The following is a 115,343-nucleotide window of genomic DNA, read 5'->3' on the forward strand; positions in this document are numbered from 1 at the left end:
TTGAAAACCAGATGGAAGGAAAATTATACGCAGGGGGTGATGTAGAGTTTTTAGATAATATCAATGATTCAGATGATGCAAGTAAAAAGGAAGTTCTCGGACTCATAGAAGCCTTATACAATTTGATGTCTGTGCCCTTTACACCAATCCCCGTGGATAAATTTCATAGTAATGTTCTGGTTCATAAAATGGGATTATCTTTTGAACAAGAGTACGAACTCTTGCAGATATCTCGAGAAAGTGAACGCTTGGCTTTCATAAAAAATCACCTGGTCACAACGATTACTGTTTTAGAGGAAGTAAATAGAACTAAGCAGACCATAAAATTGAATGGGGACTTCAAAAATTTTGACCCTTTAGATTTTGATGACTACTCCATTAAATAGCTCAATCTTTTATCCTTTTTTTCTTCAAATACTGTTCGCTATTATTTTAGTGTAAATCATAATCGTTTCCTATTTTTGCATCCGAACCTAAATACAGCTTTTATATATGAATCTTCACGAATATCAAGGAAAAGAAATTTTAGCCAGTTTTGGAGTGCGTATTCAGCGCGGTATAGTCGCACATAATGCCAAAGAAGCAGTTGATGCAGCAAAACAATTGACTGCTGAAACAGGTACTGGTTGGCATGTAATTAAAGCACAAGTTCATGCTGGTGGACGTGGAAAAGGAGGCGGAGTTAAGCTTGCCAAAAACTTGAAAGAAGTAGAAGAGATAGCAGGTCAAATTATTGGTATGAATTTGATCACCCCTCAAACTTCAGCGGAAGGCAAAAAGGTACATAAAGTGCTGATAGCAGAAGATGTTTACTATCCCGGTGATAGCGAGACGAGTGAATTCTACATGTCTGTATTATTGAATAGAGGTTCTGGAAAAAACATGATTATGTATTCTACTGAAGGTGGAATGGATATCGAAGAGGTTGCTGAAAAAACGCCACACTTGATTTATACTGAAGAGATTGATCCCGCGGTAGGTTTGCTTCCTTTTCAGGCTCGTAAAGTAGCATTTAATCTGGGGCTGTCAGGAACTGCATTTAAAGAGATGACCAAGTTTGTAGCTTGTTTATACAAAGCATATGTTGAGAGTGATTCTAGTATGTTTGAGATTAATCCGGTTTTAAAGACTTCTGATGATAAAATCATGGCCGTAGATGCCAAGGTTTCTATAGATGATAATGCTTTGTATAGAAGAAAGCAGTATGCTGAAATGCGCGATCTTCGCGAGGAAAATCCAATTGAGGTAGAAGCTGGTGCTTTGGGTTTGAACTATGTTGATTTAGATGGTAATGTTGGATGTATGGTTAATGGTGCAGGACTTGCCATGGCAACGATGGATTTAATTAAAATGGCAGGTGGAGAGCCCGCTAATTTCTTAGATGTAGGAGGTACTGCAGATGCCAAAAGAGTAGAGGAAGCCTTTCGTATCATTTTGAAAGATGATGGTGTGAAGGCAATTCTAGTGAATATCTTTGGAGGCATTGTTCGTTGTGATCGCGTAGCAAATGGTATTGTTGAAGCTTACAAGAATATGGGTGATGCCATCAAAGTTCCAATTATAGTTCGTTTACAAGGAACAAATGCTGAAATAGCAAAAGAAATCATAGATAATTCAGGTTTGGCTGTTCATTCTGCTGTTCAGTTTCAAGAAGCTGCAGATAAAGTTAAAGAGGTATTGACATAGCAGTACCATATCAATTCAAGTAAAATTAGAAGGGCTAATGTTTCGAAAACATTAGCCCTTCTTTTATTTCTTCTAACATTTTTCAAAATAATATGGCAATTCACTTCAAAAATCTAGTATTCAATTCATACTGATTAAAAGATTTTATCATTTTTTTAAGCTGTTATAGTTACCATTAAGCCCTTCGTTTAATGGTGATTACCTACCTTTTGCTTTTTAAATTTGGCATCTTTAATAGAGTCGTGAATTGATTAAATAAATGTTAAAAATATTTTTTGCTGTAACATTCTTAATTCTGAGACGTCTTTTTAGTAATCATCAATTAATTAATAATCAAATTCTGAAAACAATTCGTCAATCAACGAATCAGAGTTAAAAAACAAACAAGTCATGAAAAAAGTTAGTGTAATGCTAGTAGCAGCTTTGCTACTTTCTACAGGAAGTATTTTTGCAAACGATTCAAAAAAAGGGGTAGAGCCAGCCAAAAACCCTAACCTGTCTGAGCAGATAGGAAATTACTTAAACGACAACAACTTCGACGAAGAACATCAAGGTTATGAAGCCCAGGTGCTTTTTATGCTAAATGACGACAAAGAAATTATTGTGCTGTCTGTTGATACAGATAAAGAAGATCTTGAAGGTTTTATCAAAAGCAGATTAAACTATAAAGAAGTTGATTTAAACAGCTACGAAGCAGGTAAAAAATACACGGTATCAGTACGTGTTGCTAGTTAAAGGTTGGTCAATGACTAGCAATTTAAAAGTCCTATCTCGAGTAAATCGAGGCTAGGACTTTTTTTTGTTCTTATATTTTACGGGATCTATATCCCGACTTGCTTTTTTACGTTGAATCGCTTTGTAGACCGGTTTCGGTTTATCAGTTTTCTGAGCGAGTTTCTTTTGAGACAAAACTTCTCCAGGGTTTTTTGGATGCTCTTTGGTGCCACGCAAATGGATTACCAAACCATTTAGAAAGTTTCGCAATACTTGATCACCACACTCCATATAATTCGGATGGTCTTCTTTTCTAAAAAAGGCACCCAATTCACTTTTAGACATTTTAAAATCAGCCAGTTTCAAGATGTCTACAATTTCATCATCCCTCAGCATTAATGCCACACGTAGTTTCTTGAAAATATCGTTATTGGTCATACAATTCTATTTCATCGCAAGATATTACAAAATTTGTGTCGCCCTTTAATTTCAGGGTTGTTTGTCGATAATTTATACGATGTGATGCCTTTTTTTAGTTATACTATAGAAAATTGAACCTTTCAACCCTAAACCTATGAGTACCTATAAAGAGAAGCTAAGTATCCTTTCTGAAATGATTGCTTTTGCAAAAGTTGATGATTTGGTCAAAGATCCGGAGTATCATTTTCTGCTGAATGTTTCAAAGCAATTGGGTGTTGAGCGTGAAATCTTTGACGGTCTTTTTGAAAAGGAAAGTGAGCATCTCATTCCTAAAACTGAGGCTGAACGTATTCTACAGTTTCATCGATTGGTTTTATTGATGAATGTTGACCAAGTTCAAGAAGAGCTCGAAATTCGACGTTTGCACGATATGGGTTTAGGTATGGGTTTGCCGCCATCTGCAATTGACCAGGTACTTTCTGTTATGCATAAGTATCCAAACAATGTGGTTCCGCCTGAAGTATTAATTGATATTTTTAAGGCGCATTATAATTGATACTATTTTTAATTTAGGTGCTTGGGTGTTTTCTTCAAAATGCATATTAGAATACAAATAAGAAATTTCTTTAACTACCACCTCATCTTTCTAATTCTTCATATGGTGACAAGTTAAATAAACATTTAAAAATAATCTTCCACCTCTTATATATTCCACATCTCGGTTAAATGATATGGATTCATATGTCCGTGGGGCTAAGAATGGCCTATGTTCATCAAGACTACTGGTGAAAAGGCGTAAGTGATGTTTTGCCCTAAATGGTAGTAGAAAAGGTCTAGGATATAAAAGATCATCTTCGGAAGATTTCCATATATATTCTCCTTTCCATTCTCCAGGATATTCGGAGTTTAATATCCACCAATTTGCACCTGGTGGTTTGTCTAATTCATATACCATTACAGTCGGACCTTCTATCAAAGACCCAACTGATGTACCAGCACCTGTGAGCCAGAAATTTTCACTTTCACTATTTACCCCAAGTTCGTAGTGCTCTAAAACGCTAACTGGTGCATAAAAGAGAATCATTAAATTATCTTTTTTAACGCGTATTACATGAAAACTTCCTTGCTCATAACACTGTACCGTATTGAATTGGTTCATTGATAAAATTTGTTCTCCTGGGGGTGGCATATACCCCGGTTCTCCCCAGTTTGGATAGTCAATATGTTGAGAATTAACAAACTCGTCTTGACTTGTGATTACAAAAGACCTTAATTGTTCATGATTAGAAAAATATTCTTCTTCGGTATTTGTAACCGAATCTGTAAATAAATTTGCCCATGCTGTATTTTTTGCTGTCAAAGGACATTCTGTGCATCCAAATTTCATGTGATCCGTGAAACTAACTGAAACTGTTCCGTCAGATTTAATAGCAAAAAATCGTATGGGGATTATATCACAAAGATCCCTGATAAACTCGCAATTATCAAGGCCTAATTCAAGGTCTATACTTATTGTATTTAAGGGCTCTCCAACTTGAAGAGTAGGGAATATTACGTAGGCTCTTTGGTCGTCACCAATACTGAAGCCGATACCATTTACTTGACTTTCACTATTTACATATCCTAATCCGAGGCTCAAAACACCATTTTCGTTGATTTCGACATCTCTATCAGGAAACGCGATCAAATCACTATCTGTTTCAAAAGAAGAAAGGTCACGAACCTCTAAGTTCAGGTTATTCGATAAGGAGACTTTGACACGCTCTATGTACTCCTCTTGGGTAAGTGTCGGTGAACTGTTAGTGTCATTTTCGTCACTTTCAACCTCCTCTTTATTTTCTGCAATAGTTTCTTCTCCTCCGTCTGCTATGGGTGTGCTATCATCATCACAATTTCTGCAGCAACTACTATTTATAAAAAAGGCAAAAGCACATAATAGTAATACTATATTTTTCATGTTTACTAGGATTTTAATTAACTGGAAGAGTACGGTTATTTGATTCTCGTCCTTTCTACACTACAATGTTAATTCACCGAAAAAATTAAAGCTATACCCATTCAAGGGTATTTTTCTTGTATTTTGACTCCTATATAGTTTTTGAAGACGACCCCTAAAAGTAAACTAATGTTAGATTTTAAAAGTTTACTGAAGGGTATGGGACAATGAACTCTCACAGTTCGGGCAGAAAAGTCTAAAATAAGGTGGGGTTAAATATACTGGATGAAATTTACTAAAAGCGGGTTTGTTAAACTTTCACATCGTTTTCTACATGATGCTATATTAAAGAGCGATTAACCTCCAATTAGAAATTAATCGCTCTTTATAATGTAAAATGTTGTATCACATATTTTATACGAAGACAGCTTCCTCAGCAGTTCTTCTATTTTTTTCCAAGTCTGATTTCACACTATCTAGTTTCAATCCAATAGTTATGAGAGCTGCTTTTCCAAGAGGAAGTCTAAGAGTCGGATTATCCGAATTTGCTAAATCGATAATAGCTTTTGCAGCTTTGATCGGATTGCCTTCTTGTTTTCCATCGACACCCTTTAATTTGGCTCTAAAAGCCCCAGCTGTGTCCGAATAATCCTCAATTATGTTTTTGGCAAGCCCAAGACCATTTCCGGCGAATTTTGTACGGAAAGGACCTGGTTCAACTATCGAGACTTTAATTCCAATGGGAGCAACTTCTTGCGCCAAGGCTTCGCTAAATCCTTCTAGGGCAAACTTACTTGCATTATAAATACCAAATCCTGCGAATGCTTTTATTCCTCCATGGGATGAAATCTGAATTATGTGCCCGTTTTTTTCTTTACGCATAAAAGGTAGAACTGCCTGTGTTAATTTAAGTGTTCCAAAAAAATTGGCTTCAAAAACTGTTCTTACCTCCTCCATCGAAGTTTCCTCAATGGCTCCCACGAATCCCATACCAGCATTGTTTACCAGTACGTCTATTCGTCCAAATTTTGAGATTGTGGTTTGCACGGTATCCTCGATATTCTTCTCATCGGTAATGTCCAATAAAATGGCATAGCCCGAGTTTGAATTTTTATGATTGAACTCCTCAACTTGTGATGCAGTCCTAAAAGTACCTACAACAAAATCTCCTGTACGCATTACGGCCTCGGCAAGTGCTTTACCCAATCCGCTTGATATTCCTGTGATAAACCAAATACTATTTTTCATTATATATGTTTTTAACGTTATATAAAAGTGTTTTTTGAAAGTTATCAATGGTATTAAACATGGTTTCTTTATTCTCCTCCTCCGTTTTCAGTATTGCTTCAAATCGAATGTTATAGGTGTCAGAATTCTTCGAGACTATGCTGATTGTGGCTTTGTAGTATGACATAGGCATGGGCGTTTCGAGCATTTCATAGGAAATGATTCTTTTCTTATTATCCAATTTTGTGATACTCTCAACTACTCTAGCACCATTGGATTTTAAGATTAAGGTAACTATAGAGCCTTCCCCATTACCTACCATTTCGGTCCTTTCGATAATTTCAGGAACTAATCTATCCAGATTTCCAAGATTGGAAATCGCTGTCCATACTTCGTCCATTCCATTGTTCATTTCAATACTATTTGAAATTTTTAATTTCTTTGAAGTTTGACCTGCAACAAAATTTGAAATAGAAACAGCGAGCAAAGTCAAGATTATTATTTTATGCTTTTCCATAATTCATAGCTTTTTTAATAGTTCCAAATTGGAAGTATGTGATGATTAAAAAAAATAGGGTTGGCAATAACCATATTCCGTTTCCTATGAAATCGTGTGCGATGTGGAAGGCTGAGATATTGAAAATTACAGGCAACAATAATAGCCACCCCAAAAACTTGGTTTTTGGCTCAGTAATCAAAATTCCACCGACAATTTCCGCTAGTGCTACAATAACGAATAAGTATGATGTAAACATTGCCCCCATAAAACTTTGAGCTGTTGGGTCAGCAGGTGGTTCAACAGGAATAAAGCCAAAGAACTTATTTAGTCCAAAAATGACCATTAGGATTGCCAATCCCCAAATTGAAATAGTTTGAATAGTATTTTGCATGAGATTATTTTTTAAGTGAATCAATGATTTCAGATGCTTCTACTCTGATCCTATAATCGCCACCTGCAGCTTTTGCAAAAGTGATAGTTCCATCCTTTTCAATTATGTAAACAGCAGGAACGGGCAATTCTCTTGAGTCGTCCGAATAATGACCGTCAAAGTCCAATCCAAGTTCTGTCATTGTTTTTACCGGTGCATCATTATTTTTGAATACGGTCGTATAATTTCGTGCAACGATATTCCCGTTGTCACTCAAAACCTCAAACTTGAGTTTGTTCTTTTCCTTTATGCTCAAAGATTCGTCAGGTGTTTGCGGTGAAATAGCAACCAACTGAGCTCCTAAGGCTTGGATTTCTTCTATTGTATTTTGATAATGAGCTAACTGCAGATTACAATATGGACACCAAGTGCCTCTATAGAAAGCTAATACAACTTTCCCTTTTTGAAGTAGATTGGAAAGTTTTACGGTTTCATTGGTTGCATTTGATAGTGAAAAATCTGGTGCTTTTTCTCCAATTTTTAATTTAAGAATCGATTGATGTTGAGTGTGTAAAGCTTCAGCGTCATTATCGAAGACCCTCAATACATTTTCGGGTAACATTTTGCCTAAATTTTCTCTTAACCCTTTTAGGTTATCTTGGTAAGTATTTGTTTGTGATGTTGTACTCATTTTACTTTGTTTTAGATGACGTCAAAATCGACGATACAAAGTTGCGGCCGTTGGGGGGCTTAAAAAATGAACTACATTAGGAAATACCCTTGAACTAGATTAAGATTTTGCGGAAAGATTTTTTCTTATTTTGGACATAAATTCAGGTGTCATCCCCAAATAGGATGCAATTACTTTCTGGGGAACACGCTTAACAATGTTGGGGTAACGCTCTAATAATTCCAAATACCGTTCTGCTGCAGTCATACTTAAATTTGACAAAGCCCGTTTTCGTGAAAAGGCAAACGCCCTTTCCGTAGAAGTCCTGAAATATTCACTTAATCCATGAATTTCTTGACAAAGACCCTCGATGTCGTTGTAGGTCATTTGAAATATCGTAGAATCCTCCAAAGCCTCAACAAATAGCGTTGCTGGTGTTTGGGTGATGTAGCTGTAGAAATCACTCACAAACCAATCCTCAATAGCAATTTGAACGGTGTGCTCCCTTCCTTCATTATCGACGAAATAAGAACGAAAAGCACCTTCCACAACATAATTTCTATACTGACAAACGTAACCAGGTTGATCTATAAATTGACGCTTCTTAATTTTTGTTGTTCGGATGATGGATATCAGTCTTTCCTTTTCCTCAATTGAAAGAGAAACATATCTATCAATATTCTGTAGTATGTTTTTGTATTGTTCCAGAGGCTAAAAGAATCTATTTTGATAATTGCTATTTTTTCAGATTATAAATATACAGATAACTAAAAGTCCCTGACTTAATCTAGTTTAAGAAAAAACTCATTTGGTTAATCTTTGAAAGTATATTTAAACGACCGTTTTATTGAACTTTCACATTTCTTCGTTTATAACTCTTAACAAGTTCATTTTTTCGGTATAATCCATTAGTTTGTTTTTAGAGGTATAATTATACTCAATATGCTATTCGGTTATGTCAGGGTCAGCACGAAAACCCAAAATCCCAGTTTACAAATTGATGCACTTCTCAAAGAAGGAGTAAAAGAAAAGAACATTTTTAGAGATGTCTCTTCTGGCGCAAAGGCGGAACGTCATGATTTAGACCTGATGATTTCAAGACTTCGAGAAGGAGATACTGTTATCGTTTGGAAACTTGACAGAATTGCACGCAGTATTTCACATTTATTAAAGTTGGTGGACCAATTTGAAAAACTTGGTGTGAAATTTAGAAGTATCAATGATCCATTTATAGACACAACTTCAGCTCATGGCAAATTTGTAATTACGCTTTTTGGCGCAGTAGCACAATTAGAAAGAGATATTATTATTGAGAGAACAACTGCAGGACTAAAAAGCGCAAGAAGAAGGGGAATTCAACTAGGTCGTAAGAAGGGTCTTAATAAAGTGGCCAAACAAAAAGCTATATTAGCGGCATCTTATTACAAGGAGAATAATTTGCCGATTGTTGATATCATGAAGTTGGTGGGAATTAAATCAAAACCTACTTTGTATAAATATCTAGCAATTCAGGGTAGAAGAAATTGCAAGGAATGTGGAGTTGTTTTTTGGGATAAGCATCAAAAAATGGAAGAAGCTCTATGTAAAAAACATATAACCACATCTAACAAACACATACGACCAAATGCATGAGCCGAACCTAAAAAGAATAGTCTTTCATTCGAAACAGGATATGTCCGCAGGCAATCACTTGGAAAGAGCAGAATTAATACTGAAATCCAAGGTCGCAAAAGATGACCTAGATATTAACGATATTCTTGAGCGTTATCATATCAAAAAATACCTTGATAACGGATTATATCTCAAACAATGGACTAGCGAGGAAATAAGTGCTTACAAGATAAAAGCAGAAAAATACAAAATTGAAATTGGCAATTTTTTTTCAAAAATTAATTCTGAGAATATTGAAAAAATATACAAGACTATACCATACAATTATATTGAGTCATTTTGGGAAATAGTAAATAATTACAAAGTTCATCAAAGGGTTTCAAGTAACAAACTGAACGAAATTTTAGGGAAAGAACCAATTCTCATAAATAATCTGCTCCAATTCCAAGGTATTGTAAAACATTTTGATGCCGCTTTACGTAAATTTTTAATTGATTATGAAAAATCTGCTGAAATCTTGCTTTCTATTTATGAGATTAAGCATGACCGTGAGATTAAAAAGAAAATTCTCCCAAATAGTTTGTCAGTCGACGACAAAGAGAATATAATTTTAAAGTATTTAGATTCTGACGAGCCAAATTTGAATTATATTGGATTGATAGCGAATGCCAAGCATCAAAATGGTTTCCGCCTTTCTCCAAAAACAAGATTAAAGGCGAAACAATTAAATAAAAAGTTAATTGATAAATTTTTTCAAAACCAGAAGGGATTAAGATATGGTGTTTCAGTAGTTTTTTCAGAAGATGCGCCCTCTAAGGTGGATGTATTTATGGATGATGATCATATTGCAAATTATTGCTATAGTGTTCAATTCATAAAGGAGAATCAAGAAACGTACAGACTTTTCCAAAATTTCAGATACTTGTTCGATTATATAGACGAGTATGGAAGAATTACACTTCTCAGTAAGAAAAGTAGCCTAGGAGTATTTGAGAGAACTTTGGGTTTACGCTCAAAAAACGAATATGTCGGAGGTACTTCATTTTCTTTATCAGAAATGACATCGCAAGCTCAATTAGCTGGTTATGATAAGGTTTTAGACGATATCAATGTTCCCCTTTTAAATGTATTACGAGATATTTATACTTTGGACTTTCAGACCAAATATAACTTTCCAGATAATGCCAGGTTTTCTATTCCAAAAGCCGGCCATTCCGCCTTTGAGAAAATAAAAATATTGGCTCCAGAATTCGAATCAAGTTTGAAACAGTTCAAGTTATTTGTGGAAGATAGAGAAATAGACTTCGAGCTTTTGGCAATATCCTCAATGCCCTTAGCAATCAGAGACATCCCAAGTCTTAATGAATCAAAGTATCTTTACTTGAACGAGATAAATGAAAAGGTTGGTCATTACACTAGATTACTTTTCTCGGACCAGACACTTTTAGCATATGTGGATCCCTTTAAGGAAAAGCATTATCGCAGCCTGTTTGATCTACTTGCAAATGAAGAAGTTGGCTATAAAAATTATGAAGAATTTAGCAAACCTCAAATCAATTTTCTTGTCGAGTCAGGTTTATTAGAACTTGATAAAGACAGCAACATTCAAATGAAAAATTTTTACAGGATTATGATTCTAAAAGACATTTATGAAAATGAATTTGGTTCATTTTATCACTATTCTGAAGCATTTCAAAATGAGGCAAAAAAGATGATAGTAGAGAAGCTGATTTTTGCTGAAAGTTCATTATTTTCAAAGCAAGAGCAGTCATATTTCAACTATTATCTAAATAAGTCAGAATTTACTAATAGTTTAGATCTAAGAAATAGTTATCTGCATGGCACACAAGGGAAAGCAGAAAATGATGAAGTACACCAAAGCGTTTACTACATGTATTTGAAACTTGTTGTGTTGGCTTTCTTAAAAATTGATGATGACCTGTTCATATTTAATCATATGACCAAAGAAAATGTGTAAATGAATACTAAAAAACTTCAAATTACATTCATACATGAAACTGGCCATCATATAGCAAATGAACTAAATTATCGGGTATTCAAATTTAATAGAAAGACAGAATCGATATTCTTATATCCAAGTAACTCTGGTGATTTTTTTGATGGTCAAATTAAAGTTGCAAATAATAATGCAGAACATTATCACCCAGAAAATACATCATTGGAGTATATCAGAATATTTTATGGTTGCCTTTTCGAATGTTTGTATAGAGAAATAGAAATAAGTAAATGTCTATGTGAGGTAGCCAAACCTTCAGATATAAAAGAATGTTTATGTAAGGGTAGGGTAGACTATCATGATATGGCACATATTACAATGAGTAGAAATATTAAGAATAGATTTGATTGGTGGAGATATTTAACAGTTGAATATTTTTCGCTAATGAAAAACAATTTAGACCTGTTTCAAACAGTCTTTGAACTTAAAGTTCAAGATTTTATATTAAAGCAAAATAATGACTATGTTGAAATTAATCTTGATCAATTAAACATTGCCTTAGAGCCTTTTTTAATTGATCATAAAAAGGATTTCGAAATGGCAGTCGAAAATCTAAAGAAACTAAATATCTAATAACAAAAGTTCAAATAAAGGATGAAAATTGAAAGAACCGGATTGATATTATACGTCAATAAATATGAAGAGTGTCTTTCATTTTATAAAGACATCTTAGAATTGGCTATTCATTTTCAAAATGATGAGTTGTGCTGTTTTAATTTTTATGGCACTTATCTTATGGTCGAAAAAGATGATAGAAGTGAATATTTAAATTTAGACTCAAAGCATGTTAAAAATTTTACTTGCCTGAGACTAAACTTAGCAAACGTCAGAGAGGCTGCAGAATGGTTAGCTGAAAAGAACATTGAAGTAGATTACCAAGAACATTCCTGGGGGAAAGTGGCTAAATTCAAAGACCCGGATGGGAATTTAATTGCCTTTAAGGATGAAGTTGGTTTTTTAAAACAAGTTGAAGACTTCAAATCAAATTAAAGTTCAAATAAAGGATGAAAAGAGTTAATTATCGAGGAGGATTAATTTCATTCGAAATACCAAATAGCTGGATTGAGGAATATGAAGAAAATGGAGGCGGTACATTTTATGAGGATTCACCTGAAAGTGGTACTTTAAGAGTAAATGTTTTAACTATTAAAGAGAAAAGTAGTGGTGAAAGTGTTAATGATTTAATTAAAAACTCAATTAATTCTAGCACCGATATTGAAATGACAAATGAATATCCTTCATTCAAAGAAGATAGTATTATTGAAAGTGTATGTAGAACCCAGGAGAATGATATTCCAATAACCCAATACAGATTTGATTGTGTTCATAAAACAAATCAATCAGACTATTTAATAGCAATGTTCACTTGGACAGTAAAGACAGAATTTGAAAAGTTAGATAATTACATTAAGGATTTCAAAATGGTTCAAAATGCAATTATATCTCTAGGTTTCGGTCGATAGAATACAAAAGGCACAGCGTTCAACGAAAGTCAAAGTTCAAATAAAGGATAAATTAAAAACAATAAGACCAGAATATTCTAGTTAAAGTTTAGACTTACCACAATTTATAAAAGCTATGTCAAAACCAAACGTTTTCAACCTGATAGCTATTTTTTTTATTATTCTACTAGTAACATCTTGTAAAAAAGATGATAGTCCTGTAAATAATGAGCCTGTAAACAACGCGCCTACAATTACAGCTCAATCTTTTAATGTATCTGAGGAAATCTTGGAAACCACCGTTATTGGTAACGTAATTGCAAATGATGTAGATAACGACGAACTCAGTTTTAGCATAATCGATAATAGCAATGACTTATTCAGCATTACCGAAAATGGAACCGTTAGTTTGGGAATTGGTAAAGAATTGGATTTTGAAACTGCTTCTTTTCATGAGATAACGATTCAAGTGACAGACGGTACTGCAACAGCTCATACCGTTATAACAATAAATGTAACGGATATTGACGAACCTCAAGGATTCATTTCTACTTGGCAAACAACAACCTCCAACGAATCCATCACCATACCTACGCAAAATGGATTTTCATATGGTTATACTGTAGATTGGGGCGATGGCACACCCTTGACAAGCCATTCAGAAAACGCAACACACAGTTATGAAACTGCGAACACGTATACCGTTAAAATTACAGGTATATTTCCTTCTATTTACTTTAGTAACAACGTTGAGCATAAAAAGAAAATTATAAGTATTGAACAATGGGGTGATATCGAATGGCTATCGATGAAAAGTGCTTTTGAGGGTTGCGAAAACCTAACCTACAATGCAACTGATGTTCCAAACTTAGCTTTGGTAACCGATATGAGCGCCATGTTTTATGGAGCAACATCTTTTAACAAGGATATTAGTAATTGGGATGTAAGCAACGTTATTGATATGACCGCAATGTTTAATGGAGCTGCTAATTTTAATAAAGATTTATCAAATTGGGAAACTATCAATGTTACTAACTGTAAAGACTTCAATGCAAATTCTGGGTTGGCTAGTAACAAGTTGCCAACAAAAGGATCTTGTTTTACAACTTACGTGGCGGATAATGGTTTAGGGTTTATTACAACGTGGCAAACAAATACTAGCAATGAGTCTATAACTATTCCTATCACAGCCACCAATGTTACCATAGATTGGGGAGATGGCACTATTACCCAAAATGGAAGTAGCCCTTCTCACACTTATGAGGCTGATGGTATTTATGATGTAATAATACTTGGAAGTTTTCCATCTATTAATTTCATCAATCTTTCAAATAGAGATAAAATAATTGATATAAAGCAATGGGGAAATAATAAATGGGCAACTATGTGGGGTGCATTTACTGGCTGCTCTAATCTTAATATTTCTGCCCCAGATGCTCCTGATTTATCTGCTGTAAACAAAATGGGCTTAATGTTCGGAGGAGCCACCTCCTTAAGTGCTGATATTAATCATTGGGATGTTAGTAATGTAACTGATATGGATGGAATGTTTTCTGATGCGACCTCTTTTAATAGTGATCTAAATAATTGGGACGTTAGTAATGTAACTAAAATGGATGGAATGTTCTATGGAGCGACTTCGTTTAATAGAGACCTTGGCAATTGGGATGTTAGTAGTGTAACCGATATGGATCTAATGTTTATAAACGCCACTTCTTTCAACGGCGACATTAGTACTTGGAATGTTAGTAGTGTTGCTAATATGAGCTTTATGTTTGGTGAAGCCGATTCTTTCGACAGCGATATTAGTACTTGGAATGTTAGTAACGTAATTAATATGAACGGAATGTTCAATGGAGCGACCTCATTTAATAGAGACCTTAGCAATTGGGATGTTGGTAATGTAACTGACATGAGACATATGTTTTACCAAGCCAATTCTTTCAATCAGAATTTATCTAATTGGAATACTATAAATGTAACCGATTGTTCCTTTTTTGATGATTTTTCTGCTTTAATAAGTGCAAATTTACCAACAGCGGGTTCTTGTTTTTAAGATGAAAAAAATACGCTACTTCAAAAATTTATGAAAAGCACTAGGCACAACAAAGCCTGAAATTCGTTGCTTGCGGATTTCCTAAACGAAAATCACACGCAAAAAGCTATCTTTAGGTTCAGGTGGATTGTCGTTCAGACGAATCACAGTAACGAATCTCAAAGTTCAAATAAAGGATGAAATTGAAGCCACTTGACGAAATTAGAACTCTTGAGGAGGCAGATTTTGAAATTTTATCAACAGAAAATAAACTTAAAAATTTACCAAATAGAGTTATCAGAGAAATTCTACTATTAACTGGATTGGCAATAATATTTCCGTTTTTACCAGGTAAGTTTGGTCGAAGACCCATGATAGAGAATTGGGATTATTCAGATGCCTTAATATTTGTTGTAATCATTTTTGTTGTTACTTATATAGGAATTCTTTCTTGGAGGAAGAATAGGTTAAACAAAAGAATGAGAGAACTAAAATTAAAAAAGCATTTGTTGCACAAACAAAAGTTTAAATAAAGGATGGACAAGCAAATTCGAAAGAAGATTATAGAAGTCTGTGATAGTAAAATCCTATCGAAAGGCGAGAATGTTGGTTTGTCTTTTTACGCATTTTTCAAGAACAAAAATGATAATCCAAAACTTTTGATGGAAGTAGCAACTTGGTGGATTGAGGAAAATGAGCTTGACCATTTCGAGAAAGCAGTTAAGATTAAGGAAATGGTAAAGTTCAAATAAAGGATGGAAATATTAAAGCCCATATTGATAATCGCCCTTTTAATCTTATGCTTTTGGTCTGTTTTCACTAGTTTTAAGGCTGTATATTTAATACTAACTAAAGAATTTAAAGGTTCTAAAGTAACTTGGATACTCATCTCTATGATTGGGATAATAGGACCAATTTTATGGGTAACAAAAGGAAAAAAATTACTTTCTTAAAACGTTACCAAAGTTCAATTAAAGGATAGTTCAATATTTGCAATATCTCCAAATTATCTTTAATTTGCATCAATAATATTAATATTGGTTCATTATGGCAGTAATTAGAAAATCTATCACATTTACAGAACAACAGGAGGCTTATGTTAAAAGCCTAATAGAACAAGGCTTCTACACCAATGACAGCGAATACGTCAGAGATATAATCAGGAAAGACCAGGAGCGTAGAAAGCGTATAATAGATTTGAATGAAGCACTTATTGAGGGAATGGAGAGCGGACCATCCGATGCCACTATAGATAGTATTTGGGAAGAAGCCATAAATGAGCACAATGCCCGAGAATAAGTATATCATAAGTATCAAGGCAAAGAACGATATTAAGTCCATTGCCAAATACACGATAAAGGAGTTCGGAAAAAGTCAATCTTTAAAATATGCTAATGGTCTAAAGTTGATTTTAGGAGAATTAGCAAATAATCCCGAACTAGGTAGGAGATATGTGGCCGTCAAAAACCAAATGCTCTTAAGGTATAGATTCAAATCCCATGTAGTTTTTTATTACATCATAAGTGATGGAATTTTCATAGTTAGAGTTTTTGGAGGTAAGATGGATTTTCCAAAACACTTAAAGTAAAGTTCAAATAAAGGATGGTACGTTTAGCCAACTGTTGGCATTAATTTATACAAATAGATTTAGAATGAATTTTCATAAAATTTCTTCCATTATCCTACTACTCACTACAATAGTATTTCTGGCCCTTTACATTAGCACAAAAAAGGAGTTAAATTATTATGTAAGCAATGATTTGACCTATTTATCAGGGAGCAATGAAGATTGTGACATCTATAACTGGAAAAAGAACAACAATACCTCCTGGTTTGGATGTGACTTGAAAGGCACTGGGTTTTATACAAGAACAACTAACTACAATTTTTTTGGAAAACAATTGATGGAATTTGTAGACTCAGATGAAAATGGACTTTATGAAATCCAAAAGCACTTCAACATTAAAGGGCAATTGGCAAGAGAATATCACGACTTAAATGCCGATGGTTTTTTTGATGAGTTAAGGGTTTTCAATAATGGAGAACAAAAAATCTTCAGCGACGAAAATATGAATGGTGTGTTCGAGGAAAGTGAAATAAAAACTAATGCGGACAAAGGTTAAAGTTCAAATAAACTATGACATGGTTTTGAAGAGAGAACTTCAAGTTATTCTTGACCAAGAAGAGAAAAGTGATTCCGAATTGACTCGGTGTGAAATGGTTGAGGAACTTATACCAAAATATGGCTGGTCCGCAGTTCAGCAATGCCTCATTAATTTTATGATTGATAAAAAGATTTCGAGTAGTACTATCGAACTTATTACACAAGTATTTTGGGGGGCTTGTTTAGACGCTCGAGACATTGAAACCGATAGAGTAATAGCTGTCTTATACTCTAGACTACCAAAAGATGAAAAGGGTAATGAGAACAACTTGATATGGAGCATCGTTTGTAAACTTAAGAGAATTAACTACTTGTCAGACTACGATCCACTAAAAGATTTGGGAGTTTTGGAAGAACTAAATAAGTTAGATTTTTGAAAAGAGAGTAGTAAAAATTAAGATTTAGAAAAACTTACTCCTTTCAATAAAAGTTTAAATAAAAGATAGTAAAAACAGCCTGAGATGAAATTCGCTCGCTCTTTAAAAGTGATTTTAATATTGACCGTCTTAATTGCTGGAGGGTTCTCTTTGTGGTTTTACAATACCCTAAATAGCCCTATAAGCCATAGTAATTCTGAGAACTATATTACAATAGAGCAAGGCACCTCTTCGAATCGAATTCTTGAAATATTGAGCGAACATAAAATTCTCCAAGCACCCCTTGCAACTAAGATATATTTACGATTCTTTAAAGGCGAGGCTAAGATGGAAGCAGGTGATTACCAATTCCCTTCTCCGATAAGCCCCATAGAAGTAATTAACCAACTTAAAAACGGAAAAAAACGCACCAAAACACTTACTATTCCAGAAGGCTGGACACGTTTTGAGATTGCCAAACGGATTGTTAAAGAGTTTCCTGTAGAGCCATTGATGACTGAAAAAGAGGTGTTGTCATTGTTGGATGATACTAGCTTAATTAAAGAGATTGATTCAAAAGCAAAAAACCTTGAGGGTTATCTTTACCCTACAACTTACGAGTTTAAATTGGATACCCACCCCAAAGAGGTAATCAATAAAATGGTAGAACAATTTAAATCAATTTGGCAAACAGAATGGGATGAGTTAGCCCTAAATATGGGACGAACAAAACAAGAGATTATTGTCATTGCTAGTCTCATTGAAAATGAATCAAAAATAGATGCTGAACGCGATTTGGTGGCTTCCGTAATTTACAACCGTCTTGAGCGGGGAATTCCCCTGGGAATTGATGCAACCAATGTATACATTGCCAAAATGCTAGGCCGTTGGGATGGTATAATTCACAAAAGTGATGTTGAAGTGGACCACGCTTACAATACTCGAAAGATTCGTGGATTGCCACCTGGTCCTATCAGTTCGCCAAGCAAGACGGCTATTGAAGCGGCGCTAAATCCGGCCAAGACAGAATATATTTATTATGTTTTAAATGTAGAGGCTAATAATGGTTCGCATCACTTTTACTCTAGTGCAAGTGAATTTGCTAAGGGCAAAGCTGATTATCAAAAGTGGTTGACTGGCCAACGAGGGAAATAATTTAAAGTTCACATAAAGAATGATTAATAAATCTGCTAAGGCTTACTGAAAAGTGTCTTTGTCCGGAGGCAAGTTTGTTCTGTTAATCGACTATTTTAGTCGTCATATCAGAAGTTACTCAACATTTTGAAAAAGTAAAAATTAGGTGAGTCTTTAATAAGAAACTTACAATTCCTCCGTTCTAAATTTGAAGAACACACCTAATGAAACTGCCCTATAAATTACTTGTAATCTCTCTTGTACTTTTTTCAAGTTGTACTTATTCTCAGGAAGTCGAAAAATCTATTTTCAATATTCAAACTGGTGTTTTAGGATTTTGGGCAAACAATGAAGTACGATTAGGAAATCATTGGGCACTACACTCAGAAATAGGTCTAGATGGCTCAATAACAACTAAAGAAATTAGTGGCGGAGAATTTCCTGTCTTCCTACCCGTAATTTCGGTTGAACCGCGTTATTTTTATAATCTTCCAAAAAGACAAGCAAACAACAAAGATACCTATCATAATAGTGGAAATTTCTTTTCTTTAAGCATGAAATGGTATCCTAATTGGTTTTCAATATCACAAAAAGAAAATACCAGAATAGGAGATGACATTTTTATTATTCCTACTTGGGGCATAAAGAGAAATATCAATTGGAATTTCAACTATGAACTTGGCGGAGGCTTAGGGCTGGGCATTCCTGCAAGTAACAAGGAGGCAGGTGCAATCCTTAGACCTATTTACAATATTTTGCTAAGAATAGGCTACAAATTTTATTAAACCCTTTAATTCGTCAGCAATCAGAACGCAGATGGACTTTACTCAAACGCAACTGTTGCGTTAATGGACTTGCCAGTCTTATGGAAAAGCCTACTCGGACGCAAAAAAAACGTTGGGTAACAAAGCCTAAACGTAAAGTGGACTTTAGGACTAAAACCAATGTTCTGTGTATATTTATAATGTTGATAATCCCGATAGCCTTCGTGAATGGATTTCGCTTGAACAAGAAAAAATAAAACTAAACAATAAGCTTTGGCTTAGGGCGCAGACGGAAACTAAAAATTTCCTTACTTCTGCTCGGCGTTTAGCCTAACCGTTACCCGATATTTATAGAACAATTTCCGAGTTACCTAAACGTTCTTGTTTAGTATAAAACTATAGAAGCATGATTAAAATTTTGCAATTCATATCAATTTTATCTTTATCCCTAATTTTAGTTTCCTGTGGTGGTGATAAAGAAGATGAAATTAATCAACCAAGTGATATTAATGATGTCAGTAATGTTAGTTTAGCTTTATCTGAAATTACTACTACGACAATAACAACCGATATTTCTTATCAATTTTCGGGTTTAAATCAATCAGATATAAATGCGAAAATTTTATATCGACTTGAAAACGAAACGAATTACAAGGAATCAGCTGAAGGTATTCTTAATGATTTAGAACCTGGAAAAAAATACCTTATTAAGGGTTTAGTAGAAATAAATGGAGAGCAAAAAGAATCGACGGAATTAACTTTTACTACTTTAGGATTCTATTTTAGAGACCTAAATGGGACCATTGAAAATTTTGAAAATAGAAAATACAATATATTTAATAATAGTAACCAGAGTAATTTTACAGAAGCGGCCGATTTAACGGGATTTCTTAAAGTTGATAACGACAGTTTAATGCTAGAAAACATTGAAGTTGTTAGTGATTTCCAAATAATAGTAACCATTCCAATAAACACGCAAACTTTTTTTGAAAATGACACCAATCATATTATAAAAAAAGAGTTCAGTATTGGTCTTTTTAGTGGTGACTTTTACACGGAAATCACAGAATCAACAAATGGTGTTACTAACCGATTCTGGGTAGAAGAAACGAATCATTTTACGGTGTATAATAAAATTCCATTCATAGATAGCGTTGATGTATCTAACTCGCATATTTGTTCTGAAACCTCAGTATTATTAAGAGTTAAGGGTGGCTTAGGTGGATTTCCAAATTCCTTCGTTTACAGATTAGAAGAAAGCGAGTATAAGAGTATGACAATTGTCGTACGAAGCAAAGAGCCTAACAATAATGAAATATTAACTATTCTGGATTACGACTCTTATGTTTTAAATCCTTCATCTTTTGATTGTGAGCTAGAACAGTTCAAAACTCTTGAATTTTCCGGTAGCACTGTTAAAAGCATGGCGCATACTTTTAATTTTGCTTTTGTTAACCTAAATAAGGCTAAATACCCTAGCGGTAACTATCAAATAGAATTTATCGGTGTGAGTTATAAAGATGAAACATTTAGTTCGAATGTATTTGATTTCACCATAGAATAGTCAAGCAATTGAAAATGTTGGGTAACACAACCACCTATAAAAAGCCCTAGTCCAGTTCTTTAAAGTTCAAATAAAGAATGATTAATAAATCTGCTAAGGCTTACTGAAAAGTGTCTTTATCCGGAGGCAAGTTCTGTTAATCAACTATTTTGGTTGTCATATCAGATGTTGTGGCGCATTTGAGGAAACCACAACAACAAGAGAATAATTTGAGCGTTTAAAGTCTATGAAAAGACATCAATTTATAATTTTTGCAATCATCGCTTTCATTTTTATGGGTTGTGACAAAGACGAAAATAATTCAGAAGAGCCTTTAGAGGAAAGTTTCTTGTTCGAAGATGGCTTTGAAACACAAAATGACTTATTGGACGAATTGTTTCCTTCTAATGGAAATCGATGGTCAACAATTCAACAAACTGACCCAACAAACGCAACGAACGAAATTTCAATTTCAAATACTGAATTCAACGAGGGACAAAACGCACTTCGAGTTCTTGCTTATCAATCAGATTCTGACTTGTCAAAAGTAGATATTGAGAAAAATGGACTAAACATAATTTCAGGAAATAAGGTTACAATAAAAGCTGACTTTTATATAGTTGGTACTGAACCTATCGAAAATTTATTACTGCTTGATTTAGAATGTTGTTCTTGTTGGGACCCAACTGTTGGCGATAATTATGGCTCTGAAAACCAATGTCCAGGAGTAAGATTAATGATGTCTGGTGGGAATGATTATCTCTCAATTGAAAGAGGAAAAATATCGGGAACTACAATGCAACAAACAGATTTTGCATTTCCAAGAAATCAATGGGTTACAGTTCAATGGGAAATGATTATGTCAGATAGTGAGAATGGACTTAATCGATTAATTATAAATGAAACAGAAGTCATCAACCAAACTGGAATGAATATGCCAAATGCACAGGTTTTTACAGATGTTTTTCTAAATCAAGGTATTGATTTTACTCTACAAGAACCTACTTTTTATGAACGAGTACAAATTGGAGCAACAGCAAATCCTACAGCGGGAAATATCGAACTATTTGTAGATGATTTTTCAATAAAAGTGAAATAAAAACGTGCTACAAAACGTATAAAATTAATTGCTTAGTACGAGCCTACTTACGATAATCCTCGCGGATTTTCTATTCGGTTTGCATTTGCTAAATTAGGTGCTTAAACACGCAACTAATCTTATACAAAACCGGTAGCCACAATAATGAAAAACCTCAGACTAATATTAAAAGTTTAAATAAAAGATTATTGCGGTAAGCACTGAAAAGCAGTAGTACATTTTGAAGCAACAAAAAACATTTAAAATATCTTGTAGAAAAACGAATTATGAAAAATGTTTTCGCAATTATTTTAATCGGATTTATTGTTTGTTGTTCAGGTGACGAGGAAGACCAAATCGATTGTTCCCTTTTTGATCCTGCATTTCCATCTTTGTTTATCAGAATAGTTAATGCAACGGGAGATAATCTAATTGAAAATGAAACTATTGATCCAAATAATATTACTGTTGAAGGCGATTTTGCTAATGCAGGATTTCAATTTATTCCGGCAAATGAATTTGCTGTCCCTGACTCTGACATTAGAGCGTTTGATAACTCATTAAACCTTTATATTCCCAATGAATCATCATTTAAGTATACTGTAGATTTAGATGATTTTGAGGTTATTGAAGTAGGTTTTGAGGCAGCGCTAACAAGAATACCTTGCGATATCACCTATTTTATTCCTACTAGGGTTACTTTTAATGGCCAGATGCTAGCCCTTACGGAAATTTCACCTCTTGAATTTTTAGTTATAGTAGAACTATAAAACGCAATAGAATAAAAGGGGTTATAAGAACCCTTAGGTTGTATAAGTTTATTAAATTATATTCTACGTACAGGCCCTACTGTTAGACGCAATCAAGTATCAAGTGAAAAAGAAGAAAGAAATAGCAATTATAGGAGCTGGACCATCGGGTTTGTCTATGGCACTTTTTTTAAATGAACTTGGCTATAATCCGATCCTATTTGATCGTAAGAATATAATCAGTAAGTATTCCAAGGCTTTAGGGGTTAACCCAAGAACACTAGAGCTTATGAAGCCGTTTGGCCTAACAACTAAGTTCTTGAAGAATGGCAGACGAATGACAGCAATAAATTTATGGAAGGGGGATCAACATATTTACAAAAATGATTTCTCTAAAGTAAACTCCGAATTTCCATTTATGTTAATTCAGCCTCAAAAAGAATCTGAGGAAATTCTTCTTGAAGAAATACAATCAAGAGGTATTCAAGTAGAATATGATTCGGAATTTGTAAAATATACTAAAGTAGACTCAAAATATGCTATTACCCTTAAGGATAAAAATCAGTTTTCGAAGAATTTTGACTTTTTAATAGGGGCTGATGGAGGCCATAGTCAAATTAGGAAGCAGACAAATATCCGGTATAAAGGGTATCGGTACGATGAAGCCTGGGAATTATTTGATATCGAGCTAGAAATGAATGTGAACTCTGAAGAAGGGCACATAAGACTGTTTCCCGACGGGGGAATGATTATGATAAGGCTCCATGAAAACATTTGGCGAATTGCTGGAAACCTAAACTCAATTCTAAATTACTTACCAAAAAAATCAGTGATCGGTAAAATACATTGGGAATCCAAATTTCGAATTAATCATAAAGTGGCACAAAATCTTGTTAAAGAAAATATAGTTTTGATAGGAGATGCAGCACATCTGCATTCACCAGTGGGAGCACGAGGTATGAATTTAGGTATAGAAGATGCCTTTATCAGTAGTAAGTTGATTAATGAAGATAGAATAGACGAATATACTGGAATTAGAAAACCGTATTTAGAAAGTACGGTAAAGAGAATAAATAATATTACAATGGGAATGGCTGGTAATTCTACAATATCCAAAATTATAAGAAGTCAAATTGGCAATATGAAACCCATATTTCCTATAGTAATGCCAAGAGTCAGAAATTTTGTTTTGGGAATTGATAAATAATTCCCGCGCCTAATAGTAGGTATCAGATCGTACATCTTGGTTCCTCATAGAGATGATCTTTAATGAGAGCTCAATAGTTCAAATAAAGTCTCATTTCCTTCGAAGACATAATTAATCAACCCCATTTTTTATTAAAAAACGTCAAAATGTCATTTAAATATATAGGTTTTATGTCAAAATGACATAAAATAATGACTGGTATGTATTTTGACTTTATGTGGTTGATTAAAAATAAAACTATTTAAAAATGCATATTATGAGCGTAGTAAAAAGAAATAATTCGGTCTTTCCAGCATTGATGAATGAACTATTTAAGCCTGATTGGTTTGGTGGTTTGGAATCGGTAACAAGTTACTTACCAGCCGTTAACATTAAGGATAATGAAACTGAATTTGAATTAGAATTATCCGTTCCTGGAAGAAAAAAAGAAGATTTCAATATTGAAATTGACAAAGATGTACTTACAGTTTCAGCTGAGGTAAAAACAGATGAAGAGAAGAAAACAGAAAACTATTCAAGAAGGGAATTCACATTCAGTTCTTTCAAAAGGTCTTTCACTTTGCCAGATACGGTGGACTCTGAAAAAATCGAAGCGAATTATGAAAATGGAATTTTAAGTTTTGTACTCCCCAAGAAAGCGGAGGCATTACCAAAACCTAAAAGATTGATTGAGTTATCATAAGAATTTAAAAGAATTGTGAACGGTCCGGTTCTTCGGGCCCTCATGATACCCGCCTGGTGGTTCGGGCGAGGTAGGTTTAGTTGGTTAGTTGAAAAGCGTCTCTATTGCAAAATAGGGGCGCTTTTTTTACTCTATAGGTTCATCTAAAATGGCAAGACAGGTAATAATGCCTTCTAGGAAATTTCCTAGTCTCAAATTTTCGTTGGGACTATGAATATTGTTGTCAGGGTTCGGAATGCGAATAGACACTGCAGGAATGCCAAGTGTCGTTATGAAAGGCGCTATAGGTTGTGAGCCACCAGTGGTACGCATCTTGACGTAATTCTTGCCAAATACTTTTTGCATGGCTTTCTCCAAATGTTTCCCGATGGGTGAATTCATATCAGTGCGAAAGGGTTTGGAGCCTAATCGGTATGTAAATGATGCTAGTTTCGAATAAGTTTTGCGTTCCTCTTCAGAGGGAACGGAATCTACCAAATGATAGCCTTGTTCTTTGATGTGTTGTTTTAATGACTGCATTAGTTTTTCTCCGTCCGATTCGAGCACAAGACGCATATCTATTTCGGTAATCACTTCTGAGGGAATGATGGTTCGAACTTCGTTCCCAATCCAACCGGCATTTAGTCCTCTTATGTTTAGGGATGGGTATTGCAGTGCTTCCTGATACGTTTCACCTACCTTGTCTTGGTCAGCAATGCCTAAGCGCTGTTTTATGCTATCTAAGTTTTCAGGAACGTTATTGAGTTGCAGCTTTTCTTCTTCGGATAATTCGATACCATCATAAAAACCCTTAAGTGTAACTCTTCCATTTTCATCTTTCAGACTGCTTAATAATCTTGCCGTCTCAAATACGGGATTTGGCGCAAAATTCCCATATTGACCGCTATGAAGCGGATATCTAGGTCCGAAAACGGTTAAAGTGGCCGTAGCGATACCCCTGGCTCCAAATGTGAGTGTTGGTAAATTTGAGAGGTGTCTTGTGCCATCCATGATGAAAAGCATATCCGCATTCAATAATGGTCTGTTTTCAACTACTGCTTTTGGTAGGGAAGGGGAGCCCATTTCTTCCTGAAAATCCATAATGACCTTTACGTTGAAAGCCGGATTGATTTTTTTGGCCTGCAGAATTTGCAATGCAGAAATAAAAGACATGGCAGGTCCTTTTGAATCGGAAGCTGATCTTGCAAAAATTCGCCAATCTGGATTGTGCTCTTTTTCTAATAATCGAGAATCAATAATTCTCCAATTATCAGTATCATCTTTTTCTTTCAAAACAGGTAAGAACGGGTTTTGCTGATTCCATTTTGTGGAGTCTACTGGTTGACCATCAATTTGTAAATAGAACAAAATCGTTTTCAAATTTCGGTCCACTATTTTTTCAGCAAAGAGTAGGGGAGCGCCTTCTGTTTTTATAACCTGACTTTCAAATTTTAATGTTGAAAAAACCGAGTCGCACCATCTTAGATTTTGTTCAATTTCATTTTTAAAATGACCATCGTTTCTCAATTTTAAAAATGACATTAAATCAAAAATAGCCGTTGGAAATTTTTCTTCTGCCGCGGCATGAATTTTTTTTGAGGATAATTTTTGGGCTGATGAAAATTGCGAAAAAAGTAGACCAAAAACAATGACGAAGAACGGAGCTGAATTTTTGAGAAAAAAAGGGTAAAAAGTCGAAAATTTTATCGAAAATATCATCATTTTATGATTTTAGACTTGTCTAAAAAAAGTAATTAAATTATTTAAAACCATACATATAAATTAACTTATCTAAAATGTTTATTCATATTTTATATAAAATGAAGAATTTATTGAAATTTATAACTTTTTTCGCAAAATCACTCCTTTTCTTGCAATATTTTAATTTCATCACGGAGCTTCGCAGCTTGCATAAAATCCAATTCCTTAGCTGCTTTTTCCATTGATTTTCTTTTCTCTCGAATTAATTTTTCGATTTGTTCTTTGGTCAAATAATCTAGGTCAGGTTCTGCAGCACGCATCTCCTCTTTTTCAAAATGATACGTCGAAACAGAGTTTTTGGCAAGGGCACTATCCAAACTTTTATTGAGTGCTTTTGGGGTGATGTTATGTTCTGTGTTATAAGCAATTTGTTTCTCTCTTCGGTAGGTGGTTTCATCAATTGTTTTCTGCATGCTAGCCGTAATTTTGTCGGCATACATGATTGCTTTTCCATTCAAATGCCGAGCAGCTCTTCCTACAGTTTGTGTCAAAGATCGGTTGCTTCTCAAGAAACCTTCTTTGTCTGCATCTATAATTGCAACTAGAGAAACTTCGGGTAAATCGAGTCCTTCTCTTAACAAATTCACGCCGATCAGAACATCAAAAATTCCTTTTCGAAGATCTTGCATAATCTCAACACGTTCTAAGGTATCCACATCACTATGAATATATCTGCATCGGATATTTATACGAGTTAGGTATTTTGCCAACTCTTCAGCCATTCGTTTGGTGAGGGTAGTAACTAACGTTCTTTCGTCTTTTTCAACACGTTGTTGTATTTCTTCTACCAAATCATCAATTTGATTCAAACTAGGCCGAACTTCTATAATTGGATCTAAAAGACCAGTTGGGCGAATGATTTGCTCTGCAAATATGCCTTCACTCAGTTTCATTTCATAATCGGCCGGAGTGGCACTTACATAGATTACCTGACTCTGTAAGGCTTCAAATTCCTCAAACTTCAAGGGTCTGTTATCCATTGCGGCGGGCAGGCGAAAGCCGTAGTCTACCAAATTCACTTTTCGTGAACGGTCACCACCATACATTGCATGTACTTGCGGAATGGTCACATGACTTTCATCAATCACCATTAAATAGTCATCAGGAAAATAATCGAGAAGACAGAAAGGTCGCGTGCCTGGTTCACGTCCGTCTAAGTACCTTGAATAATTCTCTATACCAGAGCAGTAGCCCAATTCGCGAATCATTTCTAAATCGAAATTGGTTCTTTCTTCCAGACGTTTTGCTTCTAAGGGCTTGGCAATATCTTTAAAATAATCAATCTGTTTGACTAAGTCTTCTTGTATTTGATGAATGGCATTTTGAAGGATATCCGGAGAAGTAACAAACATGTTTGCCGGATAGATATTCAAGTTTTCATAAATTTCAATAACCGTATTATTGAATGGGTCAAAAGCCTCGATTTCTTCTACTTCATCTCCAAAGAAATGAATGCGAAACGCGTGATCGGCATAACTCGGAAACACATCTACGACATCTCCCTTAACTCGAAAATTACCATTTCTAAAATCTGCAGTAGTTCGAGAATACAGACTTTGAACCAGTTGATGTAAAAACTTGGTGCGGGCAATAACCTGGTCTTTTTTAATATTAATGACATTCTTTTGAAACTCAACAGGGTTTCCGATGCCATATAGGCACGAAACTGAGGCAATAACAATAACATCACGTCTACCAGAAAGAAGAGAAGAGGTTGTACTTAAACGAAGTTTCTCAATATCTTCATTGATGGAGAGATCTTTCTCGATGTAAAGTCCGGAAGTGGGAATAAAAGCTTCCGGTTGGTAATAGTCATAGTAGGAAACAAAATATTCCACCGCATTCTCTGGGAAAAACTGCTTGAATTCCGAATATAATTGCGCTGCCAGAGTTTTGTTATGTGCTAAGATCAGGGTGGGCCTTTGTACTTCTTCAATTACGTTGGCTACTGTAAATGTTTTTCCTGAACCCGTTACACCCAAGAGCGTTTGATACTTTTCTTTTCCTTCAATACCATCAACTAATTGTTTGATGGCTTGGGGCTGGTCACCGGTGGGTTTGAATTCAGATACTACCTTAAATTTCATCTTCTAAAAATACGAAACCGAAGGTGTATTTTTTCTATGAAAAGGTAGTTAGTTTTGAACAAAAAAGAACACGAGATGAATATCTAAGGTTTACTACATCACTTACCGTTTTAAGGTAAAATGTCCTCTAATCACTTTATTTTGTGAGGTAGTTTGAAACCAGTAGTCAGATGCGGGTAGAGGCTGGCCATTAAAACTACCGTTCCATCCTCTAGTTGTAGGATCAATTTGAGTGATTAGCATACCGTATCTATTAAATATATAAATTTTCCCTATTTCTATTGTAGGACTACCCAAAGGTTGAATAAACTGCCAAACATCATTAATTCCATCTCCATTGGGGGTAAAAAACTTGGGAAATCCGTCTACAGTAAGATCTTGCTCTAACCTTTTTTCTGCTATTCCGCAACCATTACTATCACGGACATAGAACGTGTGAATACCAGGTTCAAGGTTGTTAAAAATATTGCTCACTTGATATGGACCATCAATATTATCCACGGAAAATTCATAATCTCCAATACCTGATACATCTACAGAAACATCTATGGTTCCATTTTGATTTGTAACATTTAGCGCATTTATACTTGCAATTTCAGAGGAGATAACCTGAAATACTTTAGAGGTCTCACATTCGATAGTGTTGCCTGATTGTGAAATATTCGTATATATTTCATATCGATACATACCTGCTTCACTAATTTCTATTTCTTGTTCACTTGATATGAGTTCTTCATTATCAAATTGATCTATTTTATACCATCGAAATCCATCTGCTGTATCGTCTGAGGAAACCATAATCGGGCTCTCATTTTTGCAAAAGGAAATAGTGTCAGGAAAGTTAATTGCCGGCCGTAAATCAACAAATTCGTTGCTTATTGAATCGAAATAAGGTCCACAACCTAAAATGGTGGAAAATGATCGCTGTTCGCAATTCAAGGCATCTCCGGCCGCATTAAATGGAATAATAGTTATAAAAAAACTAAGATTGGGTTCGAAATTAAGTACCAGAGTCTTATTCTCAGTAAAAATTACATTATCTAACACATTTGAATTAAATGGAGTTGTGCCTATCGTAACTCGATATCCAGTAGCATCAGGTATTTCTGTCCATTCTAAAACAGGAGATAGTTCCACATTAATTGCCCCATCGATAGGGTTAATAAGTGAAGCGCAGCCTGGAATTGTTGCTAAAGCACCCGTTGTGAAACTATATTGCGGACAAATAGAAGGCACAGCCCCGTTGTCGTTAAAAGGAATTATAGTCACATATATAGGAGTTTCAAAAGGAAGATCGAATGTTGGTTTATATGATAAAGCATCTACGATGTTCTCATTATCTAATAAATCAGTACCTCCAGGACTCGTTCCAAGAGAAAGACGATAAGCGGTAGCTGTTGGTGTATACTCCCAAGAGATAGCTGTGGCGACATTTACATTTTCAGATCCGTTTATAGGAAACCTTGGAGTTGCGCAGCCCGGGGGTAAAACAACATCTTCTGTACTAAACATCTGAGTATCACATATAATATTAGCTTGATCAAAGAAAAAAATTGTAATAGTCACATAAATATCATCGTTATCTGGAAGACCTAATGGAGGTTTAAATGAAGTTGCATCTCCTACATTTTGGTTATTAATGATTTCTGTTCCGTTGGGAGTTGTGCCTATAGAAATTAGATATCCTGGAGCACCAATAACTCCATTCCATGAAATTGTTGCGTCAACTGGAACGTTGGTGCCTCCACTCATAGGACTAGTAATTTCAGGACATGATAATTGCCCGTAAGAAAAACAGCTCCAGAATACTAGAAGGTAAAAAAGTGTTTTTCTTTTCATTTGTTTACAAAATCAAGTAAGATCATAGATTAAAAATTTATCTTTTAAGGGTAAAATGCCCTTTAAATTCTCTGCCATCAAGCAAGGCAATTCTAAACCAATAATCAGATGAAGGAAGGGTTTGTCCGTTGTAGGAACCATCCCAACCAGCATCTTCTACATTAAGCTGCCTGACCAATCGACCATAACGGTCATAAATCGTTATTACGCTTTTCAATAGATCATCGTTAATACCAGTAAGTTGCCAAGTATCATTATGGCCATCACCATTAGGTGTAAAAAATTTGGGATATCCAATAATCGCTATTTTTTCTTCTGTAATTCCACAACCCTTAAGATCTCTCGCAAATACACTATAAAACCCCGGTTCTAGGTTTTCAAAGTAAGGGGAACTCTGATATGTTTGATTGTCTAGAGAAAATTCATAAGCTCCATCACCGGATACCATAGCGCGAATTGAATTATTTGCAGAAAGGTCTTGAATAATAATATCATCAAAGGTTGCACGGTTTGAGGAAATCACTTCAAAATCTTTTGAAGACAAGCATTGCGATGATCTACTATTTGTATCGTACGAAATTCCAACCTCTAATCTAAAAGTTCCACTATCTGCAACCGTAATTTGTGTTTCATTACTTAATACTGCTTGCTGAACAGTATCTGTTCGATACCAAGTATATGAATCGAAACCATCTGGTGCTTCAATTAAAATGGGTTGTCCATCAGAACAAACCTGAAATGACTCATCCATTATAATTTCAGGAAGTGGGTTTACCACTAAATCAATAGTTTCAACACCTAAGCATTGGTTTGCAGCTTCAATACGTGCGTAGATTATTTTGCTAGATGTTTTGATGTTTTCGTCTAGGGCGTTTTTTTCTAGAGAAGCATCGAGTAAGTTCTCATAAAAGGCTACTTCTACGCCTAAAAAGGACTGTTGGAGGGCCTTTAGATCAAAGGTTGCTTCTAAGGCTGAGCCGACCTCATTTTCATTGCAAGCCATCATTGGACTAAATTGACTAGGGTTAACAAGCGTAGGATTAACGCCTAAACTAATTTCTCCAGTTGAGGAGCAACCCAATCTATTAGCTACCTCATAAAATATAGTTTGAGTATAGGCCTCTATATTGGTATAAGATTCTGGATTGGGAATACTAATGTTGTTCGCTTGATCTTCTAAGGTTTCGTAAAATGTAAATACAAGGTCTTCTTCATTAATTACTTGTTCTAGATCAACGAGGGTAATACCATCATCATTATTTTCATCAATATCACATTGTTCAATTAACAATAAACTACTATCAGGAAGCGGAACAACTTCAATCGACGCCTCACCAATAATAGGACATTCTTTTGGGTCATTTGTTGAAATTGTCAGTTGGTATTTACCTGAGTCGACCTCAGTTGATGCGAGAATTTCAATACGATTACTCTCGGTAGAAATTAAAATTCCATCTTTCTCCCAAGAATAAGTGGCACCAGGAATAATATCTACTTCTAGAACAATTGATTCGCCTTCACAAATAGATGCTGAGGTGGCTTTTGTGCCATCTTGATTTTTTATTAATGCTATTTTATTGAAAAGAGATTGAATAAAAGGCGGTAGCCCCTGAGTAGCATTTCTTCCGTTTAAATCAATAGCATTATGCTCATAACCTGAGGCAGCACCCTTTAGATTTGGATTATTTATAACGCTTAAAAAAGGAGTTCCCTTCAAATAAGACTGAGCAGTTGTTCGATATATTTTTCCATTATCAGCAAGTTGTAAAGCTCCGCGATAGATGTTGCGTCTGTCAATGGTTTCTTGTGAATCTGAAATATCAGGGGCTAGCAGATCGTATTGTATCAGAACAGACCGATGCCCTTCTTCAGAAAAAGAGTCGTTTGAAGCGTTTACGTATAAGAATTGATTGCTGGGTGAAAATTCTACCCCGTATGCTGAATTTCCCGCTGCAGCTAGCAATTGTTGATTTGAAACTCTGCCCGTAGCACTGTCAAAATCGTAGAAATACAAACCATCTCGCATATTAGCACTTACAAGCTTTTTACCATCAGGTGAGACTTTTAAATACCCTCTTGGATCTTCAATATTCAGACCTTGAAATGTAGATTTAACCGACTGTTGTGATACTCCTGAAGTACTTATTTCAAATGCGTGATAGGTGTCAAAGGTAGCATTACTACCATCAGCGGCAGCAAGCGTAAGCAACCAAATCGATTGATCAGAACAGTCTTTTAATACTGCCGTAATTTTTTCTGAACAGTCCTCAAGGAGAGCAATATTTTTTTGAGTTACAGCGCCTTTGCCATTATCTAATGACATATCTACAATAGAGTAATTCAGACCTATATCAGGATCATCAGTAAAAGCTGAGGTGTCTACCGTGAAAATATAAAAAATGCTTGAATCTGAAGGTTTGGGTACGATAATAGCTGATTGCGTACTTGAAGGATCTCCCAAAAGACCTGATCCGTTCTCCATAAGTTTATGGTCGCGATTATAAACCAGAATACCATCAGTATAAAAAAGTAAATCTCCAAAGCCATCTGAAATCGTTGCGCAGCCTTCGAAAGTGTCTATACTGCCATTTGTTAAAGTAGTAACTGAACCGTCGCTGTTAAATGTGATTCCTGCTCCATTTCCGAAATACCAATTGGATGTTTCTCCCTGTCCGAAAATTAAGACAGGTAAAAGTAGGCAACACAATACTAGTATTGAAGCAGTTCTCATCATAGCGTTCTCGAGTCTGCCAATATAGTGAAAGTCTATCTTTTGGGACAAAAATACCTCTTAAATTCTCTACTGCTTTTATTGTTAAATCAAACCTATAGTATCATATTTAAGAAGAAGTTTAGACTATTAAACCTATTAAGATGCTACTTCAAAATTATCTATAAATCGCGCTTTTTCAAAAGAGCATATGAACCGTAAATGAAGAGCGCAGTCCAGATGAGAACGATTAGTATTTCATACCAGTGAACGGCATAATCAAATTTAAAGTTCTCGCCAATTTGATCTCCAAGGTTCTGAACGGCTGATAGCCTTGTGAAAGGTTCGTCAATCAAATTGGACATAGACTGCAATGGAAAGAAGCTTCTAATAGTCCCAGCTGTTTCCCAGCTTGTTAGTTTCCATCCTATTAGCCCGAATAGAAGCTGTTCTACAATAGCCCATAGGATAAGAAAACCTAATGCAAAAGCTGATCTTTTGACAAAAATCCCCAAGAACAAGCAAAAGGAAAAGAAGCCAACCAATTTGACAAAATAGCCCAAAATAAATTCCAAGTCCGAAAATATAATACTGATTTCATCATACGATGAATATCCTAAACCAAGTAAAAATGAGATAACAAATAGGAATATGGTAGATACTGCGGACAAGGCCAAAACCGTTAAAAATTTCGAATAAACGAACTCCCATTTACTTAAACCATCAATGAGGTTTTGTTTGATGGTTTTATTGCTGTATTCGTTAGCCATCATAGAAACTATGACTACTGCTAAGAAGAGCTTAAAAAATGCCGCAATAAAAGAGTTAAAATGCCATATATATGGGAAATCGAAAATTCCCAATTCAGCTAGATGAAATTTAATTGGACCGATATCAAATTTTATGGCGGCAACTAAAGAAATAAAAGTTAGTAGGATGAAATAGGCGATTATTAGTGCTTTACTCGCGCGATTGTTCCAAAGTTTTATGAATTCTATATGTAGTAAACGTATCATGTGGTTGGTTGATTAATTGGATTGATTTTTGGTTAATTCTAAAAACTGCTCCTCGAGACTTTCTTTGCGTTTTACCAAATGTGAAAGAAATATTCCTTTTTCGAAAAGGGTTCGATTCAAAACTTCAGCGCTCATTTCTTCCTTTAAGAAAGCGGTTATGAGCCCGTTTTCAGTTTTTATTTCACCAAAATTTCCATTACTTTCCAAATGCTTGATTAGAGCTTCAGATTGGGTAGTTTTTAATTCAAAGAAACCGTGAGTAGCCATCATATCATCAACGCGACCTGAATATAATTTCTCTCCTTTTCTTAAAATAACCACATGACTACAAACCTTTTCTACTTCATCTAAAAGGTGAGAGGCTAGAAGAATAGTTGTTCCTTGAGATGCAATTTTTTTAATAATCTGTCTTATTTGATGGATACCTTGCGGATCGAGCCCATTGGTAGGTTCATCCAAAATTAAAATTTCAGGATCATTTAATAGGGCAGAGGCAATAGCTAGACGTTGTTTCATACCCAACGAATAGGTTCTGAATTTGCTGTTTTTTCGGTCAAGTAATCCAACAAGCTCCAACTTCTCTTCAATCTTAACCTCTGACACATCCTTAATCTTACATACCAATTTGAGATTCTGAATAGCGGTCATATACGGATAGAAATTGGGTCTTTCGATTATGGCGCCTACTTTTTTAAGGGCATCATGAGTTGAGGTGCCGCCGTCGAACCATGAGAATTCTCCCTGTGTTCGATTGACTACATTTAGAACAATACCAAGCGTGGTTGATTTTCCACTACCGTTAGGCCCCAAAATGCCATAAACATTACCTTTTTCTATAGTAAAAGACAAATCTTTGACAGCCGTTAAATACCCATATTTTTTGGTAAGGTTGTTTACCGTTAGAATTTTTTCCAAAATAGGATTTGTTTAGTTGATTGATGAATATACGTAAAAGGCAAGAAATGCCCTTGTACCATACATGACGACAAATAGGTGCTTTTGTTACAAGTAAGGACTCTATTTTTTCTTCAACTAAACTTTACCGTTTAAATGTACAGGTGGATAAAAAAGAAAACCACCCAAATTTGGGTGGTTTTTCTTAGTGATTCTTTATCTATATAGGGTGAAGTTACCCACAAATTCTCGATCATCGTCTTCACCGTTTAGTCTTATGATATACCAATAATCACCAGTGGGCAAGTCAGATTCTTGATAAAGGCCATTCCAACCTTCTTCGTCATCCTTTATGCGGTAAACCTCTCTACCATAACGGTCATATATTTTAATGAAAATATCAGGAAATTGCTCAATATTTCTTGGAATCCAGAAGTCATTTAGACCATCTCCATCAGGTGTAAAGAAATTCGGAATCTCAATATCTATGAATTCCATATCAATTGTAGCAATAGCTTCGCATCCGTTTTCATCGACAACTCTTACCGTATAGGTATCTGTTCTTTTAATGTAAAAGGTATTGTCATCGCCATTATTCATCTCATTGAAAAAGTAGGTATAACCTTCTCTACCTTCAGATGCATTGGCAGTAATTTCATTCAAACCTAACTGTACTAAATTAAGTTCTAATGGTAAGTATTCAGTAACCTCGAAATTTATAGTTTTTCTACATTCTTCGTACACCAAATAAATATAGTGACTACCTGGCGCCAAGTTTTCATGATTAGTACCTAAAATTAAGTCATTCGGGTCGGTTGAATCTACACTAGACAAGACTGCGCTTTCAACGTCAAAAGTTTCGTCTTGGAAAACTATGGAAAGACGGTTGGTAGGTGTATCACCTGTACACTCATAAATAACTTCATAAGAGGCGACATTTAAATTAGGACCGGCCTCAACGGAGATCAGATCTTGTAAAAGACATCCATTGGCATCTCTAACATATACCCAATGGTTACCGCTGGCCACATTTTCGAATGTAGTTCTTCCCATAACAAAATCTTCATCACTATTTGAATCAATAGCCGTGCTATAAGGTGGTGTTCCAGTTCCTGGTTCAATAGCTACAGTGATAGTACCGTTCTCTTCTCCTTCACATATTTCTGGTGTTGAAGTTAAGGTCATGATTAACTGATCAGGCTCATCAATGGGAACTATATGACTAATTGGGCAACCATTACTATCTTGAATAATTACAGTATAATTACCAGGTGACAGATTTTCAAAAATGCCCTCGTCTTCGAATTTATCAAGATCAGGAGAAATGGCATATTGGAAAGGACCAGTACCACTTTGGATATCGAATTCTATTTTACCATCACCTCGTCCATAACAAGTGACGTCAGTAGGAATAGGTGTAACAATTAACTCCGTAGGCTCTTCTATTACAATCTCTAATGGTGTAAATGGACAATCGTCACTTTGTACATTCACATAATACGTGTCTGCTCCCAAGTCCGCAAAAGTACCTGAAGCTTGGTAAGATCTGACCACATTTGTAAGTGCTAGATCTGAGAATAGACCATATTGGTAATTTCCAAGTCCACCATCAGCCACGACTTGAATAACTGCTGTACTTTGGCCAAAACAAGTTATAACCTCTCCTGATGGGTCCCTTACTAAGGTTAAGTCCTCTGGTTGTTTAATTACAATTTCATTAGAAAGTATAGAAATACAATCATTGCTATCCTGTACAAAATATTCATAAGACCCCGGGGTAACATTTTGGAATAAATGGGTATTTGCTCCATTGATTTCATTCATTGGATTGAATGAAGCACCATCTATGCTCCACCTATATGGACCAGTGCCACCTATAGCCGTAAGTTCTAGCTCGGCATTGTTTACGCAACTGTTAGCTGCTGAAATGAATAGCATAGCACTTGTCTCGATCGGGTCTACGATTTCTATTATCTCTGAAGCGTATGGGCAGCCCATGTCATCTGTCACTGTTATATTATAAAATCCTGCACCTTGGTTGCTAAATGTAGGTGAGGTTTGCGGTGGGGTGCTTGACAATAAAATAGTACCAGAATTATCTGTATACCTATTTAAAGTATAGTAATAATTGGTTATTACATTTCTCCCGGAAGGATTCAAATTTAAACTAATCGTAGCATCAGAATAGCCCTCACAATCCAAAGTGGGAACAACAATCGGATCAGCAGTAATTATTTCAGGTACAACTAATTCAAATGCATTGACAAAGGTTTCGGGACAATTTAAAGCATCTTCTATCTCAATGGTAAACTGACCCGCAAATAAGCCTTCGAAAAGGTAAGAGTCTACCCCTTTGACCTCAGTATGAATTTTTCCTGTAGTCGTATTGGTCAAAATAATATTGTAAAGACCTAAACCACCAATTGGCTTAATGTAAGCAGTACCTTGATTATTATTATTACTACAACCCACATCAGTTAAATCTATTGGCGCGAGAGTTATTGGGGCTAAAGGTGTAGTAATTGTAAATGATCTAAACTGCTCACAAGATGGTAAACCATCTTGTATGACTCCTACAATATAGCTACCAGCCTGAATAGTAATCGGAGCTCTAGGATCTGCACCTGAAGGCATAGGCAAAAATACGGTATCATCTGTTTGATCTGCTGGTGTGCCTTGCGGATCATAAATAGTCCAAGTGTAGTCACCTGTATATGTAGGGTCTGAAATATTCAGTTGAATACTTCCGTCATCACCATAGCAAACAGCATCAGCCAATTTTTGAACACTAAATTCAATCGTGTTCGGGTCTTCAACAATATGTTCAATCAGTATTTCACAACCTGTATTAATATTTCGTGCCCCAAAAGTATACGTGTCTGGTGGGAGTAGAGTGAAGAAATTAGAAGCTTGATAGGTCGTTGAAGGCAGCCTTCTAAACTCATAATTACTCGGATTGGACAAGTAATTTGTTACATTTCCTACCACATTAATTTCAATATTTTCGCCTGCTGCACAACTTATAGGGTCTACTATTGTTATAGTGGGCGTATTCATTTGATCAAATTCAGGAACATTAACTGTTACTTCACCATGACAACCTTTATCATCAAAAACTCTAACAATTACATCACCACCGGTAAAATCGCTAAATATGTAGGTATTGGAAATGCCATTTTGGATGACACCACTAGTGACTTCTTCAAATTGGTAATTCGTATAGTTAAGACTTCCGCCCCCTATACTACTTATGTCAATGGAAATCGTGGCATTAGTTGGACTATTGTTGCTTGAGCATTCAAAAGGAGTTACTGCTGGTGTGGTAAACGTAATTGCTAGGGGCTGGATAATTACAGCGTTTCTTGTTTCTTGACATCCATTCACTCCTGTTGCGGTTATAACATACGTATCTGGAGGAAGGTTATCAAAGGAACTCGTAGTGCTATTAAAAGTAGCTACATTGGGGCTAATTGTATAAGTATGTGGCGTATTACCATTGTTAATTGGTGTCACCGTAATACTTCCATTTGGAGCATCGAAACATGCAACATCTGTTGCGTTCACCGAGAAGTCAGGAATCATAGCCGGCGGCACTTCAATCGGGAATTCGCGATGACATTCAGGATTAACTGACATATCATAAACATAAACGGTATAAGTGCCATCTGTATTAATTAGTTCTGTCACCGGATTAGTAGGAAGAGGCCCTCTAAGAACAACTTCTGTACCTGAAGAATCTTCAATTTTGTACTCGTAATTACCAGAACCTGCAGTTACTTCAATCAATATTTCAGCTTCTTGACCCGGTCCACAACCTAAATCTTCTGCTAAACTTGCGGTGGCTTGTAGCGTTGGTTCTACAATAAACGATTGAGAAACCGTACAGCCATTTGTATCTTTTAATACTGCTGTATGATGACCTTCAGGAACATTGTTGAAAACACCACTATTACTAAAAAATGTCGTGCCTCCATCTATCGAATAAAAAAGAGAAACACTACTAGGTTCAATTGTTACAGTGGTTCCCGATCCACAATTATCTATGTCCAGATTTGTAATTATTGGATTTGGACTTAAGGTCAATGTTTCGGTATATGTAATAGAAGGACATCCGTATTGATCTGTAATTTGAATATGGTAGTCACCTGTTGGTGAATTCTCAGGTATTTCAATAGGATTATCAGTGGTGCCTGTAATGGTAGTAAAAGGAGCTGGCCCAGTTACGGTATACGTAAAAGTACCGCCACCACCTTGTATATTTTCTACGCGGATAATACCAGGAGATTCGCAACTAATATTTTGAATTGGGTTTAGTGTTGCTGTAATTGCATCTAATTCTTCTAATAATAGGTTTTCACTACCGCTGATACACTGAACTGCGTTGCTAGCATCTACTTGTGTCACTATGATATAGTACTCATTTTCAGATAGGTTGGTAATATTAATAGTGTTGGAAAAAGGAATAATTCCACTAGTCTGTATCACATTGTCGTTAATATCATAAAGTGTCCAATCCATTTGTGGTTCAGTCAAACCATCGGAATCAGTAATAGTATATGTTATCTCACCGTTATTGGCACCAAAACAAGACGATTCATGAACAGACGTAATTTCCATAGGGTTGGTCGTTATATCGTTCACATTAACACTACTCTGCCTCGTACAAGTATTACTGTCGCGAACATAGAATACATAGGTTTTGCCCGGAATTAAACCAACCCATACATGCCTTCCATGACCAGCAGGAACTACTGTGACTCCATCACCATCGATAGTATCACCTAGGATCCATGTAGCGGTAGCAGGGTTGAAGTTGGCGGGGTCATCTGAAATTGCGTATTCGTATGGTGCAGCACCTTCTCGACCTTGAACAGTTACCTGTAATTCATTACAATCAACGATTATAGGAAGTACTGTAATGTCTAAATCATCTAAAGGATAAGGAATAACAAAAGGTGGAAAATTAGTATTTATACAAATAGTATTGCCACTGCCGTCAACTGTTCGCATAGCTGGATAAACCGTATCACCTGACAAGTATCCTCTTAATTCATCTGAAGTACCTGGAACGCTATTGTCACCTACCCATGTTGTACCGCCATCAGAACTAAACTCAATATCGCCTAATGTGGTAGGATATGCTGTAAAACGTAAACCAAAATCATTAAGATCTCCTGTACAATCTGCTGGTGTAATTCCTGAAATAGTAGCCGTTAATTCCTCAGGCTGTGAAATTGTAACGGCTAAATCACTAACCGAACAACCAAGAGCATCCGTAACGATAACATCATAATTTCCAGCAAGCAAATTAAAATAGGTTCTTGTAGTACCCACTACAGAGTTTTGAATCTCATCTGAAACACCATTATCGGTATCAATCAATTGATAAGTATATGGTGCTCTACCAGAAGTTATGGTTACTGTAATGCTTCCAAATTCTCCAAAACAAATTGCATCTGTAGGTGGGGCATCAAAAGCCAAAACTGGTGCATTTTGAATCGTTGCCGTATTTTGGTATTCACACCTAGGGTCGATACCACCATTGTCACGCACATATACGTTGTAATCGCCGGTGTTTGCAGTTGTGACCGCATGGGTATTTGAGGTTCCGAAATCACTGTCATCTAAAGTATCACTTGTAGGTACAAATGCATACACATAATTGCCGTCTCCACCATTGGCATTCACAGTAATACTACCATCGGCACAAGTACTTGCATCAACAGTAGCTATTGTTGCTGTCAAAGTCTCTACGATAGAAATGGGTTTAATAATTGAAAGACATCCGTAAGCATCGCTTACTTCAATGTCATAATCCCCTTCCGATAATCCTGTAAAAGTATAGCTTGTGGGAGTAGCTGAATTTGGACTCTCCCAACCAAGACCATCTCGTCTGAATAGATAACCACCATTACCTGTATTAACGGTAACAGTTATAGTACCATTGTTAAGACCATCATAACATATGGTGCTTAAGTCAAAGTCAATATCTTCATAACGGTCAATTCTTACGGGAGTGCTTGATAGCACTGGACACTTATTACTACCGATATTTTGAACTCGTACGAAATAGTCACCTTCAGGTACGTTAACAAAATCGGTATTGGTTTGATATGCTCTAATTACAATACCTGCGGTATTTTCCAGTTGATATTCATAGCCTGGCGTACCACCTGTTGCTGATGCTCTTAACGTGCCTCCCGTATTGAAACAAGTATACGGTGCAGTTTGAGTCAACGAAGGCATAATTGGAGTAGGTTCACCTAAGGTTACCGTAAAATCAGTCGTACATACTGTAGTAAGCGGAAGCTTTTCTATCAGAACCGTATAAGAACCAGCGGTTAATGGAGCACTAGTTGTCACTTCTGAGACCATTGAAATTGTTGGCGTACTTCCATTTATAGAATATTGAAAACCTTCTGCAAGATCAAAGTTCAACACTTCAAAACGAATAGAACCATCTGAACCACCATTACAGTTAGGATCGTTAGTACCCAATATATTTGCTGAGAACTCCTTATTGTCTTCGACAATAACAGGGATATCTGTAGTTTTTTCGCAGATTTCAAGGTCTTGTGAGGCTGAAATATCATCTAAAATCAAATCATTACCATCGTTACTATTTACGTTCGATCTAAAAACAATATCGATGCTAGTGCTGACACCCGGGTCAAATGTAATAGTACGTGGATGCCAATCTATGTCGTTATTATTTTTCGGTATTTCTGGCGTTACTTCGCTATGAATCAGCGCTCCGAGGTTATCAAAAATTTCAACTAAAACTTCAGGATTATTGCCTGTTCCCGTTACGTTTTTAAGATTATAAGCCCAGAAACTAAGCGTAACTTCTCTATTTTGTGATACTTCAATATTTTCTCGTCTCCATAACACTGAATTGAGTACTTCATTACCTGTATCAGAGAATGTACTAATATCGATTGCCAAGAACCTACCATCCGTTAGCCCACTATGGTCTTGCGGACTAGTCAATGATGAAATTGGATTGGTCACCAAGTTGGTAACAGTATATTCACCATTTACTAAGATGCCAGCCGGACCTCGATTACAATTTACTAATGATCCATCTTGCGGTTCATAACAATAATCCGGACCTATTTCCGCAATTTGAGTATTGGGTCCCGCGCCAAAATTCTCTAAGAATAAGGTGCTTTGATCAGGTGTAGTGGTATTTGAGTAGCCAATTGTAATCGTATGTGATCCATCAGCTACGTTATTAAATACATTATTATCCGCTGGGGTATTTGCGGTGCCATTCAAAGAATAGTTATAGTTGAAATTAGTATTATTTGATGGTATAATCGTAATCTCTCCCTCGCCAATACAATTGTAGTCGACTGAGCTTGAAAAAGTTGGATCGGTAGTACTTGTTGGAACCGTTAAATCCATATCAAAAGTACAACCTAGGGCATCTCTAACCGTGAAATTATGGGTTCCTGGAAGTAAATTTTGTTCGTCAACCCCACTAAAAGTACCTCCATTGAAGCTATATTCATAGGGCGTTTTACCGCCATTGGTATTGATAATTTTCACTAAGGCACCAGCGGGATTACACGATGCATCTTCAAGAATGGTCGCCGATGAGGTTAATCGAAAAGGCTGTTCGATTTCATGATCAAAAGTTTCAACACACCCTGATCCTGGCACACCGCTTGAATCCATTACGGTAATAGTATAGAAACCAGCAGGTAAGTTCACAAACGTATTGGTATTCTGGTAGTTGATTCCACCGTCTAAACTATATTGATAAGGAGCATTACCACCTGAAGCAGAAACGGTTAATGAAGCGGTGGAGCTATCAGCACAAACTATTTCAGAGTTATCAGCCGAAATTGTTATGGTACCTAAGTCTAGTACCGGAACAGAAGCTGACTTCGCATAACATCCGTTACCGTCTCTAACAATAAAAACATAGTCACCCGCTCTATTGGGGTTTCCAGAATCTCCAAATAGAAAACTTGCTGTGGTTTGATATTCCGAATCTGGTACATCAGTTTCATTTGTATATGATGTGTTACCGTCTATGCTCCATATCGCCATTTCGTAATCGGGGCTAGGTAAACCACCGTCGGGTGTCAAATTTACAATACCAGGTCTACAGGTTATATTTTCAGAAGTAACAGCTAATAAAGTTAGTTCGGGTATTTCTGTTACTGTGATAGGATTAGATTCCGAACAGCCATCTTGTGTAGTGGTTATCACATTATAATTTCCAGGCAAAAGATTTGAAAATGTATGGGTGTTGTCGTTCACGGCAAGCTGCTTACCGGCGTCTGCACCAAGACCTCCGTTGCTACCGTCTAGAAAACGAAGCTCATAGTTATAATTAGGGCGTGCATTAAGTGCTTGTACGGTAATCGTTCCTAATTGGTTACAATCTGCTTGTGTTGTTGTAAGTGCTACGTCAAATACTTGTTCTTGAATACCAATATCCTCAGTTTCAAAAATACAAGCACCAACTATGACTGTACCCGCTTCAGGAGAACCATCCATAGGATGCAATTGAGTGACCTGAACTTTATAAGTACCGCTAGTTGTAATATCAAAATTAGGACCGTTGTTATCTGAAAAAGGAATGATTATGTTGCTATTGGTAGCATCTACTAATTGAAAGCCGTAATCAGCACCTAGATTCAAGACTCTAATATTACCAGGTGTATTACATAGGATATCGATTGGCGTCGCAACATTTATCGGTAAATTGTTTTTGAAAGCATTAAAGTAGAAACGACTTACACATCCACCAGGATAATTGATAATCAATCTATATTCGCCGCTGTCAGTTATAGTATAGTTTGAAAGGTTAGAGACCGTATCCCATGTACAAGTGCCATTTAGATTCGCACAATTTTCAGGGTTATTAGAGGTTCCGCTACAACTACCCTCATCAAGTTTTTGCCATTCAATACTATCAGCATCAGTGATACTTAGTTGTATGGTTGCTTCATCGTTTTCACCACATAAAAATATTTCAGGTAAACTAGCCTGATCAATTGTACAGGTAACAATCTCACCTTGTAAATCATTATCTGGGTCAGTATCATTGTTTACTTGATTAAAATAATCAATTATGGGGTTGGTCTGCGTTGTGCCGTAGCGCACAACTTCTATACGTTCGATTAAATCTGGACAGGTGCCATTCCCTGATTTTTCAACAATATAATTGCCAATTGAAGTAACGGTTAATGTATTTGAACTACCATTGCTTAATACAGTATCACCCGAATCTACATTTCCATCGCCGTTGGTGTCTAGAACCCAATTATAATTGGCAAAACCAAGACCAGCGGTTAGGGTAATATCGTCGTTACAAAGCTGTGCCGTTCTTGGTAAATTACAATCTGTAAGACCAGTCAATATAGAGTTTCTAGCAACCTCAGGAGTTCTTGGACAAGCCGTAATAGAGTTTGAACCGTTTTCATCTGTAAATACATTAGTATTCAATACACCTTGATATGTGGAGTAAGCGGTATTTTCCAATTCTGAAGAACAAGCATCTACAAAATCAGAGCAGTTTGACGCTAGTGTGACGGTTATTCTAATAGTGTATTCAGGGTCTCCTATCTCTACTAAATTATCAGGAATAGTAAAGATCACGATGTTTGTATTTATATCATGCGACGAGGTAATATTTGAACCATCAGGAACTTCTATATTGTCCAAGGTAATGTTGTTGGGGAGTATATTTCGAATAGAATAACTGGTTGCATTATCATCACCCGTATTTTGAAAACGTAAGACATACTCAAAACTATCTCCTAGATCAACAGCCTGACCATTAATATCCATTGTACCACCAAGATCTTCTGTAGTGTTACCTAGTAAGATTTCTGGAGCCAAAACTTGAACATATGATGCCGCGTTGACGGTACCATCATTTGAGTCAACGACGGGAACACCTGTGCCGTATTCACCACCATCACCTCCATCAGCAGTTTCTTCTTTATAAAATTCGTTCGCATCACTACAGCCATCGCCATCACTATCTAAATCTAAATGATTTGCTATTCCATCAGTATCCGTGTCGCAACCTGCTGTTAGTAGAACTCCACTCATATTTGTAGGACCACTAACAATCTGATTTATACTTACATCGTTATTTCCAGACGTATTCCAATTAAAAGTCGTTGCTGGTGTGGTTAATCTCATGGGTTCTAACGGACCGTTTGAAATTCTTGATCCGTATAATTGAAATTGGCCTGATTCATCTACTACCACTCGAAGTAAAGGACTTTCAGGGGATCCACTCAAGGTATATATTTGCGGAATTCCATTTTCACCATATCCGGAGCCGTCCAAAAATCTTGCAAAATTACCTGCTGCAGCTTGAAATTGAATTTCGCCGGCTAAATCGGTACCGTTGATTTGTATGTTGAAAGAATTATCTAAACTAAAAATATCAAGTATAAAATAATTTTCTGCACTTGTCAAACTACTAGTATGCGCATTCCCTCCGGAAATAGTAAAAGATAGGTTCTCACATTCTACTTCATCATAAACACCATCATTATCATCATCTAAATCAACAATATCAATCACGCCATCATTGTCATAGTCATTATGAACAATAATATGTGCCGAAGGCGTATCTTCTGTCAGGTTCGTATCAGTTTGATCCTGTGTGTGGGTTACGGTATTTGTTAAGCTTAGTAGGGGTAAGGTATCGATTTCATCGGCTTGAACTTCTAGCTGTAATTGGGCAACTTCGCCACCATCTAGTGTACCTATATTCCATGTATTTCCGACAAAGGAGCCTTTTAACGTAAAGTTTGAAACCAAGGATAAACCAGTAGGAATATTGTCTGTCACCAGAAGGTTGGTCAGAGGACCTACACCCCAGTTTTGTATTCTAATGGTGAAGATCGCGGTTTCACCTTCATTGATTTCTGCCTTATCTACTGTCTTTTCAATATGAATGTCAGGTTTGCAATAGAGGCCTAGAATAGAATTGCTATCGTATGTACAAGGGCCCTTAGTTCCTCTTAAAAAGTATTCGCCAGCTCCTTCAGGGGCATAACTCGGACTATTGGCGCCAGGCACTATCTGATCATTTTTGAACCATTGAAAAGCATCAAAATTACTATTTGTTGCCTCGTAAATTTCAGAACCCACAAAACAGCCAGTACCACCTCTGATTTCAAGTGATACCTCGGGTACGGTATCAAAGCCTGAAAAATAGCCGGCAACCCCTCTGGCAGAGTTGGAACCAAAAAATCCAACGGCCATTGGCCCTGTTGATTGTACGCTGACATTACCATTTAGATTGGGAATATAAAATGTTTTCCAATTGATTGAACCGGCAACTGGATTAGAAGCTGGCAGGGATACTGGACCGTTACCATCCGTGACAACAATATTAGCATCAGGAGTATTTACGGCTGCGATGATAGTCATACCACCAGTAACAGGAGTACCGGCCATATTCCGGATATCCGGAATATTATCCATAACGTCTGGTAAAAGGCAGTTCACGGGGGCAACGAAATTCAAACCTTGGGTATAATCCCTATTTGGATCTCCAGCCATACATTGATAAGCATAAACGTCTTTAGAGGTTTCTATCAACATGTTTGCACCAGCGGAATTACCCGAGTACAAATTACCAGGTACTTGAAAATATTCGCCGTTATTAATCGTTGCAATAGGCGTAGCAGAGCCATTGATACGAATCTGAGTATTGTCAGCAATAGCTATTATTAGGGGAAACTCCGTATTGCCATTAGTGCCACCATTTCCACGTACAAAAACATATTCCTTACCCAAACGATTTTCTGGAACCGGCTGATCGATACCAGCATCACGGTTACTCGAACCTATAACTCGGCCATAGTTCATTGAACCATTACTTATTACAATGTTCTTATCAGATACTATTGATGCTCCGATCCAACCATCTTCATGCGCTTGCGTTGGTGCTGTACCGATGTAAGTTTCATAAACGAATGATTCATTGGCATCAAGAGTGATTTGATGTGTATTCGCCGTAATACCTGCTCTATTATTGCCTACTCTGAACTCACAACCAGGATCGTAACCAAATAGGTTAACGACAGTATTATCTTCGGTTGCCATAATACCAAGCGTATTTGATTTAGAAGAATGCGAACCTCTATTTGGTACACCTCCCCATTTAAATCTGGTACCCATTGCTGCCCTACCTTTTGAGGTCAATGAAGCCGATTGAGCACTACTACTGCCTCGGTAGTTAACGTAAAAGCGGTTGCCACTTGGAGCTTCAAAACGAAGTCCACTATTATTTAAGACAATACCGGTATTGGCATTGTTGACCAATATGATATTGTTATCACCATTAGACATGGTGAATACCTCAGGATTTACATTTGATAATGTGAAGGTGTCAATAGGCGTGTTATTCGTTCCTCGGTAAACATTTACCGTAAACGGTGTGGGCTCAGGCGTTGATAAGTATACTGCTTGTTGGCGTATACCTGCATTGTTTTGACCCTGTTTCAAAGGCGGTAAATAATGAAGATCACTCAATTGAGCTTTTACCGAGACTGTAACTCCAATTACTAATAGAAAAAAAAGTAATTTCCGAATCATTTTAGTTAGGTTTTATTTGGGATGGATGCATCTGATCCAACTTCAAAAAAAACATAAGCTACAGATATAGGCAATAATATGTTGTAAAAGGCCAGAGTAGTGTTGGTAACGTCAAGAATTGTGTAAATTGTGGAAGGAAACTAGCTGTTCACCGGTACCTATACGATATGTTTTTGTAGGAAAAAACATCTTTTAAGTATAAAAAAATCACATAAATCCTCACATATCGGTTAAAAGGAAATTAAAATTGATGTAAAAAATGGCAGATGAAAAGTTGATGTCAAAGAAGAAGCCTGCTTATCCAGTGAGTGGTAAGTTAGATGCCTATTTGGATCATTATAATCGGAAAATAGAGATTCCAATTTTCTACGATGACTTATTACGTTTTGCAGGTTCGGTGGTGGTTTATGATGAGCATGATGAAGATACACTTTGGGTGCGGGTGTATTATGAAGATCACGAGCGAAAAGAAATAGATGTCAGTTTAAAAAAGGTGTATTCAATTTTACATTCTGATGGAAGCGATCGCATTATGGAATACTTAAATGTAGATGCCGTTGACTACTGCACCTTTGGAAACTCTAAGCCTTTTCGAATAAAAATTCGAAATATTCTCAATGACAATTTCACCTATTTCTATGTGAAAAAGGCAGATGCATCGCGAGTATATGGACTCGAATTAGAGCACATGCTTTCCCCTTATAATCTCAATTTTTTGGTTTATAAAGACACTCTGATTGAGGAACATATTGCAGGAATACCCGGAGATGTTTTTATCAAAGAAATGCTTCCAAAATGCACAGAATCTGAAAAAGCACAGTTGGCAAAGGAGTTTGTGAAATTTAATGAACGCTGCATGATTCGGCTTTTAGGTGATATGCGTTCTTATAATTATGTAATTGTTCCTACCCATGATTTTGATCATGTGGTTTATAAAATTCGAGCGATTGATTTTGATCAACAAAGTTTTGAAGGAAAACTTAAAGTGTATCGTCCTCAGTTTTTTAAGGAGAATTTTTTGATGGTAGAATTGGTACGAGAGAAGCTTCAGAAATATTCAGTTGATCAATATAAGGTAGAAGAGCGGTCTATCGTTGCAAAACGTATCATTAGTTCAGAAGATAGAATTGAACAATTGATAGATATCTGTAGAGAAGATCGTATCTCAATTGACAAACACGTAGAAATGTTACGTTCTGAAATTCAAGCTTTTATTTTAGACATGAAATTCAAACAATGCAAAAACATGGGAGAAATTCTAACCCTTGCCCTTGATTTTGTAAAACGGAATTACGAGAATGTGAGTATGAAGCAGATTATTGAAAACAAAATAAACCTATGAGGCTTTAACTTTTCTGCTCCTTATTGAAATACACTAGATAGTAATACATCTGTTTTTCCTCATCCCAGCCTTTTTCAACGAATTTTTCAGCAGATTCCGGATTAATGAAATCCATCTTAATTTGAATGTTGGTATCTAGGCTGATAACATTCTTTATTTTCTTTCTTGCATCAGAAACTGCTTTATTGGCAATATCGAAGTTTGAAACGTCCTCAATACTATATTTCGGGCCTTTCTCGACCTTATAATGCTTGAATTCGGGAATTAACTCTGGGTTTTCCATTACCTCGGTTAAGAAGCTGCTCTCTTCAAATTCATCATTCTTCGCAAAATGATTTACAGCGCGATTCATGAATAATACTTCTTGTTGTTTGTCTTCTGCAGGAAGAACTACATCTTTAGCGAAATTTTGACAGAATTTTAAATAGTTTTTGGTTTTAAAATTATCGTCGGAAAGTGGCTCGGCTCCCAAGAAATTTTCTAGCCAATATTTGGCGTCGTAGCGATTGCTGTCTACTGAAAGTACCTTGTAGCCTTCTTCTTTATCGACATTAAAAATAAGACATCCTTTATCAAGTTTATTGATGTTAATGCCTTGCTGAACAAGGATGTTCAGATTGCTTCCTGTTTCTTCGAATTGTAAAAAATCGTGTTTTAATTCGCTTTTGAATATTCCGATCGCATCTACTTTTACATTATCAAGTAGCACTCCAGTTAAATACCCAACATAAACTTCACCGCTTTTTATATGCGGATGGTTTGATTGTTCAAATAAATGTGTAGCAATCTTTTTAGAGTTTAAATGGGCAGAAGAAGGTTCATCAAAAATTTCGGCTGCAATTTTATACAATTCATTAAACTCAACATCAACTTCATTGGCTAACTTGAAGTAATTCTCTTCTTTTTCTCGGAAAGGCTTAAAGAAATACTCTTTAAGTAAACCTGTAGTTTCATCGTTTAAGTTAAAAGGCTCCTCAGAAAGGAAAATTCCTTCACTCTTATTTTTGTTGCCTACACGATGTAATGAAATACTTTCGATTTGGGTAGAATACAGGTTTATCATTGAATAGTTTATTTATTGTCATTCTGGCGCCTGCCCTGAACTCGTTTCAGTAAAGGCCAGAATCTTTTGATTTGTAAGTTCTATTTATAGTTTATTGAAAGTGCTCTGAAAGACAAGTAATTAAAACTAATGTCAATTCCAATTTTCATCAAAATCTAGATCATCATAATTTTCTAGCGTATCATCAAAATCGAAATCATCAGCACGTTCCGCTTTAAAATTCTTTTCAGGGGGAGTTTCTGGTAACTCTCCGAAGCTAAAAAGAAGATTAGGATAAGATACTCCAGCTACGTTTTCAACGATGTCGGCAAGCTCGACAAAGAAAGTCCACATATTTAAAAAATCATAGACATAAATAAGTTTTGGGTTGTTCTCGCTTAAAACATCCTCTAAAAATGTCTCATTCATCAAACGAACATCAGAACCACTCTCACTCATATCGAAAAGTGCAATTTCTTCATCTTGTATCCATTCTTCATCACAAGTATAAAAGGAAGCCATTTCATTACCCAAAAAACCAAAAGCCTGCGCTATTGCATTATGGAATTCTTCCATAGAATTGCTAGCGTCGATTTCGATATCTCGAAAAATATCGTCCTTCGCATCTAAGATAATGCGCACTTTGTAAATCATTAGTGTTTCTTTTTGTGGGAGGACAAAGTTACAAAGTTTTGCGACTTCTTTTAGATTTTAATGCTTCCAAAATCAAATAGAACTGAATACCGAATAGGAGGGAGGCCAATACAAGGTGTATCGGCTGACTAGCAAATGGGAAACTTAAATAATACATGGCCATGCCAGAAACTACCTCTATTAAGAGAATAATCAAAACCCATTTGATCTTTGTATAACCTAAATTAAATTTATAGATGCGATACCCAATAAAAAGATTCAATAGTACTACTGCGATCGAAAAAGAACGATGTAAATAAAAAGATAGCGTCGGACTTTGCAACCATTTATTCTGCATGTTTTCACCTAAAACGTCTATTTGCAAATCTACAAACTGACGCACTTGAATGCCCATTATAATCTGTATGAAACTAAAAACAAAAGCAACAAGCAGTAAAGACAAAACTTTTTGATCAAATTTGATTCTTTCTGATTGCTTACCTGTTCTATGAATTAAATAGATCAACATAGCCATGATCACCAATGCAATAATCATATGCACAGAAATCATGGTAGGCTTGAGATTGGTATCAACCACTAGCTTGCCCAGCACTGCCTGAATGCCTAGAACGACAAGCGTCAATATAGTTACTACTGTAATTACTTTGTCTTTTTTGAAAAGCCAAAATGATAGAAAGAACAATAGCAACATCGGTAGGCCCAAAACAACGGTTACCAATCTATTGATGTACTCGATCCAGGTATGCCATGGGTTAAAGGTGGCATATTCATGTTTGGTATAAGCTTCCCAATTTTTTGGGTTATAACTTGCCGATGATTTGAAATCTTCGGTAGCGACTTGCAGTTCTTCTTTGAGAATTACAATTTGCCCTTTTTTGAATTCTTTGTCTGGAGTCCATTGTATTTCAGAAATGTCAGTAGGTGGAATGTAGTAACCAAAACATTTTGGCCAATCGGGGCAACCCATACCACTTCCGGTTACCCGCACAATTGCACCCGCCACAATTACTAGGTAGACTAGAACTAGTGAGACTTTGGCAATTTTACGAAAGTTTTTCTGCATTTCGAACGGTAGAAATTGTTCTGCAAAATTACCATTCTTAGCTAAGAAAATATAGAGTTGAAAACTTTATTTTGGGTTCTCCAATGATATCTTGTAACAAAAAATGCCGTTCATTACGAACAGCATTTTTTAAAGGATTGATTGGTTGTTGTCTTATTCCATTACGATAAATTCAGATCGTCTATTTTCTTCGTTCTTTTCTGGGGTACACTTTGCCCAATCGGTACAGTCATTTGCCAACTTAGTTTCACCAAAACCTACGGCCGAAACACGAGATTCGTCCATTTTGTTTGAAATTAAGTAAGCCACGGTATTGTCTGCACGTCTTTGAGACAATTTCTCGTTATACCTTGTGCCCGCTTTTGTATCTGTATGCGATTGAATCTGAATCTTGATATCAGGAAAATGATTCATATACTCGATCACTTTTAAAATAGTTGCTGAAGCATCTGGTCGAATGTCAGCTTTGTCTAAATCAAAGTAGACAGGTTTCAATGATAAGAAGTCAACTAAGTCGGTACCTACAGGTGCTCTTTTAATTGTTTTCTCTAGAGCTATTTCAACACCAGAAGTATCATTTGCACTAACTACGGCAAACATTTTATCTCCATTGTCATACTCATCTTTAGAAGCGACTAATTTATAATCTCCATCTCTACAATCTCCTTCTAGAGAAAAAGAACCATCGTCTCCAGAAATGGTTTCTGAAACTAACTCATTAGCGCTATTGAAAATGGCAACTTTTGCACCAGCTAATGGTCCACCTGTTTCTTTGTCTTTAACCATTCCTTCAACCATTGTGTTGCAGGTAAGGTCAATTTCTTCGGTTTCAGTGAATCCGTAAATGTCATCACTACCTACGCCACCATCTCTATTTGAAGCGAAATATCCTTTTTTAGTTTCTTCATTGATTATAAACGAAAAGTCGTCTTGTTCACTGTTTACAGATTTGCCAACATTTACAACATAAAGGTTGTCCATATCCTCAATCTTAGTGGCAAAAACGTCTAACCCTCCAAGACCTGGATGTCCGTCAGATGCAAAATACAGTGCGTTTGAGGCACTGACAAAAGGAAAAGTCTCTCTAGCTTCGGTATTAATTACATTACCTAAATTTTTAGGAGCTCCAATGCTACCATCTTCGTTAAGGTCAACAACAAATATATCAGATGCACCTATTGTTCCTTCCATATCGGATGCAAAGTACAATTTGCGTTCATCAGGGCTCAATGCTGGATGCGCAGTTGAATAGTCATCTCCATTAAATGGCAACTCCACAATGTTCGTCCACTCGCCATTACTCAGATTGGCACGGTAAATTTTTAATCTACTTACACCGTCTTTATCCCTAGAAAAATTTCCATTTTCAGAATTGTTTCTAGTAAAGTAAACTGTAGAACCATCCTTTGTGAAAACTGCTGAAGTTTCATGAGTTTTCTTATTCAGAGAAGATAACTTAGTTGCTGGTCCGAAATCACCATTCCCTGATGAGGACGCTGCATAAAGATTAGTAAAAGGTTTGTTATTCCATGTATGGATGTTTCTTGAAACGGTACCGCTATCTCTTGCTGTAGAAAACACCAATTGCTCACCTTTGAAAGCAGGAGCAAAATCAGACGCCATCGAGTTTAAGGATAAGGTTTTCACATCATATCGCCCTGAATTGTTTTCAATCTTCTTCATATAATCTGGATTGTCAGCAATCTTTTTGGCACGAACATCGGCTTGTTTAGCAGCCTGATATTTTTGCATCCAAACGTCAGAAGCTTCATACTCTTTTGAAGATTTTAAAGATTGTGCATAGCGATACATATAATCTGTATCTAACGTAATACCTTCCATAGCAAAAAGCTTACTATACCAATTGGCCGCTTCTCCGTAGTTCGCGTTTTGGTAGTTTGCGTCTCCTAAATTTTTAAAGATATCTTCTTCAGAGTACCCTTTATCTACTAAATTCTCGTAACTCTCTATTGCAGGAGCATAAGAATAGTTTTCAAAGCTCTCTTTTGCTTTTTTTGTTTTCTTGTCCTGAGCAGTTACTAGGGTACAAACCATTAGTGAACCACATAAAATATATCTTAATTTTTTATTCATCTCAGTATAGTTTAAAAGAATCTAGGTGCTATTACGTTTTTGTACTTCGCACGGAACTCGTATCGAAGCAGTACTTCGAAAGAACCGTCATTAAAAGTTGTATTACCCAACTCGGTTGTTTCTTTGTCATAAGCCAAACCAATCATGAACTGGTCAGTGATCTGAAAACCGAATAGACCACTGAAAGCGGCATCCCATCTGTAGGCAGCTCCTAAAGTAAATTTTTCACTTAGCATGAAATTTGCAGAAACATCAATTTGTAAAGGTGCTCCACTAACTGCTTTAACTAAAGCCGCAGGCTTAAACTTCAAATTCGGATTTAAATCAAATACATAACCAGTAATGAAATAGAAATTCATACGCTCTTCAGCTAGACTCGCAGTGCTATTATCAAAATGCTCAGTTTTTAGAAAATTGGGAACTGAAAGTCCCGCGTAAAACGTATCTGTGTGATAGTAAATACCAGCACCGAAATTCGGAGAGAATTTTTTATCAATATTGCTAAGACCTACAGTACCCGCTTCATTATTGTAATTTTGAAGACGATTAAAATCAATATTTAATGCATGACCTCCAGCTTTTATTCCAAAGGATAATTTTCCTGTTTTTGAAGTAGGAATAGTGTAAGAAGCTACAGCATCAAAATAGGTGTCTTGATTGGTTCCATTACCAATTCTATCATTTACAATAGAAAGACCCACACCTAACCTTTCTGAAACAGGTGTGTTGAAATTAACGGTTTGTGTGGTCGGTGCACCATCTAGACCAACCCATTGTGATCTATGAAGTGCATTGATACTTAAAACGCCCCTAGATCCTGCGTAAGCCGGGTTAACAGCCAAGGTGTTGTACATATACTGCGTGTACTGAGCATCTTGTTGTGCCATTACTCCCCATACCGAGGTAGTTAGGAAAACTAATGTTATTATGAATTTTTTCATGATTATCGAGTTTACTTTTATGGTTGAGGGTATGGATTATCTGTTTACGTATAAGTATCCGTCAAGAACTTTTGATGTTCCTTCATCTACATATTCTATGATATAGAAGTATATGCCTACAGGAAGTTCATTCTCTGCATTAACAGTAGCTCTTCCATTTGAGATTCCTCTGAAGGCTCTACTATTATTATCATATCCTTCAGTTTCAAATACAAGAATACCCCAACGGTTATAAATTCTAACGGTGTTATTTGGGAATAATTCAATATTATTAATTTGGAATACACCTCCATTAACACCTGGGTTAACCAAATCAGTTTCGATAGATAAATCTGTATCACAATTCGCTTCAGGCGGTGGATTTCCACCAATGTTACTACAAGGATCATCTGGATCGGTTCCGTCTGTATTCTCTTGATCGTTCGGAATCATATCACCATCACAATCGGCCGTCAACCAATCACCTGATCGGTCTAAGGTTACACTTGCTTCTAAGAAGTCGCATGGATCTTCAGGATCAGTACCATCTGTAATTTCAGTACCATTTGTAACCCCATCTCCATCACAATCGGAGATTAAATAATCGCCAGATAGTTCTAGGGTAACATTGTCTGCATTAAAGTCACAAGGGTCTTCTGGGTTTGTGCCATCGGCAACTTCTTGTTCATTCGTTACACCGTCACCATCACAATCTGCTAGTAACCAATCACCACCTTGTACTTCAGTAATACTGGCAATAACAAAATCACAAGGATCATTAGGATCTGTACCGTCCGCAATTTCTTGAGTATCCAAAACACCATCGCCATCAGCATCTAGAACTATACAAGCAGTTGCATCTGTCGCATCTGTAACTGCGGCTACAGCACCAGTATCATAGGTTGCTGCTTCAACAAGACCAATTACATTTGTCGTCGGAATTCCAAGACCATATACTCCGTTGTCTCCACCATCAGCATTTGCATTTTGGTAAGCTTCATTGGCATCGCTACAGCCGTCACCGTCACTATCAAGATTTGTATAATCTGGTGTACCATCTGCACCAGTATCCGTTGGAATATTTCCACCTCCAGCTGAAGTCGGAATACCATTACTTCCCGTATTATCAACGTTATCATCATCATCATCTGCTCTACCGTCACCATCAGCGTCAGTTCCACCAGATTCAACAACATCATAAATACCGTCATTGTCAGAATCAAGATCTACTCTGTTTGGTCTTCCTGGACCATCTGTATCTGTATCTGGCAAAGCTGTACCGCCATCACCAACACCGGCTACAGTGTTGTCATCTGTATCAATGGTATCGATAAAACCATCTCCATCAACATCAGCCATAGTCATCGGGTCGCCAGGCGTAGCATAATCTACTTGGCCATCTCCATTTGCATCTGTACCGCCAGCTTCAATGATATCGGCAATACCATCATTGTCAGAGTCAAGATCTAATCGGTCAACTAATCCGTCACCATCAGAATCGGTATCTGGAAGGGGAGAGGCAGCAACGCCATCATCCAAGCCATCCATATTGGAATCATTCATTGACATTGGATCACCAGGTGTTGGATAATCTATTTGACCATCCCTATTAGCGTCAGTTCCTCCTGCTTCTACAATATCTGGAATACCATCGTTATCTGAATCAAGATCTAAGTAATCAGGAATACCATCGTTATCGGTATCTCCAGTACCTTCTACCGTGTCAGGAATTCCATCATTATCGTCATCTAAATCTACATCGTCAGTAATGCCGTCACCATCGGAGTCATTATCAGGTCCATCACGATAATCTACATCACCACCTGTGGCTAAATCATTATCTTCATCGCCAAGATTTGAGGCATTTGGAGGGTTAATTCCGTCATTTACAGTCGAACCTGCTATTGCTGAATCATCATTGTCATCAAATGCATCATCAAGGCCATCACCATCCGTATCTACATTAGATATTACGTTGTCAGTATCACCATTTTCAACGATGTCTAAAATGGTATCATTATCACTATCATCATCTGTATAATCTGGATTATCCATTAAATCGGTATTCTCAGGGTTGATACCTATTAAGGCCCCGTTCTCATAGTTGTCGTCAAGTCCGTTCATATTGGCATCAGTCATGCCGGTTCCAATTCCACTAGGGGGTTGGTAGGTAGCTGTTGGTTGCCCTTCAACATTATCAGGAATACCATCATCATCAGCATCTATATCTAGATAATCTGGAAGATCGTTCGCATTGCCATCCGAATTCGGCGGATTTGCTCCAGTACCTGCTGTACTAGGAATACCATTGCTTCCTGCGTTGTTTCCGTTATTGTCATCATCATCTGCTCGCCCATCCATGTCAGCATCAATTCCACCGGATTCAATCACATCGGCAATTCCGTCATTATCACTGTCTAAATCAAATTGATTAGGTATACCATCACCATCGGAATCAGGACAAACAGGATTATTTGCTACAATAAATACTTTCCCATCGGGGCCATCACCAGTTGCGCCCGCTGAAATCATTCTAAGGCTTGATATGTTTTGTCCGGGAGCACCAAGGTCGGTAAGCGCGTATACAGCTATCCGTATTTCTTGTCCATTTGAAGCTGTTGTTCCTGTAGGAAGATAGTTAGCAGAACTGGCTGCCAAAACTATTTGTGAACCTAATGAATTTCCATTGACGTCATAAGCTTCTATGGTGGTGTTATTATTACCACCTCGTTCAGAAATTAGAATGAATGAATCACCTGTAATTATTATAGGCGTATTATAGTTTAAGGTATAATAGTCGGTTGCAGTAATACCACCGTCTTGTTTTTGAAAGTAGTTGAAATCGTTTGACTGAAAAGCAGGTAAAATAATACTATTCCATGCCGGATTTGAGATATTATTTCCAGCCGTACCGCCCGTATTTCCGTCTACATTATTATTTACTTCGTATACATGGGCTTGATTTGTAGTTGCAAAATTTTCAGCGTACCCATCTGGTACTACAAAGTTTGAATATTGAACACCTTGATGCGTTATTGAATTGAATGTTGCAGGACCTGTACCTCCAGTTCCCGTAAAGTCAAAACTGGTATTTGTGTCGAGAAAGGGGCCTAAGATGACTGAATTGAAAAGGCATTCATCAAAATCAGGAATACCATCATTGTCATCATCTAAATCAACCTCGTCTCTTACTCTGTCATTATCAGAATCTAAAAAGGTATCGCATACGCTTTTATCTAAGCCATCTGTTACCGCAGGTGTAAGCGGTATGCCGGTTGATGGAGCAAGATTTGGAAACCCATTTGTATCAACCATACCACTTATACTGCCGTCAGCTTCCAAACTTTCGAGTATAGAATTGCCTGCTGCCTCAAGAGCGTCGGCACAGCCATCACCATCGCTATCCGTATTGATGAAGTTAGCAGGTGTACCTGTTATTGTGTTAGGTGGTGTTTGTCCTTCAAAGCCATCTACTTGACCGTTTCCGTTAAGATCTGTTACTGGTGTAGATGAAACACGACCATCATTGTTCGTGTCATTTGCACCAAAACCTGCTTCGACTACATCGTAAATACCATCATTATCACTGTCAAGGTCTACCATATCTACAACTCCATCACCATCAGTATCAACGGGATCAAAGCTATCTAAGACTCCATTTCCATTGGCGTCAATTCCGCCTCCTGATGAATCCATGGCGTCTGGTATACCATCTGCATCTGCATCAAGGGCAAAGTTCACCGATGAAACATCAACGCCATATTCAATACTATCACTTATACCATCATCATCACTATCAAAATCTAGGCTATTTGCATAAGGATCAGAATCAGTTTGAGTAATTAGGTCCTCTAGAACATCAATAACTCCGTCGTTATCAGAATCTTGAGCACTAAGAGTTTGAATTGAAAATAGCCCCAAAAGCAAAAAAATACTCAAAAGGGACTTTGAGAAAAAAGTAAAATTTTTCATGGTTGAAGTAGTTAATTTTTTTTCTAGTAAAACTGAAATTTGAACAGGAGCAAGTTTGGCCTGTATCAATTGAATTAGTTTGGTGTGGTCTAAAAAGTATGTATACTTTTTCATAAACACGGGGATGTTATGCTGATGCAAGATACATCATGTTGTTAAAAAATTATCGATGAAATGCTTAAAATTTTAACAAAAATAGGCTTACATATGTAGTTTGTCGAGAGAATGTTGTCCCTGCCCTTGAAAATATCGATGAAATGCACTTTTTTGTAGGGGATATAAAAAATTCCTACATAGAATTAAATTTCCTACAAATTCTTACAAAAACCTACATATCAAAGGATTGTAGTAGCAGATTTAATGTTATTAGATTTCTTCTAAGCAAAGAAAATTGAGAATAATTGAGGTTTAGTTAGGCTAAACTAAGACCGAGTTCTTTGCCTTTTTTTAGCATCAGTGTCTTTGCAGCTTCATACTCATTAGGGATTTCACCTTCCAAAATTGCTTCTTTAATGGCTTCTTTAATTATGCCAATTTCTTTAGAAGGTTTCAAGTTGAAGGTCTGCATAATTTCTTCACCAGAAACAGGTGGTTGAAAGTTTCTAACGTGGTCGCGTTCTTCTACTTCTTGAATTTTCTCGCGAACTATCTTGAAGTTGTTCTTATACTTTTTTTGCTTCTTAGGGTTTTTCGTAGTAATATCTGCTTCGCATAGCGTCATAAGATCATCCACATAATTTCCTGCATCAAAAACTAACCTTCTAACTGCCGAATCAGTTGCAAAATCTTCAGACAATACAATAGGTCGAGAACTCATCAAAACCATTTTTTGAACAAATTTCATTTTCTCATTCAAGGGCATTCGTAGTCTTTTGAAAAGCTTGTAGACCATTTTTGAGCCTACAAATTCGTGGCCATGAAACGTCCAACCTAATTTTTTATGAAATTTTTTAGTCGGTGCTTTTCCGATGTCATGCAACAAAGCGGCCCAGCGGAGCCATAAGTCATCCGTTGTTTCACAGATATTATCTACAACTTCTAACGTATGCCAAAAGTTATCTTTGTGTCTTTGACCTTCAATTTCTTCAATGCCCTGAAGTGCTACTAACTCCGGTAGTATGAAAGGAAGTAATCCCGTTTTATGCATGAGAGAGAAACCAATAGAAGGTTCATCACTTGCTAATATTTTGTGCAGCTCATCAACAATACGTTCTTTCGAAATAATCTCAATTCGATCTTTGTTTTCTGTAATAGCCTGTAAAGAAGGTAAAGCTATCTGAAACTTCAGCTGTGTTGCAAATCGAATGGCCCGCATCATTCTTAAAGGATCGTCGGAATATGTTATAGCTGGCTCAAGAGGTGTTTTTAGAATTTTGTTTTCAAGATCTGAGATGCCATCAAAAGGGTCTACTAAATCACCAAAGCTACTTTCCTTTAGTGATAAAGCCAAAGCATTTATGGTAAAATCTCTTCGGTTTTGATCATCTTCTAAGGTACCATCTTCTACAACGGGCTTTCTGCTATCCCGGTGATAACTCTCTTGTCGCGCACCAACGAATTCAAGTTCTATATCGCCATGTTTTAACATCGCTGTACCAAAATTTTTGAATACAGAAACTTTGGGTTGATTCGGTAAAAGTGATGCTACTTTTTTTGCCAATTCTATACCACTACCAACAGCAACGATATCTATATCTTTTGGAGTACCGCGCTGTAAAATATAATCACGCACAAAACCTCCAATTACATAAGCATCAACGTTTAAATCTTTAGAGGCTTTTGTAAGTATTTTAAAAATCGGATCTTGAAGTGCTTCTTGAAAATTCTTTTGCATCATTATTCTCTGATCACTTTTACCACACCATCAGTACTTAATTTGATGATTGCTGAAGGTACATTAGCCACCTTGTCTCGGTGCAAATTTACTATATAGTCTACACCTTTTAAAATACCTTCTTCGATATGAGAAAATTGCTTTGGAGTAGGGTTTCCAGAAATGTTGGCCGAGGTAGAAACTATAGGTTTTTTGAATTTGTTTATTAAATATTGACAGAATTTATCAGATGCTACTCGAATTGCAATCGTATTATCATCAGCAATTAGGTTTTTAGCGATTCCTTTAGGACCATCATAAACAATAGTTGTTGGTTTTAATGACAAGTCCATTATATCGTAAGCCACTTCAGGTACTTCAGTAACATGTCTCTCCAACATGGCATCATTGGCCACTAAACAAATAAGCGCTTTGGTATCTTCTCGTTGCTTTAAGGCATACACTTTTTTTACTGCTTCTTCATTTGTAGCATCACAGCCAATTCCCCAAACCGTATCTGTTGGATACAGAATAAGTCCGTCTGTATTTAATACAGAAATTGCCTTATTGATTTCTTCCGTCATTATTACTTATAATTAAGTGCAAAAATAAGTTTTCTTTGTAGCGAAGTTCAATTATTATGTGTGAATAAGTTGTTTTTGTTTCAGAGATTTCCCTAAAGGAAGTCCTATAAGAATTCGATGAAATAGTCTAAAGTATTTTGGTTTTACGATAGAAGTAAGTCCGTAACGGATGATGAAAACTAGTCGCAGTAACTGATAATGTAAATACCCATAGTTTTTCCGTATCACATAAAACATAGATGTTTTCAATTCGATTTTGATATCAATAGGTATTTTGGCCTTGTCAATACTAGCGCCTTGATGATGCATATAGGATGCATTCGGAATAAAGTAGGTTTTTCTGTTTTTCTTTTTCAGTCGATAGCAAAGGTCACATTCCTCAAAATATAGAAAAATGTTAGTGTCAAAACCGCCCGCAGCATCAAAGTCCATAGCTCGGAAAAACATAAAGCTTCCGTTTACATAATCCACAAGTATAGGTTTAGAATATTCCTTTTTTCTATTGGGTTTCGAAAATAAAATTTCTGGAGTTTTTCGTCCAAAGACCTCTCGCGCAAAAGAAGTAAAGTGGTCAAAGCTAACAGTCTTTTCATTATTTTCATTATAAATTTGAGGTCCACAAACAGCGGCATCTGAATGTCCTTCCATAAAAGTAAAACACGCTTTTATCGGATCATCTATCATCAAAGTATCGTTGTTCAAAATCAGATAATACTTGGCATTTGCAAATTGAACGCCATGCATATTACCACCACCGAAACCAGTATTGAATCTACTTCTATGTAACTCGATGTTTGTTTCAGATAGATTGTCAATAAATATTTTAAGCTTTTGAAAGTCTTCTTTCTGTGAAGCATTATCCACTATAATTATTTGAAATGAAATAGACTTGCTGGTGCTTTTCAAAACACTTGTAACACATTTTTGAGTGTATTCTGAAGAATTATAGTTGATTAGAATTATTGCTATGTCAAACTTTTTTTCAATCATTTTACGTCAATGCTTCAAATATTAATTAGCGTGGTGATTTAGAAATTCGACTAAGGAATCTTGAAAAAGTGCGGGTTCAAAATCTGCATATAAATTCTGAATATTTTTTTTGATGTAGTTTTTATCCACGTTCTTCAAAGTATCCGGTTTAAAGTCTCGTAAGTGAACACTTTTATGAAGTTGTGAACTATCAGAGTGCCAAGCGCCTTTTAATATAAACGGACTGAATATACAAAAGGTTGGCATATGAAGTGCTTTTGCCATGTTTACCGCGCCACCTTCGTTTCCAATGAGTACTGAACATTGGGATAATAAAGACAAAAAATCACGTAGTGAATTCGCATAAAAATTTATTTCAATCTGCTTTTGAGTTACAGCCTTGCATTTTTCATAAATAACGAACGCTTCTTCTCTTTGATTAGGAATGTAGTTGAATAAAATTTTTGCGTTCGTATGCGAGGCAATAGTGTCTAGCACTTCAGCCATGTACTCCGCCGGATATGTTTTCATTGGGCTACTACCCAAAATACTAATCATTATGAATTTTTCTTCAGGACTAGTTTTGAGAGCCGTAACTTCATTTTTTGCATTTTGTATTTCAGCCGCTGTTAAATAGATTTTTGGAAAATATATATCTGAATTGGTTTCTTTCAATATCGGGCTTAGTAAATTCAACCTATTCTGAATAGCTAATGGAATATTATGTTGAGGAACAAGGTTTTCTTTGATTGTATGAGAATAAATCCATCGGGTATACCATTTTTCTAAAGCGATTTTATATTCAGCTCTTGAGAACAATGACATGAGGTTGCTCTCTAGTTTACCGTAAGCGTCAATAACGGTATCATACGATTCTCTTCGTAGTGATTTTAAAAATATATAAAAGGCTTTCTTACTGGTTTTGTATTTTTTTTCAAAAACGGTTATCCTATCAATGTTCGGGTTATGCTCCAAAACAGCAAGCGTATTTTCATTGGCAACAAAATGAATAATACAATCAGGGTATATATTCTTTAATTTTTCACAGATAACCGTGCTTGTGAGCACATCACCTATCATTTTTTGTTGAATAATAAGAAACTTCTTGCCTGGCATTAATAAACTATCTGTTGTATTTCATACGAAAATAGACATCTTTAGTTTTAATTGCCACAAATGTCAATGATCAAAAATATATTAAGTATGCTTAAGTTTTTTATACATCAAATTTTATTGAAGATGAAAATCAAAAAACTACATTTGTAATTCGAGTAAAGATTAAACAATTCTCAATGAGCACCGTAAGTGTTATTGTTAGTACCTATAATAAACCTGATTGGTTAGAAAAAGTGCTTTGGGGTTTTCATTGTCAAACGTATAAAGATTTTGAGGTTATAATTGCTGATGACGGATCTGGTTCTGAGACAAAATCTCTTATTGATACGATGCGAGATATGGTTTCGTATCAATTAAAACATGTGTGGCAAGAGGATGATGGATTTCAAAAATGCAAAATCTTAAATAAAGCTATTGTTGCGAGCACGTCTGAATATATTATAATGACAGATGGTGATTGTATTCCACGAGAAGATTTCGTTCAAGTACATTATATCAATAAAGAACCCGGTGTTTTTATTTCTGGGGGATATTATATGCTACCTATGAATATTTCTCAGGCCATTACTTTAGAAGATATTGAACAACAAAATTGCTTTAATATTCAATGGCTAAAAAATAAAGGATTACCGAATACCTTTAAAAATAATAAGCTAACCTCTAAAGGATTTATTTCTAAATTCTTAAACCTATTCACTCCTACCAAAGCAAGCTGGAACGGTCATAATTCTTCTGGCTGGAAGAACGATATTTTAAACGTAAATGGTTTCGATGAACGAATGCAATATGGTGGTGAAGATCGTGAATTTGGTGAACGCCTGATGAACTTCGGTATTAAATCAAAACAATTTCGTTATAGTGCTGTGTGTGTGCATCTTGATCATGAAAGAAGTTATAGAACTCCTGAAGCAATTGCTAAAAATATGGTAATTCGAAAAGAGGTTAGGCAAAAAAAGAGCGTGTGGACCTATCACGGCATTACTAAGGAATAAGCCAATTCATTCTTTTTTTCAAGTTTACGAAGTTCTCTACCGCGTTCAAAATCGCTGAGCGCGTTCAGGTAACAGATAACAATTCCTTTCTTCCCATCTAAAAAGCCAAGCCTAAGGAAATAATGATTTACAAATTTCCAGAGCGGTTTTAATAAAAGTGAAGGGTAGCTAAACGTATTCTCTTTGTAAAATGCCTCTTTAGCCTTTAAGCGACCATACTTAAGCATTTTAGATTTATAATCTTCAAAGTTTTTATAACAGAAATGAGTAAGTTTTTCTTTGAATATCCCAGATTTACCATCAATATCTAAAGTCTCATGAACGATTTTTTTGTCTGAAAATTTAGTTTTACTCTTTCTGAAAAGGCGGTAATTTTTGTCAGTTTGCCAGCCGCTAAAGCGTAACTTTTCATCTTTAAACATAAAAGTTCTGTAAAACCAGAAAGCAACAAGATCAGTATTACTATTTACAGTTTTTGTTATTTCCTTTTGGAGTTCTGTTGATACCACTTCATCTGCATCTAAGAATAGCACCCAGTCATTTGTAGCTTGTTCTAAAGCATACGATTTTTGTAAAGTAAAATTTTCGAAAGGGTGTTGAATAACTTTTACGTTAGGATGGTTGCTTAAGTATTCGAAAGTACCATCTGTACTAAATGAATCAACAACCACAATTTCATCTGCAAACTCTACGGAGTTTATACATTTTTCAATGTACCCTATTTCGTCATAGGTAATGATTACAGCAGATATTTGATTTTTTGATTGATGCAAAGTAGAAGCTTTTATTGGGGTGAAAACTTAATGCAAAGTTAGTCATAAAAGAAAGTTCTACGACTTAAAAATGAAAATTTTTACTAAGAATGTAAGGCGTGAAAACTAGTTGCTTCTTTGAGAAACTGGATTTAAACTTGGTGCCTCTTGTTCTTGTTCCAAACGTCTTAGTTCTAGGTATCGCTCCCAATCGCCCAAGGCATTCAAGTAACAAACCTTAATTCCTTTAATACCATCTAAAATTCCAAATCGTACAATGTAATTATATAGAAAACGATAAGATGGTTTTATCAATAGCAAGGCTACGCTAAAACGTCTTTGCTTTTGAAAAGCTTCTTTGGCTTTCATTCTGCCGTATAGCAACATTTTATGTTTGTAGTTAGCAAAGTCTCTATAGCAGTAGTGGGTTAGCTTAGATTTTAAGATACCAGAAGTACCATTAACTTCTAGAGTCTCATGAACTATTCGTTTATCAGAAAATTTTACTTTACTTTTTCTAAAAAGGCGGTAGTTTTTATCAGTCTGCCAACCACTAAAGCGTAGTCTTCTTTTTTGAAACATAAATTTTCTTCGAAACCAATAGGCTACATGATTTTTCGAACCATTAACTGTTGCAACAATTTCTTGTTGTAATTCTGAAGTTACAACTTCATCAGCATCAACGAAAATTACCCAGTCATTCGAGGCCTGTTCTAATGTAAAAGATTTTTGCGCAGTATAATTCTTAAAAGGATGTTGAATAACCCTGACATTATTTTGAGCAGTTAGATACTCATAAGTACCATCGGTACTGTACGAATCAACTACAATAATTTCATCAGCAAATTCTATCGATTTAAGACAATTTTCGATATAGCCGATTTCATTGTAAGTAATAACAAGTGCTGTTATTTTTGTTCTTTGAAGCCCCATAGCTATGATTACGTAGGTTATTCATATTGGAGTGGTCTGGTATAAGAACTTCAAAAAATGGAAAATAGTATACTTCCTCAATAAAATTCTTACAAAATTAAACAGCTACATTATGTTCTCTCAGAGCATCATTTAATGATGTTTTCTTATCAGTGCTTTCTTTTCTTGTGCCAATGATAAGCGCACAAGGCACTTGATAATCTCCCGCCGGGAATTTCTTTGTGTAACTCCCTGGTATAACAACTGAACGTGCAGGAACCCTACCTTTTGTTTCAACTGGCTCAGAACCAGTTACATCAATAATTTTAGTTGAAGCTGTCAAAACCACATTTGCTCCTAAAACGGCTTCTTTTTCAACGCGAACACCTTCAACTACGATACATCTTGATCCTATAAAAGCATTGTCCTCAATAATAACTGGTGCAGCCTGTAAAGGCTCAAGAACACCTCCAATACCGACTCCTCCACTTAAATGAACATTTTTTCCAATCTGAGCACAGCTTCCAACAGTTGCCCAAGTATCAACCATTGTTCCTTCATCAACATATGCGCCTAAATTGACATAACTTGGCATCAATATGGTACCTTTTGAAATATACGCACCATGTCTTGCTACCGCATGAGGCACCACACGAATTCCCTTTTCGGCATAACCTCTTTTTAAAGGAATTTTATCATGGTACTCAAATATGCCTACTTCCAAGGTTTCCATCTTTTGAATAGGGAAATAAAGTACTACTCCCTTCTTTACCCATTCATTAATTTGCCATCCATTTGTTGTTGGTTCTGCGCATCGCAGTGTTCCTTGATCTAATAAATTAATTACTTCTCGGATAGCTGCTTGAGTTAAAGCTTCTTTCAATAGTTCACGGTTTTCCCATGCACTTTCAATGGTATTTCTTAAATCGGTCATATTCCAGTTCTAAAATTTCGACAAATATAGGTAGTCACTCATGAAATCGTCAGTCAATTTTATACTTATAACAAATTATACTTTATTTTTGCCAAAAAAGTAATTTGGGAAGAATAGTAGCCTTTGATTATGGTAGAAAAAGAACAGGAATTGCAGTAACTGATGAATTACAGTTAATAGCTTCTGGACTTACTACCATTCCCTCGCATGAATTACTAGATTTTTTAAAAAAATACATGTTGGAAGAAAGGGTGGTCAAATTTGTTGTAGGTGAACCAAGACAAATGAATAATACTCCTTCAGAAGCAGAAATGTTTATTGCCCCTTTTATAAACCGTTTGAAGAAAACTTTTCCAGAAATTCCCGTTGAACGCGAGGATGAACGATTTACTTCGAGATTGGCAGTTCGAGCGATGATTGATAGCGGTCTAAAGAAAAAACAAAGAAGAGATAAAGCATTGGTTGATGAGATTAGTGCAACTATTATTCTTCAAGCCTATTTAAACAAAAATTAAATGATACTACCCATCGTAGCGTATGGAGATCCGGTTTTGCGAAAGGTCGGAAAGGATATTGATAAAGATTATCCGAAGTTTAAAGAATTGATTGCCAATATGTGGGAAACTATGTATGGCGCAAAAGGTGTCGGGCTTGCTGCCCCTCAGATAGGATTGCCAATTCGTGTTTTTTTGGTAGATACTACGCCTTTTGCAGATGATGAAGAACTTTCTAAAAAAGAGCGGAAACAACTTGATGGCTTCAAAAAGGCATTCATCAATGCACGTATCGATGAAGAAGTAGGTGAGGAGTGGGCATTCAATGAAGGATGTTTAAGCATACCTGATGTTCGTGAAGATGTGAAGCGTATGGATACCATTACGGTTACCTATATGGATGAAAATTTCAAAACTCATACGGCAACATACGATGGATTGTTAGCAAGAGTTATCCAACATGAATATGATCATATTGAGGGAATTCTCTTTACTGACAAACTATCTGGATTAAAGAAACGCCTTTTGAAAAGTAGATTGGCAAATATTTCAAAAGGAAAGATTGATGTTGACTATCGAATGCGTTTTCCAAATGCTAAAAAAGGACGTTAAAGACATGGGCAATCCATAGAAATGTTTCATATTTGCGCATCAAATTTTTAGAGTAATTGAATAGAGATGAGTTTAGATAAAATTTTATCCATAGGTGGAAAACCAGGACTTTATAAATTGGTTACCCAAACTAGAAGCGGTTTCGTCGCGGAGTCTTTACTAGATGGTAGAAAAATAACTGTGAGCCTAAGAAGTAATGTGAGTGTTCTTTCAGAAATTGCTATCTATACCTTAGATGAGGAGCTCCCGCTTCGAGAAGTGTTTCAAAAAATTCAAGTGAAGGAAAAAGGAGGAAAGACATCAACTCCGCATAAATCTGAAAAAATTAAACTTGAAGAGTACTTTTTTGAAGTACTGCCTAATTATGATGAAGACCGTGTATATGCAAGTGATATTAAAAAGGTAATTCAATGGTACAATCTGTTGCAGGAAAACGGGATTACTGATTTTTCATCAGATGATGAAGATTCTACTTCAGAAGAAGAATAAAACTTTAACACTTAATAATGCGCCCTGACAGTCGTCGGGGTTTTTTTGTGCTAACTATTGGCTATATTTAGCAGATTAATGCTAAACCAAATATTAATGCACAATAAGACCTTTCGAGGATTGGCTATGTTTTTTGCCTTTTTAGCTTGCTTTCCCCTTTTTGCCCAAGAAAAAAAAGACTCCACAAAAAAAGCAACCAAAGAACTCCCATTAGAACCTGAACGAAATATCTCGTTTACAACAGATAAGGGAACATGGATTTCTTTAGATGTAAGTCCTGACGGCAAAACAATTGTTTTTGACCTAATGGGTGATATTTATTCAATACCAATAACTGGCGGAAAGGCAAAACAAATTACCAAAGGCATGCAATATGATGTGCACCCTAGGTATAGTCCCGATGGGAAGTCCTTAGCTTTTATATCAGACAAAAGCGGATCTGATAACATTTGGACATTGGATTTATCTTCTAAAGAAGAAAAACAAGTAACACAGGAGAAAAAACACAATTTCTTCTCAGCTGAATGGACTCCTGACGGCGACTACATTGTCGGAGTAAAAGGAAGAAGAAATATCAAACCACATATTTATCACAAAAGTGGAGGCTCTGGAAGTCAATTGGTTAGCAAGCCTGAGAATATTAAACTTATTGACCCAGCTTTTAGTGCAGATGGGAAACTCTTATATTTCTCGCAACGAAGAGGAGCTTGGAATTACAATGCGCGATTACCGCAATATCAAATTTCTACTTATGACATGGAAGATGGCGATATCAATACCATAACCTCCAAATATGGCTCTGCTTTCACACCTACCTTGTCTCCTGATGGTAATTGGTTGGTATATGGTACGCGTTTTGAAGATGAGACAGGCTTAGTAATTCGAAATATTAAATCTGGAAATGAAAAATGGTTAGCTTACCCGGTGCAGCGTGATGAGCAAGAATCAATTGCACCATTAGGTGTACTGCCTGCTATGTCTTTTACTCCGGATAGTAAGAACCTTGTCGCTTCTTATGGTGGAAAAATATACTCGATTTCAGTTAGCTTAAATTTAGCGGTTGAAATTCCATTTTCAGTGGATGTGAGTTTAGACATGGGTCCACTTCTCTCATTTAAATACCCTATTGATGATGCTGAGGAAGCATTGGTCACTCAAATTCGTGATGCTAAACCTTCACCGGACGGCTCAAAGCTCGCATTTACAGCTCTTGATCGTTTGTATGTAATGAATTTTCCTAATGGAACCCCTAAACGGCTTACCAAGAATGATTTTGTAGAGGCACACCCTGATTGGTCTCCTGATGGCAAGCATTTAGTTTTTACTACATGGAAAGAAGGAGGTGGACATCTCTATAAGGTAAATGTGGACGGAAGACCAAACCCCATTCAATTAACGCAACAAAAAGGGGCTTATAGCTATCCAGAGTGGTCTTATAAATCTAGAAGAATAGCTTTTCATAGAGGTACCACACAAACATTTCAAGACGTTTTGGAAGCAACTTCAAATCAGACATATGAAGATTTAATGTGGGTTTCTAGTGAAGGAGGCAGCCTCAATTTGATTGATAAGGCAAAGGGAAGGTTTTATCCTCATTTTACCAAAGGTGATGATCGCGTTTATTTGCATAATAAAAATGGTGAATTGCTTTCGCTGCGGTGGGATGGCACTGATGAAAAAAAACATTTAAAAATCAAAGGAATTGTTACATATGGTTCTCAAGATGTACTTAGCGAACATACGTTGCTTCCTTCAGAAGTTAAGGCAGACGACAAAGACAAATCATCAAAACCAGAATACATTTACATATCTCCAGATGGTAAATCCGCCTTGGCGGAAATAAACAATGATGTTTATGTTGTTACCATTCCTAGATACGGAAAATTGCCTACAGTTTCTGTTGCAAAAGCTGATAAGGCGGCTTTTCCTGCTATGAAATTGACCGTTGTTGGAGGCGAGTTTGCCAATTGGTCTGCAAACGGTAAAAAGGTACATTGGTCATTAGGCGCTAGTCATTTTAGATACGATATAGCTGATGGAAAGAATTATGCAGATAGTCTGGCTGCTGCCAAGAAAAAAGAAAAAGAACTAAAGGAAGTAGAGCAGAAATCTGATTCAACGAAAATAAAGAAAGAAGAAGAAAAGAAAGATCCGAAATTCAAAGCTGAAGAGTTCAAGATTGATGTAAAGTATAAAAAGTATATTCCAAAAGGCACTTTACTTCTTAAAGGTGGTCGCATACTTACCATGAAAGAAAAAGAAATCATTTCATTTGGCGATATTCTTATAGAAAACAATCGTATCAAAGCAATAGGAATTTCGGGAAGTCTAAAAGTTCCTGAAGATGCTAAAGTGATCGATGTTTCTGGTAAAACCATCGTGCCAGGTTTTGTTGATACCCATGCGCACATGTGGCCGACATGGGGTATTCATAAAAATCAAGTTTGGATGTATGCTGCAAACCTAGCATATGGAGTTACTACAACTAGAGATCCTCAAACGGCTACCACAGATGTGCTTTCTTATTCCGATATGGTAGAGGCAGGAATGATAGATGGCCCGAGAGTTTACAGTACCGGACCAGGATTGGGTTTTTGGGGCTATCAATTAGAAAGTCTTGATCAAACCAAAGAGGTCTTGCGACAATACAGCAACTACTATAATACGAAGACTATAAAAATGTATTTGGTAGGAAATCGTCAGCAACGTCAATGGGTTATAGCGGCATGTAAGGAACTAAAATTGATGCCAACCACAGAAGGTGGGTTAGATTTTAAATTAAACATGACGCAATTATTAGATGGTTACCCTGGTCACGAACATTCTTTACCGATTTATCCAATTTATGATGATGTAGTTAAAACGATTGCAGAATCTCAAATGGTGGTTACACCAACACTTCTAGTATCCTACGGAGGGCCGTGGGCTGAGAATTATTATTATTCGAGAGAGAATGTCTGGGGAGATCAGAAATTACAATATTTCACGCCTTATAAAGAACTTGCGAGTAAAAGTAGAAGAAGACCGGGTTGGTTTATGGATGATGAACATGTGTTTAAAAAACATGCGGAATTTATGAAGGACTTGGTAGAAGCTGATGGATTGGCAGGAATAGGTAGTCATGGGCAGTTACAAGGTCTGGGATTCCATTGGGAGTTATGGTCAGTTGCTAGTGCTGGTATGAATAAGTACGATGCTCTGAAAGTGGCAACAATTAAGGGAGCTAGAGCTATCGGGCTCGATACTGACTTAGGAAGTCTTGAAGTTGGTAAATTGGCAGATATTTTAATTCTTAATAAGAATCCTTTAGATGATTTACGACATACAAATACGCTTAGCCATGTTATTAAAAATGGAAAAGTGTTTGATGCAAATACTCTAGATGAGGTTTGGCCAGAGCAAAAAAAGGCGGAGAAATTTAATTGGCAAACTAAAAAGCCTAAAGGCTTGCCAGGTGTAAAAAAATAATATTTAATAAAAAAAGGATACTCTAGAGTATCCTTTTTTTATTAAATATTGAAAGCCTATTCTTCGTGATCAATTGTATCTTTGGTAATTGATGATTTAGCTGTTTGGTCACCTTCAAAGAGTAGTTTTAAAGCATCATATGAATTTGATCGAATTCCAATTAATCCAGAGGCAGTTTTTCCACGTTCGATAACCACGCCATCAATACTCTTCTGAAATACATCGTCTTTGAACTTTTTGTTTGCCGAACCAGCTGCTATCATGTTACCAGCTGCTAAACCAGGTCCTATTACTAAACCAATTGGAGTGCTTTTTTGCTCTATTCCTCTATTAGTTGTCTTTGTAGTGTAAAGATTCACAGGTGCTAGTAGTAGATATAATAAGTGCGTTGCCGGACTTTGTTTTAAGCTTTTAAAAGTTTGATTATTGGTCATTATATTTACGGCACTGTTATTATCATATGCAAGTTTTATATCAGTACCAAAAGTTAGATCTCGATCTGAATTATTCGTGATTTTCAAAGCAACGAATCTAACATTTTTTTTAGTTTCCTTCTTTTCATATTTCTTATCTAAGAGATCATATTTGTATTCCAAAATGACCTCATTTGAAACGACTCTAGATTTGTAATTTAAATTTGAAGGGTTTATCGTTTGATAACTAGAAGCGCAGCTATTTAAGAAAATAATTATAGAAATAAGAAATGTAATTTTTAAGAATTTCATAAGAATAGGGGGTTGGATTAGTATTCGAAATCTTATTTGAAAACGTAATTACCCAAATATATTGTGCAATCAAGCCGTAAAACTTCAAAACTTAATCTTTTTCTATCTCTGTATACGAATACTTACTCTTCTTCCAATCAATTAAAGGCGAAGGGTAATATTTCACATTCATGCGATCAAGAAAAGGAGCTTGATTCGCTAAACGGACTTTATAATTCTCCCAATCTCTATTTTCTTGAGGCGTCCAGCTAAGTTCTGAATAGCCGATAGCACGAGGAAAGGCCAGATATTCCAATTCTCCAATATCGCTAATTGTTTCCGACCATAAAGGAGCTTCAATGCCTAGAATGCTTTCTAAGGGAATGCCTTCGTATTCTTCTGGGGTCCATACATACGCTGTGTCTGTGGGAATGTATGCCGCCCAATGCAGGCCATGTTTTGATAAGGTATCGTATTGCATATCGAGATAGGCTTTTTTCGCAGGAGACATTATAACTTTCATGCCTTTTTCAACGGCACTCAAAGCATTCTTCTTGCTTGACCAAAACTGGGATATCGAGGTCGAATCAATATCGGCCTGTCCGATCTCGTCCCAGCCAATCATTCTTTTGCCGTGTTTTTGAACAAGTTTTTCGACCTTTTCAACAAAGTAGATGTAATCTTTCTTTTTGGTTACATGACTCTCATCACCACCGATGTGAAAATATGGTCCGGGAGTAATGGCGGCAATTTCTCCGATTACATCATCTAAAAAAGAATACAAGGTGTCTTTTCTTGTTGCAAATGTACTTTTGCCAACTTGAGTGCCTTCATATAGTTCAGGCTTGATTCCATTCCCATTAAAAATCGGGTAAGAAACGGATGCCGCATTCGTGTGACCAGGCATATCAACTTCGGGTACTATCATAATATGACGTTCGGCTGCGTAGGCTACAATATCTTTGTATTCTTCTTGTGTGTAGAATCCGCCAGCTTCACCACCTACTTCAGTGCTTCCTCCGACCTCTGTCAAAAGCGGCCATGATTTGATTTCTATGCGCCAACCCTGATCATCTGTCAGGTGTAAGTGCAATACGTTGTATTTGTAATAAGCGAGCAAGTCAATATATTTCTTCACATCTTCTACACTGAAGAAATGACGTGCTACATCGAGCATTGAACCCCGATACTCGAATTGTGGATTGTCAATAATTTTTCCTGTCGGAATTGCCCAAACGGGATTTGTTGTTAAGGTATCATTACTCTTTTCGGGAATGATTTGGCGTATGGTTTGAATTCCTCTAAAGGCACCCGCAGCGGTATTCGAATTCAAAATGATAGAATCTTGGGTGATATAGAGTTGGTAAGCTTCAGGCCCCATCAAATCTGTGCTATCAGACTGATTGATATAAATAACCGTTTCTAAATTGGGAATTTCAGCAACATTCACTTGTACATCTAAATCTGTTTTTCCTTTGATTTTTTTTGCTAAAAATTCACCTACTTCTTCGAAACCAGCAGCATTTTCAGAAGTATAAATGGCTGTGAACTCATCTAGAGCAAAACCACCATTTGTTGGTATCACTTTTAGAGGTTTCGGAATCATGTTTTCAGCGGCTAAATCTGTTTTCGGAAAATCTATACTGCGTTTCTTTTTTTGTTGGGTACAGGCACTACCTATGATAATGACTAGAAAAAGCAATAGACTTCTGGTAAGTGTCGAATTTTTCATTTCTTTAAAATGTTTAGGTGTATTCGTTTATTTGATTTATCGCAGCAATTTGGCTGAAACTTATTCTAAGTAGGGTTTTATGGTGCTATACCAAATTGCATAACCTTTGGCATTCATATGTAAACCATCTTCTATAAAAATGTCTTGCTTCAATTTTCCTTTTTCTAGCATTGGTTTCCAAACATCAACATATAAAAGATCGGCATCTTTTCGACTCAATTTTTTAAATTTTCGATTTAACTTTTTATAATTGCGTTTCAAATTCCATCTGGCAATGCTTGGTTTTGCAGAGATCAAAACAATTTTGGTGGCAGAATTTTGTGTTCTGACTTCAGATATGATAGCTAAAATATCTTTGATAATTTCTTTAGATTTTTTTCCAACTGAAATATCATTATCCCCCTCATAAATAAATACTTTTTTAGGCTTGTATTTCAAGATGAGCTTATTGCAATAATTCAATAAATCAGATGCTTGCGAACCTCCAAAACCAGAATTTACGATCTGATGTTCTGGAAACATTTCCTCTAAATCATTCCAAATACGAATGCTTGAACTTCCTGTAAATACAATGGTTTCTTTGGATTTATCCCAAAGAGAGTCATATTTTTTTTCGATCGCCTCAACCTCTTCAAAGAAAGGAGGCATTTCCTGTCCACTTAAAAAAATAGGTAAGGCAACTAATATATAAAGGAAGTATTTCATGAATCAGGAAATCAAAATGCTATTTACTCGGCTGCCGAAGGAATTATTATATCTTGAGCGATAGCCCATTCGTGAAAACGTTTGATCCAATCATCAGATGGAAGCCCTTGATTTTTCATTCCAAAACCATGTCCGCCTTTGGCATACATCTGTAGGGCAATAGGCTTATTTGCTTTGAGCCAAGAAGAGTATAATTCAACGCTACCAGGTGCTAACCCTAGAGGGTCATCACTGGCGCAGATAACCAACATAGGCGGTGCATCTCTTGGCACTTCTTGAACAGGCATAACAAGCGTCCAAGGATAAACGGGAACTAAAAAATCTGGGCGATTTGTTTTGTCATAATTATAGGCTACTCCCATGGTAACAGCACCACCCGCAGAGAATCCCATAAAACCGATTTTTCTTGAATCAACTTTAAAGGTATCTGCATTTTCACGAACATGTTTTATAGCGGCTAAACCATCTGCATAAGAAAAGGGAAGTACGGGTGCAACACGTTCTCCAATCCGCGCAGGGTTTGTTGCCGCCTCATCCGAAATTTCTTGAACACCATCTTCACCAGTGGGTACTAATCTGTATTTTAAAACGAAAGCGGTAATACCTTGTTGGTTTAACCATTTGGCAACATCAGTTCCCTCGCTCTTTATACTCAATGCATAAAGTCCTCCACCCGGTGCAACGATAACCGATACACCATTCGGATTTTCAGGTCTAAAGACTTCCATGGTGGGAATAGACACGTTGGTCACCACATCATTTTCCCAGAGTTTAGAGTAGTAGGCTTTTTCGCTGCCTTCCCAGGTAATGCCGGCTGCTTTTTCATGAGGTATTTGAACTATTTCTTGGGCCGTGGTAAAATTACCTGCACTAACACAGAGTAATAGTATGATGATTCTTTTCATTATTAATTAGTTTATTTTTCATTCCCTCGTTTGTGCTGAACTCGTTTCAGTAAAGGAGAGAACTGTTTCTATTAGATTTTAAATCATTTCTATCCAAAGATATACTAAAGCTGCTGCTACTCCGCCAGCAATAGGCCCGAAAACAGGAATCCACGCATACCACCAGGCACTGCTTCCTTTGCCTTTGATAGGTAAAATAGCATGCATTATACGAGGTCCTAAATCACGTGCCGGGTTAATAGCGTAGCCGGTTGGCCCACCTAAGCTTATACCAATAGCAAGTACTAAAAGCGCAACAGGTAAGGCATCTAAAGAACCTAATGATATGGCCTCATCAGAAATACTACCTCCGGCGATATAAAATATGGCCAATACAAAAGCAAAAGTGGCGATAAACTCTGTGATAAAATTCCAAAACGGACTACGAATAGCGGGTGTATTGGCAAAGCTGCTTAAAATCCCTCCTTGATCTTCAGTGGTATCATATTGTTTTTTATAAGATAACCATACTAGAGTTGTACCCGTCATTGCTCCTAAAAACTGAGCAATAATATAACCAGGAACCAATGACCATGCGAATTTTCCAGCAGTAGCAAAACCAACTGTTACTGCCGGGTTTAGATGTGCTCCACTAACATCTGCAGAGACAAAAACCCCAACAAATACCGCTACTCCCCAACCTATAGTAATACCTACCCATCCTGCATCACCACCAAAAGTGTTTTTAAGTGCAACATTTGCAACAATACCATTACCTAAAAGTATAAGTAATGCAGTTCCTATAAATTCGAATAAATAGACTTCCATTTTGGAGTGTTAATTATTAGTGATGGAAGATATAAAAAATCAACAAGATTTGATCTTAAAAAGAGGATGATGACCTATTGAAAACACGTTGTGCTAAAAAGCTCATTTTGGCGCTGGTGCTGCTATCTAACGATATATTCAAATATGAAATATAAATTTTTCACCCTTGTTTTTCTTTTTTTGTTAAAGAAATTTTTACCTTACAGTTCTGAAATAAGTATAAACAAGTTTATCTAAACCTTAAAACAAAAGTACCATGAGCGACAGAGATGAAAAATTAGCAGCCTTAAAAGCAACTGCGGTATCACAACTAAATGAGTGTGGTGTTTCAAATATCAACCATGATCAATTAGATGGTTATGTAAATAGCTTAAAATCAATGGTTGATAATAAAGATGCTACCTTGGTTTCTGGCAGCGACCAATCTGAATTGGAAACTGTTTGCAGAAACTTCTGTGAAAAAAAATTAGGTGTTACTGACAGAGACAAGGCTATGGCTGCGGTTACTAAAGTAGCTGATAAAATGTCTGGTATTCGCATGAAAAACCGTCCAGCGTTTTACTATTTGGTAGCAAATGAATTAAGCTAAGCGACTAAAACGATAAATAGTTTTAACGTAATATAAAGAAGGCCTCCATTTATGGGGGTTTTTTTTATTCAATCATTTCGAAGTACATTTAACCTAACCTACCAGAGTGAAATTTGTCTAAACCAACCAACCCTTCGCTATGTATTGTTTTAAAAATTGTATTCCTCTTCTTTGTTTTTTTTGTGGCTTATTTTTTTTAAATGCTCAAGACCAAATTAATACAAGTGATTTGAAGCCTCGACCGACCGCTGCTGCCATTGCCTTAGAAAATGCTCCTTCTATAGATGGGAATGTTTTAGATGACCAAATCTGGAAGGCCATAGAACCCATTAGCGAATTGAGTCAGGCACAGCCTAATTTTGGACAAGCACCAAGTGAAAAAACAGATATTCGTGTGGCCTATACACCAGAGGTATTTTATGTTTCTGTGGTGTGTTATGATGCGAACCCGAACAGTTTGGTAGTTTCTGATGCTCGAAGAGATGCTAATCTTGACAATACAGATGCATTTTTATTTATTTTGGATACCTACAAGGATGGTCAAAATGGATTCATATTCGGCACCAATTCTCTGGGAGTTGAATATGACGCCCAAGTTGATAATGAAGGACAGGGTAATTTCAATCAGAACAGACAACAAGGCGGAACCATTGGCGGGTTTAACCTTAACTGGGATGGTGCATGGCAAGTAAAAACTAAAGTTGGAGACTTTGGTTGGAGTGCTGAGTTTGCAATTCCATTAAGAACCTTACGCTTCCAGTCTGGGAAGGATTGGGGTATCAATTTTAGACGAAATATTCGAAAAACTAATGAGATTGCATTTTGGGCTGAGATGCCTGTAGGTCTTGATTTAAAGCGGCTTTCACTTGCAGGTACCTTAACAAACTTAGATTTGCGTAGCCCTGGTAATTTAAAGTTGATTCCCTATGCTCTCACTCGGTTCGATTCAGATTATACCCTGCCTGAAACCGTACACGATACGAATTTTGAATTTGGTGGTGATATCAAATATAGTATCACGCCAAGTTTAACGCTAGATCTAACCTATAATACAGATTTTGCTCAAGTGGAAGTCGATGATCAACAGGTCAACCTTGACCGGTTTAATCTCTTCTTTCCTGAAAAAAGACCTTTCTTTTTAGAAAATGCCGGATTGTTTAGTGTGGGTAGTCCCGGAGAAGTGGACCTCTTTTTTAGTCGTCGGATTGGTATTGGTGACAATGGAAATGTGGTGCCCATTATTGGGGGAGCACGACTGTCTGGAAAGTTAAATCGTACCAATGTGGGACTTCTTAGTATGTGGACCGAGGATGTCAGTGACAAAGGAATTGAAGAAAACAATTTTACAGTAGCAAGGTTCAACCATGAGTTTAAGGGGCGTTCCGCTTTAGGTGCTGTATTTATTAATCGGGAAGGTTTACAATCTGATGACAACTACAACCGAACCTTTGCCTTAGATGGAAAGTTAGGCTTGGGCCGAAAGGCCCGTATGTCAGGCTTCTATGCGCAAACCAAAGACCCAAATGATCGCGATAATGCGCATTCTTTTAAGCTTCAAACTACCTACAATTGGAACAATCTTGAAATGCGAGCTGGCTATACCGAAGTAGGCGAGGGCTTTAACCCTGAAGTAGGTTTTCTATTGCGTTCTTCATTTAAGAAACCTGAAGGTTTGATTTTATATCATTTGCGGCCTAAAAAACCAGATGCTAAAATTTTAGAGTATCGTCCGCATATTTCTTACCGAGGGTATTGGAATTTTGACGGATTTCAAGAAACAGGCTTTCTACATTTAGATAACCATTTTGAATGGAAAAGTGGTAACGAACTACATACTGGTGTAAATATTACTAAGGAGGGAGTTGTAAATCCTTTTGACATTTCCCGAGGGAAAAACGTTATTGTAGATGCCGGTGTTTACAATCATGCAGAATCACAACTTATATTTTTCACGAATCAGAGTAAACCCTTTTCGGTCAATTTGCGTTCAGTTATCGGTGGTTCTTTCGGAGGTACAAGATTTATAGAAACTATTACAGGAAGATATCGTGCTGGTGACCGATTCAACATTGATGCAACTTTTCAGTACAACAATTTCCAGCTGCCCAATGGAGATTTCACGGCGAATATTTTAAGTACACGTTTGTCCTATGCTTTTAAACCGAATATCTATTTACAAGGTTTGATTCAGCATAACACTACAAATAAACTTTGGGCCGCTAATCTGCGTTTCGGATGGCTACAGCAAGCAAATACAGGTCTCTTCGTAGTTTGGAACTATAACTTGCAAGATGGTGACCCGTTAAATAACAGTTTTATCATCAAGTACACTCGAATCTTTGATTTGGTGAAATAGTTTTTGAACGGACTATGCGACTTGCTTTTGCAATTCTTTGTGAAAGGCCAAAATCGAACCAACACTTTTTTGGTCTATTCGCTGGCAGCTTTGAATGGCTATTTCTATTCTATTCATCATTGTATTGAAGCCTCCGTTTTCAAAAATATTCCCATGCTCACGCTTAAAAATCCCACCTTCAACAATAGCCTCTTTTAATTCTTGAACAGTGTCAATATTTGGCATAGGAACAAAGCTGATGCTGTCTAATGCTTTTAATTCATCATTTATTGAATCAGCCATTTGTTTGATGTTCTGGGTAAGCGAATGCACTTGTGCTTGGGTTACGTCCTCTCTTTCTTGTAGGTTATTGAGTGATTGAAGAATACTATTTTTAATCCCAGTGATTTTCTTATATAATTTTGAAAGCATATCATGCTGCTGATATCGATTTGTCAGTTCAGCTGTTTTGCCAATTTTTTCGGCCATCACATAGTGTAAAGCAAAAAACGAGGTATCCCATTGTTTGAAATTTTCATTGAAAATTTCCTCTCTTTGCTTTAGTAGTGATGTATATCCGCTTTCCAGATTCTTTTTGTTGTATTCAATTCCTTTAAATGAGAAGGAATTTTCTTTGGCCGTACCCTGAGCAATCTCTTGTGCTTTTGCCATCAAAACTTCAATTTCCTTGACCGGTAACATTAGTGTTTTCAACTCTAATTTTAATGTATCAAGCATAGTGCTAGAAGGTTCTTTGATTTTTGCAGCAGCTTGTTTTAGTCCGGAAATCTCTGGAACATGCATAAATCTGTCCTGGAAGGCATTGTCATATTCCTCTAATAATTCTGTTCCTTGAGTCTCTGTTTTTATAAAGTCCTCAAAAGCTTCTGTAGCGACGGTACTATCAACTTCTTTGGCAAAGTACTGCTTGTAAAGTAGGACGGTCATCTTTTCCTGTAACTCCTCTTTATTCCCAAATAAAAGCCATGGTGATCTTTCATCCTCTTCACAGACTACATAGGGTACTTTGGCACTATCTTCTCTTTTGTCATTCGGCGGGTGACTTGCGTACATGCTTACTTTAGAAGCTTCAGAAACCGAAAAATAGTGTTTTCCACCTCTATGATCATCTGGGAGCTGATTGAGCAATTCTTCTTGTTTTTCTGCCCCTCTTTCGATTACTAAACTGTTGTGCACATAAAGGTTTTTGACAAACATCTTCTTTTGAGAAGCTAAGTAAGCATGATTTAATGTACTATTCCAGTTATTAGACCCATCATCTAACTTCCATAAGGCAGAGATAATAGCGTCACTTCCAGATGTACTGACCGCTACTTTATCCGCATTGAATTCCATTTCCCTAGAAAGTGAGGAATACATGATATTCAAAAATTGATAGAAGAGATTTAGCATTTGACGAATAATCCAAATAATTGGCGTAATTACCCATGCTGCTGCAGATAGTCGTATATCAGATGCTCTCCATTGATCTAAAAGATCATCCCACTTATCCCTTTCAAAAATCATATCATGAATAATCGTATTTGCTGAAATTATATAACTACCAATTTTCATGCTTCGCTGAGCAAAATGTCCAAATTCATGACTAATTACCGCTTTGAACTCTGATAGATTTAAACAATCTGTTAGGCCCATGCCAATAGTAAGTTCTTTGCGAACAGGTAGAAATAGACTTAACCACATATTGCTATAGGCAACATAAGCATTTACATCAGGATCTACATAAATTGATTTTGGTTTTGGCGCCCCAGTCTCTTCACAGATTTTATGAATAAAAGACCAAAGCTTTGGGTGTTTTTCTTTTTCTAGTTTAATCCGATTTTCAAACTTGTGATTTTTGAGTTTAAAAATAAATTTAAGTGTAAAAACAAATAACATTACAGCCCCGGCTATTGCTCCTATTTTCAGCAAAATGGTGATTTTGTTTACCTTACCCATATCATAAATAATCGCATAGTAAGCAAGATATCCGAGCGCGACTACCATTGCGGTATACAAAATGAAAAATAAGAGAATCGCTAGGATGGCCAGAAAGGCCCGAAATTGATACGAGGGGGTAAGACCAGTTAATTTTTTAGGAATGTTCGTTGGGCTTAAAGGGTAATAGGTAGAAGACATAGATGCTAAGGGAGTTTTATATGGATGACACTTAAGTAAATCATAACTATTTATTTATGGAATTATTTTAAAAAAAGTAAGAAATTACCTGACTCACTTTGATTTTATTACGGTACGTCAATTGACTACATCTAGAAATTTTGTAGCTAAATGAGAGGTGATATTTATGAAGTGGATAAAGATTAATATGGAAGTACCTATCCGTATTTCAATCCGCCAGATACCTAAAAATTCTATTTTGAAATCGACATTTTAACCAAAAGGAATTGAATTAATCCCAGACAAATTTCCAATTCCCATCAGGTTGTCTTTTCCAAACGGTATGAAAAGTACCTGTATTCTCTTTCTTTGCGCCAGTTGAATCTATAGTAGTGAAAACATATCCGCCGTAAGTATAAGCCAGGTCCCCTGAACTGCTAACATCGATGAAATCTGGTTTCCAAGTTAATGTTTCTCCAGGTCTACTATCGTTTCGATACCAGTCGCCAATGGCTTTCGGACCTTGAATTACCTTACCTCCCTTTCGAATTACACCCTTTGGTGCAGCATAGGTTTCAAAGGCAATGGCGAGTCCCTTTTCTTGAGCCAAATCATTAAACTTTTTTTCAACTGCCCTAATTTCAGCTTTCCATTTCTCCACGTCTTTGGTATGGCTACTCTGATTACAACTCGTTAAAAACAGCAATAGAAAAAACAAGTACGTATTATTTTTTTTCATGACTCTCTAACGAGTTAAGTTTTATAGCATTGAAAGCTTACGTAAATAGATGTTTGAGACAATGAGCAGAGCCACTAAAGTCAAATTGATTACGGTTATAAAAAAGGGATCTTTATGAGCTGTATGTGCCACTATCGCGGTAAGTAAGAACAGGGCTATACCAGCGTAAGCCCAGTCTTTTACTTGAAGAGGTATTTGAGGAATAAGAATTATAACAACTGCTATTACTTTTAAGATGGCCAATTGAATTCTAAAGTGATCAGGGAAGCCCAATTCCTTTACCCCATCTATCATAGGTTTGCTAAAAAGATAACCGTAAGCACTCCATAAAAGAAAAAGCGATAACAGTCCCGTCGAAGCCCAATAAATAGTTTTCATTTTATCCGATTTGTGTCATTTCTTGAAGCGTGAATTTTTCAACAGCACCTTCAGTAGCTTTCATATATTCGGCAATATGCGCGCTAGCTAAGTGTTTTTCTAAAAGCGCTTTGCTCTCCCAATTTTCATGAAAAACAAAAAGGTTGGGATTTTCACTATCCTGATGTAAATCGTAATTGATGCAACCTTCTTCTTTTCGTGTGGGTGCAATAAGCTTAATTAGCTCGCTTTTGATTAATTCTCTTTTTTCTTCTTTTGCGAATATCCTTGCTATTAGTGTTAGTTTGCTCATAATCTTTTGTACTATAAATTGATAATTAATCCTTCATCTGGGGGCAAAATACCAGCACATACACTAGGATGAATGGCTGCCAATTGGTTCAAGCCATTTAGTTCTTTAAAAATAAGCCAACTTTTCGTTTTTGCCGCAGTCTCCATTAGGAAACCTGCTGTTTTTTTGTCAAAAGTATCAGGGCCCCATTCCTTCATTCGTTTTTGAATATGACCTGGAGCAAAGAAAAATGCGCTGCGTTCTGAAATGGTTCCTTCCTTGGGTTTTGCATTTGCCCAGTGGGTTAAGCCAACATTAGATGTAAATTTCATTTGGTCACCCAAGTGTACATGCAATGCAGCTAATACTTGCTGATTTCCCGACATATCGACTATTACAGTCGGAATACTAGAATCAATACTTGTGACTTCTTTGTAGGTCAAACAATGGTCATAAATATTCAAGTTCTTGACGGTTTCTAAATTCCGTGGAGAGGTCACACCAATCACTGCAGGGGCATTTTCATCGGTTTGAAGCGCATAGCCCAAACCGGTGCTTGTTTTGCTGCTTGCGCTTAAAATTACCAGCTGTTTTGCCCCATGCCAATCTTTGTCTTGCAGAGCATCCCACAAGCAAAACGAAGTAAGATGCAAGGGAAATAGCAACATTCGCTCTCTATCAAATTTAGGATTATACTGCTTTTCATTGTATACTCTTCGATAAATATTATAACCCGCTGGCAATGCAGAACGATGTGCCGAACCATCAATAAACCGATTTGCTTTACAGCCTACAGGTTTCATTTTCAGATGTTTGGCTGGCGGAAAATATCCAAATAGACGGTCCCCAATGGGAATCTCATCGGTTTTCGATTCAACTACAGTAGCAAAGCCCCAAACGGGAATTACGCCCCAACCATCTGTAGTATCACCAACTGGGGGAAAGAACTGCCAATAGCCTATCATGTCTCCAGCAACAGCATAGGTGATGTTATTTGCGGTGTAAGCAAACTTTTCAATTTTTACCAAAACCTCGCCCTGTTCTATGTTCAATTCAGCCTTTGGGGTTTCAACTAAACGATTTCGGATAAAAACATTCTGGTTGACCTGAAATTGAGGACTTTCGATTGCGGAATGTTCCTCAGCATCCATTTGCGAAATGAATTGTTCTAGTTTCATTAAGGCAGGCATAGAAGCTTTTCGCATTCTTTTCAAAATAGCCATTTTCAATTCGTCGGTTTTATCAACATTCTGCACCAAGCTACCAAAGCCATTCAAACGATTTTCGGTAAGCCAATTGCGAAGTTTCTTGTCTTGTGACCAGGTAAATTGATTGCCGAGTTGTGCTGAGAGCATTCGTATCCAATCCGTATCATGATTTGGTAGGAGAACGACTTGACAAAGTTTGTTTTTAGCTTGGTCACCTTTGTAGTGCGCTTCAATATAGGCAATAACCGAAGCACTGAAAACAGGTTGATAGGAGCGCACAGTTTGTGGTGTTATCAAACCTTCTTGAAATATAGGTCGGCTGTCATGCTCCGAGATTGCGGTAGCTGAACAATCGATGTGAATATTTTCCTTTGAGGTAGGAATGATTCCCTCTTTCAAAATGATTTGGTCTTTTTTGAGCTGCTGTACCCTGCCCAAACGCACTACGTTTTTGATTTTTCGAAGTTCTTCCAATTCCAATTGACTGACGGTTGCCCCGTGAAACATTTTAGGACGAACATTCTTATCGAGTCTTGTTAGAACACCAGTATCTTCTAATCGGTCAAATAAATCGGGAATTGATTTCGCTTTCGGAATTGCTTCCATTTGTGCAGCAATGGAACCAATAGAAGTTTCAAAAAACTCATCTGCAGGTTGGGCATTCTTACGGTCAAGTAACCAAGCATCCCGGGAAACAATCCAAGTAATAGCATCGGGATTGACTTGCTTTTCCAATAGCCAGAGACACGCATCTATTCCTGTTTTTCCACCTCCGATAACTACGTAGCCCTCCGGTTGATTGGTTATTTTAGGAAGGTCATTTAAGGGAATAAATTGTACGCCGTCTTCAATAGAAAAATTGGGCGTATGTGTTGCTGGTACACTGGTTCCTAAAATAGTAGTATCTACTACTTTCGAATTCACTTTTACGAGCTGCTTCTCGCCAGTCTCCAAAGATTCAAAGGCGCCATTGCCCTTGTAATCACAGTTAGGAAAGTACTTCACCCTTCCTGAGGTCAGGAAAGTGTTTTGCATGACATCTTCGTAATAGGCATATATTTCTGTCCCTTTTGCCAGACTATATAATCCTTTATTGGTTCCCGTTTCATCTTTAATCCCGTTGCTTAGTTCTTTCGAACTTACTCCGTAAAACTGTGAAGGTTGATGAAGGGTTACAAAGGGGTAAGCTACATTCCAATGCCCACCTGGTTTGGCGTAACGGTCTATTATAGTAATATCAGCATCCGTTTCTGATAACAAGGTATCAACGAAGGCCATACCAACGGCACCGCAACCTATGATTAGGTAATCTGTTTCTAGCATATATTCTTTTAGGGCTTAGCCCAAATTAGAGTGTTCCTAAAAATTTCATGTTGTGTCGCATGCTTTCCATAGGAGTGCTTGCATACTCTTCTTGCTCGATAAAAATATGTTCTACTCCTGAGGCTTCTTGATGAGCCATCATTGAAGGAATATCGAGGCCTCCTTTTCCGAACTCCGTGCTTTCCTTTTTGGTCATATTCATGTCTTTCAAATGCCAAAGAGGAAAACGACCAGGGTACTTTTTGAAATAGTCTAGAGGGTCTTTTCCACCGACAATAACCCAGCCTAAATCCAATTCCATATGTACTAAATCTGCTTGAGTATTGTCCATTAAGACGTCGTATAAAATCGTTCCATTTTCTGACTCAAATTCATATTCGTGGTTATGGTACCCGAATTTTATCCCCAGTTTTTTACAAGCTTCCCCGGCCTTGTTGAAAGCTTCTGCAACTTTTTTATAATTGTCGACAGTTTGCCCTTTACTAGGCATTGAAGAGCAGATTAAATACTCTTGGCCTGAGGTAACTGCTTCCTCCATGGTTTTGTCAAAATTATCATCTAATGCCACATGGCCACTAGTCAATTTCATGCCTAAGGCATCACACGCTTCTTTCATTTCTTTTGGTGAAAGTCCATAATAATGACCTTTTCCGCTACGCGCAGATTCTATTTTTTTAAATCCTACGGAAGCTATTTTTTCTAAAGTCCCTAAAGCATCTTTTGCCATTTCATCGCGGAAGGAATATAATTGAACCCCATAGTGTTGTGCTACTGTAGTACTGGCGAAAGCGCATGAGGGTAGCAGGATTGTTCCTGCAGTAAATAGTCCTGATTTCAATAAAAATTCTCTTCTAGTGTTCATGTTTACATTATTTCAATTCGTAGCTTACAAAGGCGATATGCTGACTATCTGGTGCCCATGAAGGAACATTAATAGTACCTTGACCTCCAAAGAGTTTAGCGATGGTTTTTACTTTTCTAGTTTCTAGATTCATTAATCGTAATTGAACATACTTATTAGCCGGATGACTACCAGAAGGAATATCAGTACCAAATGTCACATATACAATCCATTTGCCATCAGGTGAGGGGTGCGGAAACCAATCATTGAGCTCATCTGTAGTAATTTGTTCTTGTGCATTGCCATCGGTATGCATGCGCCAAATTTGCATGGTGCCTGTCCGTTCAGAATTGAAATAAATATATGTACCATCAGGGGAATAATCTGGTCCGTCATCCAAACCTGCTGCTGAGGTCAAACGTGTTTCTTCCCCACCTTCAAATGGAATAGTATAGATATCATAATTGCCATTGCGTTCGGCGCAATAGGCCAAAGTTTTCCCGTCAGGAGACCATCCGTGCCAATACGATGGACCAAGTGGTGTGATTTGTTTTGGTTCACCACCGGTAATGGGCAAAGAATAAATTAGAGACTTTCCGGTCTCGGTTTGATCGCTTATTACCATTTTGGTTCCATCAGGAGAGATACCGTGATCATTGTTGATTTTGTTTAATGTTCCTGTGGAAATTAATTCAGGCTCACCACCATCCACTGAGATTTTATACAATGAACCTTTGCTGTTATAAATTATGGTCTTTCCATCAGGAGTCCAATTAGGCGCTTCAAAATGGATAGGTTTACTATATATCGTTTTCCGCTCCAAAGAAGAAATAGAAATGACTTCCAAAGTACTTTCAATAACCATCTCTGAATTGCTGTTTTGAGCTTGACCAAGATTTGATAAGAACAAAATTCCTAATAAAAATGACGGGCAAACACGAAGGTTGAATAAACAAGACATTTAGCACAAAATAATTTTCAATCTTTTAAAGATAACTAAAAATTGATTGTACAATGGAAGCTCGAAAACAGTTGTGATTTGTACTTTTACCGAAAGTAATTTTGATGAATTCAAGACAAATCCAATTAGCTGCTTTTGACCGTTTGCTCACTATTATGGACGAGCTTCGAGAGCAATGTCCATGGGATAAAAAGCAAACAATTCAAACCCTACGTCACCTTACTATTGAGGAAACCTATGAGCTTGGTGATGCTATTTTAGACAATGATCTCAACGAGGTTAAGAAAGAATTAGGTGATATTCTATTACATATTGTTTTCTATGCCAAAATAGGTAGTGAAACAAATGATTTTGATATCGCTGATGTATGTAATGAAATTTGCGAAAAACTGATCAATCGGCACCCACACATTTATGGTGATGTTGAGGTAGCCGATGAAGAAGAAGTAAAACGCAATTGGGAGAACTTGAAGTTGAAAGAAGGAAAAAAGAGCGTTTTAGAAGGAGTGCCTAAAGGACTACCCGCACTCGTAAAAGCAAATCGTGTACAAGATAAGGTGGCTGGAGTAGGGTTTGATTGGGAAAAACCTGAACAAGTTTGGGAAAAGGTTCAGGAAGAATTAGCTGAGTTTCAAGATGAGGTTAAAAAAGAAGATTCGGACAGGATGGAAGCGGAGTTTGGTGATGTGCTTTTTTCAATGGTGAATTACGCACGATTTTTAGATATAAGTCCTGAAAATGCTTTAGAACGTACAAATAAAAAATTCATCAAAAGGTTTCAGTACTTAGAAACTAAAGCCAAAGAAATGAGTAAATCGCTAAAAGAAATGACTTTAAAAGAGATGGATGTTTTCTGGGAGGAAGCTAAAAAAATAAAAGATTGAAATACCAACTAACTAAGTGCTAAAAAACTATACAAAGGAGTTTCTCTACAATATAAAATTATCGGTACCTGTTATTATGGGCCTTTTAGGCCATACGATTGTACAGCTTGCAGATAATATCATGGTGGGGCAATTAGGTACCGCTGAACTTGCAGCTGTATCATTAGGTAATAGTTTTGTGTTTATCGCGATGTCTTTAGGTATTGGTTTTTCAACTGCGATTACTCCATTGGTTGCTGAAGCAGACGGCGCTGGTAACAAAGCAGATGGTAAAAGTGCTTTGAAGCATGGTCTTTTGTTATGCACAGGTATAGGTATTTCTCTATTCGGTGTTATTCTTTTAGCAAAGCCAGTGATGTATATGATGGATCAGCCACCAGAAGTGGTTGAACTGGCTATGCCCTATTTAGATTTGGTGGCATTGTCATTGATTCCACTAGTTATTTTTCAAGCTTTTAAGCAGTTTTCTGAAGGATTATCTCAAACAAGATATCCTATGTACGCCACTATATTGGCAAATGTGGTAAACATCACCTTAAACTACCTATTAATTTTCGGATCGTTTGGTTTTCCAAAAATGGGAATTGTTGGGGCAGCGATAGGCACTTTAGTTGCGCGTATTCTGATGGTAGTATATATCTGGTATTTGTTGAAGAGCAAGAAGAAATTTCATGATTACGTAACTGGGTTTAATTTTAGGAAGCTAGAAAAGAAAGTGATTGATAAAATTATCAGTTTAGGTTTTCCATCTGCGCTACAAATGTTTTTTGAAGTAGGTATTTTCACCGCAGCTATATGGTTGAGTGGAGTTTTGGGTAAAAATGCCCAAGCTGCAAATCAGATTGCTTTGAATTTAAGTAGTATGACCTTTATGTTCGGAATGGGATTAGGTGTTGCCGCTATGATACGCGTTGGCAATCAGAAAGGATTACAAAACTTCAAGGACTTAAGACGCATTGCTCAATCCATATTCCTATTAACTTTTTTGATCGAAATTATATTTGCAGCACTTTTCTTATGGGGTAGAAATTGGTTTCCAACCTTGTATTTAGATTTTGATTCCGTATTAAATATGTCTGATAATACGGAAGTAGTTTTCCTGGCGGGCCAACTTCTTTTAGTGGCCGCTTTTTTCCAAATTTCCGATGGAATACAAGTGGTTGTTCTCGGAGCTCTACGTGGACTTCAAGATGTCAAAATTCCAACTTTTATAACCTTCATTGCCTACTGGCTAATAGGATTTCCTGTTTCATATTACTTAGGATTGCATACCGAATTAGGAAGCACAGGTATCTGGGTAGGCCTACTGGTAGGTCTAACAGCCTCGGCGATTATGTTGTATATTCGATTTAATTATCTCACAAAAAAATTAATAGTTCAAAGCTAATACCAATGGAATTTCCAAAGTTTTTACTCGGTGACAATACTGACTATCCATCGGCAATATTTATTGTCCACACAGAATATCCTAGATTCATCATCAATCTTGAAGATGATGAAGTACAATGGTTTGAAGAATTCACTAGTGAAGATGAAAAAGAACTCGAAACGGAAACAGAAAGTCTTATAGAACAAGCAACTGCTTTCTATGACCGTGAGGTTTCCAGATACGAAGATTAACTTTCATGTTAGAAGAAATTCTGAAATACGACAAAGAGGTTTTTTTGTTGCTTAATAATTTAGGTAGCGAAACTTGGGATGGTTTTTGGATGTTCATGACCAACAAATTCAGCTCAATTCCTGTTTATTTAATTCTCATATTTCTTTGCTATAAGCAAATCGGATTAAAGAAGACCATATTGCTAATAGTTGCTGCCATTTTAATGATTGTTGCAACAAACGGGCTCGCGGACTTTTTTAAATACGGTGTAGCTCGTCTTCGACCGTGTTATGATACCAGTGTCAACGAATTGATGCGCTTGGTAAAAGATTCATGTGGAGGTAAATTCGGATTCTTTTCGGCACATGCCGGGAATACCATGGCCGTAGCTGTCTTTTTTTCGATCTTACTTAAAGAGAAGTTCAAACTAGTGGGAATTCTATTATTGATTTGGGCAGTTTTGATAAGTTATAGTCGAATATATATCGGGGTACACTTTCCGTTAGATGTGTTTGCAGGTATGGTAATCGGACTCTTTTTTGGGTGGTTGTTTGCAAAGTTATATATATTTGCTCTCCTCAAATTACCTCTATGATATCTAATACTAGGTATTGGTTTTTGTTATTTCTCGTTGTTCTGGTGTATATCGCTGGAATGTTCGTAAAACTTTTTGAGAACGATTCTGCCCAGTTTGCAGTCATGGCCATGCGTATGGTTCAAGAAAATGATTTCTTGAGCCTCTTTAAAGGTCCAGAGGAATATCTTGATAAGCCACATATGCATTATTGGTTGGCTGCACTTTCTTATAAAATCTTTGGAATTCATGAATGGGCATATCGTATTCCGGGAATATTAGCCACCCTATTAGGAGCTTACAGTTGTTTCGGACTAGGTAGGCTTTTATACAATAGGGAGACAGGGAAATTAGCTGCTCTTATCTTTATGACGGCACAAACTATAATGCTCTCAGCAATAGATGTCCGCACCGATGCCGTTCTTACCGGATTTACAGTCTTAGCCATTTGGCAATTGGCCACCTATATCGAGACAAAATCGTTTAAAAATATTGTACTTGGTGCCTTTGCGGCAGGTATCGCTTTTTCAACGAAAGGACAAATTGCTTTATTGGTAATAGGTTTTCCATTGTTATGCCATTTGGCCTATACGAGAAAATGGAAACGTTTTTTGAGTTGGAAGGTTTTAGTTGCCATACTGATTTTTGCTATCGCTATTGCTCCCATGTTATATGCGTATTACCATCAGTTTGATCTGCACCCAGAGAAAATAATTCGTGGAAAAGGTGAGCGAAGCGGAATTTTCTTCATCTTCTGGGAACAGAGTTTTGAGCGCATGAGTGGAGCTGGAATGGGAAAGAATAGTAGCGATTATTTCTTTTTCTTTCACACCTTTTTATGGGTGTTTCTACCTTGGACCATTTTAGGACTTGCTGCCTACGGTAGCCGTATCAAAACACTTATCAAGCTTAAATTTAAGTACAACTCTAAGTATGAGTTCCTCACTTTAGGTGGAATTACTTTAATATTTATTGTAATCAGTTTTGCTCAATTTAAGCTTCCCCATTATTTGAATATCACAATGCCACTATTTTCCGTTTTGACAGCATCTTATTTGTATAGTCTTTATAAGCTTACCAAAAAGAAGACTATCAAAGTATTGCTGGGGGTTCAGTATTTTATTTTGAGTTTGGTCTTTATTGCTTCAATGTTGATATGCTTTTATGTATTCAAATTTGAGAGTAATTATTCATATATCTTGTTGGGGTCAGCATTTGCAGTAATCATTTACTTCTGTCTAAAGAGAGAGGAATACTATTTACGCATCATAACACTTTCGGTCTATAGTTCGCTGTTGCTTAATGCAGTGTTGAATATGCATTTTTATCCCTCTTTGTTAGAATATCAAGCCGGTTCATCAATGGCGGAGACCATTGCCGAGAATAATATTCCTATTGACAATATTTACAAGGTTTCTACCCATCATACTTGGGCTTTAGATTTTTATAATAAGAAACCGGTCAAGATTACCACAATGGGAGAACTCAATAATAAAAGCAATATTTGGGTTTATGTAGATGACTTACAACTTAAAGAACTTCAGAATTTAGGTTTTGATTGGGATAGACAGTATACCGAAGATCAATTCAGAATTACAAGGCTGCAAGCTAAATTTTTAGATCCCGCTACCCGAAAGAAGGTATTGAATAAAAGGCATTTGATACATATTTATTAGAGACAAGAGACAAGAGACAAGAGACAAGAGAAATTACCCGTGTCATTTAGTGAACTTTGCAAAACCAATGCGCTTTTTGCATTTAAGTTTTATTTACCTCAAGCTTTATCTTTTTGAAGTGGTAGACAATTCCGCAAAGCGATATCACAGCTGTTATTAAAAAGAAAAGCATACTTATTCCCACCGAAGTACTTTCGTTTAGACCCAACCATGTTGCTCCGTAAAAGAAGGTGAGTTCACGACTTCCTATACCACCAATGGTTAATGGAATTACAGATACAATTGATGAAATTAAAAAGATAACCAAGTAGGCGATGGTATTCATTTCAATTCCCAATGACTTCAAAATAAAGAAAACACATATAAGTTGTGATAACTGCACTAATGCCGAATAGCCAAAGGATTTCCAAAAGACAGGAATAACATATCCGAAGAACTTTTTATTCAAAAAATAAAAAACGATTATACTTAGAAGAATAGCAATCCCAAATAGGATTTTAAAATCTTTTAGTTGACTACTTTCTAGAAACAGGGCTAATCCGCAAGCATATATAAATAATAGCAGCAAGCCACTCAATCTATCCAATACTAAAACGGAGACTACCTTTTTAGTGTCTACTTCAAATTTCTTTTTGATGAGATAACCTTTGTAGGCATCACCACCAATTCCTCCGGGAAGAAAAAGATTATAAAACATGCCTAAGAGATACAATTTTAAGTTGCTCTTTTGAGTCAGGAATACTTTTAACTCATGAAAATATAGATTCAATCGAAAAGCGGCCACTATTTTAGATACCACGAAAAGCAATAACGCTAGCACCAAATAGAAAGGATTTGCCTTTTTAACAGTTTCTAAAACTTCAGCAACATTAAGTTTGGTAAAAATGAAATAGATAAGTGCAGCACTTATAACAATCTTTAGAAGGGTTATTCCTTTCTTACGAAGATTCGCCACCTACTGTAATTTTTTTGATTCTGTATGGTCGCTTTTGCTGCGATTCATAATAGGTTCGAATGAGAAGTTCCATAACAATACCTATGGTGAATAATTGAATGCCCGCAAGAATAAACATTAATCCGAAAATGAGTAAGGGGCGCGTTCCGATATCTTGACCAAAACCAAATTTCACAATCAAAAGATAGATATTAATAAAAATTCCTATTATGATTAATAAGACCCCTAAGATTCCGAAAAGGTGTATTGGGCGTTGAAAGTACTTGCGAATGAATAACAGTAGCATCATATCAGCCACAACTTTAAAAACACGCTCTAGCCCATATTTAGATACTCCTGCATGCCTCGCATGATGTTTTACGGGTACTTGCTTGATTTGAGCTCCCTCTAGGTGCGCAAGCAAGGTAATAAAACGATGCATTTCGCCATAAAGGTTTAGTTCTTTAGCAATGTCTTTGGTAAATACTTTAAGTGCGCAGCCATTATCTTTAATATCCAATTTGGTAACTCTCCTTACCAAGAAGTTGGCAATTTTAGAAGGTATTTTTTTAACTAGGGAATCCTTTCTTTTTTGTCTAATTCCAGTAACAACATCATACTCTTCCTGAACAGCATAGCTCAGCATTTCGGGAATATCACTTGGGTCATTTTGTAAATCCCCATCCATGGTGATTATGTATTCTCCCTTAGCATGGTCTATTCCCGCGGCAAGAGCTAAACTTTGTCCGTAATTCTTCTTTAACTCGATCAAATGAACTTTGTTATCGTTCATTGCTTTTACAACCGTTCGCGTATTATCGGTAGAAAAATCATCTACGTAGATGATTTCATAGTTATAACCGGTCAAACTTTCATGGATTTTTTCAGTAAGAAGGACGGCATTGTCTTGCTCGTTATAAAAAGGGACGACTATGGAAAGTAAAGAATCGGTAATTACGTTCATTGACTAAGTGTTGCTGCGACAAATTTAGGGTATTTATTTAGGATTCGTTTGCAGTAATTTTTCCGCAGCGCGAAATGGAGATATCTTATTGTTAACGACATCTGTAACGAGCTCCTCAAGTGCTGCGGCTACCTTTTTATCTTGGTAAAATCGTTGTTTGAGTTGGTCGTCAAGAGTTTGAAGCAACCAATTTTTATTTTGTTGTTGACGTTTAGAAGTGAAGAAATTTGACGCCTTGTTTTCAGAAATGTAATTTGAAATCATATCCCAAACCTCGTCTAAACCTGTATTTTCTAATGCTGAACAACTCAGTACTTTTGGTACCCATCCATTTTCTTTCGGCGGATACAAATGCAAGGCTCTAGAAAATTCAACTGAAGCACTGCGAGCTCTTTTCAAGTTATCGCCATCAGCTTTATTAATCACAATAGCATCTGCCATTTCGATGATTCCACGCTTGATACCTTGCAGTTCATCACCAGCCCCAGGAAGTTTAAGCAATAAAAAGAAGTCGACCATACTATGCACTGCAGTTTCACTTTGACCTACTCCGACAGTTTCCACTAGAATTACATCATAACCTGCGGCTTCGCAAAGAATAATGGTTTCTCTAGTTTTGCGTGTAACTCCGCCTAATGAAATACCAGAAGGGGAAGGGCGAATAAAAGCATCGGGATCTTTTACCAATTCTTGCATACGGGTTTTATCACCCAAAATACTTCCACTAGTTTGTGTACTTGTCGGATCTACCGCCAGAACGGCTACTTTTTTGCCAAGCGAAGTGAGTTTTTTTCCGAAAGATTCAATGAAGGTGCTTTTACCAACGCCGGGTACTCCCGTAATACCGATCCGAATGCTGTCTGTGTTTTTTGCCAAACACTTCTCAATAATGAGGTTCGCTTTTTCAAGACTTTCTTTTTTGGTGCTTTCTACCAATGTGATGGCACGTGCCAAAGCGGTTTTATCATTTTTAAGAATTCCAGAAGTCAGCTCTTCAACAGTCGGAATTAATTTCCGGCTATCTTGAATTTTAGAAATTCTATCTGGAGTTATTGTTTTTTTTGACGCCAAGCTTACTTGTTAATAGGGACTTGTACAATGGTTTCATCCCATGATAAAGAAAGATTTACCGGATTTGCTTCATCAAAAGAAATCGTGAAATTTTCTAATTCTGAAGAAAGCGATTTCGTGGGAACTTTGACCGTTAAAACATCATTTTCAGAGTCTCTGGTAGTTTCCTTACCTCCACTAATTAGGGTTACTCCCCATTCAGGGACCTCACTGTTAAAAATAACAGACCAGCTATCTTTTCCAGGAATTGTCCATAAGGCATATGTACCTGCAGGTAGTTCTTTGTCAATAATTTTAATGTCTGTTTTAGTAGTAAATGTGGTCGGTTCATTTGCTCCAGTTCTCCAAACAGTATCGAAGGGTACGAGTTCTCCAAAAATAACTCTCCCTTTTTTAAATGGACTAGAGTAAGCAACAGATAAATCCATTCCATTTTGTGTGTAAGTAGCAACTTTTTGGGGGCTAATTTTTTTGGTTTCGCCTTGCATATAGGGCCATGCGATAAATTTGAAGATCAAAAACAAAGCGCCAAAAGTAATTAGCAAACCGATAAGCCATTTTTTTAATTTCATGTCTAAATATGTTTTGGGTTAGTCTAAGTTACTAAATCGGTCGTTATTCAAGCAATTTTGAATATGACCTAATTAAAGAAGATCAAATACAAATTTTGACTTATTTGAATAAATTTCACCTGGACGGAGCTTGCAATTCGGAAAATTCTTTTGATTTGGAGCATCAGGGTAGTTCTGCGTTTCGAAACAAATTGCCGGAAAATCAAGAGGGGTGTAAACTACGAGCCCCGGTTGATTTGTGCTTACTTCCATAGAAATACCTGATTTTTCAGAAGAGACCTTCGCTGCTACCTCGGTTTTAGGATTAATTACGTAAGCATTATCTAAACGGGTGTTTTCAATTGGCTTTTCCGTTAGAAAATCAAACGGAGTGAGGTCTATTGAAATTATTTCACCGGTCGGAAGTTTGTTTGCATACATTTCAACCACCTTTTTACAATTAAGTTTAAGGTTGTATTCGTTTATTTGATTGGCATCATCTAATCTAAAATAAGAATGATTCGTTAGATTGACTACTGTAGTACGATCTGTACTTGCTTCATGAATAATATGCAGTTGATTATTTATGAGTTTATAGGTAACATTTACTTTTAAATTTCCCGGGTAACCTTCTTCTAGATGTTTGCTTTGGTAAGAGAGTTTTACAAAAGGTTGTCTGCCTTGATGTACTTCTTCAATAGTCCAATATTTCTTACCAAAACCTTCTTTACCTCCATGAAGATGTACACCGTCTTTTTGATGTAAATGATAGGTTTCTCGGTCTAATTCAAATTTGCCATTAGAGATGCGACCTGCATATCTTCCAACACAAGCACCTAAAGATTTGGTATCTTCTAAGTACTTGTCAGGGGAATTAAAACCTACGACAACGTTTACCGATTTACCTTCTTTATCTTTAACTAATAATTTTTGAATTATCGCACCGTAATCAAGCACAATCATTGTAATAAAGGGTGTGCTAATGGTAACTTGCTTCATAAATTTATTCTAATTATTTGGGGGAATGGTTTGAATGAAATACGAGTTTTTCGGATAAATCGATGTTCTTGTACCCAACTTATTCAGATTAATTTTTATAAAATTAATTGTTTTTTGCAACATCGAATTTTTTTGCTCGTCTTTAAAGGGAATTCATCATCAAAACCAACAACGAAACTAGCTAATGTTTCAAATTGATATCGTAGAAGATTGCAAAGCGAATAGCCGCAGAGCACAATTAAAGCTTTACAAACAATATTGTGATGGCATGTTTTGTGTAGCAATGCGATTTCTTAAAAATGCTGATGATGCCGAAGACGTGATTCAAGAGTCTTTCATAAAAGCATTTCAAAAGATTGATCAGTTTAAAGGAGATGTAACATTTGGAGCATGGCTAAAGCGAATAGTAATCAATAAGAGCATTGATTTTTTGAAGGCAAAGCAATTGAAAAAGGTAGAACTCGATGAAGGTTATATGCAAGTGACTTCTGATGAGGATTGGTCGGTTGAAGATGATATTTCTATCGATGAGGTAAAACAAGCGATTAACGGTTTACCAGAAAAATACAAATATGTTGTTATGATGTTTTTAATGGAGGGGTTTGATCACAGTGAGATTTCACAAGTATTAAATATTTCGCAATCGGCATGCAGAACAAGATTGCTAAGAGGAAAAGGATTATTAAAGGAACTATTAAAAGATAAAAGATATGTCTCAGGATCTTAGAGAATTGTTTAAAAGAGAACGGGAAGAACAAAAGCATGAAATGCAGCAAGGTCATGAAGACCGTTTTCTAAGGCGTTTGGATGAAGAACTGCCAAGAAAGAAGAACTCATCTTTCTTTTTCTTAAAAATTGCTGCTACGGTGTTGCTTTTGGTCACGGCCGGGTATTTTGGATTCATGAAGTATTCCAAAGGACACACAATCAAAGAAATCATTGTAGATGGCAAAAATGAAGCACAAGAAGAAAAAGGAATCTCACTTGGCGATTTATCACCCGATCTCAAAAAAGTGGAAAATTACTATGTGGCCAATATCAATTTAGAACTTTCAAAATTAGAAGTTTCAGATGACAACAAGGGCATGGTTGATAGTTTTATGGATCAACTAGAGAGTCTTAATACGGAATATCTTAAACTCAATGAAGAGTTAAACCAAATTGGGCCAAATGATCAAACCATATCCGCATTAATTCAAAACTTACAGTTACGATTACAATTACTACAGAAATTAAAAAAGAAGTTAAACAATTTAAACACATCAAAAAATGAACAAGTTGAGACAAACATTATCTAAAACCCTTGTCTTGCTCCTATGTTTCATCACCATGGGAGTTTTCGGACAATCACAAACAAAAACTTTTAAGGAGACTTTTGCGGTTTCTAAAGAGGCTATACTTGATGTTAATACAAGTCATGCTGATATCGAATTTGAAACATGGGCGAAAGATCAAATTGAAATAGAAGCTACCATAGAGATTGAAGGAGCTACTGATGAAGAAGCTGAAAAGTATTTTGAAGATGCTGGTTTTGAGATTTTAGGAAATAGCAAAAAGGTTACCATTTCTACAGGTAAGGAAGGCACCCCGCGTTGGTCGCACCCTTTAGGAGATTTGCAAAACTTTCATATTGAAATGCCCGAGTTTCCAGAAGTTCATGCCTATAACTTTGATTTTGATTTTGAAGAGTTAAGTAATATGCCGATGCCTCCAATTCCGCCTATGGCTGAGTTTGATCATAAAGCCTTTAAAAAAGATGGGGATGCCTATCTCAAGAAATGGAAAAAGGAATTTGATGAAAGCTTTGATGAAGATCATGTGAAAGAATTAGAAGAATGGGCAGAGCGCATGGAGGAGAAACAAGAAAAAATGACAAAGAAACGGGAAGAGATGATGAAGAAAAGAGAGGAGATGATGGAAAAAAGAAATGATAAGCGTCTGGAGCTTCAAGAAAAAAGGGCAGAGGCCAGAGTTAAAAGGATGGAAGCACAAAAGGAAAGATGGGCACTTTCGCTTGAACGAAAAAAAGCGAATGGACTTTTTGCAAATGATTCATCACATGTTTTTATTGTCAGAGGAGATAGTGTAAATACGTATTTTCGAGGTGGACCAAGTATTTTTTATGGTTCTTCTAATGGATTACATAAAAACTATAAGGTAAAAAAGACAATTAAAGTCAAAATGCCTAAGGGTATGAAGATCAAAATGAATGTTAGACATGGAGAGGTAAAACTGGCTGAAAACACAAAAAATTTAAATGCCATTTTATCACACTCAAGCTTATGGGCATCTACGATTGATGGAGATAAGACAACAATAAGTGCTTCTTATTCTCCTGTAAATGTTCAGAACTGGAATTATGGACAACTTCAGGCCAAGTATTCTGATAATGTAGCTTTGAAAGAGGTACTTAATCTGCGTTTAGATGCAACTTCGTCAGATGTTACCATTGATAAGCTGATGAATAGCGCTTTTATTAAAAATGATTTTGGGCCATTGCGGATTAAGTCTATATCAAATAATTTTTCAGATATAGATATTGTGATACAAAATGCCGAATTGAACTGCAAAACGCCGAGAGTTCCGTTTACGATATACGTAAATGGAACATCTTCTAAACTAACCACCCCAGCTTCTATTACTTTAGATCGCACAAAGAATTATAGAAATACAATACATAAAGGTTATTTTAAAAGTAAAAATGCTGGTAGTTCAATTACTATAAATTCGAAGTATAGCGATGTAGTTTTAGATTAGTTACTCTTTAAGAATTATTGTCCCAAAAACGTCAGCATCAATCCAAGCTCTATTTTTATCCTCTCCAGGAACAAAGACTGAACCAATAAAATTTTCTCTTTCTGTACTTTCATCGTTATCGCAATAAGCAATTGCAAAGCCAATCTTTTGATTAACTTTTAGAATTACAGATCCATTCTTTTTTCCATCCTCGAATTCCTCATCATAAATTGTTATTGCCATTTCCCATAGGCTTTTATTGCCTTCAGTGACTCTTTTCGAAATAACATGTTCATTGTATAGTTGAGGTTTTTTATTCGGGTTAAAGTCTACTACATTACCATCTAAGGCAATATGGTAGCCAAAAGCATTATGATTGTTCTGATGAAGTCCTCCGGAATTGTCCTCGTCAATAAACACCTGGATAGAATCGTCATTCCACCATAATTTTAACGGATCCTTTACCTTATCGTATAGTGTATCATCAACAATTTCTACAAGTAGATAGAGCCGATTCTCATCCCAACTCAACTTGTAGCGCCCATTGAAATCATCATGTTCATAAGGATTACCCAACCAATTTTGGTCAAGTGGGTGCCAGGTGGCTAAGTTCCAAGAGTTTTCGGCGCCCTTACCGTCAATAGTCGGACTTTCCGATACTTTTTTTATTTCAATGATTTGATGATCTTTTTTCTTAGGCTGATGCGTTGTACATGCGTACAGCAGAGCGCATAGAAATACGGGTATTGCTAGCTTCATAGGTTGCAAATTTGGGGATTCGCATTTCCAATATAGTAAATTCTTACGTTTTAATGGGATTTTAGTGTACTAAAAAGAAATCAAGTAAGCGGTAGTGGTAAAACAAAAAAAGCGGCTGCAAGCCGCTTTTTATTTTTTTAAGTTCTTTTTTAATGAGCGTCTTCCTTGAGATACTCACCAAAGTTTGCTTTAAACCGATTTAGCCTTGGTATAGAAACATTTGTAATATAAGAGTTATTCGGATGCTTCTTTTCATAGTCTTGATGATAATCTTCAGCAATCCAGAATTTTTCAAAGGCAGTAACTTCCGTTGTAATTGGGTCGCCGTCATATACATTTTGATCTACTAATGCACCGATATAGGCCTCTATAATTTTCTTTTCTTCCTCATTCTTATAAAAAGCTACAGATCGATATTGCGGACCTCTATCTGGGCCTTGTCTATTCAGTGTTGTAGGATCGTGAGAACCAAAAAATACCTGAACAAGAGCGGTAAACGAGATTACTTCTGGGTCATAATAAACCTCAATGGCCTCAGCATGACTTGTTAACCCGGCTCCTACTTGTTGATACGTTGGGTTTTGTTCTGATCCACCTGAATACCCAGAAACTGCTTCTTTCACTCCTTTAACACTCTCAAAAATAGCTTCAACACACCAAAAGCAGCCACTAGCAAAATAAGCCGTTTCGTATTTACTTAGGTCTTCTTGAGAAAGCTTAGCAAGCTCTTTTTTTATTTCCTTTACAGGTTCAGTTGTTTCTTTTTTCTGATTTGATTGGCAGCTTGATGATACCAAGAAAACTATTAATAACAAGCTAGTTTTTAAATATCTCATAATTTATTTTCAAAGTTTGTTGCTCAAGTTACAATCTCCTTACAGCAAAGCGAGTTAAAAAATGTTAAGGTTTATTTACAGGAAAGGATTAAACCTATTTTTTTGGAATAAAAAACCTCGCTTTTAGCGAGGTTTTTAAATATCACAAATTCTATTTTACTTAATTACCAATCATTCCATTTCCAAAGACTTCAACAGCGGAAATTTTTGGCTTGTCAACAGAAGAAGTAAACACAATATTTAACTCACCATCCATCACCTCTACATCATACATTTTGGTAAAAGCTGTCGCAGCTCCTCCTGCTACCTCGAAAACATCAAAGTTTGTCAGTATACGGTTTCCTTCTATATCTACATTTAGAATTCTACTACCAACCCCTCCATCGGTGCCGTCTGCATCCCTTTTGAGAACTCCCCAATAAATCTCGGCAAAATGAAGTTTTACAGTGTAAGTTCCATCCGAAACTGGAATATCATAAGAAAAAGGCCCTTGATTGGCTTCGTTAGACGTAATGGATTCGCTTAAATAGATTTCATCAAGTTCAGTATTCTCAATTTCTGTAATACTTGGGTGCGCAATGTAAGAAGCAAATAACCCGCCGCCATATTGTTCGTCAGCAGCCCAAACAGCACTATCAATTGTGGTAACTTCTGGTCCTCCTGAATTAATTCTCAACAGGTTTGGACCTACTTCAACTGAAGATTCTTCAGCATCTTCAGGGCAACCATCTCGAGCCGGAATACCTGCTATATCAGGACAAGCATCATCTTTATCGGCAATTCCATCACCATCGGCATCTGGGCAACCGCCTAAATCAGCAAGACCAGCTTCATTCGGACAAGTGTCATCTTTATCAGCTATTCCATCAGCGTCAACGTCTGGGCAGCCATCTAAAGCAGCGAGACCTGCTTCATTTGGACAAGTGTCATCTTCATCAGCAACCCCATCACCATCAGCATCAGCAACAGCGACAGGCGGTTCAGGATCATCACTTCCGCAGGAAACGGAAATTATAGTCAGTGCAAAAAATAGCATTAGGAATTTCATTTTTGAAAAAATAGCTCTTTTCATAATCAAGTAGTTTTGGGTTTAACTTATTTATTTCTCTTAGTCTTATTGATATTAAAACTATCAAATGGCTCATCACCCAACAAGAGATTTTTTATATTATCGACCAACTGTAAGGCCTATTTTTAAGGGTTTTTCGATAAAACCCCTGTTATTATATAGTACAAAGCTAGTACGAAATTAGTTCATAATCAAACGTCATAGATTAACGGCATACTTTTTTTAAACAACTCATACTCGAAAAACCCTAAAATTATCTCAAATTTGAAATATAGATTAAGTGTATGTTTTCTTCGTTCAAAGAATTTCTGAAAAGCTGTAAGCCGATTATCAAACCGATAGATAATTCAATTCACATTAGGCAATATTGCCGAATAGACCTAAGTAACTTAAATCCAGATCTGAAAGATATTGCGATTACCAGACCTGATGATTGTCAGAATTACATCAATTCCATTCTCAAAAAAAATGATGCACTCGTGGCGTATGGAGGTTATCTAGAGAAACGAAACCTTTATAGTGATAAATCAAGCTTCACAAAACATGAGGCAGTTCGAAATATTCATTTGGGTATTGATTTTTGGACAAAAGCATATACACGAGTAATCACACCGATAAAAGGGAAAGTGCATAGTTTTCAGAACAATACAACAATAGGTGATTACGGACCAACTATAATTTTGGAGCACGATATGGACGGTGCTGTGTTTTATACGCTATATGGCCATCTTTCACTTGCGTCTATAGCCAATATTCAAATTGGACAAGAATTTGAAAAAGGAAGTGTCTTATCCACTTTGGGTACACCAGATATTAATGTAAACTATGCGCCGCATCTCCATTTTCAAATCATAATTGATTTGGAAGGAAAGAAAGGTGACTATCCCGGAGTTTGTTCTGAAACCCAATTAGAATTCTACAAACAAAATTGCCCAGACCCCAATCTTTTGCTAAATCTATAAGTTTTTTTCTGTTAAAAGGCACTTAGTTTCGGTAAAGTGAATCTAACTAAGTTCCAGTTTATCGGACGTTTTTTACACTTCGCCCATAGTTTTGTTAGTCACCGAAAATAAAGGCCTAACAACGAATCTCAACCCTCGAAAACACGCTTGCGGAAGTTATTATAATAACAAATCGCAAGACATGAAAGCTATACTTACTATATTATTTGTTCTTTTTATTGGAGTTGCAGCTCAAGCTCAAGCTTCAGATGCTCAGAAAGGTGAAGTTAAGGTAGAAACAGTAGGAATGACTGTTGTAACCATTAGCTCAATCGAGAAAGTTAGCTTAGAAAAGAATACTGAAGTGGCTCGTTTGTACAAGTTCAAAAATTCTAGAATAAAAAAGGCCTTGAAATTTACTACCAAAAGAAATAAGGCTAAAATGGCCTAAGAGTGCATATTTCAAAGCAATCTCTCTAAAATAGCCCAGACATTCTCACGAACTATTTTTTGTCCTTCAGCCGTGGGATGAATTCCATCAGGTAGATTCAAATCAGGATTTCCGGCAACTCCATCCAACAAAAAAGGAATCAACTCCAAATTATTGGTTTTAGCCAAATCTGGAAAAATGGTTCGAAACTCGACGGTGTATTCTTGCCCCATATTAGGCGGAATCTGCATTCCAGCTAATATAATCTTGGTCTCAGAATTCTTTTCAAGAACAGCATCAATTATAATTTGAAGATTGGCTTTGGTTTCCTTTAGAGGAATGCCTCGCAAGCCATCATTGGCTCCCAATTCTAAAACAAAAATATCAACCTTTTGTTTGAGCACCCAATCCAAACGATTTTTACCACCTGCGGTGGTTTCTCCACTAAGTCCGGCATTGATAACTGAATAATTTAAATTGAGAGAGTCTAATCGATTTTGAATTAATGATGGAAAAGATTCCTTAGTGTCTAAACCGTATCCGGCGGTTAAGCTGTTTCCAAAGAACAAAATAGTTTTGGTCTTGTTGTCTAAATTGTTCGGATCATTAGTTTCTGATTGGACCTTTACTTCTGTAGAAGTCGTACCATCATTCTTTTTACTTGTGGTATTTCCGCAGGAAAGCATCCAGAGAAAAATAAAAATATAACTAAACTTTAAGATGGTGCGCATAACTGTAGGGTCTATTTATCAGAATCATTTCCTTATTTTGCAATTTGCTATAGGAAACAGAAAATCATGACAAAGATATTAAACGTTCGTAACCTAGGGAAGAGTTATACAAGCGGTTCTAAGCAGTTAACAGTATTAGATGATATTTCATTTGATGTTGAGGCCGGATCCACTTTTTCAATCGTTGGACCCTCAGGTAGCGGAAAAACTACTTTACTTGGACTTTGCGCAGGACTTGATAAAGCAGATTCAGGTGCTGTAGAACTTTGCGGAACCACCTTGAGTACTTTAACTGAGGATGAGCGAGCACTTTTAAGAAATAAAAATATCGGTTTTATCTTTCAAGATTTTCAATTGCTACCAACTTTGACGGCTCTTGAAAATGTAAGTGTTCCGTTAGAGCTACAAGGAAACAAAAATGCGGCAAAAATAGCACAAGAACTTTTAGAAAAAGTAGGTCTAGGTGAACGCACTGATCACTATCCTTCACAGCTTTCAGGAGGAGAACAACAGCGTGTAGCCTTAGCACGAGCCTTTTCAAATAAACCTTCCTTACTTTTTGCAGATGAGCCTACAGGAAATTTAGATGAAGAAACCGGAGAAAAAGTAATTCAACTTCTTTTTGAATTAAATAAAGAAGCTGGTACCACTTTAGTGATTGTTACCCATGATCTTGATTTGGCTAAAAGAACACAGCGTATTCTGAGACTTAGAGGAGGTAGAATTTTAACTAACGAAACTACTGTTGCCTCGTGAGAGACCGTCCGATAATTTCAAAAGCTGGCTTTAATTGGCTGTTCAAAATGGCATGGCGCGATGGCAAAGCTAGTGGAAAGCGCTTGTTGCTATTTATGGCTTCTATCATTTTGGGTATTGCCGCAGTAGTCTCCATTCAGTCTTTTAGTGAAAATCTTAAGGAGAATATAGCAGCCCAATCCAAAGAATTGATGGGTGCCGATTATATTATAGATAGTAATCAACTTCCCACAGAAAAAGTTCAAAAGATTATAGATTCTTTGGGTTCGAGTGGGAGAGAGGTAAGTTTCGCTTCGATGGCGGCCTTTCCAAAGAATAGCGCTACAAAATTAGTGCAGATTCGAGGTATTGATGGCGAATTCCCATTATACGGTGAAATAGAAACGGTTCCTGCAACTGCTGCAAATGAATATCGAAGTAAAAATGGAGCTTTGGTAGATGCAACTTTAATGTTGCAATACAAATTAAAAGTTGGAGATAGTGTTAAGGTTGGTGAGCTAACTTTCCCGATAATTGGTTCTGTGGTTTCTTCACCAGGTAGTAATGCAATTTCCACGACGGTGGCCCCACCAGTGATTTTGCCTTTTAGTTTTATAGAAAACACAGGATTACTTCAAACCGGAAGCCGATACAAATACAACTATTATTTTAAGACAAAAACTGGTTTTGATGTGGAGGCATTAGACAAGGCCATTGACCCAATTTTAGATGCTGAAAATGCTGATTTTGATTCACACATGTCAGTAAGTCAAAGACTAGGTCGACGTTATGAGAATTTTGCAAAATTCTTGAATTTGGTCGCTTTTATTGCCCTTCTATTAGGTTGTGTTGGTATTGCCAGTTCGGTTCATATTTACATCAAAGAAAAGTTGCGTGGAATTGCAGTTCTCAAGTGTATGGGAGCTACGCGTCGACAAACCTTTTTGATTTACCTCATTCAAATTGCCGGATTGGGACTGTTAGGTGGTATTGTCGGAACCCTTTTAGGAATAGGGCTTCAACAAACTTTTCCTTTGCTTTTGCAAGAGTTTCTACCTTTTAGTGTGGAGATCACAACAACTTTTCAGCCTATGGCCATGGGGCTTTTATTGGGCATTTTTATGTCTGTTTTATTTGCGTTACTCCCACTTTTGTCGACATGGTATGTATCTCCGTTAGAGGTATTACGAGTTCAAGAAGGCAGCTCGATAGAATTGAAGAGAGCAGGCGTATTCGTTTTAATGGGTATTATGGCATTTATTTACTTCTTTTCACTTTGGCTTCTTAAAGATGCTCGCTATGCCATGGCTTTTGTATTTGGAATTTTAGTAACCTTCTCGATTTTAGCAGGTGTTTCCATCTTGTTTATGAAGGCAATTAAAAAGTATTTTCCCACTTCATGGGGATTCACAGCGCGAACTAGTCTTTTAAATCTTTTTCGCCCCAATAACCAAACTATGGTTTTGATATTGGCTATTGGAGTTGGCTCATTTTTGATAAGCACATTATATTTTACAAAGGATATTTTATTGGCAAAAGCAACGCTAGAAGCTAATGCAAATAACCCTAATATTATTTTGTTGGATGTACAAACGAATCAAAGGGAAGAAGTTGCTCAAACAATCACCCCCAAAGGATTACCCATTATTGATAATATTCCAATAATTACTATGCGAATGCATAGTATCAAGGGAGTTCCAGTAAATGATTTACGTCTCGATACTACATTGACCATTAGAAAGTGGATTCTTAACCATGAATTTAGAGTCACATATCGGGATTCTATGGTAGCTTCAGAAACCTTGGCATCAGGAGAGTTTAAACGTGAAGTTCCTGAAAATGGAGCAATTCCTATTTCTTTATCTGATAATGTTGCTCGAGATGCCCAAGTGGTTTTAGGTGATACTATTGTGTTTAATGTTCAAGGGGTTTTGATGGAAACAACCGTAGGAAGCATTCGAAAGGTAGATTGGGGTCGAATGCAGGTGAATTTTTCGGTAGTTTTTCCTAAAGGAGTTCTTGAAGATGCCCCGCAATTTCATGTAATTACCACTAAGGCTCCTGACTCGAAAACTTCTGCTCAGTTACAGCGGGAATTGGTTACCAAATTTCCAAATGTCTCAGTTATCGATTTAAGACAAGTTTTAACCTTAATTCAGGGCATTCTTGACAAGATCTCTTGGGTTATCAATTTTATGGCTTTCTTTAGTATCCTAACGGGAATTATAGTACTCATAGGCTCGGTAAGAACAAGCAAATATCAGCGGGTTAAGGAAAGTGTATTGTTACGAACTTTAGGGGCAAAAAGCAATCAAATATTGAAAATTACGGCCTTAGAGTACTTATATCTGGGTGTTTTAGGAAGTGGAATTGGTATTTTACTTTCTTTGATAAGTGCTCAATTGTTGGCATGGTTGGTTTTCGAATCTCCCTTTGTTCCGTCTTGGATACCTTTTGGAGTTTTATTACCAGGTATTACGATTCTCGTTTTACTCATCGGATTGGCGAATAGTCGGAGTGTATTGAATAGCCCACCCCTAGAAGTTTTGCGGAAAGAAACTAGATAATTAAGTAATATGCTACGCTAAAAAAATTAACAATTAATACGTAACATTTGCTTTATTTTAGCGTCTCTTGAATAGAACTACTTTTAATAAAAACTTTAAGATTAGAAAATGAAAAAAATGTACTTTTTAGCTGCAGCAATGCTCGCTTTTGGCTATTGCGCGGCTCAGAATGAACCCATTAACGATGGAGAATCATTACCAGGTATTGTTTTAGAAAACATGAAACCTGATATAAGTCCGAAAGATGACTTTTACAACTTTGTAAATGGTACTTGGATGGATGAAACAGAAATTCCCGCGGATAGATCTAGCTGGGGAGGCTTTTCAGTACTACGCAAATCAACAGATAATGATGTCTTAGAAATACTAGCCAAGGCAAAAGCCAGCGGCAAGTATGGCCCTGAAACCGATCAGGCCAAGGCTTTAGCAATCTTTGATACAAAGCTGGATACAATAGCAAGAAATAAATCAGGTTTAGCTCCATTGCAACCTGCACTTGATGCCATTGCAGGAATCAAAAACCTTATTGATCTACAAACTGTGCTTTCAAAGAATGATGCGGTATCATCTCCTTTTATTGGTTTGGGTGTACAAGCAGATTTGAATAATAGCGCCATGAATGCTGTTTATATGGGCCCTGCAGGACTAGGATTACCAGATCGGGATTTTTATTTAGAGCAGGATGAGAAATCCAAGGAAATCCGTGAAGAGTATAAGAGACATACTGCACGTATGTTACAAATGTTAGGGGATAGTGAGGCCGATGCAATAGCTGCTGCAGAGAAGATTTTAGCTATGGAAACGATGTTGGCAGAACCAAGGCTTGATAAAGTGGAAAGCAGAGATGTTCGCAATTTCAACAACCCAAGAACTATTGCGGAAGCTGATGCCATGTTGAGTACGATTGATATTAATAAGATGATTGTCGATTTAGGTATTACTAAAAAGTTTGATACGCTTATTGTAACGCAATTAAAATATACCGAAGCGCTAGACAAATTTTTAAAGGAAACGCCTATCGAAGATATCAAAACACTATTGAGGTGGGATACTTTCAATAGTGCGGCAGGAAGACTAAACACTGCTGCAGAAAAAGCAGATTGGGAATTTTACAGTAAATACTTGAGAGGCTCCGAAAAACAACGTCCATCTGATGAACGCGCTCTAGCGACAGTAAATGGTTCAGTTGGGGAAGCTTTAGGACAATTGTATGTTGATGCTAAGTTTCCTCCGGAAGCAAAAGCAAAAGCAGAATTAATGATTGCTAATGTAATCGAAGCATTTAAAGAGCGAATTCAAAAGTTAGATTGGATGGGAGATGCTACAAAAGCAAAAGCCATTGAGAAGTTAGATAAGTTTACGGTTAAAATAGCCTACCCAGATGAGTGGGAGGACTATTCTAAAATGGAAGTTGCGGCGAATAAGTCCTATTTTGATAATAGGGCCGCAGTTAGTAAATGGAGGAGACAAAAGAACTATTCTGAAATAGGGGAGCCTGTTGATAAAAAAGAATGGGGAATGTCTCCGCAAACGGTGAATGCTTATTTCAATCCGTTGAACAATGAGATTGTTTTTCCCGCAGCAATTTTACAACCTCCTTTTTATAATTATCAAGCAGATGAAGCTGTAAATTATGGTGGAATAGGAGCTGTAATCGGACATGAGATTTCTCATGCGTTTGATGACAGTGGTGCCCGTTTCGATGCTAACGGCAATGTAAACAACTGGTGGACAGATGAAGATCTTGCAGCTTTTACGGAGCGTGGAGATGCCTTAGCTGCTCAATATGATGGTATACAAGTATTAGATAGTGTAAATGTAAACGGAAAGTTCACCTTAGGTGAAAACATCGGAGATTTAGGTGGTGTTCTAGGAGCTTATGATGGCCTACAGCGTTTCTACAAAGAAAACGGAAGACCTGATGATATTGATGGTTTTACTGCTGAGCAACGATTCTTTATGTCTTGGGCAACAGTTTGGAGAACAAAGAGTAGGGAGGAAGCTTTGAGAACGCAAATCAAAACAGACCCGCATTCTCCCGGACGTATAAGAGCTACACAGCCTTTGTTAAACATTCAGGCATTTTATGACGCTTTTGATATCAAAGAAGGGGATGCCATGTATTTAGCCCCTGAAAAAAGGGTTAGTATTTGGTAGTAGAATTAATTTAAAAAATTAAAGCCGATTTCTTGTTAATAGAAATCGGCTTTTTTTTTTGCTACAAAATATCCTTCGGAAGAATTTTACGTGTCCAGGTTTTGACACGTTTGACATTGCTAACTTCTGAATCAGGATTGAATTCTAAAGTAGTTTCCCAAGCATTTTCGGGTTTGAATTCCTCTTCAATTCCCTTAAGAACAGAAGCCGTAATTTCTTCTGAATGAATGATTGCCAAACACTCCGTGTTGAGGTTTGCACTTCTTGGGTCAAGATTGAAGGTGCCAATCACTGTCGTTTTACCATCGACAACCATGCTTTTGGAGTGGAGCCCAAATATGGGTTGGTAATCGATAGCAGCCTGTAATTCCCCTGTCATTATTCGTTTGCGTTCAGCAGCGTCTGGTCGGAATTCAAAAATTCGTACTCCGGTTTTCAATAAAGCTTTACGGTCTTTTTGGTAACCACTAAAGGCCTCTAGATTATCTGTGGATGCTAAGCTATTGGTTAGTATACGGATTTTTACACCGCGATCTGTCGCTTCTTGAAATAGCTGCCGACTTAATTCGGACGTGATTAAATACGGACTTTGGATTTCAATTGATGTTTTGGCGTTCTTCACCAAACGAATAAGTTTGCTTGTTGAAATTCCGCCACCACCAAGTCCGCTATTGCCATCATTCTTGCCCGGTTCATCAGAAGTAAATTCAACATCATCTACCCAAACCAAGGATCCCGATTCTTTGATTGCGGGAAAAGCTGCTGGTAGGTTTTTAATTTTCTCACGAACCTGAGGCCAGAAGTTTTCTGGATTACAAGCGTACTCGTGCAATTTATCAAAGCGATTTTCATCAGTTATATTATCAGGAAGTTCATCTATCAAATCTCCTACATTGACACTGAGGTCACTATTCCAGAATTTTTGAAAAGAAGTATTCACTTTTTTGGTTTCCTTTCCTAGAAGTAAAACATCTCTATCCCTGAAGTTATATTCATGGTCGTAATCAAAATATTCATCTGCAATATTCCTCCCGCCAGTAATAACAACTTTTCCATCAACGACAAAGGTTTTGTTATGCATTCGTTGATTGAAGGAACGAAAATCAGTCGCTAGTTTACCGAGCTTATCGAAAATGTTTTTGCCAAGATTTACACCGGGATTATAGACTTTAATGCTTATGTTTTCGTGGGAATCTAGCGTTAATATATCTTGTAAATCGGCATCAACCATAATGTCATCTACCAACAATCTTACTTTCACTCCTCGGTCAGCTGCTCGAACCAGATAATCGCAAGCAATAAGCCCGACATTATCCATCGAAAAAATAAAATATTGAATGTCAATAGTTTGCTCTGCATATTCAGTCAACCAGGCTCTTGTAATCATGGCGCCACCACCATCTTCAAGTACATAAACTCCTGTCTTTGTTTTCATTAACTCAGAAATGTCTTCCAGTTCTTTAGAGAGGCTAATAGAATCGTTTCTATGAATGTTGTCGCAAAAACTAGTAGTCAATTTTCCTGCTAATGGATTCTCTTCTTCTTTACATGAATTGAAGAGGGATAACCCAAACGTAAGGCATAGAAGAAATAGAAATTTTGGTCTGGTCATTTTGGCTTGGTATTTCCGTGCTGCCCTAGATCCTAATGGGAGGCAGCGTTTAATTCTTTATGGATTTTTGCGAGTACAAATTCTAAATCGTCTAAGACTTTCTTGTTCTTAAATCTTATTTCTTTTATTCCAACGCTATTTAAATATTCTGTTTTTAATTGATCTTTTTCTTGTTGTTCTATGGAAGCATGATATTCACCATCGATTTCAATTGATAAACGTTTTTGGTGACAATAAAAGTCTAAAATGAAAAAATTTATTGGATGTTGTCTTCTAAATTTAAAACCTAAAGGTTTGTTTTTAAGTTCCTCCCAAAGGATTTCCTCGGTTGCCGTCATCTTTAAACGCAGTTTGGCAGCATTATTAAATATGCTAGGAGTTGCACCATCATGCATTCCGTTTATTTTGAGCAAATCTTTTTTCATTTCATAAAACTAATGATCTCTGTTGAGTTTTGGAATTGTATGCCCCAACCCTAAAGGGGGGACTTCGGGACATTGGACAATGTTAATCACTGATAAAGTTATTTGGTATGGCATCCCTTTAGGGATTGAGGGCCGATTTGTTTACTGAACAATTTCAATCTGAGAAGTTAGGGTTCTTTCATTATCATCAGAACTTGAAACCTGAATGTAATGACCTTCATTTACTTCTACTATCTGGCAGGTCAATACCATTTTCGGAATATCTTTTTGTTCAGGATTTGCCAAGTTTGCAACTGGAGTCAAGGTATAGGTGCATTCATCTACCCAATCAACTTTAAGCTTCAATTTATAACCCAAAGACGTATTTTCTTCAATTTGATAATTTTGATTTCGGGCAATAGTGGTAACGCCGTTTTTTAGGCTCTCTATCTGAAAATTACCAGTTTTTACATTTGAGCAGTCACCACATTGCAGATTAAAATCAGTCAAATAAGATTTGGTAATAGGTTGACCGCCAAGAGCTCTAGTAGCCTTAAGATATTTTTTGGCGTTTGCACAATCCTGACTATTCAAATATACAATTGACAGTTTGTATGCGGTATTTATGTATTTAGAATCAATTGCATAAGATGCTAATAGCTTCTCTTTTGCCATTTTCAGGCTTTTTTGTGCATTTTGGTAATTTGAACGGACGTTTTCATAATACTCCCCCAAATAGGTGGTGGCGTAATCGGTTAAAATTGGAGCGCTTTCAGGTTCAATTTTTAAACCTTCTGTATATTCGTTTCTTGCCGCATCATAGGCACCTAGAGCTGTATAAACCGCTCCATAGCCCCAATAGATTCCTGAATTCTTCGGATTTAATAAATAAGCTTGATTAAAACGATACATGGCAGTTTTTAAATCACCTTTGTAGAGATAATCAAAACCGATACGAATCATATCGTGTGCACCTTCGGATTTCGATTTCCCCCCTTCAATAATAGAATTTACAAACTTTTTATCAGCAGCTATTTCCTGTTTTGTTTTTTCGATATTGCCAAATTCAGGAAGCATTCGAATATCATTTTTCGCTTGTTCTTTCCAAGATTTAAACGGTGATTGTTGTGCATTAATTCCTGAGAAAGAAATAAAAAAGAAGATAATTAAAAAGTGCCGCATAGGTTGAATTTAACCTATATATAACGGATAGTAGCTGCTTTTGTTGCTAATAACAAAGTTTTAACTTCCCTGTTTGTGATCATATGGGTTTGCACGATAATACGCTTTAGGGTCAAATTTTCGATCCTGAAACTTCTCTGGTAGTACTTTGAAGTGTTGAATACGATCAATTCGAAAAGCGCGATAGTCTTTTCTCAAATGGCACCAGGCCATTAATATCCATTTGTTATCAGAATATAGAAGCATATAAGGTTCCACTTTTCGAAAAGAAATATTTGGATCGTCTGCTTTACGATAGTTGATTTCAATGTAATTAAAGTTTGTGGCCGCCAATTGTATTTCAGAGAGCGCATTGCTGCTTATGTTTTCTTTTTGTTGACCAAAAACATATATTTTTTTGTTCAGCATTTCGCTTTTCTCCAGAACTGACGAGCGGAACACTGATTTAATCTTGGTAAGTGCTTCTTCAAAATCAATCACAAAAGAAGAATCATTTGATTTGCTCACCAAATGCTGAGCAGTAATTAAAGCGTTCGCTTCTTTCTCTGTGAATTGAACAGGAGCTACGGTATAACCATCCATTAAGGTATACCCTCTACCTTCTAAAGTAACCACTGGCACTCCCGCTTCGATTAGTTTTTGAATATCTCTATAAACGGTACGGATGCTGACCGCAAACTTGTCAGATAATTCCGTTGCAGTCAAAACCCGTTTGGATTTTAAAAGTGTTAATATCGATATAAGGCGGGATAATTGTGTCATTAGAAACAAAGATAGCGAACCGCCAACCGATTCGCCATCTTAAGAATTTTAAGGTACTAGTTCCAAGAATGTAAGGCTATTTTGTTTCCTTCAGTATCTAATACTTGTGCCATGAATCCGTTTTCGCCAATATCGGTCTTTGGCATTACAATTGAACCTCCAGCCGATTCAACTCGCGACAATGGTTCACTTAGATCTTTTCCACCGTTAAGATAAACCACAACACCTTCTTTCGAAGGAGTGTAACCTTCCATCTCTACAATACCGCCCCCAACACCATTATTATCTTCATCGTAGGCGAACATTCCGTATTTCATTTCGGCCATTGGGGCATCGGTGATTTTGGTATCCAATACAGTAGTATAGAATGATTTTGCTCTTTCGAAATTTTTAACTGGAATTTCAAACCAGCTGATTGCATTTGTCATTGTATTTTAATTTAAAGGTTAAACTTGATACAAAGATATTTGTGGAAATGTCAAAAGTTGTCAGGGGTATTCTGAATTTAGAGGAGAATACTTGTAACCGACTCCAAAATAAACTCAAAAACTCCCGATTAAAAACCACTTCAATCGGCAAGGTGTTTTGAGCATTGAATTCACTTATCGAGCATTTTAAACACTTCACCCTAATTTTTGTCAAGTACCGAAAAATAAGGCTTTTCAGCGATTGAAATCTAGCCAAGGCTTCAACCTGTCGTTATTTTGGTGTAACCCAAATGATTAAAAAAACCTACTTATGAAGTCTTTAATTACACTTCTTTTTATCCTTACATCTACAGTATCTGCTTTAGCAAATACAAGCGACCACGGTAAAGTGTTGAACCCTCAAATCGAAAGTTATGTACAAGTTGAATTTTCTCAAATGGGCGATCTTTTGGATAGTAGCACTACTGTTACTACCGAGTATAATGAAATTAAGACAGCAACTGAAACTGAAGTTGCTCGTTTATACAAATTCAAAAACTCGAGAATAAAAAAGGCATTAGCTTTTAAAACAAAAAGAAATAGAGCCAAAAAGGCTTAAGACATAACCCCAAATAAAACAGATACCATGATCGTATTAGCATCTTTAATACCTGCAGTAGTTCTTACGACAATGCTCTTAAGAGTTAAAAAACAAACGAAAAAATTAGAACCTATTAAAGTAAAGGTTCAGAATGATAGAAGACCGTTTCAGTCTTAATAATACAAAGTCCCCCTCTTAAGCCGTTTCCTGACGGTGCGGCTTAAGAATTTTGTCACCTATCAATACCAATATTAATTAGTAAAGCATCAAACGATTCTCCGAGGAGAGGTTTGGTGCTTTTTTGTTTGTTGGATTTTGGATTGTTGGAATTTGAATAATGTGGTTTTCAAAGTCAAAGCAAACAATAATTGGTTATTGCGAAATAGGCTTAGGACTTTGATATAGTTGTTATTAATTTAAGCTCAGATACATGTTCCGCTGATGTTGAATCTTAAAGTCTACTCAAGAACATCCGATTAAAAACCACTTCTATCGCTAAGGTGTTTTAGGTATTGTTGTCACTTATCGGACATATTATACACTTTGGCCTAATAGTTGTAAAGTATCGAGTAAAGGCGTATTTCAACGTTTCAAAGCAAACTCAGGTTATAATCTGACGTTATCTATATGTAACTTAATTAACTTAAATATTATGATTGTATTAGCATCTTTAATTCCCGCAGTAATTCTTACGACAATTCTTTTACGAACTAAAAGACAAACGAAAAAATTAGAGCCTATTAAAATAAAGGTTCAAAATGATAGAAGACGATTTTAGTCTTTACGATACAAAGTCCCCCTCTTGAATCGAAGCTGTAACGGTGCGGTCTGAGAATTTTGTCACCTTGCGTACCATATTAATTTGTAAAGCATCAAACGATTCCCTGTTGGGAGATTTGGTGTTTTTTTTGGAATTATCGGGTGTTTGTTTCTTAAAGTATTCTGCAAGAATTTGCATAAACATCTTAGTCTAAAAAGCAAGGAGCCAATTTTTTAAATTTGATAGTCTTTCAAAGTAAAACAAAGCTTTTACAAGCTCTTCTCTTACGATGCTTAGATTTTCTCAGCAACAACGACATAGGTAGGAAAAGCATAAGTCTCTCTGTCTATAATCTCTTTGATTTTAAAATTGTTTATCAATAGGAATATCT

At 36.5% G+C, this 115,343-nt stretch carries 98 protein-coding genes and 1 pseudogene (2 of these 99 running past the window's edge); 45 read left to right on the forward strand and 54 right to left on the reverse strand.

Translation table 11 applies throughout. The features are described 5' to 3' along the window. The 3 genes from ACKWCD_RS16775 to ACKWCD_RS16785 form a co-directional block, all read left to right on the forward strand. Positions 1-386, forward strand: partial view of an LON peptidase substrate-binding domain-containing protein gene (locus ACKWCD_RS16775; protein ID WP_413985119.1) — the 3' portion only. 256 nt of this gene lie to the left of the window's left edge; 386 of the gene's 642 nt are visible here — the last part of the coding sequence; its start codon lies off the left edge, out of view; it ends in the stop codon at positions 384-386. A gap of 106 nt (positions 387-492) precedes the next feature. Continuing rightward, positions 493-1,686 carry an ADP-forming succinate--CoA ligase subunit beta gene (sucC, locus tag ACKWCD_RS16780; protein WP_413985120.1) on the forward strand — a complete coding sequence of 398 codons (1,194 nt, stop codon included), beginning with the start codon at positions 493-495 and terminating at the stop codon, positions 1,684-1,686. A gap of 390 nt (positions 1,687-2,076) precedes the next feature. Then, positions 2,077-2,421 carry a hypothetical protein gene (locus ACKWCD_RS16785; RefSeq protein ID WP_413985121.1) on the forward strand — a complete coding sequence of 115 codons (345 nt, stop codon included), beginning with the start codon at positions 2,077-2,079 and terminating at the stop codon, positions 2,419-2,421. A 51-nt stretch (positions 2,422-2,472) separates the two neighbouring features. Here ACKWCD_RS16785 and ACKWCD_RS16790 read toward each other — a convergent pair whose 3' ends face one another. Then, positions 2,473-2,838 carry a DUF1456 family protein gene (locus tag ACKWCD_RS16790; RefSeq protein ID WP_413985122.1) on the reverse strand — a complete coding sequence of 122 codons (366 nt, stop codon included), beginning with the start codon at positions 2,836-2,838 and terminating at the stop codon, positions 2,473-2,475. Positions 2,839-2,974: 136 nt separating this feature from the next. Here ACKWCD_RS16790 and ACKWCD_RS16795 point away from each other — a divergent pair, with 136 nt between their 5' ends. After that, a complete protein-coding gene (locus ACKWCD_RS16795; RefSeq protein WP_413985123.1) occupies positions 2,975-3,376 on the forward strand; it encodes a TerB family tellurite resistance protein in 402 nt (133 codons plus the stop codon). A 90-nt stretch (positions 3,377-3,466) separates the two neighbouring features. On the opposite strand, the gene ACKWCD_RS16800 is transcribed toward ACKWCD_RS16795, so the two are convergent. The 6 genes from ACKWCD_RS16800 to ACKWCD_RS16825 form a co-directional block, all read right to left on the reverse strand. Next, the gene (locus ACKWCD_RS16800; protein ID WP_413985124.1) at positions 3,467-4,777 is read right to left on the reverse strand and encodes a hypothetical protein; all 1,311 of its coding nucleotides are present in this window, start codon (positions 4,775-4,777) and stop codon (positions 3,467-3,469) included. Positions 4,778-5,170: 393 nt separating this feature from the next. Beyond that, positions 5,171-6,004 carry an oxidoreductase gene (locus ACKWCD_RS16805; RefSeq protein WP_413985125.1) on the reverse strand — a complete coding sequence of 278 codons (834 nt, stop codon included), beginning with the start codon at positions 6,002-6,004 and terminating at the stop codon, positions 5,171-5,173. Then, positions 5,994-6,500 (reverse strand): SRPBCC family protein, encoded by a 507-nt coding sequence (locus ACKWCD_RS16810; protein WP_413985126.1) that lies wholly within the window; start codon positions 6,498-6,500, stop codon positions 5,994-5,996. The genes ACKWCD_RS16805 and ACKWCD_RS16810 overlap by 11 nt, the downstream gene beginning before the upstream one ends. Beyond that, the gene (locus ACKWCD_RS16815; protein WP_413985127.1) at positions 6,487-6,873 is read right to left on the reverse strand and encodes a hypothetical protein; all 387 of its coding nucleotides are present in this window, start codon (positions 6,871-6,873) and stop codon (positions 6,487-6,489) included. Before ACKWCD_RS16815 ends, ACKWCD_RS16810 begins: the two co-directional genes overlap by 14 nt. Before the next feature lie 4 nt (positions 6,874-6,877). Then, positions 6,878-7,543, reverse strand: coding sequence for a peroxiredoxin-like family protein (locus tag ACKWCD_RS16820; RefSeq protein WP_413985128.1), 666 nt, complete (start codon positions 7,541-7,543; stop codon positions 6,878-6,880). A 99-nt stretch (positions 7,544-7,642) separates the two neighbouring features. Further along, entirely contained in the window at positions 7,643-8,230 is a 588-nt protein-coding gene (locus ACKWCD_RS16825; RefSeq protein ID WP_413985330.1) for a Crp/Fnr family transcriptional regulator, read from the reverse strand. Positions 8,231-8,464: 234 nt separating this feature from the next. Between ACKWCD_RS16825 and ACKWCD_RS16830 the strand changes: the two genes are divergently transcribed. From ACKWCD_RS16830 to ACKWCD_RS16920, 19 genes are all read left to right on the forward strand, one after another. Next, complete coding sequence (locus ACKWCD_RS16830; RefSeq protein WP_413985129.1) at positions 8,465-9,154, forward strand: recombinase family protein; 690 nt, start codon at positions 8,465-8,467, stop codon at positions 9,152-9,154. Further along, on the forward strand, positions 9,147-11,111 hold the full coding sequence (locus ACKWCD_RS16835) for a hypothetical protein (protein ID WP_413985130.1): 1,965 nt from the start codon (positions 9,147-9,149) through the stop codon (positions 11,109-11,111). Before ACKWCD_RS16830 ends, ACKWCD_RS16835 begins: the two co-directional genes overlap by 8 nt. Then, positions 11,112-11,723 carry a hypothetical protein gene (locus ACKWCD_RS16840; protein ID WP_413985131.1) on the forward strand — a complete coding sequence of 204 codons (612 nt, stop codon included), beginning with the start codon at positions 11,112-11,114 and terminating at the stop codon, positions 11,721-11,723. It abuts the gene before it with no gap. Between the two features lie 21 nt (positions 11,724-11,744). Next, positions 11,745-12,140: a VOC family protein gene (locus ACKWCD_RS16845; protein ID WP_413985132.1), complete on the forward strand. Its 396-nt coding sequence runs from the start codon at positions 11,745-11,747 to the stop codon at positions 12,138-12,140. A 14-nt stretch (positions 12,141-12,154) separates the two neighbouring features. Next, positions 12,155-12,613, forward strand: a complete 459-nt coding sequence (locus ACKWCD_RS16850; RefSeq protein WP_413985133.1) for a hypothetical protein — start codon at positions 12,155-12,157, stop codon at positions 12,611-12,613. A gap of 115 nt (positions 12,614-12,728) precedes the next feature. Further along, entirely contained in the window at positions 12,729-14,648 is a 1,920-nt protein-coding gene (locus ACKWCD_RS16855; protein ID WP_413985134.1) for a BspA family leucine-rich repeat surface protein, read from the forward strand. A 182-nt stretch (positions 14,649-14,830) separates the two neighbouring features. Beyond that, the gene (locus tag ACKWCD_RS16860) at positions 14,831-15,160 is read left to right on the forward strand and encodes a hypothetical protein (RefSeq protein ID WP_413985135.1); all 330 of its coding nucleotides are present in this window, start codon (positions 14,831-14,833) and stop codon (positions 15,158-15,160) included. A gap of 3 nt (positions 15,161-15,163) precedes the next feature. Continuing rightward, complete coding sequence (locus ACKWCD_RS16865) at positions 15,164-15,379, forward strand: DUF6500 family protein (protein WP_413985136.1); 216 nt, start codon at positions 15,164-15,166, stop codon at positions 15,377-15,379. A gap of 295 nt (positions 15,380-15,674) precedes the next feature. After that, a complete protein-coding gene (locus tag ACKWCD_RS16870) occupies positions 15,675-15,926 on the forward strand; it encodes a type II toxin-antitoxin system ParD family antitoxin (RefSeq protein WP_413985137.1) in 252 nt (83 codons plus the stop codon). Then, entirely contained in the window at positions 15,913-16,215 is a 303-nt protein-coding gene (locus tag ACKWCD_RS16875) for a type II toxin-antitoxin system RelE/ParE family toxin (protein WP_413985138.1), read from the forward strand. The genes ACKWCD_RS16870 and ACKWCD_RS16875 overlap by 14 nt, the downstream gene beginning before the upstream one ends. A 64-nt stretch (positions 16,216-16,279) precedes the next feature. Further along, positions 16,280-16,750: a hypothetical protein gene (locus ACKWCD_RS16880; protein WP_413985139.1), complete on the forward strand. Its 471-nt coding sequence runs from the start codon at positions 16,280-16,282 to the stop codon at positions 16,748-16,750. A 19-nt stretch (positions 16,751-16,769) separates the two neighbouring features. Further along, the gene (locus ACKWCD_RS16885; RefSeq protein WP_413985140.1) at positions 16,770-17,168 is read left to right on the forward strand and encodes a hypothetical protein; all 399 of its coding nucleotides are present in this window, start codon (positions 16,770-16,772) and stop codon (positions 17,166-17,168) included. An 84-nt stretch (positions 17,169-17,252) separates the two neighbouring features. Further along, positions 17,253-18,302 (forward strand): endolytic transglycosylase MltG, encoded by a 1,050-nt coding sequence (mltG, locus tag ACKWCD_RS16890; RefSeq protein WP_413985141.1) that lies wholly within the window; start codon positions 17,253-17,255, stop codon positions 18,300-18,302. A gap of 203 nt (positions 18,303-18,505) precedes the next feature. Then, positions 18,506-19,066: a hypothetical protein gene (locus ACKWCD_RS16895; protein WP_413985142.1), complete on the forward strand. Its 561-nt coding sequence runs from the start codon at positions 18,506-18,508 to the stop codon at positions 19,064-19,066. A gap of 385 nt (positions 19,067-19,451) precedes the next feature. Next, the gene (locus tag ACKWCD_RS16900) at positions 19,452-20,609 is read left to right on the forward strand and encodes a hypothetical protein (protein ID WP_413985143.1); all 1,158 of its coding nucleotides are present in this window, start codon (positions 19,452-19,454) and stop codon (positions 20,607-20,609) included. A 226-nt stretch (positions 20,610-20,835) separates the two neighbouring features. Continuing rightward, positions 20,836-21,687: a hypothetical protein gene (locus ACKWCD_RS16905; RefSeq protein ID WP_413985144.1), complete on the forward strand. Its 852-nt coding sequence runs from the start codon at positions 20,836-20,838 to the stop codon at positions 21,685-21,687. Between the two features lie 266 nt (positions 21,688-21,953). After that, complete coding sequence (locus ACKWCD_RS16910; RefSeq protein WP_413985145.1) at positions 21,954-22,436, forward strand: hypothetical protein; 483 nt, start codon at positions 21,954-21,956, stop codon at positions 22,434-22,436. A 103-nt stretch (positions 22,437-22,539) separates the two neighbouring features. Further along, positions 22,540-23,622 (forward strand): FAD-dependent oxidoreductase, encoded by a 1,083-nt coding sequence (locus ACKWCD_RS16915; protein WP_413985146.1) that lies wholly within the window; start codon positions 22,540-22,542, stop codon positions 23,620-23,622. Positions 23,623-23,878: 256 nt separating this feature from the next. Next, the gene (locus ACKWCD_RS16920) at positions 23,879-24,304 is read left to right on the forward strand and encodes an Hsp20/alpha crystallin family protein (protein ID WP_413985147.1); all 426 of its coding nucleotides are present in this window, start codon (positions 23,879-23,881) and stop codon (positions 24,302-24,304) included. Positions 24,305-24,430: 126 nt separating this feature from the next. On the opposite strand, the gene ACKWCD_RS16925 is transcribed toward ACKWCD_RS16920, so the two are convergent. The 7 genes from ACKWCD_RS16925 to ACKWCD_RS16955 form a co-directional block, all read right to left on the reverse strand. Further along, entirely contained in the window at positions 24,431-26,005 is a 1,575-nt protein-coding gene (locus tag ACKWCD_RS16925; RefSeq protein ID WP_413985148.1) for a M20/M25/M40 family metallo-hydrolase, read from the reverse strand. Positions 26,006-26,142: 137 nt separating this feature from the next. Beyond that, positions 26,143-28,131 carry an excinuclease ABC subunit UvrB gene (gene uvrB, locus ACKWCD_RS16930; RefSeq protein WP_413985149.1) on the reverse strand — a complete coding sequence of 663 codons (1,989 nt, stop codon included), beginning with the start codon at positions 28,129-28,131 and terminating at the stop codon, positions 26,143-26,145. Positions 28,132-28,233: 102 nt separating this feature from the next. Further along, positions 28,234-29,970: a T9SS type B sorting domain-containing protein gene (locus ACKWCD_RS16935; RefSeq protein WP_413985150.1), complete on the reverse strand. Its 1,737-nt coding sequence runs from the start codon at positions 29,968-29,970 to the stop codon at positions 28,234-28,236. 37 nt (positions 29,971-30,007) lie between these two features. Further along, a complete protein-coding gene (locus ACKWCD_RS16940; protein ID WP_413985151.1) occupies positions 30,008-32,704 on the reverse strand; it encodes a T9SS type B sorting domain-containing protein in 2,697 nt (898 codons plus the stop codon). A 158-nt stretch (positions 32,705-32,862) separates the two neighbouring features. After that, entirely contained in the window at positions 32,863-33,696 is an 834-nt protein-coding gene (locus ACKWCD_RS16945) for an ABC transporter permease (protein ID WP_413985152.1), read from the reverse strand. 12 nt (positions 33,697-33,708) lie between these two features. Then, a complete protein-coding gene (locus tag ACKWCD_RS16950) occupies positions 33,709-34,611 on the reverse strand; it encodes an ABC transporter ATP-binding protein (RefSeq protein WP_413985153.1) in 903 nt (300 codons plus the stop codon). A 195-nt stretch (positions 34,612-34,806) separates the two neighbouring features. Next, positions 34,807-47,172, reverse strand: coding sequence for a T9SS type B sorting domain-containing protein (locus ACKWCD_RS16955; protein ID WP_413985154.1), 12,366 nt, complete (start codon positions 47,170-47,172; stop codon positions 34,807-34,809). Positions 47,173-47,431: 259 nt separating this feature from the next. On the opposite strand from ACKWCD_RS16955, the gene ACKWCD_RS16960 reads away from it, so the two are divergent. Next, positions 47,432-48,514, forward strand: coding sequence for a hypothetical protein (locus tag ACKWCD_RS16960; RefSeq protein ID WP_413985155.1), 1,083 nt, complete (start codon positions 47,432-47,434; stop codon positions 48,512-48,514). 4 nt (positions 48,515-48,518) lie between these two features. Here ACKWCD_RS16960 and ACKWCD_RS16965 read toward each other — a convergent pair whose 3' ends face one another. The 10 genes from ACKWCD_RS16965 to ACKWCD_RS17010 form a co-directional block, all read right to left on the reverse strand. Further along, complete coding sequence (locus ACKWCD_RS16965) at positions 48,519-49,577, reverse strand: nucleoid-associated protein (protein WP_413985156.1); 1,059 nt, start codon at positions 49,575-49,577, stop codon at positions 48,519-48,521. A 132-nt stretch (positions 49,578-49,709) separates the two neighbouring features. After that, positions 49,710-50,210, reverse strand: a complete 501-nt coding sequence (locus ACKWCD_RS16970; RefSeq protein WP_413985157.1) for an IS1096 element passenger TnpR family protein — start codon at positions 50,208-50,210, stop codon at positions 49,710-49,712. A gap of 28 nt (positions 50,211-50,238) precedes the next feature. Beyond that, a complete protein-coding gene (locus ACKWCD_RS16975) occupies positions 50,239-51,273 on the reverse strand; it encodes a COX15/CtaA family protein (protein ID WP_413985158.1) in 1,035 nt (344 codons plus the stop codon). A 153-nt stretch (positions 51,274-51,426) separates the two neighbouring features. Beyond that, positions 51,427-53,367, reverse strand: a complete 1,941-nt coding sequence (locus ACKWCD_RS16980; protein ID WP_413985159.1) for an OmpA family protein — start codon at positions 53,365-53,367, stop codon at positions 51,427-51,429. 11 nt (positions 53,368-53,378) lie between these two features. Next, positions 53,379-54,308 (reverse strand): PorP/SprF family type IX secretion system membrane protein, encoded by a 930-nt coding sequence (locus tag ACKWCD_RS16985; protein WP_413985160.1) that lies wholly within the window; start codon positions 54,306-54,308, stop codon positions 53,379-53,381. Positions 54,309-54,344: 36 nt separating this feature from the next. Continuing rightward, positions 54,345-58,373 (reverse strand): T9SS type B sorting domain-containing protein, encoded by a 4,029-nt coding sequence (locus tag ACKWCD_RS16990; RefSeq protein WP_413985161.1) that lies wholly within the window; start codon positions 58,371-58,373, stop codon positions 54,345-54,347. A gap of 298 nt (positions 58,374-58,671) precedes the next feature. Continuing rightward, complete coding sequence (locus ACKWCD_RS16995) at positions 58,672-60,093, reverse strand: CCA tRNA nucleotidyltransferase (protein ID WP_413985331.1); 1,422 nt, start codon at positions 60,091-60,093, stop codon at positions 58,672-58,674. Between the two features lie 2 nt (positions 60,094-60,095). Then, entirely contained in the window at positions 60,096-60,656 is a 561-nt protein-coding gene (locus ACKWCD_RS17000) for an L-threonylcarbamoyladenylate synthase (protein ID WP_413985162.1), read from the reverse strand. A 54-nt stretch (positions 60,657-60,710) separates the two neighbouring features. Continuing rightward, complete coding sequence (locus ACKWCD_RS17005; protein ID WP_413985163.1) at positions 60,711-61,646, reverse strand: glycosyltransferase family 2 protein; 936 nt, start codon at positions 61,644-61,646, stop codon at positions 60,711-60,713. A gap of 21 nt (positions 61,647-61,667) precedes the next feature. Further along, entirely contained in the window at positions 61,668-62,741 is a 1,074-nt protein-coding gene (locus tag ACKWCD_RS17010) for a glycosyltransferase family 9 protein (protein ID WP_413985164.1), read from the reverse strand. Positions 62,742-62,917: 176 nt separating this feature from the next. Here ACKWCD_RS17010 and ACKWCD_RS17015 point away from each other — a divergent pair, with 176 nt between their 5' ends. Next, positions 62,918-63,733: a glycosyltransferase family 2 protein gene (locus ACKWCD_RS17015; protein WP_413985165.1), complete on the forward strand. Its 816-nt coding sequence runs from the start codon at positions 62,918-62,920 to the stop codon at positions 63,731-63,733. Here the strand turns inward: ACKWCD_RS17015 and ACKWCD_RS17020 are convergent. The 3 genes from ACKWCD_RS17020 to ACKWCD_RS17030 form a co-directional block, all read right to left on the reverse strand. Beyond that, complete coding sequence (locus tag ACKWCD_RS17020; protein WP_413985166.1) at positions 63,712-64,506, reverse strand: glycosyltransferase family 2 protein; 795 nt, start codon at positions 64,504-64,506, stop codon at positions 63,712-63,714. The genes ACKWCD_RS17015 and ACKWCD_RS17020 overlap by 22 nt on opposite strands. 105 nt (positions 64,507-64,611) lie before the next feature. Further along, positions 64,612-65,418, reverse strand: coding sequence for a glycosyltransferase family 2 protein (locus tag ACKWCD_RS17025; protein ID WP_413985167.1), 807 nt, complete (start codon positions 65,416-65,418; stop codon positions 64,612-64,614). 97 nt (positions 65,419-65,515) lie between these two features. Further along, positions 65,516-66,331: a 2,3,4,5-tetrahydropyridine-2,6-dicarboxylate N-succinyltransferase gene (locus ACKWCD_RS17030; RefSeq protein WP_413985168.1), complete on the reverse strand. Its 816-nt coding sequence runs from the start codon at positions 66,329-66,331 to the stop codon at positions 65,516-65,518. A 104-nt stretch (positions 66,332-66,435) separates the two neighbouring features. Between ACKWCD_RS17030 and ruvX the strand changes: the two genes are divergently transcribed. From ruvX to ACKWCD_RS17050, 4 genes are all read left to right on the forward strand, one after another. Next, positions 66,436-66,846 carry a Holliday junction resolvase RuvX gene (gene ruvX / locus ACKWCD_RS17035; RefSeq protein ID WP_413985169.1) on the forward strand — a complete coding sequence of 137 codons (411 nt, stop codon included), beginning with the start codon at positions 66,436-66,438 and terminating at the stop codon, positions 66,844-66,846. Then, on the forward strand, positions 66,847-67,437 hold the full coding sequence (gene def / locus ACKWCD_RS17040) for a peptide deformylase (protein ID WP_413985170.1): 591 nt from the start codon (positions 66,847-66,849) through the stop codon (positions 67,435-67,437). It abuts the gene before it with no gap. Positions 67,438-67,503: 66 nt separating this feature from the next. Next, the gene (locus ACKWCD_RS17045) at positions 67,504-67,926 is read left to right on the forward strand and encodes a DUF5606 family protein (protein ID WP_413985171.1); all 423 of its coding nucleotides are present in this window, start codon (positions 67,504-67,506) and stop codon (positions 67,924-67,926) included. A gap of 96 nt (positions 67,927-68,022) precedes the next feature. After that, positions 68,023-71,394, forward strand: a complete 3,372-nt coding sequence (locus ACKWCD_RS17050) for an amidohydrolase family protein (RefSeq protein ID WP_413985172.1) — start codon at positions 68,023-68,025, stop codon at positions 71,392-71,394. 56 nt (positions 71,395-71,450) lie between these two features. Here the strand turns inward: ACKWCD_RS17050 and ACKWCD_RS17055 are convergent, their stop codons facing one another. The 5 genes from ACKWCD_RS17055 to ACKWCD_RS17075 all read right to left on the reverse strand — a co-directional run bounded on the left by ACKWCD_RS17055 (position 71,451) and on the right by ACKWCD_RS17075 (position 76,247). Further along, entirely contained in the window at positions 71,451-72,119 is a 669-nt protein-coding gene (locus tag ACKWCD_RS17055; RefSeq protein WP_413985173.1) for a hypothetical protein, read from the reverse strand. A 91-nt stretch (positions 72,120-72,210) separates the two neighbouring features. Further along, positions 72,211-73,830: a family 20 glycosylhydrolase gene (locus ACKWCD_RS17060; protein WP_413985174.1), complete on the reverse strand. Its 1,620-nt coding sequence runs from the start codon at positions 73,828-73,830 to the stop codon at positions 72,211-72,213. Positions 73,831-73,890: 60 nt separating this feature from the next. Further along, positions 73,891-74,535, reverse strand: coding sequence for a GDSL-type esterase/lipase family protein (locus ACKWCD_RS17065; RefSeq protein ID WP_413985175.1), 645 nt, complete (start codon positions 74,533-74,535; stop codon positions 73,891-73,893). Between the two features lie 23 nt (positions 74,536-74,558). After that, on the reverse strand, positions 74,559-75,440 hold the full coding sequence (locus tag ACKWCD_RS17070) for an alpha/beta hydrolase (protein ID WP_413985176.1): 882 nt from the start codon (positions 75,438-75,440) through the stop codon (positions 74,559-74,561). 78 nt (positions 75,441-75,518) lie between these two features. Then, complete coding sequence (locus ACKWCD_RS17075; protein ID WP_413985177.1) at positions 75,519-76,247, reverse strand: MIP/aquaporin family protein; 729 nt, start codon at positions 76,245-76,247, stop codon at positions 75,519-75,521. Between the two features lie 256 nt (positions 76,248-76,503). Between ACKWCD_RS17075 and ACKWCD_RS17080 the strand changes: the two genes are divergently transcribed. Beyond that, positions 76,504-76,836 (forward strand): DUF2853 family protein, encoded by a 333-nt coding sequence (locus tag ACKWCD_RS17080; protein ID WP_413985178.1) that lies wholly within the window; start codon positions 76,504-76,506, stop codon positions 76,834-76,836. 229 nt (positions 76,837-77,065) lie between these two features. Further along, positions 77,066-79,192, forward strand: a complete 2,127-nt coding sequence (locus ACKWCD_RS17085) for a DUF5916 domain-containing protein (RefSeq protein ID WP_413985179.1) — start codon at positions 77,066-77,068, stop codon at positions 79,190-79,192. 12 nt (positions 79,193-79,204) lie between these two features. On the opposite strand, the gene ACKWCD_RS17090 is transcribed toward ACKWCD_RS17085, so the two are convergent. From ACKWCD_RS17090 to ACKWCD_RS17120, 7 genes are all read right to left on the reverse strand, one after another. Further along, positions 79,205-81,310: a M48 family metalloprotease gene (locus ACKWCD_RS17090; RefSeq protein ID WP_413985180.1), complete on the reverse strand. Its 2,106-nt coding sequence runs from the start codon at positions 81,308-81,310 to the stop codon at positions 79,205-79,207. 271 nt (positions 81,311-81,581) lie between these two features. After that, positions 81,582-82,028, reverse strand: a complete 447-nt coding sequence (locus tag ACKWCD_RS17095; RefSeq protein ID WP_413985181.1) for a YybH family protein — start codon at positions 82,026-82,028, stop codon at positions 81,582-81,584. 21 nt (positions 82,029-82,049) lie between these two features. Then, positions 82,050-82,406 carry a DoxX family protein gene (locus ACKWCD_RS17100; protein ID WP_413985182.1) on the reverse strand — a complete coding sequence of 119 codons (357 nt, stop codon included), beginning with the start codon at positions 82,404-82,406 and terminating at the stop codon, positions 82,050-82,052. A 1-nt stretch (position 82,407) separates the two neighbouring features. After that, positions 82,408-82,698: a putative quinol monooxygenase gene (locus ACKWCD_RS17105; protein ID WP_413985183.1), complete on the reverse strand. Its 291-nt coding sequence runs from the start codon at positions 82,696-82,698 to the stop codon at positions 82,408-82,410. 11 nt (positions 82,699-82,709) lie between these two features. Further along, entirely contained in the window at positions 82,710-85,208 is a 2,499-nt protein-coding gene (locus ACKWCD_RS17110; protein ID WP_413985184.1) for a DUF2855 family protein, read from the reverse strand. Between the two features lie 25 nt (positions 85,209-85,233). Next, positions 85,234-86,070: a sugar phosphate isomerase/epimerase family protein gene (locus ACKWCD_RS17115; RefSeq protein ID WP_413985185.1), complete on the reverse strand. Its 837-nt coding sequence runs from the start codon at positions 86,068-86,070 to the stop codon at positions 85,234-85,236. 7 nt (positions 86,071-86,077) lie between these two features. Beyond that, positions 86,078-87,010 carry a TolB family protein gene (locus tag ACKWCD_RS17120; protein ID WP_413985186.1) on the reverse strand — a complete coding sequence of 311 codons (933 nt, stop codon included), beginning with the start codon at positions 87,008-87,010 and terminating at the stop codon, positions 86,078-86,080. A 104-nt stretch (positions 87,011-87,114) separates the two neighbouring features. On the opposite strand from ACKWCD_RS17120, the gene mazG reads away from it, so the two are divergent. From mazG to ACKWCD_RS17145, 5 genes are read left to right on the forward strand one after another with little or no spacing between them, the layout of a single operon-like run. Then, the gene (mazG, locus tag ACKWCD_RS17125) at positions 87,115-87,894 is read left to right on the forward strand and encodes a nucleoside triphosphate pyrophosphohydrolase (RefSeq protein ID WP_413985187.1); all 780 of its coding nucleotides are present in this window, start codon (positions 87,115-87,117) and stop codon (positions 87,892-87,894) included. Between the two features lie 16 nt (positions 87,895-87,910). After that, positions 87,911-89,281, forward strand: coding sequence for an MATE family efflux transporter (locus tag ACKWCD_RS17130; protein WP_413985188.1), 1,371 nt, complete (start codon positions 87,911-87,913; stop codon positions 89,279-89,281). 5 nt (positions 89,282-89,286) lie between these two features. Beyond that, positions 89,287-89,514, forward strand: coding sequence for a hypothetical protein (locus ACKWCD_RS17135; RefSeq protein WP_413985189.1), 228 nt, complete (start codon positions 89,287-89,289; stop codon positions 89,512-89,514). 5 nt (positions 89,515-89,519) lie between these two features. Next, complete coding sequence (locus ACKWCD_RS17140) at positions 89,520-90,089, forward strand: phosphatase PAP2 family protein (RefSeq protein WP_413985190.1); 570 nt, start codon at positions 89,520-89,522, stop codon at positions 90,087-90,089. Beyond that, on the forward strand, positions 90,086-91,744 hold the full coding sequence (locus tag ACKWCD_RS17145) for an ArnT family glycosyltransferase (protein ID WP_413985191.1): 1,659 nt from the start codon (positions 90,086-90,088) through the stop codon (positions 91,742-91,744). The genes ACKWCD_RS17140 and ACKWCD_RS17145 overlap by 4 nt, the downstream gene beginning before the upstream one ends. 82 nt (positions 91,745-91,826) lie before the next feature. Here ACKWCD_RS17145 and ACKWCD_RS17150 read toward each other — a convergent pair whose 3' ends face one another. From ACKWCD_RS17150 to ACKWCD_RS17170, 5 genes are all read right to left on the reverse strand, one after another. Next, on the reverse strand, positions 91,827-92,699 hold the full coding sequence (locus tag ACKWCD_RS17150; RefSeq protein WP_413985192.1) for a lysylphosphatidylglycerol synthase transmembrane domain-containing protein: 873 nt from the start codon (positions 92,697-92,699) through the stop codon (positions 91,827-91,829). Further along, positions 92,683-93,642 (reverse strand): glycosyltransferase family 2 protein, encoded by a 960-nt coding sequence (locus ACKWCD_RS17155; RefSeq protein ID WP_413985193.1) that lies wholly within the window; start codon positions 93,640-93,642, stop codon positions 92,683-92,685. The genes ACKWCD_RS17150 and ACKWCD_RS17155 overlap by 17 nt, the downstream gene beginning before the upstream one ends. A 33-nt stretch (positions 93,643-93,675) precedes the next feature. Next, positions 93,676-94,713: a methylmalonyl Co-A mutase-associated GTPase MeaB gene (gene meaB, locus ACKWCD_RS17160; RefSeq protein WP_413985194.1), complete on the reverse strand. Its 1,038-nt coding sequence runs from the start codon at positions 94,711-94,713 to the stop codon at positions 93,676-93,678. A 2-nt stretch (positions 94,714-94,715) separates the two neighbouring features. Beyond that, positions 94,716-95,285, reverse strand: a complete 570-nt coding sequence (locus ACKWCD_RS17165) for a DUF2911 domain-containing protein (protein ID WP_413985195.1) — start codon at positions 95,283-95,285, stop codon at positions 94,716-94,718. Positions 95,286-95,357: 72 nt separating this feature from the next. Then, positions 95,358-96,263: an aldose epimerase family protein gene (locus ACKWCD_RS17170; RefSeq protein WP_413985196.1), complete on the reverse strand. Its 906-nt coding sequence runs from the start codon at positions 96,261-96,263 to the stop codon at positions 95,358-95,360. 184 nt (positions 96,264-96,447) lie between these two features. Between ACKWCD_RS17170 and ACKWCD_RS17175 the strand changes: the two genes are divergently transcribed. From ACKWCD_RS17175 to ACKWCD_RS17185, 3 genes are read left to right on the forward strand one after another with little or no spacing between them, the layout of a single operon-like run. Then, a complete protein-coding gene (locus tag ACKWCD_RS17175) occupies positions 96,448-96,990 on the forward strand; it encodes an RNA polymerase sigma factor (RefSeq protein WP_413985197.1) in 543 nt (180 codons plus the stop codon). Beyond that, a complete protein-coding gene (locus ACKWCD_RS17180; protein WP_413985198.1) occupies positions 96,974-97,561 on the forward strand; it encodes a hypothetical protein in 588 nt (195 codons plus the stop codon). Before ACKWCD_RS17175 ends, ACKWCD_RS17180 begins: the two co-directional genes overlap by 17 nt. Beyond that, positions 97,533-99,020, forward strand: a complete 1,488-nt coding sequence (locus ACKWCD_RS17185) for a hypothetical protein (protein WP_413985199.1) — start codon at positions 97,533-97,535, stop codon at positions 99,018-99,020. Before ACKWCD_RS17180 ends, ACKWCD_RS17185 begins: the two co-directional genes overlap by 29 nt. On the opposite strand, the gene ACKWCD_RS17190 is transcribed toward ACKWCD_RS17185, so the two are convergent. From ACKWCD_RS17190 to ACKWCD_RS17200, 3 genes and pseudogenes are all read right to left on the reverse strand, one after another. After that, a complete protein-coding gene (locus ACKWCD_RS17190) occupies positions 99,021-99,758 on the reverse strand; it encodes a sugar-binding protein (RefSeq protein ID WP_413985200.1) in 738 nt (245 codons plus the stop codon). A 149-nt stretch (positions 99,759-99,907) separates the two neighbouring features. Beyond that, positions 99,908-100,594: a peptide-methionine (S)-S-oxide reductase MsrA gene (gene msrA, locus ACKWCD_RS17195; RefSeq protein WP_413985201.1), complete on the reverse strand. Its 687-nt coding sequence runs from the start codon at positions 100,592-100,594 to the stop codon at positions 99,908-99,910. Positions 100,595-100,754: 160 nt separating this feature from the next. Next, positions 100,755-101,558, reverse strand: a pseudogene (locus ACKWCD_RS17200) (malectin); the annotation flags it as partial. Between the two features lie 389 nt (positions 101,559-101,947). Between ACKWCD_RS17200 and ACKWCD_RS17205 the strand changes: the two are divergent. Both ACKWCD_RS17205 and ACKWCD_RS17210 read left to right on the forward strand, forming a co-directional pair. Beyond that, positions 101,948-102,625, forward strand: coding sequence for a peptidoglycan DD-metalloendopeptidase family protein (locus ACKWCD_RS17205; protein ID WP_413985202.1), 678 nt, complete (start codon positions 101,948-101,950; stop codon positions 102,623-102,625). A gap of 181 nt (positions 102,626-102,806) precedes the next feature. Then, positions 102,807-103,055: a hypothetical protein gene (locus tag ACKWCD_RS17210; RefSeq protein ID WP_413985203.1), complete on the forward strand. Its 249-nt coding sequence runs from the start codon at positions 102,807-102,809 to the stop codon at positions 103,053-103,055. Positions 103,056-103,066: 11 nt separating this feature from the next. On the opposite strand, the gene ACKWCD_RS17215 is transcribed toward ACKWCD_RS17210, so the two are convergent. Beyond that, complete coding sequence (locus tag ACKWCD_RS17215) at positions 103,067-103,765, reverse strand: arylesterase (RefSeq protein WP_413985204.1); 699 nt, start codon at positions 103,763-103,765, stop codon at positions 103,067-103,069. Between the two features lie 66 nt (positions 103,766-103,831). On the opposite strand from ACKWCD_RS17215, the gene ACKWCD_RS17220 reads away from it, so the two are divergent. The 3 genes from ACKWCD_RS17220 (at position 103,832) to ACKWCD_RS17230 (ending at position 109,224) form a co-directional block, all read left to right on the forward strand. Beyond that, entirely contained in the window at positions 103,832-104,521 is a 690-nt protein-coding gene (locus tag ACKWCD_RS17220; RefSeq protein WP_413985205.1) for an ABC transporter ATP-binding protein, read from the forward strand. 47 nt (positions 104,522-104,568) lie between these two features. Next, positions 104,569-107,067, forward strand: coding sequence for an ABC transporter permease (locus ACKWCD_RS17225; RefSeq protein ID WP_413985332.1), 2,499 nt, complete (start codon positions 104,569-104,571; stop codon positions 107,065-107,067). Between the two features lie 138 nt (positions 107,068-107,205). Further along, entirely contained in the window at positions 107,206-109,224 is a 2,019-nt protein-coding gene (locus tag ACKWCD_RS17230) for a M13 family metallopeptidase (RefSeq protein WP_413985333.1), read from the forward strand. Positions 109,225-109,285: 61 nt separating this feature from the next. Here the strand turns inward: ACKWCD_RS17230 and ACKWCD_RS17235 are convergent, their stop codons facing one another. The 5 genes from ACKWCD_RS17235 to ACKWCD_RS17255 all read right to left on the reverse strand — a co-directional run bounded on the left by ACKWCD_RS17235 (position 109,286) and on the right by ACKWCD_RS17255 (position 113,612). Beyond that, on the reverse strand, positions 109,286-110,836 hold the full coding sequence (locus tag ACKWCD_RS17235; protein ID WP_413985206.1) for a phospholipase D family protein: 1,551 nt from the start codon (positions 110,834-110,836) through the stop codon (positions 109,286-109,288). A gap of 32 nt (positions 110,837-110,868) precedes the next feature. Next, on the reverse strand, positions 110,869-111,261 hold the full coding sequence (locus ACKWCD_RS17240) for an endonuclease domain-containing protein (RefSeq protein ID WP_413985207.1): 393 nt from the start codon (positions 111,259-111,261) through the stop codon (positions 110,869-110,871). A gap of 141 nt (positions 111,262-111,402) precedes the next feature. After that, complete coding sequence (locus ACKWCD_RS17245; protein WP_413985208.1) at positions 111,403-112,422, reverse strand: tetratricopeptide repeat protein; 1,020 nt, start codon at positions 112,420-112,422, stop codon at positions 111,403-111,405. Positions 112,423-112,482: 60 nt separating this feature from the next. After that, positions 112,483-113,184, reverse strand: coding sequence for a helix-turn-helix transcriptional regulator (locus ACKWCD_RS17250; protein WP_413985209.1), 702 nt, complete (start codon positions 113,182-113,184; stop codon positions 112,483-112,485). 56 nt (positions 113,185-113,240) lie between these two features. Continuing rightward, positions 113,241-113,612 carry a VOC family protein gene (locus tag ACKWCD_RS17255; RefSeq protein ID WP_413985210.1) on the reverse strand — a complete coding sequence of 124 codons (372 nt, stop codon included), beginning with the start codon at positions 113,610-113,612 and terminating at the stop codon, positions 113,241-113,243. 310 nt (positions 113,613-113,922) lie between these two features. Here ACKWCD_RS17255 and ACKWCD_RS17260 point away from each other — a divergent pair, with 310 nt between their 5' ends. Further along, positions 113,923-114,210 carry a hypothetical protein gene (locus tag ACKWCD_RS17260; RefSeq protein WP_413985211.1) on the forward strand — a complete coding sequence of 96 codons (288 nt, stop codon included), beginning with the start codon at positions 113,923-113,925 and terminating at the stop codon, positions 114,208-114,210. Between the two features lie 1,035 nt (positions 114,211-115,245). Here the strand turns inward: ACKWCD_RS17260 and ACKWCD_RS17265 are convergent. Further along, on the reverse strand, positions 115,246-115,343 hold the 3' portion of the coding sequence (locus ACKWCD_RS17265) for a class I SAM-dependent DNA methyltransferase (protein WP_413985212.1). It continues 637 nt past the right edge of the window; 98 of the gene's 735 nt are visible here — the last part of the coding sequence; its start codon lies beyond the right edge, outside the window; its stop codon occupies positions 115,246-115,248.

It is taken from the genome of Maribacter taeanensis, assembly GCF_047345145.1.
Taxonomy (GTDB): Bacteria; Bacteroidota; Bacteroidia; order Flavobacteriales; family Flavobacteriaceae; genus Maribacter_C.

What these genes read in the sequence shown, in the direction of transcription:
- ACKWCD_RS17250 (WP_413985209.1), bottom strand. Translation starts at nt 113,184, where the DNA reads ATGACACAATTATCCCGCCTTATATCGATATTAACACTTTTAAAATCC.
- ACKWCD_RS17215 (WP_413985204.1), bottom strand. Translation starts at nt 103,765, where the DNA reads ATGCGCACCATCTTAAAGTTTAGTTATATTTTTATTTTTCTCTGGATG.
- ACKWCD_RS17025 (WP_413985167.1), bottom strand. Translation starts at nt 65,418, where the DNA reads ATGGGGCTTCAAAGAACAAAAATAACAGCACTTGTTATTACTTACAAT.
- ACKWCD_RS17260 (WP_413985211.1), top strand. Translation starts at nt 113,923, where the DNA reads ATGAAGTCTTTAATTACACTTCTTTTTATCCTTACATCTACAGTATCT.
- ACKWCD_RS17185 (WP_413985199.1), top strand. Translation starts at nt 97,533, where the DNA reads ATGAACAAGTTGAGACAAACATTATCTAAAACCCTTGTCTTGCTCCTA.
- ACKWCD_RS17100 (WP_413985182.1), bottom strand. Translation starts at nt 82,406, where the DNA reads ATGAAAACTATTTATTGGGCTTCGACGGGACTGTTATCGCTTTTTCTT.
- ACKWCD_RS16975 (WP_413985158.1), bottom strand. Translation starts at nt 51,273, where the DNA reads ATGCAGAAAAACTTTCGTAAAATTGCCAAAGTCTCACTAGTTCTAGTC.
- ACKWCD_RS16960 (WP_413985155.1), top strand. Translation starts at nt 47,432, where the DNA reads ATGGCAGATGAAAAGTTGATGTCAAAGAAGAAGCCTGCTTATCCAGTG.
- ACKWCD_RS17205 (WP_413985202.1), top strand. Translation starts at nt 101,948, where the DNA reads ATGTTTTCTTCGTTCAAAGAATTTCTGAAAAGCTGTAAGCCGATTATC.
- ACKWCD_RS17180 (WP_413985198.1), top strand. Translation starts at nt 96,974, where the DNA reads ATGTCTCAGGATCTTAGAGAATTGTTTAAAAGAGAACGGGAAGAACAA.
- ACKWCD_RS17105 (WP_413985183.1), bottom strand. Translation starts at nt 82,698, where the DNA reads ATGAGCAAACTAACACTAATAGCAAGGATATTCGCAAAAGAAGAAAAA.
- ACKWCD_RS17065 (WP_413985175.1), bottom strand. Translation starts at nt 74,535, where the DNA reads ATGAAATACTTCCTTTATATATTAGTTGCCTTACCTATTTTTTTAAGT.
- ACKWCD_RS16840 (WP_413985131.1), top strand. Translation starts at nt 11,112, where the DNA reads ATGAATACTAAAAAACTTCAAATTACATTCATACATGAAACTGGCCAT.
- ACKWCD_RS16865 (WP_413985136.1), top strand. Translation starts at nt 15,164, where the DNA reads ATGGACAAGCAAATTCGAAAGAAGATTATAGAAGTCTGTGATAGTAAA.
- ACKWCD_RS16835 (WP_413985130.1), top strand. Translation starts at nt 9,147, where the DNA reads ATGCATGAGCCGAACCTAAAAAGAATAGTCTTTCATTCGAAACAGGAT.
- ACKWCD_RS16850 (WP_413985133.1), top strand. Translation starts at nt 12,155, where the DNA reads ATGAAAAGAGTTAATTATCGAGGAGGATTAATTTCATTCGAAATACCA.
- ACKWCD_RS16870 (WP_413985137.1), top strand. Translation starts at nt 15,675, where the DNA reads ATGGCAGTAATTAGAAAATCTATCACATTTACAGAACAACAGGAGGCT.
- ACKWCD_RS17155 (WP_413985193.1), bottom strand. Translation starts at nt 93,642, where the DNA reads ATGAACGTAATTACCGATTCTTTACTTTCCATAGTCGTCCCTTTTTAT.
- ACKWCD_RS17120 (WP_413985186.1), bottom strand. Translation starts at nt 87,010, where the DNA reads ATGTCTTGTTTATTCAACCTTCGTGTTTGCCCGTCATTTTTATTAGGA.
- ACKWCD_RS17135 (WP_413985189.1), top strand. Translation starts at nt 89,287, where the DNA reads ATGGAATTTCCAAAGTTTTTACTCGGTGACAATACTGACTATCCATCG.
- ACKWCD_RS17080 (WP_413985178.1), top strand. Translation starts at nt 76,504, where the DNA reads ATGAGCGACAGAGATGAAAAATTAGCAGCCTTAAAAGCAACTGCGGTA.
- ACKWCD_RS17235 (WP_413985206.1), bottom strand. Translation starts at nt 110,836, where the DNA reads ATGACCAGACCAAAATTTCTATTTCTTCTATGCCTTACGTTTGGGTTA.
- def (WP_413985170.1), top strand. Translation starts at nt 66,847, where the DNA reads ATGATACTACCCATCGTAGCGTATGGAGATCCGGTTTTGCGAAAGGTC.
- ACKWCD_RS16955 (WP_413985154.1), bottom strand. Translation starts at nt 47,172, where the DNA reads ATGATTCGGAAATTACTTTTTTTTCTATTAGTAATTGGAGTTACAGTC.
- ACKWCD_RS17170 (WP_413985196.1), bottom strand. Translation starts at nt 96,263, where the DNA reads ATGAAGCAAGTTACCATTAGCACACCCTTTATTACAATGATTGTGCTT.
- ACKWCD_RS16935 (WP_413985150.1), bottom strand. Translation starts at nt 29,970, where the DNA reads ATGAAAAGAAAAACACTTTTTTACCTTCTAGTATTCTGGAGCTGTTTT.
- ACKWCD_RS16985 (WP_413985160.1), bottom strand. Translation starts at nt 54,308, where the DNA reads ATGAAAAAATTCATAATAACATTAGTTTTCCTAACTACCTCGGTATGG.
- ACKWCD_RS16995 (WP_413985331.1), bottom strand. Translation starts at nt 60,093, where the DNA reads ATGCAAAAGAATTTTCAAGAAGCACTTCAAGATCCGATTTTTAAAATA.
- ACKWCD_RS17140 (WP_413985190.1), top strand. Translation starts at nt 89,520, where the DNA reads ATGTTAGAAGAAATTCTGAAATACGACAAAGAGGTTTTTTTGTTGCTT.
- sucC (WP_413985120.1), top strand. Translation starts at nt 493, where the DNA reads ATGAATCTTCACGAATATCAAGGAAAAGAAATTTTAGCCAGTTTTGGA.
- ACKWCD_RS17110 (WP_413985184.1), bottom strand. Translation starts at nt 85,208, where the DNA reads ATGCTAGAAACAGATTACCTAATCATAGGTTGCGGTGCCGTTGGTATG.
- ACKWCD_RS17000 (WP_413985162.1), bottom strand. Translation starts at nt 60,656, where the DNA reads ATGACGGAAGAAATCAATAAGGCAATTTCTGTATTAAATACAGACGGA.
- ACKWCD_RS16785 (WP_413985121.1), top strand. Translation starts at nt 2,077, where the DNA reads ATGAAAAAAGTTAGTGTAATGCTAGTAGCAGCTTTGCTACTTTCTACA.
- ACKWCD_RS17050 (WP_413985172.1), top strand. Translation starts at nt 68,023, where the DNA reads ATGCACAATAAGACCTTTCGAGGATTGGCTATGTTTTTTGCCTTTTTA.
- ACKWCD_RS16970 (WP_413985157.1), bottom strand. Translation starts at nt 50,210, where the DNA reads ATGATTTACAAAGTGCGCATTATCTTAGATGCGAAGGACGATATTTTT.
- ACKWCD_RS16940 (WP_413985151.1), bottom strand. Translation starts at nt 32,704, where the DNA reads ATGATGAGAACTGCTTCAATACTAGTATTGTGTTGCCTACTTTTACCT.
- ACKWCD_RS17115 (WP_413985185.1), bottom strand. Translation starts at nt 86,070, where the DNA reads ATGAACACTAGAAGAGAATTTTTATTGAAATCAGGACTATTTACTGCA.
- ACKWCD_RS17045 (WP_413985171.1), top strand. Translation starts at nt 67,504, where the DNA reads ATGAGTTTAGATAAAATTTTATCCATAGGTGGAAAACCAGGACTTTAT.
- ACKWCD_RS17245 (WP_413985208.1), bottom strand. Translation starts at nt 112,422, where the DNA reads ATGCGGCACTTTTTAATTATCTTCTTTTTTATTTCTTTCTCAGGAATT.
- ACKWCD_RS17075 (WP_413985177.1), bottom strand. Translation starts at nt 76,247, where the DNA reads ATGGAAGTCTATTTATTCGAATTTATAGGAACTGCATTACTTATACTT.
- ACKWCD_RS16880 (WP_413985139.1), top strand. Translation starts at nt 16,280, where the DNA reads ATGAATTTTCATAAAATTTCTTCCATTATCCTACTACTCACTACAATA.
- ACKWCD_RS17240 (WP_413985207.1), bottom strand. Translation starts at nt 111,261, where the DNA reads ATGAAAAAAGATTTGCTCAAAATAAACGGAATGCATGATGGTGCAACT.
- ACKWCD_RS17070 (WP_413985176.1), bottom strand. Translation starts at nt 75,440, where the DNA reads ATGAAAAGAATCATCATACTATTACTCTGTGTTAGTGCAGGTAATTTT.
- ACKWCD_RS16815 (WP_413985127.1), bottom strand. Translation starts at nt 6,873, where the DNA reads ATGCAAAATACTATTCAAACTATTTCAATTTGGGGATTGGCAATCCTA.
- ACKWCD_RS17055 (WP_413985173.1), bottom strand. Translation starts at nt 72,119, where the DNA reads ATGAAATTCTTAAAAATTACATTTCTTATTTCTATAATTATTTTCTTA.
- ACKWCD_RS16885 (WP_413985140.1), top strand. Translation starts at nt 16,770, where the DNA reads ATGGTTTTGAAGAGAGAACTTCAAGTTATTCTTGACCAAGAAGAGAAA.
- ACKWCD_RS17190 (WP_413985200.1), bottom strand. Translation starts at nt 99,758, where the DNA reads ATGAAGCTAGCAATACCCGTATTTCTATGCGCTCTGCTGTACGCATGT.
- ACKWCD_RS16895 (WP_413985142.1), top strand. Translation starts at nt 18,506, where the DNA reads ATGAAACTGCCCTATAAATTACTTGTAATCTCTCTTGTACTTTTTTCA.
- ACKWCD_RS17010 (WP_413985164.1), bottom strand. Translation starts at nt 62,741, where the DNA reads ATGCCAGGCAAGAAGTTTCTTATTATTCAACAAAAAATGATAGGTGAT.
- ACKWCD_RS16945 (WP_413985152.1), bottom strand. Translation starts at nt 33,696, where the DNA reads ATGATACGTTTACTACATATAGAATTCATAAAACTTTGGAACAATCGC.
- ACKWCD_RS17015 (WP_413985165.1), top strand. Translation starts at nt 62,918, where the DNA reads ATGAGCACCGTAAGTGTTATTGTTAGTACCTATAATAAACCTGATTGG.
- ACKWCD_RS17145 (WP_413985191.1), top strand. Translation starts at nt 90,086, where the DNA reads ATGATATCTAATACTAGGTATTGGTTTTTGTTATTTCTCGTTGTTCTG.
- ACKWCD_RS17220 (WP_413985205.1), top strand. Translation starts at nt 103,832, where the DNA reads ATGACAAAGATATTAAACGTTCGTAACCTAGGGAAGAGTTATACAAGC.
- mazG (WP_413985187.1), top strand. Translation starts at nt 87,115, where the DNA reads ATGAATTCAAGACAAATCCAATTAGCTGCTTTTGACCGTTTGCTCACT.
- ACKWCD_RS16810 (WP_413985126.1), bottom strand. Translation starts at nt 6,500, where the DNA reads ATGGAAAAGCATAAAATAATAATCTTGACTTTGCTCGCTGTTTCTATT.
- ACKWCD_RS16805 (WP_413985125.1), bottom strand. Translation starts at nt 6,004, where the DNA reads ATGAAAAATAGTATTTGGTTTATCACAGGAATATCAAGCGGATTGGGT.
- ACKWCD_RS17030 (WP_413985168.1), bottom strand. Translation starts at nt 66,331, where the DNA reads ATGACCGATTTAAGAAATACCATTGAAAGTGCATGGGAAAACCGTGAA.
- ACKWCD_RS16845 (WP_413985132.1), top strand. Translation starts at nt 11,745, where the DNA reads ATGAAAATTGAAAGAACCGGATTGATATTATACGTCAATAAATATGAA.
- ACKWCD_RS16820 (WP_413985128.1), bottom strand. Translation starts at nt 7,543, where the DNA reads ATGAGTACAACATCACAAACAAATACTTACCAAGATAACCTAAAAGGG.
- ACKWCD_RS17005 (WP_413985163.1), bottom strand. Translation starts at nt 61,646, where the DNA reads ATGATTGAAAAAAAGTTTGACATAGCAATAATTCTAATCAACTATAAT.
- ACKWCD_RS17175 (WP_413985197.1), top strand. Translation starts at nt 96,448, where the DNA reads ATGTTTCAAATTGATATCGTAGAAGATTGCAAAGCGAATAGCCGCAGA.
- ACKWCD_RS17090 (WP_413985180.1), bottom strand. Translation starts at nt 81,310, where the DNA reads ATGTCTTCTACCTATTACCCTTTAAGCCCAACGAACATTCCTAAAAAA.
- mltG (WP_413985141.1), top strand. Translation starts at nt 17,253, where the DNA reads ATGAAATTCGCTCGCTCTTTAAAAGTGATTTTAATATTGACCGTCTTA.
- ACKWCD_RS16875 (WP_413985138.1), top strand. Translation starts at nt 15,913, where the DNA reads ATGCCCGAGAATAAGTATATCATAAGTATCAAGGCAAAGAACGATATT.
- ACKWCD_RS17165 (WP_413985195.1), bottom strand. Translation starts at nt 95,285, where the DNA reads ATGAAATTAAAAAAATGGCTTATCGGTTTGCTAATTACTTTTGGCGCT.
- ACKWCD_RS16920 (WP_413985147.1), top strand. Translation starts at nt 23,879, where the DNA reads ATGAGCGTAGTAAAAAGAAATAATTCGGTCTTTCCAGCATTGATGAAT.
- ACKWCD_RS16830 (WP_413985129.1), top strand. Translation starts at nt 8,465, where the DNA reads ATGCTATTCGGTTATGTCAGGGTCAGCACGAAAACCCAAAATCCCAGT.
- ACKWCD_RS17095 (WP_413985181.1), bottom strand. Translation starts at nt 82,028, where the DNA reads ATGAAAAAAAATAATACGTACTTGTTTTTTCTATTGCTGTTTTTAACG.
- ACKWCD_RS17230 (WP_413985333.1), top strand. Translation starts at nt 107,206, where the DNA reads ATGCTCGCTTTTGGCTATTGCGCGGCTCAGAATGAACCCATTAACGAT.
- ACKWCD_RS17225 (WP_413985332.1), top strand. Translation starts at nt 104,569, where the DNA reads ATGGCATGGCGCGATGGCAAAGCTAGTGGAAAGCGCTTGTTGCTATTT.
- ACKWCD_RS16965 (WP_413985156.1), bottom strand. Translation starts at nt 49,577, where the DNA reads ATGATAAACCTGTATTCTACCCAAATCGAAAGTATTTCATTACATCGT.
- ACKWCD_RS16980 (WP_413985159.1), bottom strand. Translation starts at nt 53,367, where the DNA reads ATGAATAAAAAATTAAGATATATTTTATGTGGTTCACTAATGGTTTGT.
- ACKWCD_RS16800 (WP_413985124.1), bottom strand. Translation starts at nt 4,777, where the DNA reads ATGAAAAATATAGTATTACTATTATGTGCTTTTGCCTTTTTTATAAAT.
- ACKWCD_RS16910 (WP_413985145.1), top strand. Translation starts at nt 21,954, where the DNA reads ATGAAAAATGTTTTCGCAATTATTTTAATCGGATTTATTGTTTGTTGT.
- ACKWCD_RS17060 (WP_413985174.1), bottom strand. Translation starts at nt 73,830, where the DNA reads ATGAAAAATTCGACACTTACCAGAAGTCTATTGCTTTTTCTAGTCATT.
- uvrB (WP_413985149.1), bottom strand. Translation starts at nt 28,131, where the DNA reads ATGAAATTTAAGGTAGTATCTGAATTCAAACCCACCGGTGACCAGCCC.
- ACKWCD_RS16905 (WP_413985144.1), top strand. Translation starts at nt 20,836, where the DNA reads ATGAAAAGACATCAATTTATAATTTTTGCAATCATCGCTTTCATTTTT.
- ACKWCD_RS17255 (WP_413985210.1), bottom strand. Translation starts at nt 113,612, where the DNA reads ATGACAAATGCAATCAGCTGGTTTGAAATTCCAGTTAAAAATTTCGAA.
- ACKWCD_RS16925 (WP_413985148.1), bottom strand. Translation starts at nt 26,005, where the DNA reads ATGATGATATTTTCGATAAAATTTTCGACTTTTTACCCTTTTTTTCTC.
- ACKWCD_RS16855 (WP_413985134.1), top strand. Translation starts at nt 12,729, where the DNA reads ATGTCAAAACCAAACGTTTTCAACCTGATAGCTATTTTTTTTATTATT.
- ACKWCD_RS16900 (WP_413985143.1), top strand. Translation starts at nt 19,452, where the DNA reads ATGATTAAAATTTTGCAATTCATATCAATTTTATCTTTATCCCTAATT.
- ACKWCD_RS16790 (WP_413985122.1), bottom strand. Translation starts at nt 2,838, where the DNA reads ATGACCAATAACGATATTTTCAAGAAACTACGTGTGGCATTAATGCTG.
- msrA (WP_413985201.1), bottom strand. Translation starts at nt 100,594, where the DNA reads ATGAGATATTTAAAAACTAGCTTGTTATTAATAGTTTTCTTGGTATCA.
- ACKWCD_RS16795 (WP_413985123.1), top strand. Translation starts at nt 2,975, where the DNA reads ATGAGTACCTATAAAGAGAAGCTAAGTATCCTTTCTGAAATGATTGCT.
- ACKWCD_RS16990 (WP_413985161.1), bottom strand. Translation starts at nt 58,373, where the DNA reads ATGAAAAAGTATACATACTTTTTAGACCACACCAAACTAATTCAATTG.
- ACKWCD_RS17210 (WP_413985203.1), top strand. Translation starts at nt 102,807, where the DNA reads ATGAAAGCTATACTTACTATATTATTTGTTCTTTTTATTGGAGTTGCA.